General features: G+C 57.9%; 105 protein-coding genes, 7 tRNA genes and 1 riboswitch (2 of these 113 cut by a window edge). Of the genes, 44 read left to right on the top strand and 68 right to left on the bottom strand.

Annotated features, from left to right (window positions below):
• Positions 1 to 2,024: the 5' portion of a copper-exporting P-type ATPase CopA gene (gene copA / locus ACL2XG_RS09810; protein WP_413722270.1), read on the bottom strand. It extends 697 nt beyond the left edge of the window; the window shows 2,024 of its 2,721 coding nt (coding positions 1-2,024); its start codon is at positions 2,022 to 2,024; its stop codon lies off the left edge, out of view.
• Positions 2,025 to 2,159: 135 nt separating this feature from the next.
• Between copA and cueR the strand changes: the two genes are divergently transcribed.
• Positions 2,160 to 2,573: a Cu(I)-responsive transcriptional regulator gene (gene cueR, locus ACL2XG_RS09805; RefSeq protein WP_410016153.1), complete on the top strand. Its 414-nt coding sequence runs from the start codon at positions 2,160 to 2,162 to the stop codon at positions 2,571 to 2,573.
• A gap of 37 nt (positions 2,574 to 2,610) precedes the next feature.
• Here cueR and ACL2XG_RS09800 read toward each other — a convergent pair whose 3' ends face one another.
• From ACL2XG_RS09800 to tesA, 5 genes are all read right to left on the bottom strand, one after another.
• Entirely contained in the window at positions 2,611 to 3,069 is a 459-nt protein-coding gene (locus tag ACL2XG_RS09800) for an NfeD family protein (protein WP_413722271.1), read from the bottom strand.
• Positions 3,070 to 3,071: 2 nt separating this feature from the next.
• Entirely contained in the window at positions 3,072 to 3,986 is a 915-nt protein-coding gene (locus ACL2XG_RS09795) for an SPFH domain-containing protein (RefSeq protein WP_410016606.1), read from the bottom strand.
• A 248-nt stretch (positions 3,987 to 4,234) separates the two neighbouring features.
• Positions 4,235 to 5,092: a tetratricopeptide repeat protein gene (locus tag ACL2XG_RS09790; protein ID WP_410016151.1), complete on the bottom strand. Its 858-nt coding sequence runs from the start codon at positions 5,090 to 5,092 to the stop codon at positions 4,235 to 4,237.
• A gap of 49 nt (positions 5,093 to 5,141) precedes the next feature.
• The gene (locus tag ACL2XG_RS09785; protein WP_410016605.1) at positions 5,142 to 5,918 is read right to left on the bottom strand and encodes an SDR family oxidoreductase; all 777 of its coding nucleotides are present in this window, start codon (positions 5,916 to 5,918) and stop codon (positions 5,142 to 5,144) included.
• A 4-nt stretch (positions 5,919 to 5,922) separates the two neighbouring features.
• Positions 5,923 to 6,585 carry a multifunctional acyl-CoA thioesterase I/protease I/lysophospholipase L1 gene (gene tesA / locus ACL2XG_RS09780; protein WP_410016150.1) on the bottom strand — a complete coding sequence of 221 codons (663 nt, stop codon included), beginning with the start codon at positions 6,583 to 6,585 and terminating at the stop codon, positions 5,923 to 5,925.
• Between tesA and ybbA the strand changes: the two genes are divergently transcribed.
• The 3 genes from ybbA (at position 6,553) to ACL2XG_RS09765 (ending at position 12,168) form a co-directional block, all read left to right on the top strand.
• On the top strand, positions 6,553 to 7,239 hold the full coding sequence (ybbA, locus tag ACL2XG_RS09775; RefSeq protein WP_410016149.1) for a putative ABC transporter ATP-binding protein YbbA: 687 nt from the start codon (positions 6,553 to 6,555) through the stop codon (positions 7,237 to 7,239). The two genes, tesA and ybbA, sit on opposite strands and share 33 nt — an antisense overlap.
• A complete protein-coding gene (gene ybbP, locus ACL2XG_RS09770; RefSeq protein WP_410016148.1) occupies positions 7,236 to 9,668 on the top strand; it encodes a putative ABC transporter permease subunit YbbP in 2,433 nt (810 codons plus the stop codon). The genes ybbA and ybbP overlap by 4 nt, the downstream gene beginning before the upstream one ends.
• A gap of 268 nt (positions 9,669 to 9,936) precedes the next feature.
• Positions 9,937 to 12,168 (top strand): NADP-dependent isocitrate dehydrogenase, encoded by a 2,232-nt coding sequence (locus tag ACL2XG_RS09765; RefSeq protein ID WP_410016147.1) that lies wholly within the window; start codon positions 9,937 to 9,939, stop codon positions 12,166 to 12,168.
• A 220-nt stretch (positions 12,169 to 12,388) separates the two neighbouring features.
• Here the strand turns inward: ACL2XG_RS09765 and purK are convergent, their stop codons facing one another.
• The 4 genes from purK to ppiB form a co-directional block, all read right to left on the bottom strand.
• A complete protein-coding gene (gene purK, locus ACL2XG_RS09760; protein ID WP_413722272.1) occupies positions 12,389 to 13,465 on the bottom strand; it encodes a 5-(carboxyamino)imidazole ribonucleotide synthase in 1,077 nt (358 codons plus the stop codon).
• Complete coding sequence (gene purE, locus ACL2XG_RS09755) at positions 13,462 to 13,971, bottom strand: 5-(carboxyamino)imidazole ribonucleotide mutase (RefSeq protein ID WP_413722273.1); 510 nt, start codon at positions 13,969 to 13,971, stop codon at positions 13,462 to 13,464. Before purE ends, purK begins: the two co-directional genes overlap by 4 nt.
• A 158-nt stretch (positions 13,972 to 14,129) precedes the next feature.
• Complete coding sequence (locus tag ACL2XG_RS09750) at positions 14,130 to 14,855, bottom strand: UDP-2,3-diacylglucosamine diphosphatase (RefSeq protein ID WP_410016144.1); 726 nt, start codon at positions 14,853 to 14,855, stop codon at positions 14,130 to 14,132.
• A gap of 9 nt (positions 14,856 to 14,864) precedes the next feature.
• Positions 14,865 to 15,359, bottom strand: a complete 495-nt coding sequence (ppiB, locus tag ACL2XG_RS09745; protein ID WP_410016143.1) for a peptidylprolyl isomerase B — start codon at positions 15,357 to 15,359, stop codon at positions 14,865 to 14,867.
• Positions 15,360 to 15,649: 290 nt separating this feature from the next.
• Between ppiB and cysS the strand changes: the two genes are divergently transcribed.
• Entirely contained in the window at positions 15,650 to 17,035 is a 1,386-nt protein-coding gene (cysS, locus tag ACL2XG_RS09740; protein ID WP_410016142.1) for a cysteine--tRNA ligase, read from the top strand.
• Between the two features lie 182 nt (positions 17,036 to 17,217).
• Here cysS and ybcJ read toward each other — a convergent pair whose 3' ends face one another.
• Both ybcJ and folD read right to left on the bottom strand, forming a co-directional pair.
• Positions 17,218 to 17,430: a ribosome-associated protein YbcJ gene (ybcJ, locus tag ACL2XG_RS09735; protein WP_410016141.1), complete on the bottom strand. Its 213-nt coding sequence runs from the start codon at positions 17,428 to 17,430 to the stop codon at positions 17,218 to 17,220.
• Positions 17,431 to 17,442: 12 nt separating this feature from the next.
• The gene (gene folD, locus ACL2XG_RS09730) at positions 17,443 to 18,306 is read right to left on the bottom strand and encodes a bifunctional methylenetetrahydrofolate dehydrogenase/methenyltetrahydrofolate cyclohydrolase FolD (protein WP_410016140.1); all 864 of its coding nucleotides are present in this window, start codon (positions 18,304 to 18,306) and stop codon (positions 17,443 to 17,445) included.
• Positions 18,307 to 18,491: 185 nt separating this feature from the next.
• Between folD and ACL2XG_RS09725 the strand changes: the two genes are divergently transcribed.
• A tRNA-Arg gene (locus tag ACL2XG_RS09725) sits at positions 18,492 to 18,568 on the top strand.
• Between the two features lie 271 nt (positions 18,569 to 18,839).
• Here ACL2XG_RS09725 and ACL2XG_RS09720 read toward each other — a convergent pair.
• On the bottom strand, positions 18,840 to 19,025 hold the full coding sequence (locus ACL2XG_RS09720; protein WP_413722274.1) for a hypothetical protein: 186 nt from the start codon (positions 19,023 to 19,025) through the stop codon (positions 18,840 to 18,842).
• A 172-nt stretch (positions 19,026 to 19,197) separates the two neighbouring features.
• On the opposite strand from ACL2XG_RS09720, the gene ACL2XG_RS09715 reads away from it, so the two are divergent.
• Both ACL2XG_RS09715 and ACL2XG_RS09710 read left to right on the top strand, forming a co-directional pair.
• Positions 19,198 to 19,719 carry a hypothetical protein gene (locus ACL2XG_RS09715; protein ID WP_413722275.1) on the top strand — a complete coding sequence of 174 codons (522 nt, stop codon included), beginning with the start codon at positions 19,198 to 19,200 and terminating at the stop codon, positions 19,717 to 19,719.
• A 760-nt stretch (positions 19,720 to 20,479) separates the two neighbouring features.
• Positions 20,480 to 21,046: a hypothetical protein gene (locus ACL2XG_RS09710; RefSeq protein ID WP_413723590.1), complete on the top strand. Its 567-nt coding sequence runs from the start codon at positions 20,480 to 20,482 to the stop codon at positions 21,044 to 21,046.
• Positions 21,047 to 21,069: 23 nt separating this feature from the next.
• Here the strand turns inward: ACL2XG_RS09710 and ACL2XG_RS09705 are convergent, their stop codons facing one another.
• The 4 genes from ACL2XG_RS09705 to ACL2XG_RS09690 form a co-directional block, all read right to left on the bottom strand.
• Positions 21,070 to 24,162 carry an efflux RND transporter permease subunit gene (locus ACL2XG_RS09705; protein WP_413722277.1) on the bottom strand — a complete coding sequence of 1,031 codons (3,093 nt, stop codon included), beginning with the start codon at positions 24,160 to 24,162 and terminating at the stop codon, positions 21,070 to 21,072.
• Between the two features lie 10 nt (positions 24,163 to 24,172).
• On the bottom strand, positions 24,173 to 25,249 hold the full coding sequence (locus ACL2XG_RS09700) for an efflux RND transporter periplasmic adaptor subunit (protein ID WP_413723406.1): 1,077 nt from the start codon (positions 25,247 to 25,249) through the stop codon (positions 24,173 to 24,175).
• A 261-nt stretch (positions 25,250 to 25,510) separates the two neighbouring features.
• Entirely contained in the window at positions 25,511 to 26,944 is a 1,434-nt protein-coding gene (locus tag ACL2XG_RS09695) for an alpha/beta hydrolase (protein ID WP_413723407.1), read from the bottom strand.
• Positions 26,945 to 27,024: 80 nt separating this feature from the next.
• Positions 27,025 to 27,492, bottom strand: a complete 468-nt coding sequence (locus ACL2XG_RS09690; RefSeq protein ID WP_413722278.1) for a glycine zipper 2TM domain-containing protein — start codon at positions 27,490 to 27,492, stop codon at positions 27,025 to 27,027.
• A gap of 495 nt (positions 27,493 to 27,987) precedes the next feature.
• Here ACL2XG_RS09690 and ACL2XG_RS09685 point away from each other — a divergent pair, with 495 nt between their 5' ends.
• Positions 27,988 to 28,617: a TetR/AcrR family transcriptional regulator gene (locus ACL2XG_RS09685; protein WP_410016122.1), complete on the top strand. Its 630-nt coding sequence runs from the start codon at positions 27,988 to 27,990 to the stop codon at positions 28,615 to 28,617.
• Between the two features lie 781 nt (positions 28,618 to 29,398).
• Here ACL2XG_RS09685 and ACL2XG_RS09680 read toward each other — a convergent pair.
• A complete protein-coding gene (locus ACL2XG_RS09680) occupies positions 29,399 to 30,148 on the bottom strand; it encodes an SDR family oxidoreductase (protein WP_413722279.1) in 750 nt (249 codons plus the stop codon).
• 282 nt (positions 30,149 to 30,430) lie between these two features.
• A complete protein-coding gene (locus ACL2XG_RS09675) occupies positions 30,431 to 31,015 on the bottom strand; it encodes a trypsin-like peptidase domain-containing protein (RefSeq protein WP_413722280.1) in 585 nt (194 codons plus the stop codon).
• Between the two features lie 737 nt (positions 31,016 to 31,752).
• On the opposite strand from ACL2XG_RS09675, the gene ACL2XG_RS09670 reads away from it, so the two are divergent.
• From ACL2XG_RS09670 to ACL2XG_RS09655, 4 genes are all read left to right on the top strand, one after another.
• Complete coding sequence (locus tag ACL2XG_RS09670; RefSeq protein ID WP_413723408.1) at positions 31,753 to 32,547, top strand: N-acetylmuramoyl-L-alanine amidase; 795 nt, start codon at positions 31,753 to 31,755, stop codon at positions 32,545 to 32,547.
• A gap of 228 nt (positions 32,548 to 32,775) precedes the next feature.
• Positions 32,776 to 33,075, top strand: a complete 300-nt coding sequence (locus tag ACL2XG_RS09665; protein ID WP_410016119.1) for a hypothetical protein — start codon at positions 32,776 to 32,778, stop codon at positions 33,073 to 33,075.
• Positions 33,076 to 33,572: 497 nt separating this feature from the next.
• A complete protein-coding gene (cspA, locus tag ACL2XG_RS09660) occupies positions 33,573 to 33,785 on the top strand; it encodes an RNA chaperone/antiterminator CspA (protein WP_131864725.1) in 213 nt (70 codons plus the stop codon).
• Between the two features lie 174 nt (positions 33,786 to 33,959).
• Positions 33,960 to 34,448 carry a hypothetical protein gene (locus tag ACL2XG_RS09655; RefSeq protein ID WP_410016118.1) on the top strand — a complete coding sequence of 163 codons (489 nt, stop codon included), beginning with the start codon at positions 33,960 to 33,962 and terminating at the stop codon, positions 34,446 to 34,448.
• Positions 34,449 to 34,614: 166 nt separating this feature from the next.
• Here the strand turns inward: ACL2XG_RS09655 and ACL2XG_RS09650 are convergent, their stop codons facing one another.
• Positions 34,615 to 35,520 carry an NADP-dependent oxidoreductase gene (locus ACL2XG_RS09650; protein WP_413722281.1) on the bottom strand — a complete coding sequence of 302 codons (906 nt, stop codon included), beginning with the start codon at positions 35,518 to 35,520 and terminating at the stop codon, positions 34,615 to 34,617.
• A 412-nt stretch (positions 35,521 to 35,932) separates the two neighbouring features.
• Between ACL2XG_RS09650 and hpxO the strand changes: the two genes are divergently transcribed.
• From hpxO to cspE, 4 genes are all read left to right on the top strand, one after another.
• Positions 35,933 to 37,087 (top strand): FAD-dependent urate hydroxylase HpxO, encoded by a 1,155-nt coding sequence (hpxO, locus tag ACL2XG_RS09645; protein ID WP_413722282.1) that lies wholly within the window; start codon positions 35,933 to 35,935, stop codon positions 37,085 to 37,087.
• Positions 37,088 to 37,524: 437 nt separating this feature from the next.
• Complete coding sequence (lpxP, locus tag ACL2XG_RS09640) at positions 37,525 to 38,448, top strand: kdo(2)-lipid IV(A) palmitoleoyltransferase (protein WP_410016115.1); 924 nt, start codon at positions 37,525 to 37,527, stop codon at positions 38,446 to 38,448.
• Between the two features lie 632 nt (positions 38,449 to 39,080).
• Positions 39,081 to 39,848 (top strand): YdiY family protein, encoded by a 768-nt coding sequence (locus ACL2XG_RS09635; protein ID WP_410016114.1) that lies wholly within the window; start codon positions 39,081 to 39,083, stop codon positions 39,846 to 39,848.
• Positions 39,849 to 39,989: 141 nt separating this feature from the next.
• Positions 39,990 to 40,199: a transcription antiterminator/RNA stability regulator CspE gene (cspE, locus tag ACL2XG_RS09630; RefSeq protein ID WP_331118480.1), complete on the top strand. Its 210-nt coding sequence runs from the start codon at positions 39,990 to 39,992 to the stop codon at positions 40,197 to 40,199.
• Between the two features lie 702 nt (positions 40,200 to 40,901).
• On the opposite strand, the gene crcB is transcribed toward cspE, so the two are convergent.
• Positions 40,902 to 41,294, bottom strand: a complete 393-nt coding sequence (gene crcB, locus ACL2XG_RS09625; protein WP_413722283.1) for a fluoride efflux transporter CrcB — start codon at positions 41,292 to 41,294, stop codon at positions 40,902 to 40,904.
• A 78-nt stretch (positions 41,295 to 41,372) separates the two neighbouring features.
• A riboswitch (Fluoride riboswitch) is annotated at positions 41,373 to 41,436 on the bottom strand.
• 16 nt (positions 41,437 to 41,452) lie between these two features.
• Positions 41,453 to 42,805, bottom strand: coding sequence for an aminotransferase class I/II-fold pyridoxal phosphate-dependent enzyme (locus tag ACL2XG_RS09620; RefSeq protein ID WP_413722284.1), 1,353 nt, complete (start codon positions 42,803 to 42,805; stop codon positions 41,453 to 41,455).
• A 143-nt stretch (positions 42,806 to 42,948) separates the two neighbouring features.
• Here ACL2XG_RS09620 and ACL2XG_RS09615 point away from each other — a divergent pair, with 143 nt between their 5' ends.
• From ACL2XG_RS09615 to tatE, 6 genes are all read left to right on the top strand, one after another.
• A complete protein-coding gene (locus ACL2XG_RS09615; RefSeq protein ID WP_413722285.1) occupies positions 42,949 to 43,905 on the top strand; it encodes a nitrate ABC transporter substrate-binding protein in 957 nt (318 codons plus the stop codon).
• Between the two features lie 18 nt (positions 43,906 to 43,923).
• Entirely contained in the window at positions 43,924 to 44,718 is a 795-nt protein-coding gene (locus ACL2XG_RS09610; RefSeq protein WP_413722286.1) for a deaminated glutathione amidase, read from the top strand.
• Between the two features lie 57 nt (positions 44,719 to 44,775).
• Entirely contained in the window at positions 44,776 to 45,663 is an 888-nt protein-coding gene (locus tag ACL2XG_RS09605) for an ABC transporter substrate-binding protein (RefSeq protein WP_413723409.1), read from the top strand.
• Entirely contained in the window at positions 45,660 to 46,598 is a 939-nt protein-coding gene (locus tag ACL2XG_RS09600) for an amino acid ABC transporter permease (RefSeq protein WP_410016109.1), read from the top strand. The genes ACL2XG_RS09605 and ACL2XG_RS09600 overlap by 4 nt, the downstream gene beginning before the upstream one ends.
• Complete coding sequence (locus tag ACL2XG_RS09595) at positions 46,598 to 47,374, top strand: amino acid ABC transporter ATP-binding protein (RefSeq protein ID WP_413722287.1); 777 nt, start codon at positions 46,598 to 46,600, stop codon at positions 47,372 to 47,374. The genes ACL2XG_RS09600 and ACL2XG_RS09595 overlap by 1 nt, the downstream gene beginning before the upstream one ends.
• A 144-nt stretch (positions 47,375 to 47,518) precedes the next feature.
• Positions 47,519 to 47,725: a twin-arginine translocase subunit TatE gene (tatE, locus tag ACL2XG_RS09590; protein ID WP_413722288.1), complete on the top strand. Its 207-nt coding sequence runs from the start codon at positions 47,519 to 47,521 to the stop codon at positions 47,723 to 47,725.
• A gap of 80 nt (positions 47,726 to 47,805) precedes the next feature.
• Here the strand turns inward: tatE and lipA are convergent, their stop codons facing one another.
• The 13 genes from lipA to leuS all read right to left on the bottom strand — a co-directional run bounded on the left by lipA (position 47,806) and on the right by leuS (position 61,678).
• Complete coding sequence (gene lipA / locus ACL2XG_RS09585) at positions 47,806 to 48,771, bottom strand: lipoyl synthase (protein WP_413722289.1); 966 nt, start codon at positions 48,769 to 48,771, stop codon at positions 47,806 to 47,808.
• 136 nt (positions 48,772 to 48,907) lie between these two features.
• On the bottom strand, positions 48,908 to 49,591 hold the full coding sequence (gene lipB, locus ACL2XG_RS09580; protein WP_413722290.1) for a lipoyl(octanoyl) transferase LipB: 684 nt from the start codon (positions 49,589 to 49,591) through the stop codon (positions 48,908 to 48,910).
• Between the two features lie 14 nt (positions 49,592 to 49,605).
• Entirely contained in the window at positions 49,606 to 49,869 is a 264-nt protein-coding gene (ybeD, locus tag ACL2XG_RS09575; RefSeq protein WP_410016104.1) for a DUF493 family protein YbeD, read from the bottom strand.
• Positions 49,870 to 50,096: 227 nt separating this feature from the next.
• The gene (gene dacA / locus ACL2XG_RS09570) at positions 50,097 to 51,308 is read right to left on the bottom strand and encodes a D-alanyl-D-alanine carboxypeptidase DacA (protein WP_410016103.1); all 1,212 of its coding nucleotides are present in this window, start codon (positions 51,306 to 51,308) and stop codon (positions 50,097 to 50,099) included.
• 136 nt (positions 51,309 to 51,444) lie between these two features.
• Positions 51,445 to 52,662, bottom strand: coding sequence for an endolytic peptidoglycan transglycosylase RlpA (gene rlpA, locus ACL2XG_RS09565; protein WP_413722291.1), 1,218 nt, complete (start codon positions 52,660 to 52,662; stop codon positions 51,445 to 51,447).
• A 9-nt stretch (positions 52,663 to 52,671) separates the two neighbouring features.
• Positions 52,672 to 53,784 carry a peptidoglycan glycosyltransferase MrdB gene (gene mrdB / locus ACL2XG_RS09560; protein WP_410016101.1) on the bottom strand — a complete coding sequence of 371 codons (1,113 nt, stop codon included), beginning with the start codon at positions 53,782 to 53,784 and terminating at the stop codon, positions 52,672 to 52,674.
• Between the two features lie 2 nt (positions 53,785 to 53,786).
• On the bottom strand, positions 53,787 to 55,691 hold the full coding sequence (mrdA, locus tag ACL2XG_RS09555; RefSeq protein WP_410016100.1) for a peptidoglycan DD-transpeptidase MrdA: 1,905 nt from the start codon (positions 55,689 to 55,691) through the stop codon (positions 53,787 to 53,789).
• A gap of 37 nt (positions 55,692 to 55,728) precedes the next feature.
• The gene (rlmH, locus tag ACL2XG_RS09550) at positions 55,729 to 56,199 is read right to left on the bottom strand and encodes a 23S rRNA (pseudouridine(1915)-N(3))-methyltransferase RlmH (RefSeq protein ID WP_410016099.1); all 471 of its coding nucleotides are present in this window, start codon (positions 56,197 to 56,199) and stop codon (positions 55,729 to 55,731) included.
• A gap of 3 nt (positions 56,200 to 56,202) precedes the next feature.
• A complete protein-coding gene (gene rsfS / locus ACL2XG_RS09545; protein WP_410016098.1) occupies positions 56,203 to 56,520 on the bottom strand; it encodes a ribosome silencing factor in 318 nt (105 codons plus the stop codon).
• Positions 56,521 to 56,717: 197 nt separating this feature from the next.
• Positions 56,718 to 57,407: a nicotinate-nucleotide adenylyltransferase gene (gene nadD / locus ACL2XG_RS09540; protein WP_410016097.1), complete on the bottom strand. Its 690-nt coding sequence runs from the start codon at positions 57,405 to 57,407 to the stop codon at positions 56,718 to 56,720.
• Entirely contained in the window at positions 57,400 to 58,431 is a 1,032-nt protein-coding gene (gene holA / locus ACL2XG_RS09535; protein WP_410016096.1) for a DNA polymerase III subunit delta, read from the bottom strand. The genes nadD and holA overlap by 8 nt, the downstream gene beginning before the upstream one ends.
• Positions 58,428 to 59,081: an LPS assembly lipoprotein LptE gene (lptE, locus tag ACL2XG_RS09530; RefSeq protein ID WP_413722292.1), complete on the bottom strand. Its 654-nt coding sequence runs from the start codon at positions 59,079 to 59,081 to the stop codon at positions 58,428 to 58,430. The genes holA and lptE overlap by 4 nt, the downstream gene beginning before the upstream one ends.
• A gap of 14 nt (positions 59,082 to 59,095) precedes the next feature.
• On the bottom strand, positions 59,096 to 61,678 hold the full coding sequence (leuS, locus tag ACL2XG_RS09525; RefSeq protein WP_410016094.1) for a leucine--tRNA ligase: 2,583 nt from the start codon (positions 61,676 to 61,678) through the stop codon (positions 59,096 to 59,098).
• A 291-nt stretch (positions 61,679 to 61,969) separates the two neighbouring features.
• Between leuS and ACL2XG_RS09520 the strand changes: the two genes are divergently transcribed.
• The gene (locus tag ACL2XG_RS09520; RefSeq protein WP_413722293.1) at positions 61,970 to 62,449 is read left to right on the top strand and encodes a zinc ribbon-containing protein; all 480 of its coding nucleotides are present in this window, start codon (positions 61,970 to 61,972) and stop codon (positions 62,447 to 62,449) included.
• Positions 62,450 to 62,493: 44 nt separating this feature from the next.
• Here the strand turns inward: ACL2XG_RS09520 and ACL2XG_RS09515 are convergent, their stop codons facing one another.
• From ACL2XG_RS09515 to miaB, 10 genes are all read right to left on the bottom strand, one after another.
• Complete coding sequence (locus ACL2XG_RS09515; protein ID WP_410016092.1) at positions 62,494 to 63,219, bottom strand: amino acid ABC transporter ATP-binding protein; 726 nt, start codon at positions 63,217 to 63,219, stop codon at positions 62,494 to 62,496.
• Complete coding sequence (gene gltK, locus ACL2XG_RS09510) at positions 63,219 to 63,893, bottom strand: glutamate/aspartate ABC transporter permease GltK (protein WP_410016600.1); 675 nt, start codon at positions 63,891 to 63,893, stop codon at positions 63,219 to 63,221. The genes ACL2XG_RS09515 and gltK overlap by 1 nt, the downstream gene beginning before the upstream one ends.
• Positions 63,893 to 64,633 (bottom strand): amino acid ABC transporter permease, encoded by a 741-nt coding sequence (locus ACL2XG_RS09505; RefSeq protein WP_410016091.1) that lies wholly within the window; start codon positions 64,631 to 64,633, stop codon positions 63,893 to 63,895. The genes gltK and ACL2XG_RS09505 overlap by 1 nt, the downstream gene beginning before the upstream one ends.
• A gap of 151 nt (positions 64,634 to 64,784) precedes the next feature.
• Complete coding sequence (locus ACL2XG_RS09500; protein WP_410016090.1) at positions 64,785 to 65,681, bottom strand: amino acid ABC transporter substrate-binding protein; 897 nt, start codon at positions 65,679 to 65,681, stop codon at positions 64,785 to 64,787.
• Positions 65,682 to 66,035: 354 nt separating this feature from the next.
• Entirely contained in the window at positions 66,036 to 66,626 is a 591-nt protein-coding gene (locus ACL2XG_RS09495; RefSeq protein WP_410016089.1) for an MSMEG_1061 family FMN-dependent PPOX-type flavoprotein, read from the bottom strand.
• Between the two features lie 1,411 nt (positions 66,627 to 68,037).
• Entirely contained in the window at positions 68,038 to 69,567 is a 1,530-nt protein-coding gene (gene lnt, locus ACL2XG_RS09490; protein WP_413722294.1) for an apolipoprotein N-acyltransferase, read from the bottom strand.
• A gap of 7 nt (positions 69,568 to 69,574) precedes the next feature.
• Positions 69,575 to 70,453 carry a CNNM family magnesium/cobalt transport protein CorC gene (gene corC, locus ACL2XG_RS09485; protein WP_410016087.1) on the bottom strand — a complete coding sequence of 293 codons (879 nt, stop codon included), beginning with the start codon at positions 70,451 to 70,453 and terminating at the stop codon, positions 69,575 to 69,577.
• A gap of 76 nt (positions 70,454 to 70,529) precedes the next feature.
• A complete protein-coding gene (ybeY, locus tag ACL2XG_RS09480) occupies positions 70,530 to 71,000 on the bottom strand; it encodes an rRNA maturation RNase YbeY (RefSeq protein WP_410016086.1) in 471 nt (156 codons plus the stop codon).
• Positions 70,997 to 72,085, bottom strand: coding sequence for a PhoH family protein (locus ACL2XG_RS09475; protein ID WP_413722295.1), 1,089 nt, complete (start codon positions 72,083 to 72,085; stop codon positions 70,997 to 70,999). The genes ybeY and ACL2XG_RS09475 overlap by 4 nt, the downstream gene beginning before the upstream one ends.
• Positions 72,086 to 72,284: 199 nt before the next feature.
• Complete coding sequence (gene miaB / locus ACL2XG_RS09470; protein WP_410016084.1) at positions 72,285 to 73,709, bottom strand: tRNA (N6-isopentenyl adenosine(37)-C2)-methylthiotransferase MiaB; 1,425 nt, start codon at positions 73,707 to 73,709, stop codon at positions 72,285 to 72,287.
• A 182-nt stretch (positions 73,710 to 73,891) separates the two neighbouring features.
• Between miaB and ubiF the strand changes: the two genes are divergently transcribed.
• Both ubiF and ACL2XG_RS09460 read left to right on the top strand, forming a co-directional pair.
• Entirely contained in the window at positions 73,892 to 75,073 is a 1,182-nt protein-coding gene (ubiF, locus tag ACL2XG_RS09465; protein ID WP_410016083.1) for a 3-demethoxyubiquinol 3-hydroxylase, read from the top strand.
• A gap of 296 nt (positions 75,074 to 75,369) precedes the next feature.
• Complete coding sequence (locus tag ACL2XG_RS09460) at positions 75,370 to 75,807, top strand: hypothetical protein (RefSeq protein WP_413722296.1); 438 nt, start codon at positions 75,370 to 75,372, stop codon at positions 75,805 to 75,807.
• Between the two features lie 224 nt (positions 75,808 to 76,031).
• On the opposite strand, the gene ACL2XG_RS09455 is transcribed toward ACL2XG_RS09460, so the two are convergent.
• From ACL2XG_RS09455 to nagB, 11 genes are all read right to left on the bottom strand, one after another.
• Positions 76,032 to 76,595, bottom strand: a complete 564-nt coding sequence (locus ACL2XG_RS09455) for a PH domain-containing protein (RefSeq protein WP_410016080.1) — start codon at positions 76,593 to 76,595, stop codon at positions 76,032 to 76,034.
• A gap of 400 nt (positions 76,596 to 76,995) precedes the next feature.
• Positions 76,996 to 77,069: transfer RNA gene (locus ACL2XG_RS09450), tRNA-Gln, on the bottom strand.
• Positions 77,070 to 77,075: 6 nt separating this feature from the next.
• A tRNA-Met gene (locus ACL2XG_RS09445) sits at positions 77,076 to 77,152 on the bottom strand.
• Positions 77,153 to 77,212: 60 nt separating this feature from the next.
• Positions 77,213 to 77,287: transfer RNA gene (locus ACL2XG_RS09440), tRNA-Gln, on the bottom strand.
• A gap of 57 nt (positions 77,288 to 77,344) precedes the next feature.
• Positions 77,345 to 77,419 (bottom strand) — tRNA-Gln (locus ACL2XG_RS09435).
• Positions 77,420 to 77,440: 21 nt separating this feature from the next.
• Positions 77,441 to 77,525 (bottom strand) — tRNA-Leu (locus ACL2XG_RS09430).
• Positions 77,526 to 77,531: 6 nt separating this feature from the next.
• Positions 77,532 to 77,608, bottom strand: a tRNA-Met gene (locus ACL2XG_RS09425).
• A 958-nt stretch (positions 77,609 to 78,566) separates the two neighbouring features.
• Positions 78,567 to 80,228 (bottom strand): asparagine synthase B, encoded by a 1,662-nt coding sequence (gene asnB, locus ACL2XG_RS09420; protein ID WP_413722297.1) that lies wholly within the window; start codon positions 80,226 to 80,228, stop codon positions 78,567 to 78,569.
• A gap of 220 nt (positions 80,229 to 80,448) precedes the next feature.
• Positions 80,449 to 81,672 carry a DNA-binding transcriptional regulator NagC gene (nagC, locus tag ACL2XG_RS09415; RefSeq protein WP_410016078.1) on the bottom strand — a complete coding sequence of 408 codons (1,224 nt, stop codon included), beginning with the start codon at positions 81,670 to 81,672 and terminating at the stop codon, positions 80,449 to 80,451.
• Positions 81,673 to 81,690: 18 nt separating this feature from the next.
• Positions 81,691 to 82,839 (bottom strand): N-acetylglucosamine-6-phosphate deacetylase, encoded by a 1,149-nt coding sequence (gene nagA / locus ACL2XG_RS09410; RefSeq protein WP_413722298.1) that lies wholly within the window; start codon positions 82,837 to 82,839, stop codon positions 81,691 to 81,693.
• 20 nt (positions 82,840 to 82,859) lie between these two features.
• Complete coding sequence (nagB, locus tag ACL2XG_RS09405) at positions 82,860 to 83,669, bottom strand: glucosamine-6-phosphate deaminase (RefSeq protein ID WP_413722299.1); 810 nt, start codon at positions 83,667 to 83,669, stop codon at positions 82,860 to 82,862.
• A 343-nt stretch (positions 83,670 to 84,012) separates the two neighbouring features.
• On the opposite strand from nagB, the gene nagE reads away from it, so the two are divergent.
• Together nagE and glnS are read left to right on the top strand one after the other, a co-directional pair.
• Complete coding sequence (gene nagE, locus ACL2XG_RS09400; protein ID WP_413722300.1) at positions 84,013 to 86,055, top strand: N-acetylglucosamine-specific PTS transporter subunit IIBC; 2,043 nt, start codon at positions 84,013 to 84,015, stop codon at positions 86,053 to 86,055.
• A gap of 283 nt (positions 86,056 to 86,338) precedes the next feature.
• A complete protein-coding gene (glnS, locus tag ACL2XG_RS09395) occupies positions 86,339 to 88,006 on the top strand; it encodes a glutamine--tRNA ligase (RefSeq protein WP_410016074.1) in 1,668 nt (555 codons plus the stop codon).
• 51 nt (positions 88,007 to 88,057) lie between these two features.
• On the opposite strand, the gene alsK is transcribed toward glnS, so the two are convergent.
• The 10 genes from alsK to ACL2XG_RS09345 form a co-directional block, all read right to left on the bottom strand.
• Positions 88,058 to 88,981 (bottom strand): allose kinase, encoded by a 924-nt coding sequence (gene alsK, locus ACL2XG_RS09390; RefSeq protein WP_413722301.1) that lies wholly within the window; start codon positions 88,979 to 88,981, stop codon positions 88,058 to 88,060.
• Position 88,982: 1 nt separating this feature from the next.
• A complete protein-coding gene (gene alsE / locus ACL2XG_RS09385; RefSeq protein WP_410016072.1) occupies positions 88,983 to 89,660 on the bottom strand; it encodes a D-allulose 6-phosphate 3-epimerase in 678 nt (225 codons plus the stop codon).
• Between the two features lie 9 nt (positions 89,661 to 89,669).
• Entirely contained in the window at positions 89,670 to 90,617 is a 948-nt protein-coding gene (alsC, locus tag ACL2XG_RS09380; RefSeq protein WP_410016071.1) for a D-allose ABC transporter permease, read from the bottom strand.
• A gap of 11 nt (positions 90,618 to 90,628) precedes the next feature.
• Positions 90,629 to 92,167, bottom strand: coding sequence for a D-allose ABC transporter ATP-binding protein AlsA (gene alsA / locus ACL2XG_RS09375; RefSeq protein ID WP_413722302.1), 1,539 nt, complete (start codon positions 92,165 to 92,167; stop codon positions 90,629 to 90,631).
• Positions 92,168 to 92,224: 57 nt separating this feature from the next.
• A complete protein-coding gene (gene alsB, locus ACL2XG_RS09370; protein ID WP_410016069.1) occupies positions 92,225 to 93,160 on the bottom strand; it encodes a D-allose transporter substrate-binding protein in 936 nt (311 codons plus the stop codon).
• A gap of 21 nt (positions 93,161 to 93,181) precedes the next feature.
• Positions 93,182 to 94,069, bottom strand: a complete 888-nt coding sequence (alsR, locus tag ACL2XG_RS09365) for a transcriptional repressor AlsR (protein ID WP_410016068.1) — start codon at positions 94,067 to 94,069, stop codon at positions 93,182 to 93,184.
• A gap of 562 nt (positions 94,070 to 94,631) precedes the next feature.
• Entirely contained in the window at positions 94,632 to 95,102 is a 471-nt protein-coding gene (gene fur / locus ACL2XG_RS09360; protein WP_410016067.1) for a ferric iron uptake transcriptional regulator, read from the bottom strand.
• A 355-nt stretch (positions 95,103 to 95,457) separates the two neighbouring features.
• The gene (fldA, locus tag ACL2XG_RS09355; RefSeq protein ID WP_410016066.1) at positions 95,458 to 95,973 is read right to left on the bottom strand and encodes a flavodoxin FldA; all 516 of its coding nucleotides are present in this window, start codon (positions 95,971 to 95,973) and stop codon (positions 95,458 to 95,460) included.
• 178 nt (positions 95,974 to 96,151) lie between these two features.
• The gene (gene ybfE, locus ACL2XG_RS09350; RefSeq protein WP_410016065.1) at positions 96,152 to 96,451 is read right to left on the bottom strand and encodes a LexA regulated protein; all 300 of its coding nucleotides are present in this window, start codon (positions 96,449 to 96,451) and stop codon (positions 96,152 to 96,154) included.
• Positions 96,452 to 96,658: 207 nt separating this feature from the next.
• Positions 96,659 to 97,423 (bottom strand): alpha/beta fold hydrolase, encoded by a 765-nt coding sequence (locus ACL2XG_RS09345; protein WP_413722303.1) that lies wholly within the window; start codon positions 97,421 to 97,423, stop codon positions 96,659 to 96,661.
• 203 nt (positions 97,424 to 97,626) lie between these two features.
• Here ACL2XG_RS09345 and seqA point away from each other — a divergent pair, with 203 nt between their 5' ends.
• From seqA to ACL2XG_RS09325, 4 genes are all read left to right on the top strand, one after another.
• On the top strand, positions 97,627 to 98,160 hold the full coding sequence (gene seqA / locus ACL2XG_RS09340) for a replication initiation negative regulator SeqA (RefSeq protein WP_410016063.1): 534 nt from the start codon (positions 97,627 to 97,629) through the stop codon (positions 98,158 to 98,160).
• 27 nt (positions 98,161 to 98,187) lie between these two features.
• Positions 98,188 to 99,831 carry a phosphoglucomutase (alpha-D-glucose-1,6-bisphosphate-dependent) gene (gene pgm / locus ACL2XG_RS09335; RefSeq protein ID WP_410016062.1) on the top strand — a complete coding sequence of 548 codons (1,644 nt, stop codon included), beginning with the start codon at positions 98,188 to 98,190 and terminating at the stop codon, positions 99,829 to 99,831.
• Between the two features lie 230 nt (positions 99,832 to 100,061).
• Positions 100,062 to 100,661 (top strand): PadR family transcriptional regulator, encoded by a 600-nt coding sequence (locus tag ACL2XG_RS09330; RefSeq protein ID WP_410016061.1) that lies wholly within the window; start codon positions 100,062 to 100,064, stop codon positions 100,659 to 100,661.
• Positions 100,648 to 100,953 (top strand): DUF3861 domain-containing protein, encoded by a 306-nt coding sequence (locus ACL2XG_RS09325; protein WP_413722304.1) that lies wholly within the window; start codon positions 100,648 to 100,650, stop codon positions 100,951 to 100,953. Before ACL2XG_RS09330 ends, ACL2XG_RS09325 begins: the two co-directional genes overlap by 14 nt.
• Positions 100,954 to 100,973: 20 nt before the next feature.
• Here the strand turns inward: ACL2XG_RS09325 and kdpE are convergent, their stop codons facing one another.
• A complete protein-coding gene (kdpE, locus tag ACL2XG_RS09320; protein ID WP_413723410.1) occupies positions 100,974 to 101,654 on the bottom strand; it encodes a two-component system response regulator KdpE in 681 nt (226 codons plus the stop codon).
• Positions 101,655 to 102,015: 361 nt separating this feature from the next.
• On the opposite strand from kdpE, the gene ACL2XG_RS09315 reads away from it, so the two are divergent.
• From ACL2XG_RS09315 to pcp, 9 genes are all read left to right on the top strand, one after another.
• Complete coding sequence (locus ACL2XG_RS09315; protein ID WP_413722305.1) at positions 102,016 to 102,969, top strand: YbgA family protein; 954 nt, start codon at positions 102,016 to 102,018, stop codon at positions 102,967 to 102,969.
• Positions 102,970 to 102,999: 30 nt separating this feature from the next.
• Positions 103,000 to 104,445, top strand: a complete 1,446-nt coding sequence (gene phrB, locus ACL2XG_RS09310) for a deoxyribodipyrimidine photo-lyase (protein WP_413722306.1) — start codon at positions 103,000 to 103,002, stop codon at positions 104,443 to 104,445.
• Between the two features lie 35 nt (positions 104,446 to 104,480).
• The gene (locus tag ACL2XG_RS09305) at positions 104,481 to 105,224 is read left to right on the top strand and encodes a type 2 GTP cyclohydrolase I (protein WP_410016057.1); all 744 of its coding nucleotides are present in this window, start codon (positions 104,481 to 104,483) and stop codon (positions 105,222 to 105,224) included.
• A 137-nt stretch (positions 105,225 to 105,361) separates the two neighbouring features.
• Positions 105,362 to 106,018, top strand: a complete 657-nt coding sequence (gene pxpB, locus ACL2XG_RS09300; protein WP_410016056.1) for a 5-oxoprolinase subunit PxpB — start codon at positions 105,362 to 105,364, stop codon at positions 106,016 to 106,018.
• Positions 106,012 to 106,995, top strand: a complete 984-nt coding sequence (gene pxpC / locus ACL2XG_RS09295) for a 5-oxoprolinase subunit PxpC (RefSeq protein ID WP_413722307.1) — start codon at positions 106,012 to 106,014, stop codon at positions 106,993 to 106,995. Before pxpB ends, pxpC begins: the two co-directional genes overlap by 7 nt.
• Positions 106,995 to 107,726 (top strand): 5-oxoprolinase subunit PxpA, encoded by a 732-nt coding sequence (gene pxpA / locus ACL2XG_RS09290; RefSeq protein ID WP_413722308.1) that lies wholly within the window; start codon positions 106,995 to 106,997, stop codon positions 107,724 to 107,726. The genes pxpC and pxpA overlap by 1 nt, the downstream gene beginning before the upstream one ends.
• A 174-nt stretch (positions 107,727 to 107,900) precedes the next feature.
• The gene (locus ACL2XG_RS09285) at positions 107,901 to 108,632 is read left to right on the top strand and encodes a DUF969 domain-containing protein (RefSeq protein ID WP_413722309.1); all 732 of its coding nucleotides are present in this window, start codon (positions 107,901 to 107,903) and stop codon (positions 108,630 to 108,632) included.
• Positions 108,629 to 109,642, top strand: a complete 1,014-nt coding sequence (locus ACL2XG_RS09280) for a DUF979 domain-containing protein (RefSeq protein WP_413722310.1) — start codon at positions 108,629 to 108,631, stop codon at positions 109,640 to 109,642. The genes ACL2XG_RS09285 and ACL2XG_RS09280 overlap by 4 nt, the downstream gene beginning before the upstream one ends.
• A 107-nt stretch (positions 109,643 to 109,749) precedes the next feature.
• Positions 109,750 to 110,397: a pyroglutamyl-peptidase I gene (pcp, locus tag ACL2XG_RS09275; RefSeq protein ID WP_413722311.1), complete on the top strand. Its 648-nt coding sequence runs from the start codon at positions 109,750 to 109,752 to the stop codon at positions 110,395 to 110,397.
• Between the two features lie 1,003 nt (positions 110,398 to 111,400).
• Here the strand turns inward: pcp and ACL2XG_RS09270 are convergent.
• The gene (locus tag ACL2XG_RS09270; RefSeq protein WP_410016050.1) at positions 111,401 to 112,681 is read right to left on the bottom strand and encodes a citrate synthase; all 1,281 of its coding nucleotides are present in this window, start codon (positions 112,679 to 112,681) and stop codon (positions 111,401 to 111,403) included.
• A gap of 636 nt (positions 112,682 to 113,317) precedes the next feature.
• Between ACL2XG_RS09270 and sdhC the strand changes: the two genes are divergently transcribed.
• The 3 genes in view from sdhC to sdhA are tightly spaced (each overlapping or abutting the next) and all read left to right on the top strand, a layout consistent with a single transcriptional unit that may run on beyond the window.
• A complete protein-coding gene (sdhC, locus tag ACL2XG_RS09265) occupies positions 113,318 to 113,707 on the top strand; it encodes a succinate dehydrogenase cytochrome b556 subunit (RefSeq protein WP_413722312.1) in 390 nt (129 codons plus the stop codon).
• Positions 113,701 to 114,048 (top strand): succinate dehydrogenase membrane anchor subunit, encoded by a 348-nt coding sequence (gene sdhD, locus ACL2XG_RS09260; protein WP_410016048.1) that lies wholly within the window; start codon positions 113,701 to 113,703, stop codon positions 114,046 to 114,048. Before sdhC ends, sdhD begins: the two co-directional genes overlap by 7 nt.
• Positions 114,049 to 115,080, top strand: the 5' portion of a protein-coding gene (sdhA, locus tag ACL2XG_RS09255) for a succinate dehydrogenase flavoprotein subunit (protein ID WP_413722313.1). It continues 735 nt past the right edge of the window; the window shows 1,032 of its 1,767 coding nt (coding positions 1-1,032); its start codon is at positions 114,049 to 114,051; its stop codon lies beyond the right edge, outside the window. It abuts the gene before it with no gap.

The raw sequence follows: 115,080 nt of genomic DNA, 5'->3' as shown, positions 1-115,080 counted from the left end.
CCAAGCAACGCCCGCTTCCCCGCGACGTCGCCACTGACGCCCAGGCCGCGCAGGGTGCGGAAATCACCAACCCCGGCCAGCGCCCGCGTGCCGGCATAGGCCACCAGGGCGTGCGCCAGGGGATGGCTGGAGCCTTGCTCCAGCGCGGCGGCGATCGCCACAACATCCTCCAGGACAAAACCGGCCGCCGGTTCGGCCGCCACCACCCGCGGCCGCCCCTCCGTCAGCGTGCCGGTTTTATCGAATACCAGGGTATCAAGGGTGGTGGCATGCTGCAGCGCGTCGGCGTCGCGCACCAGCACGCCGAACTCCGCCGCGCGACCGATCCCCGCGATAATAGACATGGGCGTGGCCAGCCCCAGGGCGCAGGGACAGGCGATAATCAGCACCGTGGTGGCGATCACCAGGGTGTAGACCATCTGCGGCTGCGGGCCCACCAGATACCAAATGGCCGCGCTGATCACGGCTATCGCCACCACGGCGGGAACAAAGATGGCCGAAATGCGATCCGCCAATTGGCCGATGGCCGGTTTGCTGCTCTGCGCCTGGCGTACTAAACGGATAATCCGCGCCAGCGTCGTCTGGCTGCCGATGGCGTCGGCCCGGAACAGCACGCTGCCGTCCTGCGCCACGGTACCGGCATGGATCTTTTCGCCGGCGGATTTATGCCGTGCCGCCGGTTCGCCGGTCAGCATGGACTCATCCAGCCAGATCTCGCCCTGGGTAATCTCGCCGTCCACCGGCACCCGGTCGCCGGTGGTCAGGCGCAGGATCATGCCAAGGCGCACCTCGGCCAGCGGCAGGGCGCGTTCGCCGTCGGCCTCGACCACCCGGGCCATGGGCGGCGTCAGATCCAGCAGGCGTTCCAGCGCCTGGGACGAGCGCTGGCGCGCGCGCTGCTCCAGGGCGTGGCCCAGGTTAATCAGCCCGATGATCATCGCGCTGGCCTCGAAATAGAGGTGCCGCGCCATCATCGGAAACACGTCCGGCCACAGCGCGACGCTGATGGAGTAAAGCCAGGCGGCGCCGGTGCCCAACGCCACCAGGGTATCCATGGTGGCGCTGCCGGTTCGCAGGCTCTTCCAGGCGCTGCGGTAAAAATGGCCGCCGGCGATCGCCATCACCACAAGCGTAGCAACGCCGATGACCAGCCACAGCGGACGGCTTTCCGGCGTCAGCGTCATACTGCCGCCGAACAGTCCCCACGCCATCAGCGGCACGCCCAGCGCCAGGGCCAGCGCCGATTGCCAGCGGAAACGACGCGTCGCCTGGAGCGCCGTCTGCTGCTGGCGCTCCCGCCGCAGGGCGTCATCCTGGATAATTTCCGCGCCGTAGCCGGCGCGCGCCACGGCGGCAATCAACGCGTCGCCGTCGGGCGCTCCCAGCACCAGGGCGCTACGCTCCGCCAGGTTGACCCGCGCCTGCCCAACGCCAGGCACCTGCTGTAAGGCCCGTTCAACGCGCAGGACGCAGCTGGCGCAGCTCATGCCGCTGATAAGCAGATGCAGGCTGTCATCGGTATCGGTACTTGCCGGAGCCGTTGCCGGAGGTAATGTCGCCGCTGCCAGAATATCCGGCGCTGAAGTGTTGCCTGTCAGCGGCTCAGTTTTTGGGTGGGCGATATTCCCCGCAAGGATAGCCTGATAGCCAGCCTGCTCCACCGCCCGGATAAGCGCCGCCGGATCGGCCGCGCCATAAACGCCGGCGTGATCCAACGTGACCTCGGCGGCGTTGACGCCCGGCACGGCGGCCAGCGCTTTACGGGTAGTAGCTACACAATGGCCGCAGCTCAGGCCGGAAAGCTGGAGTTCGGTATCGGGCCGGCCCGCGGGCGCGGCCTCGTAGCCGGCTTGTTTGACGCTGGCGATAAGCTCCGCCGCCGTCGCGGCGCCGGTGACCGTGGCATAATCCAGCGCCACCTGGGCGCTTTCCACGTCATCGCGTGATTCCAGGGCTTCCCGGACCCGTTTGATACAATGTTCGCAGGAGAGTCCCTGCAGGGCGAGCACAATGGTCTGTGACATTGAAAACTCCTTGGTGGAAAAGGCGGCGGGTCGTTACCGGCGGTAATAAGGGTGCCGAACTGATTGACTGCGCCGTGGAAAAGTCGTTGTAATAGAGCTTAAACCTTGCCGCAAGGGGAAGGTCAAGGGGGAACCATGAATATCAGCGATGTGGCGAAAAAAACCGGTTTAACCCGTAAAGCGATCCGTTTTTATGAGGATAAGGCGCTGGTAACGCCGCCGGTGCGCCGGGATAACGGTTATCGCAGCTATAACGCGCGCCATGTGGAGGAGCTAACGCTGCTGCGCCAGGCGCGGCTGGTGGGATTTAACCTGGATGAGTGCCGCGAGCTGGTGGCGTTGTTTAACGACCCGCTGCGCCACAGCGCCGATGTCAAGGAACGCACCCTGCGTAAGGTCAAAGACATCGAGCACCACATTGAGGAACTGGAGGCCATGCGCCGTCATTTATTGATCCTGGCGGAAAGTTGTCCCGGCGACGATAGCGCCGAATGCCCGATTATCAATAACCTGTCGGGTTGCTGCGCCGCCGGCGCCCGCCGGGAATAACGACCCTGCTACCTGCCGCGGGCCACGGCGGGCGGCCTCATGCGTGTTCATGATAAGGACGCACCCGCAGGGTAATGCCTTCCACCGCGATCACCTCGACCGTGGCGCCCATGGCCAGATCCGTATCGCAGCGCGCGCGCCAGGTGCTGTCGCCAATGCGTACCCGGCCCACCCCGTTCACCAGGGGTTCCGCAAGGGTGGTCTTGACGCCGACCAGCTGTTCTCCGCGCCGGTTCAGCAGCGATGCCGGATACGCTTTGGTGCGCGAGCGCAGCCAGTACCACCATCCCAGCGCCGCGCAGATAGTCAGCAATGCGAAGGCCACGCCCTGCAACTCCCAGCCTAGCGGCACGGCCCATACCACCAGCCCCACCAGTACGGCGGCGACGCCGCTCCACAATAAATATCCGCTGGCGCCCAACATTTCCGCGGCCAGCAGCAGACCGCCGAGCGAAATCCAAAACCAGTGCGGATGGACGACCAGCGCGGCAAGCATGGTTATTTACCCCGGCCGGTTTTGCTCTCGCCAAGCAGTTCGGCGATGCCGCCGATGGCGCCCATCAGATTGCTGGCCTCAAGCGGCATCATGATAACCTTGCTGTTGTTGGCGGAGCCGATATGCTTTAGGGCATCGGTGTATTTCTGCGCCACAAAGTAGTTAATGGCCTGGATATTGCCCGCGGCGATGGCCTCGGACACCATTTTAGTGGCCCTGGCTTCCGCCTCGGCGGCGCGTTCGCGGGCTTCCGCCTGCAAAAATGCCGCCTGTCGTTCGCCTTCGGCGTTGAGGATCTGGGACTGTTTTTCACCCTCGGCGCGTAAAATGGCCGCCTGGCGCACGCCTTCCGCTTCCAGGATATTGGCGCGTTTGGTTCGCTCGGCCCTCATCTGGGCGTTCATCGCGGCGATCATCTCGACGGGCGGGCGCACATCGCGGATTTCGATACGGGTGACCTTAATCCCCCAGGGACTGGTGGCTTCATCGACAATATGCAGCAGACGGGTATTGATGCCGTCGCGCTGCGACAGCATTTCGTCCAGTTCCATGGAACCGAGCACCGTACGGATGTTGGTCATGGTCAGGTTAAGGATGGCCTGCTCGAGGTTGCTGACTTCATAGGCCGCGCGCGCCGGATCGACCACCTGGATAAAACACACGGCGTCGATGGTCACGTTGGCGTTATCCTTGGAGATGATTTCCTGCGAGGGGATATCCAGCACCTGTTCCATCATATTAATCTTGCGGCCCACCCGGTCCATAAACGGCACCACCAGGTTCAGCCCGGGTTTTAAGGTAAGGGTATAGCGGCCGAAACGCTCAACCGTCCATTGGTATCCCTGAGGGACAATTTTTATCCCCGCCCAGACGATGATCAGGGCCAGGACAATAATAATTGGGATTACCGTCAGCATGGGTGAAATCTCCATGGTGAAATCTCCATTTCATGAGAGAAAATAATAACGCCATCTAGCGCGGCCGGTGCGACATCTTCTTCACACGTATTTAGCATGACACACTCTTTTCAACACTAATGTAATAGTACGCTTTTGCCGGGGCAAAGACGCGCCAAGCGGGGGGAATCAGTGACGCAGGCACGCATTTCATGCGCGCCCGGCGGCATAAGCAGAGTGTAGCCGGGCGCCATTGGCCCGGGGAACCCTTAGTAGAGCAGGGAATAAAGCTGGCGGCGGTATTTGGCGGCTAAGGCATCGCCGGTGCCGAGCGCGGCCAGGATATCCATCAGGGTCTTGCGCGCATCGCCGTTGGCGGCGGCAAGATCTTTACGCAAATGGCCGATGAGCAACTCCAGCGCTTCTTCATTGCGGCCGACCTGGTGTAATTGCAGCGCCAGTTGCACCGCCAGCCCCGCGTCCGCCGGGGCGTTTTGCACCTGCTGTTGCAGCAACTGTATTTCCGGCGTATCCGCCGCCTGCTTCATCAGTTCGATTTGCGCCATCAGGCCCTGGTAGCGCGTGTCCTTATCCTGCAGCGGAAAAACCGCCAACACGGCTTCGGCATCCTCGGTGCGCTTGAGCTGAATATAGGTTTCCGCCAACAGCAGGCCCGCCTCGCTGGATTTGTCACTCAGCTGCCAGGCTTCCTTGAGCAGGGGCAGCGCTTCGGCATACTGTCCTTGCTGCATCAGGTCGCTGGCCTCGGTCATTTTCAGCTGAGCCGGATCGGGCAGGGCGCGCAGCAGCAGTTCGCGAATCGCCTCTTCGGGCTGCGGTCCCTGAAAACCATCCAGCGGCTGCCCGTCTTTGAACAGATAGAGCGTCGGGATGGCGCGCAAGCCGAACTGGGCGGCGAGCGCCTGCTGGGCGTCGCAATCCACTTTGGCCAGGACGAACTGCCCGGCGAATTCCTGCGCCAGTTTATCGATAACCGGGGTCATCTGCTGGCAATGCGGGCTGCGTTCCGACCAGAAATAGAACAGCACCGGCTGCGACATGGACAGTTCGAGCGTCTGCTGTAGGTTTGCTTCGTTAATATCAATAATGGTGGCTTGAGCTAACATGAAATTCTCTCTCCCGTTTTAGCACTATATTGGGGCATCTTTCCCCGCCTCAATGGCTGGCGCGTAAAATCATATCCAGGCAACGGCCCGGCAGCCAACGGCGCAGCAGGGACAAACCGCTGGCGACCAGGGTCACCGGATAACGCAATCGGGGGCGTGGATGCTCCAAAGCATGACGTAGTTTGGGCAGTATAGCCTCTGGCGGCAATGTAAATCGTGAGGCGATGCCGGGATTGGTCACCGGTTTATCCGCCTGCGACTGGTTTACATTGCGGGTAAAGGCGGTGCTGAGCGGCCCCGGCTCAATCAGGCTCACGCACAGACCGGTGCCGTGCAGTTCCATGCGCAGCGTATCCGACCAGGCTTCCAGGGCAAATTTACTGGCGGCGTAGGCGCCCCGTCCCGGGGTGCTTACCAGCCCCATTACCGAACTGGTCTGGATGATGCGCCCCTCGCCGTGGGGCAGCATGGCCGGCAATAGCCGCTGCGTCAACTGATGGGTGCCGAAAAGATTGCTGGCGAACTGCTGTTCCAACTGGCGGCGGGAAAGGCTTGCCAGCGGTCCGTATACCCCGCATCCGGCATTGTTGAATAAACCGTACAGCCGCTTGCCGCAGAGGTCCAGGATGCGCGCCGACGCGTCGTCGACGCTGCGCTCGTCGTCAAGATCAAGCGCCAGCGTTTCAAACCCGGCGGCGGCCAGGCGGGCGACATCCGCCGGTTTACGGCAGGTCGCCAGCACCCGATAGCCGCGCCGGCGCAGGTCCTGCGCCGCCACCCAGCCGATGCCGCTGGAACAGCCGGTGATAACGACGGTTTTTTGCATAACTTTACCCATTGGCCGCTCCGCCGGAGGCGAAATCATGTTTAAGTAGGGGCAGCAGCCTGGCGGACATCCATTCGGCAATAAAAGGCTGCGCATCCGCGTTGGGATGAATGGCGTCATCCTGCATCCATTGTGGCTTCAGGTACACCTGTTCCATAAAAAAAGGCAATAACGGCACGTTATATTGCTGCGCCAGCGCCGGATAGATGGCGCTGAACGACTCGGTATAGCGCCGGCCGTAATTGGATGGCAGCCGGATTTGCATCAGCAGGGGCTGCGCGCCCGCCGATTTAACCTGTGATATGGCCTTGGCGAGATCGCCGGCGATTGACGGCGGCGGGAAGCCGCGCAGGCCATCGTTACCGCCCAGCTCAATCACGACCCAGCGCGGCTTGTGCAGCGCCAGCAGGCCCGGCAGGCGCGCCAGTCCTTGTGTCGCGGTGTCGCCGCTGATGCTGCCGTTGACGACGCGGATATTGTCCGACTCCTTGCGCCAGCGATCGTTAAGCAGGGACGGCCAGGCCTGTGTCGCCGGCATCCGGTAGCCGGCACTAAGACTATCGCCCAAAATCAATAAGGTGTCTGCGGCGTTTGCACGTACACTCAATAACGCCATCAGGAAAAGGAAGAGAAAATGCCCGCGGAAAACGTTCTTGAAGTTCATCATCTTAATAAACACGTCGGTCAGGGAGAAAACCAGATCTCCATCCTTACCGGAGTTGAGCTGCTTGTCAAACCCGCCCAGACAATTGCCCTGATCGGCGAATCCGGATCCGGCAAGTCGACCTTGCTCGGCATTCTGGCCGGCTTGGACGACGGCAGTGAAGGGGAGGTGCGTTTATTGGGGCAACCACTGGCGTCGCTCGACGAAGAGGCACGCGCCAGGCTACGGGCCAAAAGCATCGGTTTTGTCTTCCAGTCGTTTATGCTGGTGCCCACCCTGACCGCGTTGGAAAATGTGCAACTGCCCGCCCTGCTGCGCGGCGAAAACGAACGTCAAAGCCGGGAGCAAGCGCTGGAACTGTTGGATAAGCTTGGCCTGGCGCGGCGCCTGGGACACCTGCCCGCCCAGCTTTCCGGCGGCGAGCAGCAGCGCGTGGCGCTGGCCCGCGCGTTCAGCGGCCGCCCGCAGGTGCTGTTTGCCGATGAGCCGACGGGCAACCTGGATCGTAAAACCGGCGATCGTATTGCCGATCTGCTGTTCTCGCTTAACCGGGACAACGCCACCACGCTTATCCTGGTCACGCATGATACGCAGCTGGCGGCGCGCTGTGAACGACGCCTGCGCCTGCAGGACGGTCAATTGCTGGAGGTGGCATGATCGGTCGCTGGTTCTGGCGTGAATGGCGTTCACCGTCGCTGCTGATTGTCTGGCTGGCCATGACGTTGTCCGTTGCCTGCGTGCTGGCGCTGGGCAATATCAGCGACCGCATGCAAAAAGGGCTCGGCGAGCAAAGCCGCGAATTCCTGGCCGCCGACCGGGTATTACGCGCGTCGGGTCCGGTGGCCGAGGGCTGGCTGCAGCAGGCCGCGAATGACGGCCTGGCCGTAAGCCGGCAGATCCGCTTTATGACCATGACTTTCGCCGGCGATAATGCGCAACTGGCCGATGTCACGGCCACCGACGCCCTCTATCCGCTGTACGGCACGCTGACGACCCGCCCGGCCGGCCTGCGTTCGCAACCGGGGACCGTCCTGGTGGCGCCGCGGCTGATGGCCCTGCTGGGGCTGAAAATCGGCGATCCGCTCGATGTGGGCGATGCGACGTTGCGCATCGCCGGCGAGCTTATCCAGCAGCCGGACAGCGGTTTTAATCCCTTCCAGACCGCGCCGGCCATCGTCATCAACCTGGCGGATGTGGCCGCCACCGGCGCGGTACAGCCGGGCGGGCGGGTCAGTTGGCGCTATCTGTTTGCCGGCGATCCGCCCGCGCTTGAGCGTTTCGAACGCTACCTGACGCCGAAGCTCGACGCTTCCCAGCGCTGGTACAGCATGGATGATTCCAGCGGCGCGCTGAATTCATCCCTGGAACGATCGCGGTCCTTCCTGGTGCTGTCGGCGCTGCTGACGCTGTTGCTGTCGGTGGCGGCGGTGGCGGTGGCCATGGGGCATTACTGCCGCAGCCGCGGCGATCTGGTGGCGGTGCTGAAAACCCTGGGCGCCGGCAGGCGCGCGCTGATGAAACTGGTGGTCGGCCAATGGCTCTCGCTGCTGGTCTTCGCCGGCGTCAGCGGCAGTGTGATCGGTTTATTATTTGAAGCGGCCCTGATGCGGATGCTGGCGCCGGTCCTGCCTGCCGAACTGCCGCCCGCCGGCGGCTGGCCGTGGTTATGGTCCCTGGGGGCGCTGGTGGTGATTTCTCTGCTGGTGGGGCTGCGTCCTTATCGTCAGTTGCTGGCAACCCGCCCCCTGCGCGTGCTCAGGCGCGACGCTACCCAAACCTTCTGGCCGCTGCGTATCTATCTGCCGGTAATGCTGATTATCGTGCTGGCCCTGCTGCTGCTCACCGTCGGCGCCAACGGCCTGTTATGGTCGCTGGCCGGCGGCATGGGCGTCCTGTCCCTGCTGCTGGCAGCGGTGGGATGGGGCGCGTTATGGCTGTTGCGTCGCCTGGTGGTCCGGCGTTTGGCGCTGCGCCTGGCGCTGAATCGCCTGCTGCGACAGCCCTGGATAACGCTGACCCAACTGGCGGCGTTCTCGCTGTCGTTTATGCTGCTGGCGCTGCTGCTGGTGATGCGCGGAGATTTGCTCGATCGCTGGCGGCAGCAGTTGCCGCCGGAAAGCCCTAATTACTTTTTGCTGAACATGACCGGCGATCAGGTGCCGCAGGTCAGGGACTTTCTGCAGCGCAACGGGGTAGCGCCAGGCACCTTTTACCCGATCATCCGCGCCCGGCTGACGGAAATTAATCACCAAAAAGCCACCGACCTGATCCATGAGAACGATGCGGGCGGACGGACGGTAAACCGCGAGCTGAACCTGACCTGGCTGGAGCAAAAGCCCGATCACAACCTGCTGGTGGCGGGCGTTTGGCCGCCGGGGCCGGGGGAAGTCTCCATGGAACAGCAGGTAGCCGACCAGCTCAAGCTCAAGCTTGGCGATACGCTCACCTTTACCGGCGATACCCAATCCTTCAGCGCCCGGATCACCAGCCTGCGCAAGGTGGACTGGGAAAGCCTGCGGCCGAATTTTTTCTTTATTTTTCCTCCGGGCGCCCTGGACGGCCAGCCGCAAACCTGGCTGACCAGTTTCCGTTATCAGGGCCCCGCGGCTTTTCCGGCACAGCTAAACCGCCAGTTTCCCACGCTCAGCCTGCTGGATATCGGTGCCATTCTGGGACAGATCGGCCAGGTTCTGCAACAGGTCAGCCGGGCGCTGGAAATCATGGTGATACTGGTATTACTGTGCGGCGGGCTGCTGCTGCTGGCGCAGGTACAGGTCGGCATGCGCCAGCGCCAGCAGGAATTGGTGGTCTATCGCACGCTTGGCGCCGGGAAAACGCTGCTGCGGGCCACGCTGTGGTATGAGTTTGCATTATTGGGACTGGTATCCGGCGTGGTGGCGGCGGCGGGCGCGGAGGTGGCCCTGGGGCTGTTGCAGCGTAAAGTGTTCGATTTTCCCTGGGAGCCGGATTATCGCCTGTGGTGGATGGTTCCGCTGTGCGGCGCGCTCTTGCTTTCCGCCTGCGGCACCGTGCTGGGGCAGCGCCTGCTGGGGAAAAAAGGCGCTCACCGGCAATATCAGGGCTAATTTTTACAATATGTGAACATTAATGAAACAATTGATGTTCAACAGAGTGACAACCCGGTTGACAGTTACCGGCCGTCTACTGCACAGTAACGGCCTGGTACACCATCATTCCGCAGACCCACTCTGCCCAACTGAAGCACCTGGAAGTGTTTCCCGGAAATCGTTTTTTTCCGCCTATGCTCCCGGATGGTGCCGACGGTGAACGCAACGGTCCCGCACTCTTCAAGATAGTTGCAATCGCTATGATATAGAGGAGTTAACGTAATAAATGTCCACAACCTCGAAGATCGTCTATACGCTTACTGATGAAGCCCCGGCCCTGGCCACCTATTCCCTGCTGCCGATCATCAGGGCGTTCACCCAATCCCTGGGCATCGCGGTGGAAACGCGCGATATCTCGCTGGCCGGGCGCATCATCGCCAACTTCCCGGAATACCTTAACGAAAATCAAAAAATCGCCGATCACCTGGCCGAGCTTGGCCAACTGGCCGTCACCCCCGAAGCCAATATTATAAAATTACCCAATATCAGCGCTTCGCTGCCGCAGCTGAAAGCGGCCATCAAGGAACTGCAACAGCAGGGCTACAAGGTGCCGGACTATGTGGATGAACCCGCCACGGACGCCGAAAAAGAAGCCAATGCCCGTTACGATAAAATCAAAGGCAGCGCGGTAAACCCAGTGCTGCGCGAAGGTAACTCCGATCGCCGCGCGCCGCTGTCGGTGAAAAATTATGCCCGCAAGCATCCGCACCGGATGGGCGCCTGGTCCGCCGACTCAAAATCCCACGTTGCCCATATGAGCGACGGCGATTTTTACGGCAGCGAAAAATCCGCACTGATTGCCGATAACGGCAGCGTAAAAATCGAGCTGGTGGGCAAAGACGGCGCGGTACAGGTACTGAAAGCCAAAACCGCCGTGAATGCCGGTGAGATTATCGACGCGTCGGTGATGAGTAAAAAGGCGCTGCGCCGCTTTATCGCCGAACAGCTTGAGGATGCCAAAAAACAGGGCGTGCTGCTGTCGGTGCATCTGAAAGCCACCATGATGAAAGTCTCCGACCCCATCATCTTCGGCCAGTTTGTCGCTGAGTATTACCAGGATGTGCTGGAGCGCTACGCGGACGAACTCAAACCGCTGGGCATTGATGTCAATAACGGCATCGGCGATCTGTACGCCAAGATCAAGGCGCTGCCCGCCGACCGCCAGCAGGAAATCGAACAGGCCATCCAGGCGTTGTACCAGGTGCGGCCGCAGTTGGCCATGGTCAATTCCGACAAAGGCATCACCAATCTGCATGTGCCGAGCGATGTCATTGTCGACGCCTCGATGCCGGCGATGATCCGCGACTCCGGCAAGATGTGGGGCGCCGACGGCAAGCTGCATGATACCAAGGCGGTGATCCCGGATCGCTGCTACGCAGGCGTATACCAGGTGGTGATCGACGATTGCAAACGGCACGGCGCCTTCGATCCGACCACCATGGGCAGCGTGCCCAACGTGGGCCTGATGGCGCAAAAGGCCGAGGAATACGGCTCGCATGATAAAACTTTCCAGATCAAACAGGACGGTGTAGTCAAGGTTACCGACGAGCAGGGCAACGTGCTGCTGGAACAATCCGTCGAGGCCGGCGATATCTGGCGCATGTGCCAGGCCAAGGATCTGCCTATCCAGGATTGGGTGAAACTGGCGGTTAACCGCGCCCGTGAATCCAATACTCCGGCCATCTTCTGGCTTGACCCGGCCCGCGCCCATGACGCGCAAATGATCCGCAAGGTGGAGCGTTACCTGAAGGATCACGATGTCAGCGGGCTGGATATTCGCATTATGTCGCCGGAAGAAGCGACCCAGTTCTCCATCGATCGCATCCGCCAGGGCAAGGACACCATCTCGGTGACCGGCAACGTGCTGCGCGACTACCTGACCGATCTGTTCCCGATCATGGAATTGGGCACCAGCGCCAAGATGCTGTCCATCGTGCCGCTGATGAGCGGCGGCGGCCTGTTTGAAACCGGCGCCGGCGGCTCGGCGCCAAAACATGTCCAGCAGTTCCTGCAGGAAAACCACCTGCGCTGGGATTCCCTGGGCGAGTTCCTGGCGCTGGCGGCGTCCCTGGACCATGTGGGCAGCACCCGCGCCAACGCCAAGGCGAAAATTTTGGCGAAAACGCTCGATCAGGCCAACGGTAAATTCCTGGATACCAATAAATCGCCTTCGCGTAAAACCGGCGAGCTGGACAATCGCGGCAGCCATTTCTACCTGGCGCTGTATTGGGCGCAGGCGCTGGCGGGGCAGGATGAGGATGCCGAGCTGCGCGATCAGTTTGCCCCCTTGGCGAAAACCCTTGCCGAACACGAAGGCCAGATTGTCGCCGAGTTAAACCAGGTACAGGGCAAGGCGGTTGATATCGGCGGGTATTATCATCCGTCGCCGGAATTGGCCAGCCGGGCCATGTGCCCAAGCGCCACGCTTAATGGCGCGCTGAAAGATTTTATGGTCTGATGCGCAAAGCGTGATGTTATTTGGGGGACAATTTTGCCGGCGGTGTGACGCATGCCGCCTGGGCAACTATTTCATGTGCAAGGCTTAGGTGTCTCCCTGTATTGCCTGCGCCGGGCAATACAGGGGGCGCTCGATGCATGGCCGGCGGAAACCCCACCGGCCTGGCATGAACTTCACCGCCCCCGCCGGGGCCTTTTTAAGTGAGTCTCTCCGCGATCTTTCAGCCCAATTCGGCCAGTTTTTGCCGCGCCCATTCCAGCCCGCTGTAATACTCCACTGGTAGCATTGGAGCGAGATGTTCCAACGCCAGGCTCAGCGCGGCGGGATCGCTATGGTTAAGATTCAGGTGGCCGACCTTACGTCCCGGCCTCACCTCTTTTTCATACCAATGCAGATGGACCAGCGGTTCGGCCAGCCATTCGGTGTTGCAGTCGGTGCCGATAAGATTAACCATCACCGACGGTGCCGTGACGGTGGGTTTAGGCATCGGCAGGCCGAGGATGGCGCGCAGGTGCAGCTCGAACTGGCTGATGGACGCGCCGTTTTGCGTCCAGTGCCCACTGTTGTGCACCCGTGGCGCCAGCTCGTTAATCAACAGATCATCGCCGTCGATAAAACATTCCATCGCCATCACGCCGACATATTTTAGTTCATGCATTATTGCCGAGAGCATGCTCTCGGCCCGGCGCTGCAATCTGTCGTCCGGCCGGGCAAAAACCACGCTGGTGCGCAGGATGCCGTCCTGATGCAGGTTATGCGTCAGCGGATAAAACACCCTATCGCCGTTATGCCCGCGGGCGCCGATCAGCGAAACTTCGCCGGAAAAGGCGATACCGCGCTCAACGATACAACTGCCGTAGCACTCCTGGGGCAGCGCCGCCTCTTCGCCGGGTACGAGACGCCATTGGCCGCGCCCGTCATAGCCACCCACGCGCCGCTTGACGATGGCCAGGTCGCCAAAGGAGGCAAACACCTGCGGCCATTGCGCCGCCGCGGTCAGTTCTTCCCAGGGCGCGGTGGCAAGCCTCAGGCTGTCCAGCAGCTGTTTTTGCGTCAGCCGGTCGGCAAGCCGCGGGAAAATATCGCGGTTAACAAAGGCATTATGCTGGGCCAGCTCGCGGGTAAGGGGGGTCTGCGGCCAGCGCTCGATCTCGGCGGTAATCACGCTTTGCGCCACCGGCACCGAGCCGGGATCGGCGTCAAGCCCCACCGGGAAGACCGCAATGCCCAGCGGCTCGCCGGCCTGGCGCAGCATGCGCCCAAGCTGGCCGTTGCCCAGGATACAAACCGGTTTCATGCTTCCTCCCGCGGATCGGGATGCGCCAGCACCTCGTCAGTCTGCGCCACACGCCAGGCCGCCAGCCGGGCGGATAATTCCCGATCGTGCAACGCCAGGATCTGCGCCGCCAGCAGTGCGGCGTTGGCCGCGCCGGCCTTGCCGATCGCCAGGGTACCCACCGGCACGCCGCGCGGCATCTGGACAATGGAATAGAGGCTGTCGACGCCGCTTAATGCCGCGCTCTGCACTGGCACGCCAAGTACCGGCACCAGCGTTTTTGCCGCCAGCATGCCGGGCAGATGGGCGGCACCGCCTGCGCCGGCGATAATCACTTCAAACCCGGCGGCGGATGCCTGTTCAGCAAAGCGGAAGAGCTTGTCGGGGGTGCGATGCGCCGAGACGATCTCCACATGACAGGCAAGCTGCAGCGTGGCGAGAATGTCGGCGGCGAATTGCATCGTGGCCCAGTCGCTTTTGGACCCCATGACGATGGCGATTTTTGCCGGGGCAAGATTGGATTGCATGCGCGTGGTGCTCCTGTAAATGTTGCCGACCGCTCTCCCACAGCCTGCGCCGCAATGCGCCCGGCGCAGGCTATCAGAAAGAAGAGGGCGTAGAGCATATCATGTGCGCCTGGAGAGGAAAACGGTTGCGTAGCCGCCGGCGCTATAAATTGCGCCGCTTAATCGAAGGGGAACTCAATCAGCTCGACGCTAGCCCCGGTAACCCGGATCATCGATCCCTGAAGGTGCCAGGCGCCCAGTACCGCGCGATGGGCGATGCCCGCCGCGGTCTGCACGGCATGGATCGCCGGCCGGTGGGTATGGCCATGGATCATCCAATCGGTCCCATGACGCACAAGCGCGGCGGTAACCGCCTCTTGGCTGACGTCCATAATCGTCTGGGATTTCGTCATATTGGCGCGCTGGCTGCTGGCCCGCATCCGTCCGGCAATGCGCAGGCGCCATCTCAGCGGCAGCGCCAGGAACAGGCGCTGCAGCCAACGTTGATTGATTCGCCGGCGGTAGCGTTGATAAGCCTGATCATCGGTACACAGCGTATCGCCGTGCAGAACCAGCACCGACCGGCCGTACAGGGTAAGCAGTTGTTCTTCCGGCAGCAGCGTCATGCCGCTGGCGGCGGCAAAATCCCGGCCCAGCAGGAAATCCCGGTTGCCGTGGATAAAAAAACAGGGTATTCCCCGGCGCGCCAGCGCATTCAGCGCCGCGGCTATCTCGCCGTGCAGCGGGGAAGGGTCGTCATCGCCAATCCAGGCTTCGAACAAATCGCCCAGGATATAGAGCGCGTCGGCGTGGACGGCCTGCCGTTGCAAAAAATGCAGAAAACCGGCGGTAATCGCCGGTTCCTGGACGCTAAGATGAATATCCGCAACAAACAGGGTTGCCATGGCAACGATTTATTCGTCTACGGTCACGCCGGTTATGATCACATCTTCTTTCGGTACATCCTGATGCGGGCCGCTGTTGCCGGTCGCCACGTTTTTAATCTTATCGACAACATCCATACCGTCGGTTACTTCGGCGAAAACGCAATATCCCCAACCGTCCGGGCGTTCGGAACGGAAGTTCAGGAAGTCGTTATCCACCAGGTTAATAAAGAATTGCGCGGTGGCGGAATGCGGATCGTTGGTGCGGGCCATGGCCAGGGTGCCGCGATTGTTCTTCAGGCCATTGTTGGCTTCGTTTTTCACGGTGGCGCGGGTTTTTTTCTGCGTCATGCCGGGTTCAAAACCGCCGCCCTGGATCATGAAACCATTAATAACGCGATGGAAAATGGTATTATCATAAAAGCCGTCACGGCAATAGGTCAGGAAGTTCTCAACGGTTAACGGCGCTTTGTCGGCGAAGGTCTTAATAACGATATCGCCGTGATTGGTATGAAGAGTGACCATAAATAGTTGTCCTACGAGTCGGTAAAAGAGTTGCTCACACGAAGTGATCAAGCAGACTGGATTTATAACATAAGTCTGCCATGGAGTCAGCATTCACCGCAGCGGATGACCATTTCTGTTATTCTGGCAAGCCAGGCCGTGCTGTTGGCCGGGGATAACCCGCCGTTTGAAAACCAGGGCCCCGTCCTTGCATTACCGACGCCTTCAGGGTTCAATACGCTGTTGGAAAATACCCTGTCTCAACTTGTCGCTATACACACGTACCCGTTAACACCATGGAATGAATGTCGATGCTGAAGATTTATAATACCCTGACACGTCAAAAAGAGGATTTCCAACCCATTCATGCCGGTAAAGTCGGTATGTACGTGTGCGGCATCACCGTTTATGACCTTTGTCATATCGGCCACGGCCGGACGTTTGTCGCCTTCGACGTCGTTACCCGGTACCTGCGTTTTAAAGGTTATGAGGTGAAGTATGTGCGTAACATCACCGATATTGACGACAAGATCATCAAACGGGCCCATGCCAACGATGAAAGCATCGATACGCTTACCGGCCGTATGATCGCTGAAATGCACCGGGACTTCGACAGCCTGAATATTCTGCGTCCGGATGAAGAACCACGCGCGACCTTGCACATGGCCGATATCATCGACATCGTGGCGGTCTTGCTGCAAAAAAACCATGCCTACCAGGCCGCCAACGGCGATGTCATGTTCGCTGTGGACTCCGACCCCACCTATGGCGTGTTATCGCGTCAGGATCTCGAGCAGTTGCAGGCCGGCGCCCGGGTGGATATCGACGATGTCAAACGCAACCCGATGGATTTCGTCTTGTGGAAAATGTCCAAGGAAGGCGAGCCCAGCTGGCCGTCGCCATGGGGACCGGGGCGTCCGGGCTGGCATGTGGAATGCTCGGCCATGAACTGCAAGCATTTGGGCAATCATTTCGATATTCACGGCGGCGGTTCGGACCTGATGTTTCCCCACCACGAAAACGAAATCGCCCAGTCGAGCTGCGCCCACGAAGGGCCTTATGTCAATTATTGGATGCATTCCGGCATGGTGATGGTCGATCGGGAAAAAATGTCCAAATCGCTGGATAACTTTTTTACCGTGCGCGACGTGCTGAAATATTACGATGCGGAAACGGTGCGGTATTTCCTGATGTCCGGCCATTACCGCAGCCAGCTGAATTACAGTGAAGATAATCTCAAACAGGCCAGATCCTCCCTTGAGCGGCTTTACATCGCCCTGCGCGGTACTGATACAGCGGCCGTGCCCGCCGGCGGCGAGTCGTTTGTCGACCAGTTTACCGCCGCCATGGATGATGATTTTAATACGCCGGAAGCGTATTCGGTGTTGTTCGAGATGGCCCGCGAAGTCAATCGCCTGAAAGTGGAAAACCCGCCTGCGTCGCTCGGGCTGGCGGCGGCGCTGCGCCGGTTGGCTAATGTCCTGGGCTTGCTGGAACAAGATCCCGAGCAGTTCCTGCAAAACGGCGCCCGGGTGGATATCAGCGAAACCGAACAGATCGAGGCGCTGATCAAGCAACGTAACGATGCGCGCAACAATAAACAGTGGCAGTTGGCGGACGAGGCTCGCGCAAAACTGACCGCACTGGGCATCGTATTGGAAGACGGCGCCGGCGGCACCATTTGGCGGCGTGGATAATAGCGCCTCGCCGTCGTGTTGCCGGGTCTGAAGGCGGTTTTGCGCCGCGGCATGCGCCGGCTATAAGCGTTGTGTCTTACGGCTGTGGATACGACAAGGGCGCGGTTCTTCCGCGCCCTTGTCGTTTATAGCGCCTCACGCCCCGGCGGCATACGGATATCCTGCGCCGGGCCGATAGCGGTTTATTCGACGACTTTAACCACCTGTCCTAAAAATTCCACCTGCTGCCCGGTGACGATCTTGCATCGCTTGCGGGTTTCCATCGCACCGTTGACCTTGACCTGCTGACCATAAATGGCGGTTTTCGCCGCCGCGCCGCTGTGACACCAACCCTGAATCTTCAGTAAATCGCACAGTTCAATGTACGGATGGCCGTCAAGTGAGAAAGTTTCCATCGTGTTCCGCCGTTAAGATGCTGTATCGTGAAAGTCTTCACATGCCTGCAAAGTGTTTTGAATAAGGGTCGCGACCGTCATAGGACCGACGCCGCCGGGTACCGGCGTAATATAGGATGCGCGCTGCGAAGCCGCCTCGAAGGCCACGTCGCCCGCCACCTTGCCGTTGGCAAGACGGCTGATGCCGACATCCAGCACCACGGCACCGGGTTTAATCCATTCGCCGGGAATAAATCCGGGTTTGCCCACCGCCACCACCAGCAGGTCGGCATATTCGATATGACGCTGGAGGTCCCTGGTAAACCGGTGGGTGACGGTGACGGTGCAGCCGGCCAGCAGCAGTTCCAGGCTCATCGGCCGCCCGACGATGTTGGATGCGCCCACCACCACGGCATTCACCCCGAAGGTCTCGATCTGATAACGTTCCAGCAGGGTGATGATGCCGCGTGGGGTGCAGGGCCGCAGCAATGGCGCCCGCTGGCACAGGCGGCCGACATTATAAGGGTGGAATCCGTCCACATCCTTATCCGGCGCAATGCGCTCCAGCACGTTGATATTATCCATGCCCGGAGGCAGCGGCAGTTGCACCAGGATACCATCAATCGTCTTATCGGCATTAAGCGTATCGATAAGCGCCAGCAGTTCGGCCTCGCTGACCGTGCTCGGCAATTCATAGGAGCGGGAGACAAAACCGACATCCTCGCAGGCTTTGCGCTTATTGGCGACGTAGATCTGCGATGCCGGATTTTCCCCGACCAATACCACCGCCAGTCCCGGCGCGCGTTTCCCGACGCTCAGGCGTTGCCGCACCCGCACGGCCACTTCATCCCTGACCTGCTGAGCAATAGTTTTACCATCAATAAGTTTAGCGACCATCAGAATCGGCAATCCATCAGTGTAATCATGCTGAGATGGGGGGTATTTTGGCAGAAGCGCGGCCCGCTGTCAGGCACTGAATGAAATCCTTTTGTCCAGCGAACCACCCGTTGTCATAAAAGCCATTGACTCGACCGGTCCGCTCCGTATAATCCAATCCGCGTTATCCAGCAACTTCCCGCAGTGCGCCCTTAGCTCAGTCGGATAGAGCAACGGCCTTCTAAGCCGTAGGTCACTGGTTCGAATCCAGTAGGGCGTACCATTTGGATTCAAATTGTCTGCTGTGATACGAAACACGCTGCGAATCAATGGACAATACGGGTGCGTGCCGCCACCATAAATTTTGCTTTATACCTGGTAGCGGTTGACCCTTATAGGTTTCCGCATCCCCGCGAGCCACCCCCGATACTGCCCCGCGGTTCAATGAAATCACAGTGCCAGAACCCGTACCGCTATTTTGCGCCATTGATTCTCCCCATTAATAACGGCAAGACTAAATCCAGCCAATGCCACACCGTGGCAATGTATAAAAATTACAGGCAGTCAGCCCACATCAAACTTTCAGCTTCTTGCATGATATCGGGATTATCCCGTCCTGCCGCTAAAGTAACGCTTATGCTTGAAGCCTGCATTCCGATGGCTTGATTTTTTTGTAAAAAACATCTAAAAACATCATGTTGTAATATTTTATTAAACAAAAAGACATGAGTGTTATCCATTTATAGGTGAGCTTATGGATATAATCATTTGATATAAATGTATTTTTAGGTCAGCGGTACTGCGTTTAGGGACGGGTTTTCTTCGGCGCAGAAACTAAAAAATGGGGTATCAACGCGGGTTTGTTAGGAACAGTAAAAGCAATATGCCAGTCTCTGGAATAGGGAGGTAAAATTGTCTGGTAAATCCCGGTGGATAAAATTCATATGTTTTATGTGCCTGATGTCTTGCTTTTCACAAGCATTTGCGAACGATTTGGATCTCTATTCATTAGATACCGCCTCCTTTGCGTATCACATTTATGCCCCGAAGGAGGGGGATAACCAGTACTTTAAGAACCAACTGGTTGCCATAGAAAGAAAAGTGCATAAAAATTCGGATTACAGTTTTTTTGCTGGTACTTTTATCAATAGTGAAAGTAATAGATGCGTATTGCTGGGTATGGGAAAAAACTGGGTAAGGCGCAACCAGTGGAGCTTTGAAGGGCTATACGCCTACGCGGGGGAGTTTGTATTTACGCCCTTTGAGCGTTGTGGCGATGATGGGTTCTACCAGGATATTAAACGGGCAACGGGTATAGGCTTCGCTCCCTATATATATCATGGCGTTAAGTATGATGTGAATAGCCATGTCAGTGTAAGGTCGGGGATTCTTCTGCCTGGTATTGTTATCATGAGCCTACAGTTAAGATTCTAATCGTGATGTTTATCGCGCAGGTTTGGTCGACATCTCCGCGTCATTCAAAATGATGCGGAGGTGTTCATGCGCTGTCCATCGTATCCCAAGATGTTTAATAACCAGGGCTCCCGCCTGAGGTCCGTTTTTTCCGTCGACAACGGCCAAGGCAGGCGGGTTCACCTGCTTTGTCTTGTGCAGGGTGTCCATTCCAGCGACTATTATGACTGGCGGCTACAGCCGCGTTTTTTTATTGGAAAATGTCGATGCGACGGAATAGCCTAATTAAGAAAGGCAAAAGCGTCTCTACGGAAATAACGTAGCGGAAGAGGCTGAATAAGATCCTTTACAATAAATAGGCGACAATGTTAAGCCAAAGAATAAGGCGTTTGCCGTGCTCGAGGCAGACGCTGTCTCCTTTCACCACCCACATAGGTTTTCCTCTTTGCCCATCGGGTTGCCGAGTTCAAAACGCATCCTATACGCAACGGCAACATCACGTTTGCAATAGGTTAACCTTCTACAGAAAACTGCGTTGCCGGTAACGTCTGGCGGCAGATGCACCATCGCGTGCCGCCGGCGAAGACATCGTCTATAATGCCATGGTTTTGATGGTAGGCAGTACAGGATTTTGTGGGTAATATCGTCGGATGTTGCTTGATAATACTGAAAAACCTTTAGGCTTTTAGCCCGTTTGGCGAAACCACTGCGCAGGGCTGTGGCGGCTGTGCTTCACTACCGGCCATAGGTTTTTAACGGCGGTCTGTAAATGATTTTCGGCATGCCAGCCAGCCAGCGGTGCAGCGACAATAAAGATGATTATACTGGTAGCACGACTCTTTTTACTTTGGACACAGCCATGAACAATTATGCACTAATACAAAAGGCCTATGAAGACTATATCATTTCGCGCACACATTATTGGGACCATCTCCATGGCGCTTTACGCGGTTTTGTCCCGGGATTCCTCGACTATTTAGGTATTGAAACAAACCTTTTTTATCTTCCTGATGGGTCTGAAGGAAGTTATATCGCCATCGGCGAGGGGATAAACAAGGAGTTCTTAGTCAAGGACGCCCAAGAATTAAACAAGTCGAAAGAGTTGTCTATCGCTTTTACCATACGCATCGCATTAGAAGACACCAATGATAAAAGCAACAACTCTTATTATTATTTTGCTTGCAAGTTTTTGAAGCGAAATGATAAGTTTTTTTTCTTTTTCACCGATCAAACCATTGGTGAAGTGAATGTGGATGTGAGGGAGGATGAGACCGGGGAGTTTAATCCGGTTTATAAAAAAATAGTAGATAACCTTTTGGATAAGCTGCATACAAGCACCTTAGTATAAAGAAGCGCGTGCCGGAGACTGCGTTATCTTTTCACCCACTCGCGCAGCCGTTGGATGTGCCAATAGAGCGCGGGGATGATAATGATGCCGAGGGCGGTGGCCAACAGCATGCCGCTAAAAACCGTTACCCCGATAATGCGCCGGCTCATCGCGCCGGCGCCGGTTGCCAGCACCAACGGCATGACGCCGAATATAAATGAAATGGCCGTCATCATTACCGCGCGAAAACGTTGGCGGGCGCCGTCCAGGGCCGCGTCGGAAATGCTGGCGCCTTCTTCCCGCCGGGCTTTGGAAAACTCAACGATCAGTATGGCGTTTTTCGCCGCCAGCCCGATCAAAAGCACCAGACCGATCTGGGCGTAGACATCGTTGGCAAAGCCCATGGCAAAAAGCCCCGCCACCGCGCCGGCCATGGCAAACAGCACTGATAACATCACTACCAGCGGAATACTCCAACTTTCATACTGCGCCACCAAGAATAGATAGGCAAAAACCAGTGCGGCGGCGTAGATAAATACCGCCTGCCCGCCGGCATACTGTTCCTGCCAGGACATGCCGCTCCAGGCATAGCCATAACCCGCGGGCAGCGTTTGCCGCACAATCTTTTCCATGACGTTCATCGCCTGGCCCGAGCTTATGCCCTGCGCGGCCGAGCCGTTGACCGTCACCGCCGGAAACTGGTTAAAATTGGCGATAAACGGCGCGCCCAGTACCGGACTCAGACGGACCAGATTTGCCAGCCTCACTAAGGCGCCGCTATCGCTGCGCACGCTGATCTGCCCGATTTGTTCCTGCCGCTGGCGAAAATCCATGTCGTTTTGCAACTGTACGTTAAACATACGGCCGTTATGGGGAAAATCGCCTACGTTCACTCCGCCCATCGCGCTTTGCAGCGTGGTGAAAATGCGGCTCACCGGCACTTGCAGCAGGGCGGCCCGCTCGCGGTCTATACTCAGGCCTACCTCAGGCACCGAGGCGCTGAAGGTGGTAAATACCCGGCTTAGCCGGGGATCCTCGTTGGCGGCCAGGATCACGGCGCCGGCCACCTGTGCCAGCGCCTGCGGTGATTGGCCTTCCAGCGCCTGGATGCGCAAATCGAAGCCGGAGGCGCTGCCCAGGCCGCTGATGGCCGGCGGATTAAACGCCATGATCATCGCCTGGGGTAGGGTGGATAGCTGGGCCTGGATTGTCGGCAACACCTGGTCGACATGCGCGCGTTCGCCCCAGGGTTTCAGCAAGACGAAGGCGAAAGCGGTATTGGGCGCGCCGCCGCCGCTAAGCAGGCTGTAGCCGGTAATTTTAATGACATCCGCGACGGCGGGATTCGCTCGTATCAATTGATATGCCTGGTCCATGACCCGCTGCGTACGGGACAACGAGGCCCCGTCCGGAAGCTGTACGTTAACAAAGAAAAATCCCTGGTCTTCATCAGGCAGGAAAGCGCTGGGCAAGCGGCTATAGCCGAACCAGGTGAGCGCGCCCACCGTCAGTAATATCACCACGCTGATCGCGGCGTGTCGCCCGGTCATCCGGGCGAGGCGGACATAACCGTCGCGAATGGCGTTCAGGCCGCGATTAAAACCGCCAAATATGCCGGTTACCGGCGGTTCGCGCCGTGATAGCAAGACGGCGCACAGTGCCGGGGTGAGGGTGAGGGCGTTGATGCTCGACAAGATGACTGCAGCGGACAGCGTAATGGCGAATTGCCGGTATAGCTCCCCGGTAATGCCGGGCAGGACGGCGATAGGCACAAATACCGCCAGCAGTACCAACGTGGTGGCGATGATGGGACCGGCGATTTGTATCATTGCCTGGCCGGTTGCCGTCGACGGCGTCAGCGTTTCATCCTGCGACATCAGGCGCTCCACGTTTTCCACCACCACAATAGCGTCATCCACCACTACCGTCAGCGCCAGGATAATGGCGAACAAACTGAGGGTGTTGGCGGAGTAACCGAAGATAAACAGCACGGCAAAAGTGCCCAGCAAGGACACCGGTATCGTCAGCGCCACGATAAAGGTCGCACGCAGGCTTTGCAGGAATAAAAAAACCACCGCCAGCACTACCACCAGCGTCAGTCCTAGCGAGATCACGATTTCATCGAGGGTGGCGGTGACCGTGACGGTGGAGTCATATTTAATTTCATAGACCAGGTCCGGCGGGAAGGTGTGCGCCAGCCGCGCCATTTCCGTCCTGACCGCATTGGCCACATTCAGCGCGTTGGAGCCCGGCGCGGCGTACACGCCCATAAAGGCCGCGTCCGTTGAGTTCAGCGCTGAGTTAACCTGGTAATTCTGCGCGCCCAGGTCCACCCGCGCCACATCGCTAAGCCGCACCATGCCGCCTTGGGAATTGGTGCGGATAATGACCTGGGCAAACTGCGCCGCGCCCAGCAGACGTCCCTGGCCGCTGATGGTCAGGGTACGCTGCTGGCCGGAGCTGATGGGCGGCGAGCCGATTTGACCCGCGGCGGCCTGGATATTCTGATCGCGCAAGGCCTGGATGATATCCTGTACGCTGACGTTAAGCGCCTCCATGCGCTGCGGATCCAGCCAGATGCGCATACTGTAATCGCGAGCGCCGAAGATTTGCACGTCGCCGACGCCGTTGATACGGGCGATGGCATCACGGATACGCAGGCTGGTAAAATTACTGACGAACAGATTGTCATGGCTATGCTTAGGCGAAAATACGTTCACGCCCAGCAAAATATTCGAGGAGCGCTTACGTACCGTCACGCCGTTATTATTCACTTCGGCGGGCAGCTGCGCGCTGACCTGGGCAATGCGGTTTTGCACCTCCACCGCCGCCATGTCGGGATCGGTGCCGGTGGCGAAAGTGATATTGAGCTGGTAGCCGCCGCTATTCGCGCTGTTGGATTCCATATAGAGCATATGGCTGACGCCATTGACCTGGGCCTCGATGGGGGAGGCCACGGCTTCGGCCACATCCCGGGCGCTGGCGCCGGGATAAGTGGCGCTGACCGAGACCACCGGCGGCGCGATAGTGGGAAATTGTTCTACCGGTATGACGGTTAAGGCGGTTAGCCCGACAATTGCGGTCACCACCGCGATAACAATAGCGAACTTCGGTCGCCGGATGAAAAAATGCAGCATGGCGCGTCCCTTACCTTGAGGTATCGATTGATGGGGCGGCAAGGGTGGCGTCGACCTCCATGCCAGGCCGTACGCGCTGCAAGCCGTCGACGATAACCCGTTCACCGGCGGTCAATCCTTCTTTAATCTCATATTCCTGCTCAAACTGGCTGCCGGTAACCACCCTACGCACTTCCACCCGCTGGCGGCCGTCGACCACCAGGACAAAAAAACCCTCCCGGTCCTGCTGTAGCGCGGCGATAGGCGCCATGACCACCGGCTGCGCGGGGCCGGCCACCAGCGCGACGTTGACCACGCCCCCGGGCAGCAGCAGATGACGGGGATTGGCAAAACGCGCCCGCACGGTGATGGTGCCGGTCTGGCTGTCAATCTGGTTATCCACCGATTCAAAAACCCCGGGTTCCGCATACTCCTGGCCATTGGCCAATTGCAGGCGGGGGGTATAACCGCTGGCGGACAGATCTTCGGCGTCGCCGGTATGCCGGTAGGCAACGGTGATATAGTCACGTTCATTGATGGCCACCGCCACCCGAATGGGGTCAAGCTGGACGATATGCGCCAGCGCACCGCTCGCCGGGTTGATGAGGCTGCCGGTATTGAAATGACTGTGGCCGATGCGCCCGCCGATGGGCGCAAGGATGCGGGTAAAACCGAGCTGCAGTTCCTGCAGGCGCAGGGTAGCCTGCGCCTGTGACAGCGCCGCGTTGGCGGTGTCCCGCTGCGCCACCGCCGCATCAACATCCGCGCGGCTTACGGATCGCTGTTCCCCCAGGCGCTGTATCCGCGTCAGATTGACCTGGGCGTGCCGCGCGCCGGCATTGGCGCTGTCCACTTGGGCCTGGGCCTGCGCGACCGAGGCCTGGTGCAGGGCGGGATCGATCTCGAATAAGACTTCGCCAGCCGTGACCAATTGTCCGTCGGCGAACTCCCTGCGGGCGATAAACCCTTCGGTGCGGGTCAACACATCCACCGCTTGGATGGCCTCGATGCGCCCCAGGTAATAATGGACGCGCTGCGGCGCCCGTTGCTCAATAATCGCGATGGTAACAGCCGGAGGCGGCGCGGCCGATAACGGCAATATCGTCATGGCGGTGGACAGAAACGCAGCGATATTAAACAACACCACATATTGTTTATTTGACATTATTTCCACACTCATTAATTCATAAGTTATATTTTTGGAAATCGAGATGCTATTCACACTTCACTATTTCATTACACTGGTTATAAAGAGAACGTTAAACTTACCGATAAATAAACGCTGGCTTGCGGTTATTACCAATAAAAACTGTTCGCCTGCCGCGGGCGCCGATCAGGTAAAAGGGAATAAGCTTCGCGCTAATCGGTTTTATTGCGCGTCCATAACAATTTTGGCGTTAATCCTTTTCAACATATAGGGATAAAAGGGATTGGACGCGAGCCGCATTAAGGAGTCCAAACCTACTACCAGCACCGCCCTTTCGCCGCGGGCGGCAAACGCGCCCAGACTGATGCCATATTGATCCTTCGGCTGCGGAAAGCGCCCGTAGAGCGAATCGTTCATCGGGAAGGGCAGCGCCACGTGCGAGAGGGAAAAAATATCCGCCGGATACTGAATGCCCAACAGCTCGGTCGACTCTTCCGTCTGGCCGGCGAGCGTAGTGCGCGCCAGCGTATCAAGGCTATCGGAGGAGACATTGGTGACGATGGTGGTGGTATAGCGGCGCGGCGGCGGCGGTAACAGGCGCGACAGCGCCAGGTAGGAGGAGGTGCGGAGCAATGGACCGAAGCTTTCTGCCTGGTTCAAATCGAACAGCACCACTTCACTGCCGTTCGCCGGCAGATGCTCAAACAGCGCGGTAATCACGGCGCGGGTGCTGACGGTAGAATCCATTACCGACTGGAAAGCCAAGATAGGCGGCAAGGCGTCCAGGCGGTTATTCGCGGCGTCCTGGGTGATCTGCTGCTGTAGCGCGCGTGTCAGCTCAAAGGATTGCCGGCCGCCATTGACCGGAAAAGAGTTATATTTAAACGGGTTGAATTCGGGGACGATACCCAGCCAGGCCGCCTTGGCGAACGCGGGGAACAGGGCCGGCCACCCCGCCACGCCGGCGAAGCGGGCAAAACGGGTTACGCCTATCATGGGCGATAGCAAAATGATCCGTGTTGGTTTCGTCAGGTGCGGATTCTCCAGCGCGTCGAGCGCGTATTTCATGGCCAGCGCGCCGCCGTTGGAAAACCCGACGATATGCAACGGCGCATCGCCGCCGAGCACCCTGGCCTGGCGTACCGCCAGGCGGGTAGCCGCCATCCAGTCTTCCCATCGCACATCGGTCAGCGCGCCGGGCACCGTGCCGTGCGCGGGCATACGGATGCCGATGGCCACAAAACCCTGCCGGCGGTAGCTTTCCGCGATATGGCGCAGGCTATAAGGCGTGTCGGTCAGGCCGTGCAGCAATACCACCGCCCCCTTGGGCGTCCCCTCCGGCATCAATATATAAGAACGGTTCCAGTTAGTGGCAAACCGATCGGGGAAAATCGGGCTGCCGGAAAAATAGCGGTTTAAGGGTGTCTGCTGGCTGATATCCAGTTTATCCGTTACATTTTCCCGCACGGACTGGAAGAGTTTATTCTCGGCGGCGATATAATCGGCCCAGGTCGCCTTATCAATCTCATCGGCGTGCATATCCTGTGGCACGTACGTGTGCCACAGCTGGAGTTCCGGACCGCGTTCGGTCTCATAGATCCTGATGGCAAACGCAGCGAGACCGAGAATAACCGCAACCATGAGCAAACGGACCATCCATCGGCGGAACATGCGCAAAAGCATAATGATAACTCCCTATAAAACGACATCGCCCCGGCAGTGGGGCAGTGGCCTGGTTAGCGTGGTGAAACCGTGACCCTGCCGCCGCCCGAGGCAATGGCGACACGCTGTCCGACAAAAAACTGGCTGGGGCCCTGCGCCTGGGCGACAATAATCGTCGAACCGTCGTCGCGGCGGATTTCAAGCTCTACGCCCGCGCTGCGATTGGCTGCGCTTTGTATCCCCGAGCCTGCCGCCGCTCCGCCTACGGCACCCGCGGCGGTGGCCAGGCCGCGGCCCGATCCGCCGCCGATGGTGTTGCCTAAAAAGCCGCCGATAACGCCGCCGCCGATGGTGCCGGCGGCGTTTTCGCCATTACCGCCCTGTATCGTGATGGGGCGTACAGAGATTAATGTGCCGTAGGTGACGGTATGGATCTGCCTGGCCTGCGCGGCGGTGAAGGTATCGCCGGATGAGGTGCGGTTGGCGGCGCATCCGCTCAGGACCGCCAGGGAGACGGTAATGATGAGTGATATTCTGGTCATTATGCACCTCTGTTATTTTTGACTTTATACGGCATAGGCGAAATTATGCGTAGGGTTATATTCATATTAAATAGTTTTAATAAAGCACGCGTCGTATAGGTTATCCATAATAGACGTTGGCTTTAGTCATGATGGCCAGGCGCCTGCGGTGCTATCCCTAATATAAAATGTTCCGGCAACGGCGAAAAAAGCCAGCCCCCCGTCCATGACAAAGGATGATAATATGGCTGTGTATGCATCAGATTAATTAATAAATAGGATTATGTAATTATTGTTGCCGGCGAGTAATACTAGCGCTTGCCACTATATAAGCATTATTTATTACACGGTTGTGAGATATTGATCATAATAGCGGGTGAGATGCCGCACTATTTTGCCTCGGTCGGCGCCGGGGAGCCGGGCGGCGAATATGCCGCTGTCCGTAGCGTTTAAACGCGGGGCCGGGTGTTATCTGTCGCTTGCCGTGGCGGCGGCGATAATTTAGAATCGATCGTTATGAAAACCTTAAAACCCTCTGCAGGCAAGCCGCGCGGCCGGCCGCGCTCTTTTGATCGCGAGGCGGTATTGGATCGGGCGATGCGTCTGTTCTGGCTGCGCGGATATGAGTCCACTTCCATGGCCGAGCTGCTGAAGGTCATGCAGGTTACCACGCCCAGTGTTTATAGTGCTTTCGGCGATAAAGAGCATCTGTTCCTGGAGGCTATCGCACGTTATATCGATGGTCCGGCCCGGTATCAGGCCGAGGCGTTGAAGGAAAAGACCGCGCGGGCGGCGGTTGAACGCATATTGAGCCAGGCGGTTGAGAGTATTGCCGATACCAGTACGCCGCCGGGATGCATGCTGGCCCTCTCGGTTATCAACTGTTCCGCTGCGTCGGAGCCGGTGCGGAAAATCGTTAACGAGGCCCGACAGGAGACGGAGCGCGCGCTGTGCCGGCGCATCGCGCAGGGTATCGCCGAGGGCGACGTCCCGGCGCAGACAGATGCCGGCGCATTGGCCGGCTTTTTTGCCACGGTGCTGTATGGTTTGTCCATTAAGGCCAAGGAGGGTATTTCGGCGCATGAAGCTCGCGCCGTGGTGGATACTGCCATGCGGGCATGGCCGGCAAACCCGCGCTCCCTTTAACAACTTTGCATTGCGTTCGGTGTTGTCGGGCCTAGCGCGCCATGGGACGCTCGGTCGGGCGAAAACCCCACGCCCGATTCGACCCCATCGGCACGCTCTCCCTTGAACACGTCTGAGTTGAGTTCGGTGTTGGCGGGCCTAGCGCGCCATGGGGCGCTCGGTCGGGCGAAAACCCCACGCCCGATTCGACCCCATCGGCACGCTCTCCCTTTAACACGTTTGCATTGCGTTCGGCGTTGGCGGGCCTAGCGCGCCATGGGGCGCTCGGTCGGGCGAAAACCCCACGCCCGATTCGACCCCATCGGCACGCTCTCCCTTGAACACGTCTGCTTTAGGTTCGGTGTTGGCGGGCATACCGTGCCATGGGGCGCTCGGTCGGGCGGGAAAAGCACGCCCGATTCGACCCCATCGGCACGCTCTCCCTTGAACACGTCTGAGTTGAGTTCGGTGTTGGCGGGCCTAGCGCGCCATGGGGCGCTCGGTCGGGCGAAAACCCCACGCCCGATTCGACCCCATCGGCACGCTCTCCCTTGAACACGTCTGAGTTGAGTTCGGTGTTGGCGGGCCTAGCGCGCCATGGGGCGCTCGGTCGGGCGAAAACCCCACGCCCGATTCGACCCCATCGGCACGCTCTCCCTTGAACACGTTTGCATTGCGTTTGGTGTTGGCGGGCCTAGCGCGCCATGGGGCGCTCGGTCGGGCGAAAACCCCACGCCCGATTCGACCCCATCGGCACGCTCTCCCTTTAACACGTTTGCATTGCGTTCGGTGTTGGCGGGTGTCAGATTTGCGCCTGGCCGCCGTCGACGAACAGTTCGGCGCCATTGACGAAACTTGCCGCATCCGAGGCGAGGAATACTGCCGCCTTGCCGATTTCATCCGGGTGGCCCACTCTTCCCAGGGGCACCAGCGCCGCGAAGCTGTCCACCAGGGCCTGCTGCTGATCGGACTCCACCAGGCCCAGCAATCCCGGTGTTTTGACCGGACCGGGACTTAAGACGTTAACGCGGATATCCTGTCCTTCCAGATCCTGTATCCAGCTGCGGGCAAAATTACGGATGGCGGCTTTTGTCGCGCTATAGACGCTAAAGTTTTTCCCACCGATAGCAGAGGTGGTTGAGCCGGTAAGGATCACCGACGCGCCTTTTGCCAGCAGGGGCAACGATTTTTGTACGGTAAATAGCACGCCTTTCACGTTGATATTGAACGTGCGATCGTAGTGTTCTTCGGTAATATCGGCCAGCCCGAGTAGCTCACCGCCGCCGGCGTTAGCGACCACGATATCCAAGTGTCCCTTGTGTTCCTTGATGCGGGCGAAAAGGTTATCAAGCGCGCCGAGGTCGGCGACGTCGGCCTGGATGCCGAAGGCGTTAGAACCCAGTTCGGCCAAGGCGTCATCCAGCTGCGCCTGGCGGCGCGCGGTGATAAAGACAAACGCGCCTTCATTGATAAACTGCCTGGCAATGCCCAGTCCGATTCCGGTGCTGCCGCCCGTGACCAACGCTATCTTACCTTGGAGTGATTGACTCATGCTGTCACCTTGGTTGTAAGTTAAGGGAAAATCCCGGTTGTGGTTCCGTATAAGGAGATACTTTAATTTCGTAATTAACGTTACGAAATTAAAGGGTGGGAATGTGCACGTCAAGGCTTTTCATATCAAATGTTATGAAATTAGTGAGAATGCTTTGTTAAATAATGAGCAACCCTTCCCGGCCATAACGGCGGTAGGCGCTAACGAGGAAAGGGCGTCAGACGGCGGGAGAATGATGGGGCGCCGCCTGTGTCAGTACGGTGGCGCAATCGATGATAGCCGTTAACTTTTGGTTTCCCGGGTGACCCAGCCGGCAATTTCCTGGTAGGGAACGAACATCGTCTGATTCCGCTTGGGATGCGTCGCGGTGAACACCCCGACTATCGCGCCATCCTGCGCATAAACCGGACCGCCGCTCATTCCCGGCACGCCGCCGGCGTCGCTCAGGCCGACCAGGCAACTGGTGCCGGGTTTATCCCACCAGCCGAACTCCTTTAACACACCGCTTGAAGAGGTTGGCATCGCGGTATAGGCGTTGTACCCATACAGTCTGAGCTTATCGCCTTTGCCCGCCGTCTCAAGCTTGGGCAAGGCGCGTCCGGTATTATCGTGGTAGATAATGGCCACATCGCACAGAGGGTTGTAAGCCTTTACCTTGACCATCATCATCTTCGCTACATGTCCGGCGGTCAGGCTGTACTTCGCGGTGAGGGGAAAGCTGGAGCCGATGGCCCCCGCCAGGACGGGAATGCCGATAAAATGGAAGTCCGCTTTATTTTCCGCGGTCTGATCAACTTTGTAATGGCCGACACCGGTACATGCCGATAACAACAAAGGAAATAAAGTAAAAAGAATGTTAATTTTCATCGTTGCCGCTTCATCATTGTTCTGGTGATAAAATTGATCGGCGAATTGATCAAGCCTGGCTAATATGTCTTGCCAGTAGGATTAACGGCTTAAGGTGAGAATTCTTTAGCCTGAAAATCGTAATTATTATTTTTTATATTGGCGTCATAAAAAATGATGGCGACAGCGTATAAAGAATAAATAAAAAAAGCTAACTTAAGCCAAATAATCAAATCATAAAGTCCTGTTGCGCCTTCTTATCGCTGCCATAGGAAATTTAATCTATGCCAAAAAGTGTAATATTATGATTTAAATGACTTTTAAGTGAAGATGCCAATGATGAAAATCATTCTATGCTGGAATAATAAAGACGTTGCCATCGCGGGTTACGGATAGTGCGAAAAAACATGCCGGGGATAACGTTAATAACATTTCACAGGAAAAGGCGGCAAGGTGAAAATTAATATTCCCGTAGTGGATAGGTTAAATCGGCAGTGGCTAATGCTGAATAAAGTCAAATTTTTTCTCTATCTGCGGGAGTTTATTCCCAATTGGTTATCACAATGATAATCGCTTCACCCTTCTTTTTTATCGGGTGGAGACTTCAGTAACAAGGGGATTGGCAACGGGATTAACCGGCAATATCAAATAGTGTTTAGGCGGAGTTAATGACGGGAACGCTAAGATTTTTGTTTCACTAGGAGATCAAGGTGATAAATAAAAAATCTTTCGCGGGCCTGTCCCTCGCGGTGGCGTTGATGCTGGCCGGCTGCGCCGACAGGGTGGGGATAACCGATCGCGGCGGCTATGGGGTCGATACGTCTATAGCGTCGTTAAACCAGGATGAGAGAGTGCGCTATCTGGTTATGCATTATACCGCCGTTGATGATCAGGCGTCGCTGGCTTTGCTGACACGGGGCACGGCAAGCGCGCATTATCTGGTATCGTCCGCTCCCCCGCTGATCAACGGCAAGGCGGTGGCGCAGCAGCTGGTGCCCGAGGACAAGCGCGCCTGGCATGCAGGGATAAGCGAATGGAACGGGCGTAGCAATCTTAACGATACCTCTATCGGTATCGAAATCGTCAATCCGGGTTTCACCGAATCGGCCGCGGGGAAGCGTTGGTATCCCTACGCCCCCGAACAGGTCGAGCTGGTGGCGCGTTTGGCTGAAGATATTATCCGGCGCTACCAGATACGCCCCGATAACGTGGTGGGGCATAGCGATATCGCACCGCTGAGGAAAACCGATCCCGGCCCGCTGTTCCCCTGGGCCCAACTGGCCGAGCGCGGCATCGGCGCCTGGCCAGATAAACACGTAGTGGATAAATATCTGGCGGGCAGGGCGCCGGAAGCTGACGCGCCGGTGGCTAACATCCAGCGCGCCTTGGTTAAATACGGTTACAGCCTGCCGCTCCATGGCAAGGCCGATGAGGAAACCATCCGGGTTATCAGCGCATTCCAGATGCATTTTCGCCCCGCAAATTTTTCCGGTCGGGCGGACGCTGAAACCGAGGCCATTGCCCTGGCCTTACTGGAAAAATACCGTGCATAATTATCCTGCCCCGTCCGTTCGTCCAGCCCGGGCGGGGATACAGCATGCGCAGGCACAGTGCAGGCGACGGGTAAATGCTTTCATCTTGTCCCCTGCAGCGGCGGATCAGCCGCCTTATCGGCATAATTCTGCGCGATACTTACACAATCACTCACACAAACGGTGTGTAATCAGGTAAAATAGAATGTCGTTTCAGGCGAAAAATGAAAATGCGGAGGTATACCTGTCATGAATTCGAGTAATCAGCAACCTATCGAAACCAACACCAAACCCATCACCACAACGTTGTCAGGCGTCATTACCAAGTCCCCGAGCCGTATCAAAGGCAACACCGGCCGCCCTATGGTAAAAGCGACCATCCTGGCGGAAAGCGATAAGCGCAGCTCGTATCCCCTCACCGTGGTCGGCTTCGACATCATGGCGCTGGAACTGATGGCGCATTTACGTGGCGAACGTCTGACCATTACCGGACGCATGGAGTGGAACGGCGGTTATTCCATCGTCGCGGATCAAATTATCGCCGTCTGATGAACTACCCCTTCGGGGGCACTTCTTCAGGTCTGGTAGTCAGTGCTGTTGTCCCTACTGCGTTTGTTTATCCTGCAGCAACCTTCAGGCTTCCAACTAAAAAAAGTGTTCACCGCCACAGCGAAAGAGGCCGTTTGGCCACGAGCCTTCTGTTATCCCGTGGCGTGCGATAAATTATTTTTAGCTTGCTTATTAATGATTTGCACGGCTCCGTTTCGATGTATTTAGCATATATGTTCATTTATGCAACATTTAGTGGTTGAAAAATTAATAATAGAAAAAGTGCTTGCTATCACCATCGCACTATGTGTAAATAGCGTCATCGGTTTGTAGTACAGACCTATTTATGAATGTCATTTTAGTAAAGTTGTTCCGGTAAAGACGATATTTCAATATACCGTATCTCCGAGGAATTTCCTTCTCTAGTGCTCCCATAAGTAAATCCTGACAAGCAGACCACAATCGCCTTATGGCGGCCCTATTAAAAGGAAACAACAATGTCTAATAAAATGACCGGTTCAGTAAAATGGTTTGATGCTGGTAAAGGTTTTGGTTTCATCACCCCTGCTGACGGTAGCAAAGATGTGTTCGTTCACTTCTCTGCAATCCAGAGCAATGATTTCAAAACCCTGGACGAAGGCCAACAGGTCGAGTTCAACATCGAACAAGGCCAGAAAGGCCCGTCTGCAACTAACGTCGTTGCGCTGTAATATACAGCTGAGGCTGTGGTAAGGTTCTTGCGATAGCGATGATGGCCCAGGCCGGAGCAGTCAAGTAACCCTAACCCAACCCAAAGATTCCGAACCCCGACTCTGTCGGGGTTTTTTTATGTCTTCGCGAATTTTAATGCTAAAATTCCGCTTCGACTTAATAAGGATATGGGTATGACGAAAAATTGTGTCTGGGGTCTGCTGGCATTGACCCTGAGCGGGTGCGCCGGTTATACCGACTATCCCTCTGCGGCCAAAACCGCCGCGCCTGCGGACGTGGCCGGCGTGTGGATGACCACCGGGCCGCAAAAGGAGCTGGCCGATCCGGCCGCCATCGCCACTTTTATCGTGACCCGGTCGGGCGACACCCTTGATTGCCGTCAATGGCAGCGCACCATCGCGCGGCGGGGCAAGCTGACCTGGCGCGGCGACAATCTGTACAACGTCAATGTCAAGAACGAGTACAGTACGGTGACCGTAAACGACGGCGTCATGAAATTCAGCCGCTTAACGCTGCATCGCGTGCAAAAGCCGACCGTCGAATGCCAGGCCTTTGTGGTCTATCACGATGGCGACTATGCCTTTGCCGATGAGGCCGTCGCCAAGCCGCAGCCGGCTAAGACCCATAAGAAGGCCAGCGGCGTGGAAAGACGGCAAAAATAGTCATCGGCGGCTATGGCTTCCCATAGCGCCGATGCGGGCGTTATGGCGCGCTAATGCTGCAGCCGGCGTGCGGGTTCTTAACCCGCACGCCCTAATGCCACTGCTTCAACACCCCGGCGCGCCGCCGGTTCCGGCCCTTTTTGCATCCCATCTTCATTAAGGTCATTCAACCAAGGGTGATCACCAGCTTGCCCGCGGCATGTCCTGCGGCGCTGCGTTTATATGCCTCTGCGGCTTGTTCAAGCGGGAATGTCTTATCCAGAGGCATGTGGAACACGCCTTCCGTATACAGCCGCGCCGCTTCGGACAAGACCCGTTCAGGATGGTTCTGTGGCGCGAAAGATCCCTGCGCCCCGTGCAGCGGCGCGGTGGCATCAACAATGGAAAGAACGCGGGAAGGATCGCCGACCAGCGCGATAAGCGTGGGAAGGATGCCCGGGCCGGCCAGATCGAGTGCGGCATTGACGCCGGCCGGCGCGATGTGGCCGATTCTTTCAACCAGGCCCGGGCCATAGGTTGTCGGGACGGCGCCGAGCCCGCGCAGGTATTCATGCTTCGGGGCGCTCGCGGTGCCAATGACGATGATCCCGCGGTAACGTGCGAATTGGATTACCGCGGAACCAACGCCACCGGCCGCCCCGTTCACCAGCAGCGTTTCGCCGGCCTTCACGCCAACCTGCGCAAGAATGCGCGTCGCGGTTTCGACCACCACCGGGAAACCACCCGCCTGCGCGAACGGCAGGCCGTCGGGCTTGCGGGCCCAATGGGTCAGAACCGCGTATTGCGCCGCCGTGTTAATGCCGTAGCCGAAGACGGCATCGCCAAGGCTAACGTCGGTACTGCCTTCGCCGACTTCATCCACCACGCCCGCGCCCTCGACACCGATGCCCGAAGGCAGCGCAATAGGCCGGCCGCGCCAGCAGCCGGCCCGAAGCTTCATGCCGTCCGAAGGGTTGACGCCGGCGGCCCGGACGGCAATCCGCACCTGGCCGGGACCGGCGTGGGGTTCGTTAATATCCGCCACCTGCAGGACTTCGGGACCGCCGTATGCGCTGAATTGCACTGCTTTCATAAAAAACTCCCCTGGAAAAACGCAAGGCGAGCGGCCTTGGTTATGCGTTGACGGTAAAAAAAACTGGCGGCACCAGACGGATTTGCGCACGCAGGTCTGCGGCGCTTTTGGCAATGTGCGGTCGCCTGGCGTGCGCGCGATTCCCTGGCGGACGCGCGGGTTACACCTCTCTGTCGGTATTTTATATACTCAGTATAAATAAATACTGAGTATATATAAAGGCCTGTGCAAAAATCAGCCCGGCCGGGGTTTCTGGCCAGCAACCGTAAACGGTCTCCCATAGTGCAAACCAGGGCCGTGTCGAGGTGGCTAAAATTTAAATTTGAATAAAATTATTTAAAATCAATAAATTATAATAATGGCATTCAAATTGCTTCCACGAAGGAGGGCTTGCCAATAAAAGGACATTACGATGAAAGCGATTATCATTGGTGCGGGGATGGGGGGCGCCAGCGCGGGCATCGCGCTGCGCAATGTCGGCTATCAAACCGAAATCTATGAAGCGGTCACGGATATCAAGCCGGTGGGGGCGGCCATTTCCATTTGGCCTAATGGTGTTAAATGTCTGAATTTTTTGGGTCTTGGCCCACAGATAAAAGCCCTTGGCGGCGATATGGCCACTATGGCATACGCGGATTATCGTACCGGGCGAATCCTGACCCGTTTTCCCCTGCGCCCGCTGGTGGAGCGCGTCGGTGAGTTCCCGTATCCCACCGCCCGCGCCGAGCTGCAAGCCATGTTATTGGATGAATTCGGCCGCGAGCGCGTCTTTCTCAATAAACGCCTGACGCGCATTGAGGATAATGGCTCCCAGGTAACGGCATGGTTTGCGGACGGCAGCGCCGCTACCGGCGATCTGCTTATCGGTGCTGATGGCACCCACTCTCTGGCGCGGGATTATGTGCTGGGCCACCGGGTGGCGCGGCGCTATGCGGGCTACGTCAACTGGAACGGCCTGGTAGCCGTCGACGAGGACATCGCGCCGGCTAACCAGTGGACCACGTTTGTCGGCCAGGGCAAGCGGGTATCGCTGATGCCGGTGGCGGGCCGGCGCTTTTATTATTTTTTTGACGTGCCGCTGCCAAAAGGGCTGGAACAGGAGCGCGGCCGGGCGCGGGAAGCTTTACGGGAGTATTTTTCCGGCTGGTGCGCGCCGGTGCAGCGGTTGATAACGCAGCTGGATCCCTTGGGCGTCAATCGGGTGGAAATCCATGATATCGAGCCGTTCAGCACCTTTACGCGCGGTCGGGTGGCCCTGCTGGGCGACGCGGCCCATAGCACCACGCCTGACATCGGGCAGGGAGGCTGCGCGGCGATGGAAGACGCCGTGGTACTGGCGCTGGCGCTGCGCACGCATTCTCTCGGCATTGAAGATGCCCTGCTGCGCTACCAGGAAAAGCGGGTGGAGCGGGTCAGGTCGCTGGTGCTGAAAGCCCGCAAGCGGTGCGATATTACCCATGGCAAAGATCCCCAGGCCACCCGCCGCTGGTATCAAGATCTGGAAAATGAAACCGGGGAAAATATTCTTACCGGCCTGGCCGACACCATCTTAGGCGGACCGCTGTAGGGGCAGGGGGCTTGCCGTGACGGTCTGAGGCGGAAAACCGTGGCGCCTGAATGTCGGTTTTTCGCCTGTAATCGTTATCAACTATGTCCGGCCAGGCGGGACGGGAAGATAACCTATTGTCATTTTTGGTAAATCCGCCGCCGGCGTATGGTAATATATCTGCAGAATCGCTAGGCTGGGCAGCCTAAGAAAATAAGCGCCTTTTATCGTTACCTCCTGTGCGGATGTCTGATGACTGAGAATACCTGTTTTGGTTTGCCCGCGCGCTTGTTGGGATGCTTGAGGTCGCCGTCAATGCCGCTCTTCGCCTCCTTTAGCAATAAACCATGAGATCTTCGCGCTGATAGCATCCGGCGATTATTGGCTTAACGATCAGGACCAGGATTGATGGAGCGCCTTGAATGGTGTTCCCAACAACTTTATGAAGAATCAATGAAATGGCATACCCGCAAAAATTTTCGCTTTCGCTCCTCCACCCGCGTTACTGGCTGACCTGGTTCGGCCTGGGAGTGCTTTTCCTGTTGGTGCAACTGCCTTATCCGGTGTTGCATACCCTGGGCGGCTGGCTTGGCCGTTTATCGATGCCATTCCTGAAACGCCGGGCCGCGATTACGCGCCGTAACCTGGAACTCTGTTTTCCCAATATGGATAAGCAGAAGCTCGAGCGGACTATCATCAATAATTTCACCTCCGCCGGCATGGGCTTAATGGAAACCGGCATGGCCTGGTTCTGGTCGGATGCCCGCGTTAAACGCTGGTTTGACGTCTTCGGCCTGCACAATCTGCAGCGGGCGAACGAACATAACCAGGGGGTTATGGTCATCGGCATCCATTTTATGTCCCTTGAGCTGGGCGGACGCGCCATGGGGCTGTGCCAGCCGATGATGGCCATGTACCGTCCCCATAATAATAAAGCCATGGAACTGGTACAAACCTGGGGCAGGATGCGGTCCAACAAGGCGATGCTGGACCGCAAGGATTTACGCGGCATGGTCCATTCGCTCAAGCAGGGCGAAACGGTCTGGTTTGCTCCCGATCAGGATTATGGCCCGCGCGGCAGTATTTTTGCCCCTTTCTTCGCGGTTGACCAGGCGGCTACAACCCGCGGCACCTATACGCTGGCCCGGCTGGCACAGCCGAAGCTGGTGCCGGTGGTGCTGATCCGTAAAAAGAACGGCAAGGGGTACCGTCTGCTGATCCAGCCGCAGCTGGAAAATTATCCGCTGGACGATGAAATGGCCGCAACCTGCTATATGAATAAAATCGTCGAACAGGAAATCATGCGCGCGCCTGACCAATACCTCTGGATGCACCGTCGCTTTAAGACGCGTCCGTTGGGCGAATTGTCCCTCTATATATAAGTGCGGCGTGGCCGGGCACGGCGTCAGTTTTGCCTCCCGGCCGGTGACGCAGGCCGATCGTTTGAAATAACGCCAATTCACCTCTTTTATCCTGCCATCGCGCCCTGCGGATGTTCTTATACTAGCGGCTTTAATATCATGAGTTCATGGATCCGCGAAAATGCATATTACGCACTATAGGGCCTGGGCAATGGTTTTCCTATTCAGCGCGCTATTCTGGATGACGATGATAAGCGCAATTTATTTGTTGCTTAAAAGTTAATTTTTGTAGAGCAAAAGCGATAATTGTTGCCGAGAAGGCGGTGTTGACGACAATATGCTGCGGCGACAGTGAGATGGCTTCTTTTAGGATTAATCCTAAAATATAGTCCGGATCCATTGTAAGCGCCAAGAGTGCGAAATCAGTGCCAAAATACTAAAATTTATTTTATAAGTACGCTGAAAAGACTCGTTTTTTTGTGTTTATCCCGGCTGGGGACCCGTAGGCGGGTGATAAGAAAACCGCGGTGTATTAATTTTTGTTACCAATATTACAAAAAATTACCAGTACACCTGCCGTGTCGATTCGTTACACTATCAGCCTTTCGTTACTCGCTGGTTTAAAAACCTCAAAATCATTTGATAGGTAAATTATGTTACGCAATGGCCGCTCTCGGGCAGTATGGCTTCTGACTATCCTGGGAATGTCCCTGGCTAGTTTTTCGACTTTTGCTGATACGGATATCTTTACCGCACTGGACGATCCTTCCACTGCGAAAAAAAGTTTCGACGGCAATCTTCAAGCCGGCTACAACGCGCAGTCCGGCAACTCCACCAGCTCTTCACTGGCGGCAAGCAGCACCATGACCTGGTTCCAGCCGACCAATGCCTACAGTATCTGGGCCGAAGCGGCAAATAACTCAACCGATGATGAACGCTCTTCGGAAAAGTATCAGGCCGGTGCGCGTGCGCGTCATAATTTGGATGATGATAATTTCCTGTTTACGCAGGGCAGCTGGTTAAGCGATCGTTTCAACGGTTATCGCTCGCGTTCAACCCTGACCGCGGGTTACGGCCGGCAGGTCTTGAACGGACCGGTCAGCCACCTGCGGTTGGAAGCGGGTCCCGGCGTAAGGCACGATGAATTCCAGGGCGGCGGTCGCCAGACCAAGGCATTGGCCTACGGTGCGGCATCTTATGCTTATCAGCTGACCGACAGCACGCAATTTATCCAGGGCGTTTCCATTCTTGGTAACGAGGATATCACGGCGAATTCCGAAACCGGGCTGAGCGTGGCCATCAATAGCCATTTTGCGTTGAAGATGACCTATGATGTCACTTATAACAGCACCACGCCGGATAGCGCGCCGAAACACACCGATACCAAGACGGCGGTTTCCCTGGTCTATAATATGCAATAGCAGGCTGATGCCTGGTTAAAATCTTATTTTACTATTTCTTGTCACGTTTTAGCGATCTTAAGCTGGACAAAGGGCTTGCCACTTGCTGTACTACTACCCGACACAGAGTTTGTGTCTATCATTTATTGAAAGGTAAGTTTGATGTCTAAGATTAAAGGTAGCGTTAAGTGGTTCAATGAATCTAAAGGATTCGGTTTCATTACTCCTGAAGATGGCAGTAAAGATGTGTTTGTTCATTTCTCCGCCATCCAGAGTAATGGTTTCAAAACGCTGGCCGAAGGCCAACGCGTTGAATTTGAAATCACTAACGGCGCCAAAGGCCCATCGGCTGCTGACGTTACAGCTATTTAAGATAGCCAGTATTCTGAAAAACCCGCTTAATGCGGGTTTTTTTTATGCCTGAAATCCCGTAATCGCCGAACTGAGCGACAAGGTGTTAAAGGGAAAGCGGCCCATGGCACGGTAGGCCCGCCAACACCGAACGCAATGCAGGCGTGTTCAAGGGAGAGCGTGCCGATGGGGTTGAATCGGGCGTGGGGTTTTCGCCCGACCGAGCGCTCCATGGCACGGTAGGCCCGCCAACACCGAACGCAATGCAGGCGTGTTAAAGGGAAAGCGTGCCGATGGGGCCGAATCGGGCGTGGGGTTTTCGCCCGACCGAGCGCCCCATGGCACGGCAGGCCCGCCAACACCGAACGCAATGCAGCCGTGTTCAAGGGAGAGCGTGCCAATGGGGTCGAATCGGCGTGGGGTTTTCGCCCGACCGAGCGCCCCATGGCACGGTATGCCCGCCAACACCGAACGCAATGCAGGCGTGTTCAAGGGAGAGCGTGCCGATGGGGTTGAATCGGGCGTGGGGTTTTCGCCCGACCGAGCGCCCCATGGCACGGCAGGCCCGCCAACATAGAACCTAATGCAGCCGTGTTCAAGGGAGAGCGTGCCGATGGGGCCGAATCGGGCGTGGGGTTTTCGCCCGACCGAGCGCCCCATGGCGCCGGTAGGCCCGCTAACACAAATCCTGCAACGAGCGTGTCAAAGGGAGAGTGTGCCACCTTATAACGGCACCGGCGGGCCGAACAGATTCACCAATCCCACTGCCAACAACGTCATGGCAAGCGAACCGACCAGATTCAGCAGAATATTCACCCCCGCCCAAAGCATCTGCCCGGTCATCATCAGGGTAACCACTTCCGCCGAAAAGGTAGAAAAAGTGGTCAGGCCGCCGCAAAAACCGGTGGTGATAAACAGTTTCCAGAACGGGTCGATATGAGTGAGACGGAGAAACAACGCCATAAACAGGCCGATGGTAAAGGCGCCGACCAGGTTAACCGCCAGGGTGCCGACAGGAATGGCAAAACCGCTGCCGCTGAGCTTCAGGCTGAGCCACCAGCGCAATACGCTGCCGATCCCCCCACCAATAAACACGGCTGATAAAAGGGTAAACATAAGAACCTTTTTAATTAATTTAAGGAATGAAAAACTCAGCAGGGCGAACACAATGACTACGTCCCCCAACCCGAGCAGGTAAACGTAGACATCATCAGCCAAAAACGGCGGTTAAAGGAGGAATGTCATCTCCTGGCGCGATTATACATTACTTTCCTTTACTGAACAGTATTGTCGTCGCCATGGCGGCAGGCCAACTGGATGGCATCGGCCACCAGCTCGACCCGATCGGCTTCCAGCAGGGACGTCGATACCCGGATAAAGCGGCTGGGTCCGATACTATGCCGTTTGCCGGGCATCACCGCGATACCGTGAGCCGCCAGCGTCACCAGGGCATATTGCTCCGACGGCACCGGGATCTGGATGCTCAGCCCGTCCCGATCCGGCAACACCACCCCACGCTGCGCCAGCGCGCGCAACAGCGCCCGGCGGCGCTGGGCATAACAATGCCGGGCGGCGGCAAGCGTCTGCTGGGTAATGCCATCGGTCATCATCCAGGCCACCGCTTCCTGCAATATCCTGCTGGTCCAGCTGGCGCCGAAGTTACGTACCGACTGAATACGCCGGATGATATCACTGGAAGCGGAGATAACCGCCAGCCGCAAATCCGGGCCATAGGCTTTGGAAAATGAACGTACATGCACGGTACGCTGCGGGTAAATATTGCCCAGGCTGTGGACCGGATGCGCGGACAGCTCGCCGATGCCGTCATCCTCAATTATCAGCGTCGCGCAGGCGCGCAGTAAATGCGCCATATCGTCGGCGCGCTGCCGGCTAACCGTATGGCCGGTTGTGGAATGGGTGCGCGGTTGGTAGATAAAGGCTACCGGATTACGCCTGAGCGCCGCCTCAAGTCCCGCGGGGGTGGGGCCTTGCCCATCGCAGGGGACGGCGATAATGTCCGCGCCCACATTATCCAGCATATCCAGCAACCGCGTGGCGGTGGGATCTTCAATCGCCACCGTGGCGCCGGGCATAATCAGGGTTTGCAATGTTTGGTACATGGCGTCAAAACCGCCGTCCGCCGCGAGGTAGGCCTCGGCGGGATAGGGCCAGCGCGGCGCGATGGCCTGTTGCAATACCTGGCTTATCGGTTCGCGCCGGTAGCTGTTGAGGTTTATCGCCCTCCCGCCGCGCAGCAGCGCCTCGCGCAGATCCGGCAAATAGGCCGGATCGGGCGCGGCCAGGGTCAGGTCGGCCATGATATTGTCGCCGAAATTGCCGATGGCCTCGAACCGCACCGGCCGCGGCGTGACGATATTGCCGCACACCCATACGCCGTTGCGCCCGGCGCCGGCGATGACTTTTTGCCGCCGCAGCTGCCCCCAGGCGGCGGATACGGTTGCCGGGCTGACATCCAGCAGGCCGGCAAGTTCGCGCACCGCCGGCAGCTGTACGCCTACGGCAATGGCGCCGCTGCCGATAAGCGCCGCGGTCGCCAGCGCAATACCTTTAATCGTCCGATCCTGGATGCGTTCGGCCAGCCAGCCGGCCTCAAGAGCATTATCCATAAGAATAAACTTTGTACAGTAACAAAGTTAACATTGTACATTGAACAAAGTGGTTTTAGTATCGAAATTAATCAATCGAAACCAAAATGGTCTACAACTGTTAATGTCCGGTAAAAGAAAGCACGCCGGCATGGGGGAACAACGTGGCATACACTATCAGGCTGGCGGTCAGGGACTGGGATTATTTTACTCCCCTGGCATTGGGCGATCTCAGGCCGCAAGGTTTTTCCCTGGAAATCCATCGCGTGGGCACGCTGGTGGACTCCATCGCCACCAGCGCCGACTTTGACGCAGGCGAAGTCTCGTTCAGCCGGTATGCCCAGGCGGTCGCCCGCGGCGATAATTCCCTGCTGGCGCTGCCGCACTTCCTGATGCGCGGGTTCCGGCAACGCTGCATCATCACCACCAAGACCAGCCCGCTGACCACCCTCGGACAACTGCGCGGCAAACGTATCGGGCTGACCGGCTGGCAGGATTCCGGCAATACCTGGACCCGTACCCTGCTGAAGCGCGAAGGGGTGGGTATCGATGACGCCACCTGGTATGTGGGCCGTTTGACAGACGATCATCCTGTGGTCGACCGCCTGGCCGGCTTCGGCCGCACGGGGCGTATCGAGGCCGCGCCCGGGGAGCGGCCGCTGCTGACCTTATTACGGGCGGGGGAGCTGGACGCGGTATTCACTCCCTTTATGCCGAACGGATTTTTTTCCCCCGCCTCGGATCTGCGCCAGTTGCAGGAGGATTTTCGCCAGGCGGAACTCGATTATTTTAACGCGGTGGGGTATATCCCGGGAATCCATGTGCTGGGCATCAAGCCGGCGCTGGCGCAAGCCCATCCGGAGCTGCCCCAGGCGCTGAGCGATATCATTACGCAGTCGGCCCGTCTGTGGCACGACAAGCGGGTCAAGTATGCCGATACCACGCCCTGGCTGATGGACGATCTGGCGCGTACCGCACGCGACCTGCCGGCGGACTGGAATCGAAACGGTTTTGACGCCAACCAGCGGATGGTGGCGGACTTTGCCGCTGAGCTTTTTGAGCAGGGACTGACGTCACGTTGCCTTACGCCGACGGAACTCTTTCCTTACCCATTATCATAATCTGCAGGAGGACGGACAATGAAAGTCGCATTAGGACAATTTGCAGTGAGCCGGGAATGGGAAACCAATTTAGCAACCTGCCTCGACCTGATGGACCGCGCTCTGGCGGGCGGCGCGGATTTGCTGGTGCTGCCCGAGGGCATCCTGGCGCGGGATATCGCCGACCCGGATTTAGTGCTCAAGTCGGCCCAGCCGCTGGACGGGCCGTTTGTCAGCACGTTGTGCGCCGCCAGCCGGGGCACCCAGCTTACCACCATGATGAGCGTGCACACGCCCACCGGCGACGGGCATGCGTTTAATGTACTGATCGCTATTCGCCACGGCGAAATTATCGCCCGCTATCGCAAACTGCATCTTTACGACGCGTTTGCCGTGCAGGAATCGAAAAACGTCACGCCCGGCAGCGAGGTGCCGCCGCTGGTGGACGTGGCGGGCATGAAAGTAGGGCTGATGACCTGCTATGACGTGCGCTTTCCCGAACTGGCGCGCCGGCTGGCGCTGGATGGCGCCCAGGTGCTGGTGCTGCCTGCCGCCTGGGTCAAGGGGCCGCTGAAGGAAATGCACTGGGAGGTGCTGGTCACCGCGCGGGCATTGGAGAACACCTGTTATATGGTGGCGGTGGGAGAATGCGGCGAGCGCAACATCGGCAACAGCATGGTCGTCGATCCGCTGGGCGTTGCCATTGCCCATGCCGCCGAAGCGCCGGCGCTGGTGTTCGCCGAGCTGGATGCCGAGCGGGTCGCCCACGCGCGGCGGGTATTGCCGGTGCTGGAAAACCGCTGTTTCGCCGCGCCGCAGCTGCGCGAGCGCTAAGACGCGAGCTGCAATCATCAATAGGTTATCGACATCAGGGGAAATGCAATGAATGTAATGAAAAAACGGCTGGTTGCCCTGTTCTGCCTGGCGCTGTCGGGCGGCGCGCTGGCGGATGACGCGCTGCCGGTGCAGGCGCTGGATACCGCGCTGCACGCTAAGTTACCCCAGGATATCCAGCAGTCGGGCCGGATTATATCCGTTAATAACGGATCGTTCCCTCCCTATGAGATTGCCACCAGCACCCATTCCCTGGACGGCGCCAGCGCCGATTTAGCCCAGGCGCTGGGGCAGCTGCTGGGCGTTAAGATCGAACACGCGTCGGTCAGCGGTCTGTCCGGCGTGTTGAGCGGCATTAATTCCGGCCGCTACCAGATGGCTATCGGCCCGGTCGGCGATTTTCCCGACCGGGAACAGAAAAATGATTTTATCGATTTTGTGCAGGAATTCGTGGTGTTCGCCGTGCCTAAGGGCAATCCGGCCACCATCAACGGCCTGATTGATACCTGCGGCAAGCGCATCGCGGTCATGGCGGCCGGTTCAGCCGAGCAGGTCATCCGCAAACAGTCCGCCACCTGCGTCGCGGCGGGCAAGGCGCCGGTGACCGTCGCCTCCTTTACCGATCAGCCCACGTCGGTGCTGGCGGTGCGTTCCGGCCGGGTCGACGCCTTTTTCTCCTCCCAGGCGCCCCTGACCTATTTTGTGGCGCAAACCAACGGGCAGTTGGAATTAAGCGGACAGGGTAAAGCCAATGGCTTTGGCGATCTGTTCCAGGGGTCGGTAGTGCCGAAGGATTCGCCGTTCGGCGCGGTGGTGCTGGAAGCCTATCAAAAATTGTTTGCCAACGGCACCTATGCCGCCATCATGAAAAAATGGCATCTACAGGACAATATGCTCAAGGCGCCGGGCCGTAACCTGGCCAGCAATCCAGGTGCGAAACCATGACCGGACGTGCTACCGATGCCACGCCGACGCCCGCGGACACCGAGCGCGACGTGCGTTATGCGCGTCCGCCGGGGCGGCTGGGCCATATAGTGTTATGGGTAGTGGTGTTGTTGATTGCCGCCGATGTGGTCTGGGTGGTCGCCAACAACAAAAACTTTGAATGGCACGTGGTCAGGGCCTGGTTTACCGAGGCGTCGGTGCTGCGCGGTCTGGGCGTGACCCTGGGCCTGACGGTGATCTCCATGGTGCTCGGGGTGCTGCTCGGGCTGCTGCTGGCGGTGGCCCGTCTGTCCGATCACCGGCTGTTGCGCGGGCTGGCGGGCCTGTATATTTGGTTCTTCCGCGGCACGCCGCTGCTGGTGCAACTGATTTTTTGGTACAACATGTCGACGCTGTTCCCGCATGTGACCCTCGGGTTGCCGTTTGTCGGCCCGGTATACGCCAGCTGGAACACCAACGATCTCATTACTCCCCTTACCGCCGCCATTGCCGGCCTGGCGCTCAACGAGGCCGCCTATATGGCGGAGATTATTCGCGCCGGGCTGCTGTCGGTGGATACCGGCCAAGTGGAAACCACCCAGGCGTTCGGCATGAGCCGCAGCCGGGCGTTGCGGCGCATTATTATCCCCCAGGCCATGCGGTCGATTATTCCCCCCACCGGCAACCAGCTGATCAGCATGATTAAAGCCACGTCGCTGGTGAGTGTCATCGCCATGGGCGATTTGCTCTATTCGGTACAGTCGGTCTATAACCGCACCTTTGAAGTGGTGCCGATGCTGATGGTGGCGGTGATCTGGTATCTGATCATTACCTCGGTGCTGAACGTGGCGCAGTCCGCCATCGAGCGTTATTACGCCCGCGGCACCCGCCGCAGCGAGACGGTGACCCGGCGGCGCCAGGCCGCGCCGGCGGATAGCGTGGCAGGAGAAAAATAATGGTTCAGCAAACTTCCGTTCCGCTGGTACGCGCCCGGGACGTGCACAAGAGTTATGGCGATCATGAGGTGCTTAAGGGTATCAGCCTGGACGTGTTGCCGGGCGAGGTGGTGGTGATCCTGGGACCGTCCGGATCGGGGAAATCCACCTTTTTGCGCTGTATTAACCATCTGGAAGATATGAACCAGGGCTCGATTATCGTCGGCGATCACCAGGTGGGCTACGAGCTGCGCAAAGGCGTGTTGCATAAATTGTCCCCGCGGGCCATTGCACGCCAGCGCCAGGAAATCGGTATGGTTTTCCAGCAGTTTAATCTTTATCCCCACATGACGGTGCTGCAAAATATTATCGAAGCGCCGATCGGCGTACATAAACAGAGCCGCCGCGACGCCGTGCGTTACGCGCGCGAGCTGTTGCAAACGGTGGGACTGAGTGAAAAGGCCGACGCCTATCCCCGCCATCTTTCCGGCGGCCAGCAACAGCGGGTGGCTATCGCCCGGGCGCTGGCCATCCGGCCTAAGCTGATGCTGTTTGATGAGCCGACTTCGGCGCTGGATCCGGAGCTGGTGGGCGAGGTGCTGGCCACCATGCGCAGCCTGGCGGATCAGGGATTGACGATGATCGTGGTCACCCATGAGATTGGCTTTGCCCGCGAGGCGGCGGATCGGGTGGTGTTTATGGATCAGGGCGTGGTGGTGGAGGAGGGGCCGCCACAGGATGTGCTGGTCAATCCGCAGCATCCGCGCACCCGCGCTTTTCTCAGCCGGTTCCTGTAACCGGGCGGGGCGTAGCGGGAATAACGCCCCGGTATGTAAAACTGTTACAGATATCTCTTGTAATGCAGGGGTAATAGCGGTAAAAAGCGATTAACATGTATCAATCGCTGGTTTTATCAGCAAGCGTTAAGCAAGAAGGTGAGTATGGAAGGTTTAAGTATTACCAAATTATTAGTCATCGGCGCCTTGATTGTGCTGCTGTTCGGCACCAATAAGCTGCGCAGCCTGGGCGGCGACCTGGGCGCGGCTATCAAAGGTTTCAAGAAAGCGATGGGTAGCGATGATGCGGTCGCGCCGAAAACGCAGGCTGATGATACCGTGGCGCCCCAGGTTACAGAACGTAAAGAGTAAACCTGGCGCGGAAAAGGATGGTTATCGCAACCATCCTTTTTTATTGGCCGCAGTCAGAATGTAACCGGATATGTCGCCGGTTATTTTACCTCAATGCCCTTGGCCTGCAGGTCCGCATGGTAGGACGAGCGCACGAACGGACCGCACGCCGCATGGGTAAAGCCCATGGCCATGGCTTCCGCTTTCATCTCGTCGAATTCCTGCGGACTGACGTAACGCTTCACCGCCAGGTGATGACGGCTGGGCTGCAGATACTGGCCCAGGGTCAACATGGTCACGCCGTGGCGGCGCAGATCGCGCATGACGTCAACGATTTCCGCGTTGGTTTCGCCCAGCCCCACCATCAGTCCGGATTTGGTCGGCAGGTCGGGGTTGGCTTCCTTGAAACGCTCGAGCAGTTTCAGCGACCAGTTATAGTCGGCGCCCGGGCGCACCTGGCGGTATAGCCGGGGCACATTTTCCAGATTGTGGTTAAACACATCCGGCGGCGCCGCGTTGAGAATTTCCAGCGCCCGATCCATCCGGCCGCGGAAATCCGGCACCAGCGTTTCAATCTTGATGGAGGGGTTTTTCGCCCGGATGGCGGTGATGCAATCGGCAAAATGCTGGGCGCCGCCGTCGCGCAGGTCGTCGCGGTCCACCGAGGTGACGACGACGTAGCGCAGCCCCATATCGGCGATGGTCTGGCCCAGTTTTTCCGGCTCATTGGCGTCGGGCTGGGTTGGACGGCCATGGGCGACGTCGCAGAACGGGCAGCGGCGGGTGCAGATGGCGCCGAGGATCATAAAGGTGGCGGTGCCATGGTTAAAACACTCGGACAGGTTGGGGCACGACGCTTCCTCGCAGACGGAGTGCAGGCCGTTTTTGCGCATGGCGGCTTTAATACCCTGGATACGCGTGGAGTCCGACGGCAGTTTAATCTTCATCCATTCCGGTTTGCGCAGCATCTCCTGACGCTCGACCGCCACGGTTTTAATCGGGATTAAGGCCATTTTATCGGCGTCGCGGTATTTAACGCCGCGTTCCATCTGTATCGGTTTACTCATAATCTCGCAGGTCCCGTCCCGAATGTGCCAGCATGCAGGTTATCACACACGCTGTTACGTGATTGTTCAACTAAATTTGATAAAACATCAAAAATTATAACATGGTTAACCGTTCGCTTTCAGCCCAAAAAAGCGATTATTGCTGGATTGCGTCCGCAAGGGGAGGGTAATCCTCCAGATACCAGGGCAGCATGCGGGCCGGCGGATTGCCGAGCCGTTGCAGGAAGACCCCGGTCAGCACCGGCGCCACGTCGTCCACGCGGGTGCCCGGCGCCAGATCGCTTACCTGGGTCATGCGCAGTCCGGCGTAGCCGCAGGGATTGATTCGCAGGAAGGGCGAGAGATCCATGGCGATATTCAGCGCCAGTCCGTGAAACGAACAGCCTTTGCGGATGCGTAATCCCAGCGAGCAGATTTTATCATCATTCACATAGACGCCCGGCGCGTCCGCGCGCGCGCGCGCCGCGATGGCAAAACGCCCCAGGGTCTCCACCACCGTTTCTTCCAGCAGGGTCACCAACTGGCGCACGCCCAGCCTGCGGCGTTTAAGGTTAAGCAGGACGTAGAGGATTTGCTGGCCGGGGCCGTGAAACGTGACCTGGCCGCCGCGATCGCTCTGGATAACCGGAATGGCGCCCGGCGCCAGGATATGTTCTGCCTTGCCGGCCTGCCCCTGGGTAAATACCTGCGGATGCTGGACCAGCCAGATTTCATCCGGCGTGGATTCGTCGCGGCGATCGGTGAAGACGTGCATGGCCTGCGACACCACGTCATAGGGCTGCAGGCCAAGCTGGCGGATTATGATGGTTTCCTGTGGCACAGGCGACTCCCGGTTTACAGGACCATGCGGACCTGTTCGATATTGCCCAACTCCTCATAGAGCGCTTCGACCTGCTCGATATGGGTGGCGGTAATGGTAATGGACACCGCATGGTAATTGCCTTTGCTGCTCGGCTTGACCTGGGGGGTATAATCGCCCGGCGCGTGGCGCTGTACCACTTCGACCACGCGATCGACCAGTTCCGGACGCGCGGTGCCCATCACTTTATAGGTAAAGGAGCAGGGGAACTCAAGCAGTTCATTCAGTTTGGTTTTCATTGGAACTCCGGTAGCGTGACTGCCACTGCATCTGGCGGATATTTGCGGCGGGTAGGATGGGTAAGAAGAATAACGCGCAGCGCCGGGAAGGGATTTACGGCGTCTTTACGATCCTGCCCATCGTGCCCGTGGGCACGGCCTGGCCATCAAACTCACTCCCGCCGGGGCGGGAGCGCTCTGTTACTATTATATGGGGGCTGATTTGCCGCTGACAAGCCGTGGCGGCATTAAGCGAACCAATGATGGAACATCAGCTTGATATAATCCACGATGCGGCTGAAAATATTGCCTTCCTGCACCTGGTTCAGGACCACCAGCGGATGCTGATCGATGGTCTTGCCGTCCAGCTGGAAGTTGATGGTGCCTACCTGCTGGCCTTTGGCAAGCGGTGCATGCAATTCCTTCTGGCTTAGAGTATAGCTGGCTTTCAGATCTTTCATGCGGCCGCGGGGAATGGTCAGGTAAGCATCGCTATCCACGCCCAGCTTGACGCTGTCGGTATCGCCGAACCACACCGGCTCGGCGGCAAATTCCTTGCCCGCCTTCAGCGGCGCCACGGTTTCAAAGAAACGGAAGCCCCAGGTCAGCAGCTTGCGGGTTTCGCTTTCGCGGCCCTTGGGCGAATGGCCGCCCATCACCGCTGAAATCAGCCGCATCGGACCGTCGGTGGCCGAGGCGACCAGGTTAAAACCGGCGGAGTCGGTGTGGCCGGTTTTGATGCCGTCTACGTTCAACCCGGTATCCCACAGCAGGCCGTTACGGTTCATCTGCCTGATATTATTGAAGGTAAATTCTTTTTCTTTATAAGTGGCGTATTCTTCCGGCACATCGCGGATCAGGGCCTTGCCGATCAGCGCCATATCGCGGGCGGAGCTGTACTGGCCCGGGGCATCGAGGCCGTGTACGGTTTCGAACTGGGTATTTTGCAAGCCCAGCGCTTTCACGTAGTTATTCATCAGGCCGACAAACGCGTCCTGGCTGCCGGCGACGTAATCGGCCATGGCCACGCAGGCATCGTTGCCTGACTGGAGGATAATGCCGCGGTTAAGCTGCGATACCGGCACGCGATCGCCGGGTTTAAGGAACATCAGCGACGAACCCTTGAATACCGGATTGCCGGTCGCCCAGGCGTCCTTATTGACGGTGATGATATCGTTAGGGGTGATCTTTCCCGATTTTATCGCCTGGCCGATGACGTAGCTGGTCATCATTTTTGTCAGGCTGGCCGGATCGCGACGGGTGTCGGCATTTTGCTCCGCCAGTACCTTGCCGGAGTTGTAATCGATCAGGATATAGGTTTCGGCATCAATTTGCGGCACGCCGGGAATCATGGTCTTCAGATTCACATCGTCGGCGTAGCTATTGGAAAGAGGGATCAGCGCAATAAGGGTGCTTAAGGCTAAGCGCCTGAATAAAAGATGGCTCATTACTTTATTCATGTCAGGACAACAGCATCCGTGGGAGTAAGTTAAAATCGTGCCACACTATAGCAGAAGTAAAAAAGGCCGGCATCAGGCAATCCGTAACCTGGCGGGGAGAACCTTTTAAGAATGTTTCAGCCGGCCCGCGCCCCGGCTATTCCGTCGCCGTAGTGATAAACGATTGCTGCTGCGCTTCGCTGACCAGGCGCTGCTGCAACCCGGCGGCCTGCTGCCGGGAGCTGAACGGCCCCAGTTGCACACGGTACAGCGCGCCGTTGGCGGTGACCTTGCCCGGCACGCCGAATTTCTGGCTCAGGCTTTGCTGCCAGCTGATTGCGCGCTGGCGGTCGCCAATAGCGCCGACCTGGATCACGTAGCGGCCGGAAGACGCGGCCGGCGACGCCACCGGCGCGACGACGGCCGTGGTATGCGTCGTAGCGCCCGCTGAAACGGGCGGCGGCTGCGTGACGTACGGCGGGGCGACGACGGCCGTGCTATGCGTCGAGGCGCCCGCGGAATAGGATGACGGCTGCGACGCCACCGGCGCGGCGGCGGTGGGTTCGGGCTGGCTGGATTCAATCACGCCGGGCGGCAGTGCCGACGGGGCGCCGAGAAAACCGTGACCGCCGCCACCGCCGGCGGCTACCGGGGCGCCGGTGGCGTCATCGTCCGCCGGCGCGTTTGCCGGCACCGGATCGGCAACCGGGCGGACCGCGCCGCTATCGGCTTCGGGCGTGGACGATTGCATGACCGGGGTACCCATCGCGCCGGTGCCCAGATCGGGCCGCGGCGGCAGCGCGTAGTTCTGTTTAGCCACCACGGTGCCGACGGTGCCGGGTCCGGACAGCGTGCCGTCCGGCGCAACCTGGATAAAGTCGACGCGTACCTTGCTGTTATTGGAGATGTTCAGCCGATCGCCCGCCGCGCGCGACAAATCGATAATGCGGCCGGGCGTGTAGGGACCCCGATCGTTGACCCGCACCACCAGCTGGCGGCCGTTGCTGATATTGGTCACCCGCACATAGCTTGGGATGGGCAGGGTCGGATGCGCGGCGGTCAGGGCGCCGGCATCGAACTGTTCGCCGGTGGCGGTGACGTTGCTGCCGCTGGATTCCGCGTCATACCAGGCGGCCAGGCCGGTTTCGCTGTAATTCTGCGGGTTTTTGATAATATGGTAAGTCTTGCCGTTGACGTCATAGTCCTGGTTGGTGGCCGGGTTATACGGCTCATAGCGCGGCTCCACGCCGCTTATCTCCACCACCGGCCCGTTGTAGGCCGCGGCGGGCGCCTGCTGCTGCTGCGTCGTCTCTGTCGAGCTACAGGCCGTGAGCAATAACCCCATCACGCCGATCCAGTGCCATTCCTTCCGCATTGCTCACCTCTATAAGTTTTTAGACAACATTTTCCGATGAGTATGTATCGACATGACGATACCAAACCCCGCCATCAGCACGATTAATGCCGAGCCGCCGTAGCTCACCAGCGGCAGCGGAACGCCGACCACCGGTAAGATACCACTTACCATGCCGATATTCACGAATACATAAACGAACAAAATCAGCATCAAACCCCCGGCCATCACCCGGCCGAAGGTGGTCTGCGCCTTGGCGGCGATCACCAGCCCGCGCATGATTACGCACAGGTATAACGCTAAAAGCACCAGAACGCCAATCAGTCCCAGTTCCTCGCCCAATACGGCGAAAATAAAATCGGTATGGCGCTCCGGCAGGAATTCCAGCTGGGACTGCGTGCCGTGCAGCCAGCCCTTGCCGCTCAGCCCGCCGGAGCCAATGGCGATTTTGGACTGGATAATATGGTAACCGGCGCCCAGCGGGTCGGTTTCCGGATCGAGCAGCATCATGACGCGATCGCGCTGGTAGTCATGCATCAGGAAGAACCACAGGATCGGAATAAAGGCCGCCACCAGCAGCGCCGCCACCCCGATCAGCTTCCAGCTCATGCCGGACAGGAACAGCACGAACAGCCCCGAGGCGGCGATAAGGATGGCGGTGCCGAGGTCGGGCTGCGCCGCCACCAGCAGCGTGGGCAGGAATATCAGCACCAGCGCGATGGCGGTATTTTTCAGCGAAGGCGGACAGCTGTCGCGGTTGATAAAGCGCGCCACCATCAGCGGCACCGCGATCTTGGCGATTTCCGAGGGCTGGAAACGCACAAATCCCAAATCCAGCCAGCGCTGGGCGCCTTTACTGATCTGGCCGAAGGCGTCCACCGCCACCAGCAGGATCACGCTGATAATGTAAAGGTATGGCGCCCAGGCCTCATAGACCCGGGGCGGCACCTGCGCCAATACCAGCATCACGAGCAGGCCCATGAAAATCTGGCCGATTTTGCGCTCCATCATGCCGACATCCTGGCCGCTGGCGCTCCACATGACCATGGCGCTGTACGCCAGCAACAGCGTGATCAGGAATAGAAAAGGCACATCGATATGGAGCTTATTCCAGAACGCCCCGTTTTGCTGGTTATCGGTCATGGCTAATCACCTTCAGTGCCGGGCGGAGCAGGCTGCTCGGCCGGTAAATCCGTCGTATTGTCGCCCAGCATGATATGGTCCAGAATCTGGCGGGTAATGGTGCCCACCGCCGGACCGATACCGCCGTTCTCCAGGATCACCACCACCGCCACTGTCGGCTTGTCATAGGGGGCGAACGCGGTCATCAGCTTATGATCGCGCAGATGCTCGGCGATCTTGTGGGCGTTATACACTTCGTTGGCCTTCAGGCCATACACCTGCGCGGTACCCGATTTGGCGGCTATTTTATACGGCGCGTCGGCAAAGCTTTTGCGCGCGGTGCCGTTGGGCCGGTTGGCGACGCCGTACATGCCGTCCTTGGCCACTTCCCAATAACCGGAATGCGGGTCGCCGATCTGGGTATGTTCCGGCTGCTTATAGGGGACCAGCTGGCCGTTTTCCCGGGTACTGTACAGCAAATGCGGGATGCGCACCGCGCCGTCGTTAATCAGCGACATCAGGGCCTTGGACATTTGCACCGGCGTGGCGGTCCAGTACCCCTGGCCGATGCCGACCGGGATGGTATCGCCCAGGTACCATGGCTTCTTAAAGCGTTTCAGTTTCCATTCACGGGTCGGCATCACGCCGGAGCGCTCTTCGGACAGGTCGATGCCGGTATAGGAGCCGTAGCCGAACTTCGACATCCACTCCGATAGCCGGTCGATGCCCAAATCATAGGCCACCTGGTAGAAAAAGGTATCCGCCGATTCCTCCAGCGCCTTGGTGACATTAAGCCGGCCGTGCCCCCATTTTTTCCAGTCGCGATAGCGTTTATCCGAGCCGGGCAATTGCCACCAGCCCGGATCGAACAGGGAATAGCTGCGGTTAATGGTGCCCAGGGTCAGGGCGGAGACCGCGATATAGGGCTTGACGGTGGAGGCCGGCGGGTAGACCCCCTGGGTGGCGCGGTTGATCAGCGGACGGTTTTCATCCTGCAGCAGGTTGCGGTAATCCTTGCTGGTGATGCCGTCGACAAACAGGTTGGGATCGTAGCTGGGATTGGATACCAGCGCGCGGATGCCGCCGTCGCGCGGGTCGGCCACCACGACCGCCGCGCGGCTGCCCGCCAGCAGTTTTTCAATATAGGTTTGCAGGTGCAGGTCCAGGGTCAGGTAGATATCCTTCCCGGCCTGGGGCGGCTGTTCATGCAATTGGCGGATAACCCGGCCGCGGTTGTTGACTTCCACCTCTTCGTAACCGGTCTTGCCGTGCAGGGTATTCTCGTAAAAGCGCTCGATGCCCAGCTTGCCGATATCGTTGGTGGCGGCATAGTTGGCCAGGATGCCGTCCTTGTCCAGCCGTTCCACATCTTTATCATTGATTTTGGAAACATAGCCGATGACATGGGTCAGCGCCGAGCCGTAAGGATAATAGCGCCGCTGGTAGCCTTTGACTTCCACGCCCGGAAAATTAAACTGGTTTACCGCAAAGCGCGCCTGCTGCACCTCGGTCAGGCCGACTTTCAGCGGCAGGGAGGTAAAGCGGTGGGAACGGCTGCGCTCTTTTTTGAAATTGGCGATATCGTCGTCGGTCAGATCGACAATCGGCCTGAGCGCATCAATGGTCCCCTGCAGGTCATCCATTTTTTCCGGCATCAGCTCCAACTGATAAATGGTACGGTTCAGCGCCAGCGGGATGCCGTTGCGATCGTAAATGATGCCGCGGCTGGGGGCGATAGGCACCAGCTTGATGCGGTTTTCATTGGAGCGGGTGCGGTAGTCTTCAAAACGGGTGATTTGCAGGTGATAGAGATTGGCGATCAATATCCCGCTTAACGCCAGGATACCGAGAAATGCCACCAGCGCCCGGCGGACAAACAGTGCCGACTCAGCTGAATAGTCGCGAAAGGGGTTATGATCTATTTTCATTCCGCGGGGTTATTTCACTCTATACATCTTCACCGGTTTATTCCCGGTGATATGGATGGTTGGTGGTAATGCTCCAGGCACGATACAGGCTCTCCGCGACTAACACCCGAACTAACGGATGAGGCAAGGTTAACGGCGATAACGACCAGCTTTGCTCCGCGGCCGCCTTGCACGCCGGCGCCAGCCCCTCGGGACCGCCGATCAGCAGGCTGACGTCACGGCCGTCCTGTTTCCAGCGTTCCAGTTGTTGCGCCAGCAGCGGCGTTTCCCACGGGACGCCCGGGATATCCAGCGTCACGATGCGGTTTCCTTTGCCCACGGCCGCCAGCATCAGTTCGCCTTCTTTTTCCAGGATGCGGCCGATATCCGCATTCTTGCCCCGCTTGCCGGCCGGAATTTCATTCAGCTCGAACGGCATGTCCTTGGGGAAGCGGCGCATGTAATCGGTAAAACCGGTTTGTACCCAATCCGGCATTTTGGTGCCTACCGCGATCAGCTGGAGTCTCACCGGTCAGCTCCAGAGCTTTTCCAGTTCATAAAGACTGCGGCTTTCCGCCTGCATGACATGGACAATCACGTCGCCCAGGTCGACCACGATCCAATCGGCGACCTTTTCGCCTTCGACGCCCAGGGGCATCAGGCCGGCGGTGCGGGACTCCTGTACGACATGATCGGCAATGGACATCACGTGACGGCTGGACGTGCCCGTGCAGATCACCATACAGTCGGTAATACTGGATTTACCGCGTACGTCGATGGAAATAATATCCTGGCCTTTCAAATCATCAATTTTATCAATGACGAAATCTTTGAGCGTGTTACCTTGCAAAGGTTCCCCCTTCGGTGTGCTTTGCATGCGTTGTCGCGATGGACACCGCAAATGTAGAGGTTGGCTGCCTGGCGGATATGCCAGAACTGACTGACCGGGATCTTACGGCCGGGACCGGCACGCCATAGGCGGCGGGCGGGAGAAAGCCTAAGCTTCAGCCGAAGAATTAAGCCGCGCAGTATAGCATGGGCCGCTCACTAGCGATATAAGCCCTGTTCATCAATATAACGTTGCACCGATGGCGAGAGCATATCGTTACAGCGCAATCCGGCGTGGCGGCGTTCGCGAATCAATGAGGCGGAAATCGACAGCTCCGGCGTCGGCGCCAGATAGATAAGCCCGGCGGCCTGCCGGTGCAATCGGCTGATATCCTCGGTTAACCGGGACTCGAGCCAGGCTTGCAATGCCGGTGTCGCCATCTTACCGCCATATCCCGGCCGGGCGCAAACCAGCAGATGACAGGTATCGAGCAGTTCGAGGCCCCGGTGCCATTGCGGCAGGGTCAGCAGGGAATCCTGGCCGATGATAAAACCCAGCGGCGCGTCGGCGCCGCGCTCGCGGCGCAGGGTTTCGAAGGTTTCCACCGTCCAGGACGGATTGTCGCGCCGCAGCTCGCGGTCGTCGATATCAAACAGCGAGCCTGCGGTGTCGGCTATCGCCAACTGCACCATGGTCAGGCGCTGCTGCGCGCTGGCCTCAGGCTGCGGGCGGTGGGGCGGCACGTTATTGGGCAGCAGGGTGATGCGCTCAAGACCCACCAGCCTGGCGAGCGCGATGGCCGGTTTGATATGGCCGTAATGAATCGGGTCAAAAGTGCCGCCGAAAATAGCGGTCAGTCGTCCGGCCTGCGCTGCGGCGCGGGGCGTGGTGTCGGCGATATCAGACATTTATCAGGGTCTCGGGCAGTGATTTGCCGCACAGCAGCAGGGAAAGGGCTTCCAGATCGGTCCAGACCGGATAGCCGTAATCCTGCTTCAGGGCGATTTCCATACTGGCCATCAGGCCGACCGCCTGATGCAGCTGGCGGGATGACAGGCGCTGCAGTGCCTGGGTCAGCAGCGCCCGGCGATTTTGCCAGACTTTATGCTGATCAAACAGGGCGCGCAGCGGCATGCGTTGCATATCGCGATGCAATGCCAGCAGCGTTAATACCTCCCGTTGCAGGCTGCGCAATAGGATTACCGGCTCGCTGGCTTCCTGGCGTAACTGCCGCAGGATGTGCGCCGCCCGTTTGCTCTTGCCGCCCAACAGCGCGTCCACCCAATGGAAGGGGGTAAAATGCGCCGCGTCGTTAACCGCCGTTTCCACCCGCGGCAGGGTAAGGCTGCCGTCGGGATAGACCAGCGATAAACGCTCCAGGGCCTGAGACAGCGCCAGCAGGTTGCCTTCATAGCAGTAGCACAGCAGCTGGCTGGCCGCATCGTCCAGCGTCAGGTTCATGGTTTTGGCGCGCGTCGCCACCCAGCGGGGCAACTGCGCCTGCTCGGGCGTGGCGCACGTGATGAATACCGCATCCTTGCTCAGCGCCTTGAACCAGGCGCTGTTTTCCTGCGCGCGCGTCAGGCGGGCGCCGCGCAGCATCAGTAACAAATCCGGGTGGAGCAGGGTGGAAAGCAGTAATAATTTTTCGCCGATAGGAGCGCTGGCGCCGTTTTCCGGCAGGATTAACAGCAGGGTCTGGCGGCTGGCGAACAGGCTCATCGCCTGGCAAAGACTGAAAATGTCATCCCAGTCGGTGGCGGCGTCGAGCGTAATGCTGAAATGCTCACTGAACTGATGCGATTGCGCCTGGCGGCGAATCGCATCCTGACTTTCCTGCAGCAGCAACGGATCGTTCCCGAACAGCAAATAGCAGGGGCGCAGCGTTTCCTTCAGCTGCGCGCCCAGCTGTTCCGGGTAAAGCCTGATCATTGCTCTTCCGTGGCCGAGGTCGGCGTTTGAATGACTTCAATGCCCGCGGCGCCGTCCGTGTTGGTAGCGGTGGTTCCCTTGGCGCCGGTGACGGCATTGGCCCGCGCCGTTTTTTGCAGCGTGGCGTCCACGGCGTCGTTGGCTTCAACCGCGGCATGGACCGCCAGCAGTTTGCGCACTAACTGCTGCGCCGCCTGTTCACGCAGTTCCTGGCGGATAATGTCGTTTTCATTGTCCTTGGCAAGCGCGGTGAGCGGGTTGTCAAAGAACGAACGGAATACCCGGATGCGGATGGGGAAAATATCCTTACCCGGCGTCAGCACCTGGGCCTCCACCTCAAGCACCAGCTGGTATTCGGCGGCTTTACCATCCTGGAACACCGATACCGTAGAACGGTCTTCCATCGAGCTGGTAAGGCGCAACGACGGCAGGGTTTTGGCCCGCGGATCCTTGTCCTTGACGATGGTGACGTCGCTGAGCCGCAACTGGGCGCGTACGGCCCGGGTCAGCGGTCCGTAGGGATCGTAGCTGCTAAAGGTTAAGGTCTTTAATTCATTTGGCACTTTTGTGGTGCCGCGCAGATGAAAACCGCAGCCCGCGGTAACCAGCACCGCGAGCCCCAGCAACAACGCTATAGTACGATGTCGCACAACGCCTCCTTGTCTTAACCCACAACCAGGTTAAGCAGTTTGCCAGGCACGTAAATCACTTTACGCACCGTGAACCCTTCCAGGTGTTTCGCCACCAGGTGTTCCTGGACGGCGCGTTCACGCACCAGCGCTTCGTCGGCGTCGGCGGGAACGGTAATTCTTCCGCGCAGTTTACCATTGACCTGGATAACCACCAGCTTCGCTTCCTCTACCATAGCCGTTTCATCGGCAACCGGCCATGGGGCGCTGTCAATATCGCCTTCGCCGCCAAGCGCCTGCCACAGCGCAAAGCTGGCGTGAGGGGTAAACGGATACAGCATGCGCACCACCGCCAGCAGCGCTTCCTGCAGCAGGGCGCGATCCTGCGCGGTGTCCTGCGGCGCCCGCGCCAGCTTGTTCATCAGTTCCATAATAGCGGCGATGGCGGTATTGAACGTCTGGCGGCGGCCGATATCGTCGTTGACCTTGGCAATGGTTTTATGCAGTTCGCGGCGCAAATATTTCTGCGCCTCGTCAAGGGCGGCCACATCCGGCCGGCCGGCGGCGCCAAGCTGCGTATGATCGTAGACCAGTTTCCACACGCGCTTCAAAAAGCGGTTGGCCCCTTCGACGCCGGACTCTTGCCATTCCAGCGTCATTTCCGCCGGCGAGGCGAACATCATAAACAAACGCACGGTATCGGCGCCGTATTTTTCCACCATGATCTGGGGATCGATGCCGTTGTTTTTCGATTTGGACATCTTGCTCATGCCGGCATAGACCAGCTCGCGGCCATCCTTATCGGTGGCTTTGACGATACGGCCTTTTTCATCGCGTTCCACCTCGACATCCGCCGGCGAGATCCAGATCTGTTCGCCGCCGCTACCCAGGTAATAGAACGCGTCCGCCAGCACCATGCCCTGGCACAGCAGGCGTTTGGCCGGTTCGTCGGAACTCACCAGGCCGGCGTCGCGCAGCAGCTTATGATAAAAGCGGAAATACATCAGATGCATGATGGCATGCTCGATGCCGCCGACATATTGATCCACCGGCAGCCAGTAATTGGCGGCGGCGGGGTCCAGCATGCCGCTGTCGAAGTGCGGGCAGGTATAACGCGCGTAGTACCAGCTCGATTCCATAAAAGTATCGAAGGTATCGGTTTCGCGCAGCGCCGGCCGGCCGTTGACGGTGGTTTTCGCCCATTCGGGGTCGGCTTTTATCGGACTGGATATCCCGTCCATGACCACATCTTCCGGTAGCAGCACCGGCAGCTGATCGTCCGGGGTCGGGATGACGGTGCCGTCTTCCAGGGTGACCATCGGAATAGGCGCGCCCCAGTAGCGCTGGCGCGAAACGCCCCAGTCGCGCAGGCGGTAATTGACTTTACGCTCGCCGACGCCGGCCGCCACCAGCTTATCGGCGACGGCGTTAAAGCCCGCGGTATGGTCGAGACCGTCGAATTCGCCGGAATTGAACAGCACGCCTTTTTCAGTCATGGCCTGCTGGCTTAAATCCGGCTCGGCGCCGCCGGCGTCCAGGATCACCGCTTTAATCGGCAAGTGGTATTTCGTGGCGAATTCCCAGTCGCGCTGATCGTGGCCGGGCACCGCCATGACCGCGCCGGTGCCGTATTCCATCAGGACAAAGTTGGCCACCCATACCGGCACGGATTCGCCGCTTAGCGGATGAATGGCGAACAGGCCGGTCGCCATGCCTTTTTTCTCCATGGTCGCCATGTCGGCTTCGGCCACTTTGGTATTGCGGCATTCGGCGATGAAGTCGGCCAGAGCCGGGTTGGCGGCCGCGGCCGCCAGCGACAGCGGATGCCCGGCGGCGACGGCCAGGTAGGTCACGCCCATAAAGGTATCGGGACGGGTGGTGTAGACCGACAGCGTTTCCTCGCTGTGCGCCACCTGGAAGCGGATTTCCACCCCTTCGGAGCGGCCGATCCAGTTGCGCTGCATGGTTTTCACCTGCTCGGGCCAGCTTTCCAGGTTGTCCAGGCCATACAGCAGCTCATCGGCGTAGGCGGTGATTTTCACGAACCACTGCGGTATTTCCTTACGTTCGACCTTGGTGCCGCAGCGCCAGCAGCCGCCGTCGATCACCTGCTCGTTGGCCAACACCGTCTGGTCATGGGGACACCAGTTGACCGCCGAGGTCTTTTTATAGACCAGGCCCTTTTCGTACAGACGGGCAAAGAACCACTGCTCCCAGCGATAATATTCCGGCCGGCAGGTGGTGACCTCCCGGTCCCAGTCATAACCGAAGCCCAGCAGTTTTAGCTGGGTTTTCATATACGCGATATTGTCGTAGGTCCAGGGCGCCGGCGCCGTATTGTTCTTGACCGCCGCGCCTTCCGCCGGCAGGCCGAAGGCGTCCCAGCCGATGGGCTGCAGCACGTTCTTGCCCTGCATGCGCTGATAACGCGCGATAACATCGCCAATGGTGTAGTTGCGCACATGGCCCATATGCAGGCGGCCGGAGGGATAGGGCAGCATGGAAAGACAGTAATATTTTTCCTTGCCCGTATCCTCGGTAACCTTGAAGGTTTGGTGTTCATGCCAGTGAAGCTGGACGTGGGATTCTATCTCTTCCGGGCGATATTGCTCTTGCATGGCAGCCAGTGGTCCTATAGTGAAAATACAGCTACGCTCGCGTTGTCTACCGAGCGTTGATAACAAAAGATCCGCATAGCATAGCTGATAAGCAACGGCGGCAACAACACCCAGCGCCGCCCGGATGCGTATTTCTGCCACATAAGCCCGGATCCGGCCGAATTATTGCGTTGCGCCATGCTTTATACCGAATGAGTTTACCGTTATAGGCTAAAATTATCAGCATGATACCAATTTAGTCCCGGCCAGAAGGCCATTTCGGGTGATGCTGGCGGAAATCAGGAGAAGACGATGGATAAGGTTGCGCAATATTACCGCGAATTGCTGGCCTCGCTGAGTCAACAGCTTGAGCAGGGCGAAAGGAATATCGATACGCTGGTTGAGGATGCGCGCCTGCGTTTGCAGGCCACCGGCGATTTGACGCCGGCGGAAGTGGAGAACGTTACCCGGGCGGTGCGCCGCGATCTGGAAGAGTTCGCCCGCAGCTATGATGAGAGCCGCACGCAGGATGACGACAGCGTGTTTACGCGGGTCATCAAGGAGAGCCTGTGGCAGGAACTGGCGGACATCACCGATAAAACCCAGCTGGAGTGGCAGGAAGTGTTTAAAGACGTCAGCCATCACGGCGTCTACAACAGCGGGGAAGTGGTCGGGCTGGGCAACCTGGTGTGCGAACGTTGCCATCATTCGCTGGCGTTTTACACGCCGGAAACGTTGCCGCTTTGCCCGGAATGCGGGTTTGATCAGTTCCACCGCCGTCCGTTCCAATAGCGGCGCGGCCTGCCCGCAGCATGGCGACAGGCCGCCGCGGGCGGCTAGTGCAGTATTTTCGCCAGGAAGTCGCGGGCGCGATCGGTTTGCGGATGCTGGAAGAACGCTTCTTTGTGCGTATCCTCGACGATTTTACCTTCGTCCATAAAAATCACCCGGTTGGCCACTTTGCGGGCAAAGCCCATTTCATGGGTCACCACCATCATGGTCATGCCTTCCTGCGCCAGCTCCACCATCACGTCCAGCACTTCATTGATCATTTCCGGGTCCAGCGCCGACGTCGGCTCGTCAAACAGCATCGCCACCGGATCCATGCACAGGGCGCGGGCAATGGCCACCCGCTGCTGCTGGCCGCCGGAAAGCTGGCCGGGGAATTTATTGGCCTGCACGGACAATCCCACCCGCTCCAGGAGTTTCAGGCCTTTTTCGCGCGCGGCGTCCTTGTTGCGCTTCAGCACCTTCACCTGCGCCAGGGTAAGATTGTCGATGATCGACAGGTGCGGAAACAGTTCAAAATGCTGGAACACCATGCCCACCTTGGCGCGCAGTTGGGCCAGGTTGGTGCGCTTATCGTTGACGGCGATATCGTTGACCATAATCTGGCCGCGCTGGATTGGCTCCAGCCCGTTGACGGTTTTGATCAGCGTCGATTTACCCGACCCGGACGGACCGCAGACCACGACGACCTCGCCGGTTTGCACTTCGGTTGAGCAATCGTTCAGAACCTGAAAATGACCGTACCATTTAGAAATATTTTTCAGGGAAATCATCAAACCGTCCTTTTCTTCAAATAATTCACCAGCAGGGAAGCGCTGAGGCTGATTACAAAATAAACCGCGCCGGCAAACAGGATCATTTCCACCTGCGTGCCGTCGCGCTCGCCCACCGACGACGCGGTGCGGAAAAAGTCCGCCAGGCTTAGCACATACACCAGCGACGTATCCTGGAACAGGACAATGCCCTGGGTCAGCAGCAGCGGCACCATGGCGCGAAACGCCTGGGGCAGCACCACCAATTGCATGGACTGCCAGGGCGTCATGCCCAGCGCCAGCGCCGCGGAGGCCTGGCCGCGTGAAATACTGATAATGCCGGCGCGGATAATCTCCGAGTAATAGGCGGCTTCAAACAGCGAAAAGGCCACCATGGCTGAAATCAGCCGGATATCGGTTTGCGGCGACAGTCCCAGCACCTTTTGCAAAAAGCTCGGCACAACGAGATAAAACCACAACAGCACCATCAACAGCGGTACCGATCGAAACAGATTAACGTAAAGTTTGGCGAACCAGCTGACTGGCCACAGCGGCGACAGGCGCATGACCGCCAGCACGGTGCCCCAGATAATGCCGAAGAACACGGCGGTAAAGGTGATTTTCAGCGTCAGCGCCATGCCCTGCAGCATATACGGCAGGCTGGGGACGATGGTACTCCAGTCAAATTGGTACATCATTTACCTCCTATATGACCGGGCAGACGTACTTTTTTCTCCACCAGATGCATGGCAAACATGATCACCGCGTTAATAATCAGGTAGCCGAGGGTTATCGCGGTAAAAGACTCGTACGCATGGGCGGAATAATCCAGCAGTTTACCCGCCTGCGCCGCCATATCCACCAGACCGATGGTGGAGGCCACGGCGGAGTTTTTCACCAGGTTAAGCATTTCCGAGGTCATCGGCGGCACGATCACGCGATAAGCGTTCGGCAGCAGCACATAACGATAGGTTTGCGGCAGGGTCAGGCCCATCGCCAGCCCGGCGGCCATCTGTCCGGAGGCCAGCGACTGGATGCCGGCGCGTACCTGTTCGCACACGCGGGCGGCGGTAAACAATCCCAGGCACACCATGGAGGAGACAAAAAACTGGACATTCGGGTCCAGGCCCGACTTAAACCACGTGCCGATATTGACCGGCAACAGCTCGGGAACCACCAGATACCAAATGAAGAACTGCACGATCAAAGGAATGTTACGGAATAACTCGACGTAACAGGTTCCTAAAGCGGAAAGAAAACGATTTGGAACGGTACGCAGGATGCCGAACAGCGAACCGACCAGCAACGCGATAATCCAGGCGCAAAACGAGACGGCGATGGTGACTTTAAATCCCGCCCACAGCCAGCCGAGGTAGGTGGTGTTGCCAAAAGGGGCCGCTTCAAAAAAAATGCCCCAGTTCCAATCTATTGACATAAAAAACTCCGGTAAAAAAGGGTAGCACCGCTACCCTGAAGATTGACGAAGACCTTGATATCCGCAGCGCGGGGAACGACCGCGCTGCGTCTGTCTGTCCTGGCCTCCTGCAATCGAGAGGGCGGGGAGTCACCCGCCCTTATTGTCGTTATTAGTTTACGGCTTTATCGTTAGGGGCTTTGAACAGCGCTTTGACGTCATCGGACATATCGAAATTCATATTCAGGTTTTTCGGCGGAATCGGCTGTTTAAACCAGGTGTCATACCATTTTGCCGCTTGGCCGGAGGTCTGGATGGAAACAATAGTGTCGTCCACCAGCTTTTTAAACTGCGGGTCGTCTTTGCGCATCATGCAGCCATAGGCTTCTTTGGACTGCGGGGTACCGACGATATCCCACTGATCCGGGTTCTTGGACTTGGCGCGTTCGCCCGCCAGCAGGGCGTCATCCAGCATAAAGGCTTCCGCGCGCCCCGTTTCCAGGGTACGGAACGAATCGCCGTGATCCTTGGTGGAAATGATGCGCATCTTCATTTGTTTTTCGTCGTTCAGCTTGTTGAGCAGCATTTCGGACGTGGTGCCCGCGGTGACCACCACGGTCTTGCCGGCGAGGTCGGGGAAGTCTTTAATGGCGCTGCCCTTTTTCACCGCGATACGGGTGCCGATCACAAACAGGGTATTGGAGAAATCCACCTGCTTTTGACGTTCCAGGTTATTGGTGGTTGAACCGCATTCGAAATCGTAGGTACCGTTTTGCAGCAACGGAATACGGTTTTGCGAGGAAATAGGCAGGTACTTCACCTGCAGGGAAGGTGCGTCAATTTTCTTTTTAATCGCGTCCACGATGGCATCGGAATAAGCCTGGGAGTAACCCACCACTTTTTGCTGGTTGTCGTAATAGGAAAAAGGAACGGACGATTCCCGATGGCCCACCACGATCACGCCGTTATCTTTGATTTTCTTCAGGGTGCCCGTCAGGTCTTCCGCATGGGCCATACTGCCGGCCATGCCCAGTACCAGTAATGATAAAGCCAATTTGCGCATTTGCATTTTCCAACTCCTTTGCTGTCACTACGGCGCTCAAGGGGTAAGCGCGCCGCAATCATGAGTATCACGTTAAGCTTTGGAACCAGCCTAAAGCGTAAAATCAAAACGGATTACCGTTAAAAAATAGCCGAATGTAAATGTTTTGAAATGAAAAAGTTTTCGTTTTGTGAGTTCAGACGCACCAAAGCGTGGCGCATGACGCCTCATTGCACAATCTAAGTGCGATAAGCGCACCATTGCAGCGCACGGATGGCAAAAATCACTCATAAAAAAACAGTTTTTAACGACATTCGCAACGTTATACAGCAAAATCCATGCCAGACAAATTATTTGCCCCCGAACGGAGCAGCGGCGGAATCAGGCCGGCTGCGCGCCGGCGGCCGACAGGGCGACATGGGCTTTAAAGATTTCCAGCGCGCCGGGCAGCAGAGCGGGGTCGACATGTTTCGCGTTATCCCACAGTCCGGCGAAGCTGATTGCCCGACCGCAGTGAATAAAGACCTCTTCCACCCTGATAATAATCACGCTTTTCGCCGGCTGGCCGTTGTGGGCAAAACGCAGGCAAAGCGCCGGGTCGACGGAAATCCGCGCGCGGCCGTTGACCCGGAATCCCTCCAGCCAGCCGGGGATGAGAAACAGCATGCCGACAAAGGGATTGTGCAGGATATTGCTAAGGCCATCGAGGCGATTGTTGCCGGAACGATCCGGCAGCAGCAGCGTTTTATCATCCTCTACCTGGACAAACCCCGGTTCGCCTCCTTTCGGCGAGCAGTCAATGCCGCGTGCGCCCTGCGTGCCGAGGATCATGAACGGCGACAGGGCAATCAGCCGGCGGGCGTAGGCATCAAGATGATCGATCTGTTTTTGCACCACCGCTTTGTTGGGTTGGGCATAATGCTCGCGCAGCTGGGCGGGATCGGTTAGCAGATAACGGGAATCGGGATTCATTCAGAGGCTCTTTGGTCAATATGTCACGAGGATGTTACAAGTGGCACGATAACAGCAATGAGTTTGATTAACAATAATTAGCACGCGCATTAGGGCTGCGGCGCCGGACCCAAGGCGGACGCGCTAAAGAGGGCGCGGGCCACATTTTTGATATAGGGCTGCCGCGAATGTAGCACGCCATAACAGAGAGAGATGAACCTTTGCTCCTGAATTTAAATATGAAGCAGCCAGCCGTGGTGGGGCTTTGCTTGCTTGCGGAGAGGCTTATGTTGTCGCGGTGGGGGCTTTGCTTGCTTGCGGGGAGGCTTATGTTGCCACGGTGCGGGTTTCGCTGGGCTTATGTTGTCGCGGTGAAGGTTTCGCTTGCCATGCGTTCGGTGGTTATATGGCGTGTCCGGTGCCGGCAAGCGACAAAGAGGCCGTACCGCGACGGCCTCCTTGACCTCCGCGCGTCCGGCAGATCGTGCGCCGCTGCGCGGTCCCCGGCATCGCCCATCCCGGCTTTGGGACCGCACGGGACGCGCTCCCGGCGCGGCCCTTAGCTTTCGCCGCTCCCGGCGGCTCATCCAGCCAAGATGCGCGCTGCCGGCGCACTCTATGCCGGCACAACGTCAACACCATCGCCTGTGAGCAATGTAGCGTTTTGGGGTTCATCGCGGTATGTGATTACCGGGAAAAATAGCAGTATTTATTTTGGGCTGAAGTCTGCAGTATAACGGCTGATGGCTGATGGCTGATGGCTGATGGCTGAAAGCGTAATGCGTACTGTTAAAACTTAAAGCGTAAGGTTTAAGTTGCATGAATGATGAACGCCTTATTGCATGACCGCATGTCCAACTTTTCGTCGTGCCAGCTGCATTCCATACCTGTTGCATCCCATCACGGTCGATCCTAAGCCGACGCCAGTCCCATCCTAAGCAACAGCGCCGCTATCGCTTCATAACATGCAGTACGAACAGCGACATGTTGACCGGCATAAAGCGCGCTGACGGCGCCTGTGCCCCCGGCATGAGCCGCCGGGAGCGGCGAAAGGCCCGTTTGCGCCGGGAGCGCATAACGGGCCGGTGCATAACGGGGGCACAGGCGGCGGAAGGTATCGCGCAGCGACGCGCGACCTGCCGGGCGCGCGGAGGTCAAGGAGGCCGTCGCGGTACGGCCTCTTTGTCGCTTGCCGGCACCCGGCAAGACATATGAACACCTAACGCACGGCAAGCGAAACCCGCACCGCGGCAACATAAGCCCAGCGAAACCCGCACCGTGGCAACATAAGCCTCCCCGCAAGCGCCAGCGAAACTCTCACCATGGCAACATAAGCCTCCCCGCAAGCGCCGGCGAAACTCTCACCATGGCAACATACGCTTCCCCGCAAGCGCCAGCGAAGCCCTCACCATGGCGACCTAAACCGTGGCTACTAACGCGCCCGGCGGCCAAAGACCACGGCGGCAAACCCCAGCAGCAGCGTCAGCACCCACAACGGCCAGTCGCCAAAGCGTGCATAAGGCGTCAGTCCGGTTGTCGGCGTTACGCGCGCGCTTAACACGTCGCGGGTAAACTGCGGCAGCATCGCTTCGATGGCGCCATCGGCGCCGATCACCGCGGTAATACCGTTATTGGTACTGCGCAACAATGGCCGCCCCAGTTCCAGCGCGCGCATGCGCGCCATCTGGAAATGCTGCCAGGGGCCGATGGAATGACCGAACCACGCGTCATTGGAAATGGTCAGCAGGAAATCGGTATCCGGCCGAAAGTTATCCCGCACCTGCGAGCCGAGCACGATTTCATAACAAATGGCCGCAGTCAGCTTCATGCCGGCAACGCTCAGCTGCGGCTGGATATAATTGCCGCGGCTGAATGACGACATCGGCAGATTGAACAGCGGCGCCAGGGGACGCAGCAGGGTTTCCAGCGGCACAAATTCACCGAACGGCACCAGATGATGCTTGGCATAACGATTCGGGCTGGGGTAGCGGTAAGGCGTTTGCTCCCCCAGTACCAGGATACTGTTAAAATAATTATAGCCCGACGCTGTCCTGCGGGTGTCGATAATGCCGGTGACCAGGCTGGTGCGCTCTTCACGCAACAGCGCATCCAGCTCGGTCAGGAACGGCCCCTGGGCGGTTTCGTCATCCGGTATGGCCGATTCCGGCCAAATCACCATCTGCGCCTTGCCCAGGAACGGACGGGTATGGCTTAGGTACACGTCAAGCGTCGGCCGTACCTGGTCGGGTTCCCATTTCAGCGATTGGGCAATGTTACCTTGCACCATGGCCACAGCCACCGTCCTGGCATCCTGCGGGGCATACCAGTGCAGTCCGCGCAGCGGCCAGGGCAGCAACAGCACCGCCAGCGCGCAAATGCCGGCCAGGGGGGCGCGCAGCGCCACGGCGGCCACCGCCAGGCCGCTCGCGGCCATCAGGAAAAAGGTCATGGACTCGACGCCGAACAGCGGCGCCAGCCCCTTCAGGGGACCGTCGATTTGCGTATAGCCGAACTGCAGCCACGGCAGGCCGGTCATCACCCAGCCGCGCAGGAATTCCGTCACCTGCCACAGCACCGGGGCGCCAACCGCCAGCCGCCACAGCGAGGTGCGCGGCCAGATGCGCGCCAGCACGCCGCCAAACAGCATCGGATACAGCGCCAGGTACGCCGCCAGCAGGGCCACCAGGCCGATATTCACCGGGACGGGCAGCCCGCCGAACTGGTCGATACTGACATAAATCCAGCGCATGCCGGTGCCGAACAGCCCAAAGCCCCAGAAAAAACCGAGCCAGGCGGACTGCCGCACCGTGCGGTTAAGGGTCACCGCCAGCAACCCGGCCAGCGAGACTAACGCCGCCGGCCAAAAGTCATAAGGTGAAAACGCCAGGGTACCGCAGGCGCCGGTCAATAACGCCAGCAACGCACGTACCCACTGGCGCTCAAGTCGCAATGCGCTCGCCATGTAAGGTTTATTCTTCCATTATCGGTTGGGGTGAGTCGTCGGGGATTTTAACATGAACCTGGATGATACGCCGACTGTCGGCCATGGCGACCTTAAAAATATAACCATCTATTTCAATGGTTTCACCACGGGCCGGCAGATGGCCGAAGGCTTGCATCACCAGCCCGCCGATGGTGTCCACTTCTTCGTCGCTGAAGTGGGTGCCGAAGGTTTCGTTAAAATCCTCAATCGGCGTCAGCGCGCGGATGGTGAAGGTATGGCGGTTAAGCTGGCGGATATCCCGGTCTTCCTCGTCATCATATTCATCCTCGATTTCGCCGACGATCAGCTCCAGGATGTCTTCAATGGTGACCAGGCCGGAAACGCCGCCGAACTCGTCAATCACAATGGCCATATGGTAGCGCTGGGACCGGAACTCCTTCAGCATGCGATCGACGCGTTTACTTTCCGGCACCACCACGGCGGGGCGCAACACTTTATCCATACTGAACGGCTGCGAATCGCTGAGCATAAACGGCAGCAGATCCTTGGCCATCAGGATCCCCTCGATGTGATCCTTGTCTTCGCTTATCACCGGGAAACGGGAATGCGCGGATTCAATGATCACATCCAGGCACTCTTCCAGCGACTGGTTGTTTTTCAGGGTCACGATTTGGGAACGCGGGATCATGATATCGCGTACGCGCTGCTCGGCGATATCCATAACGCCTTCGAGCATATCGCGGGTATCGGGATCAATCAGCTCGTTTTGTTCGGAATCACGGATAAGCTCCAGTAAATCATTGCGATTTTTTGGCTCGCCGTGAAACAGCTGATTAAGGATAAGGGTAAAAAAGCCCTTTTTGGGACTGGGGCTGTCGTTGCTTTGCGAATGGTCGTCGCTCATGGCGTTTAGTTAATTTCACTCGTAGTGGATAAATGGATCGTATAAACCGGCCCCGCTCCGGGGCCGGCGTCGTTTATCAGTCGTCTTTTTCGTTCAGATAGGGATCGGGATAACCTAACGCCTGCATGATGTCGGCCTCCAGCGCCTCCATTTCCTCGGCTTCCTCATCCTGGATATGATCATACCCTAGCAGATGCAGACAGCCGTGGACAACCATATGCGCCCAGTGCGCCTCCAGCGGCACGTCCTGTTCGCCGGCTTCCCGTTCCACCACCTGGCGGCAGATGATCAGGTCGCCGAGCAGGGGAAGCTCCACCTGCGGCGGGGCTTCAAAGGGAAATGACAGTACATTGGTCGGCTTGTCCATGCCGCGGTAGGTCAGGTTCAGCTCGTGGCTTTCCGCGTCGTCCACCAGGCGGATGGTGACCTCGGCCTCGTCCTGGAACTGCGGCAGCACGCCTTCCAGCCAGCGCATAAAGGTTGCTTCATCGGGCAAACCGGCCGGATCGGCGCAGGCGACCTGTAAATCAAGGATGACGCCGCTCATTTGGCCGGCTCCTGGTTATCGCCGGCGGCCGGCGGGATATTCCCGTGGTAAGCGGCCTGCGCTTCACGCCGGCGCTGTTCGCCCAACGCGTCTTTACGCTTCTGATCGGCCGCTTCCCAGGCTTCATACGCCACCACGATGCGCGCCACCACGGGATGGCGCACCACGTCCTCGCTATGGAAGAAGTTGAAGCTGATTTCCTTTACGTCGGCCAGCACTTCGATGGCGTGCCGCAGGCCTGATTTCGCATTGCGCGGCAGGTCGATCTGGGTGATATCGCCGGTAATGACCGCTTTGGAATTAAAACCGATGCGCGTCAGGAACATCTTCATCTGCTCGATGGTGGTGTTCTGGCTTTCATCCAGGATGATAAAGGCGTCATTCAGGGTACGACCGCGCATATAGGCCAGCGGAGCGACTTCAATCACGTTGCGTTCAATCAGTTTCTCAACCCGCTCGAAGCCCAGCATTTCGAACAGCGCGTCATACAGCGGACGCAGGTACGGGTCGACCTTCTGGCTGAGATCGCCGGGCAGGAAACCGAGTTTTTCACCGGCCTCCACCGCCGGGCGGGTCAGCATGATGCGGCGTATTTCCTGGCGCTCCAGCGCATCCACCGCCGCGGCCACCGCCAGGTAGGTTTTACCCGTACCGGCCGGACCGACGCCAAAGGTAATATCATGATCGAGTATATGGGCGATATACTGCGCCTGGTTTGGCGTACGGGGTTTGATAACGCCCCGCTTGGTCTGGATATGCACCGCTTTGCCGAAGTCCGGCACGCTTTCGGCGGTTTGCTCCAGCACCCGGCTCTCTTTGATGGCCAGGTGGATTTTTTCCGGCTCGATATCGGCGACAACACCGCGCACCGGAGCCGTGTCCACGTACAGCGTCAGCAGGATATTGGCGGCGGCTTCCACGCACAGCGGTTTGCCGACCAGTTTGAAAACGTTGTCGCGACGATTGATTTCAATGCCCAACCGGCGCTCAAGTTGTTTGATATTGTCATCGAACGGCCCGCAGAGGCTCATTAAGCGCTTATTGTCCGCAGGCTCCAGCATGATTTCTTTAGTGTCGACGTTCAAACTTTTCCTCTGGGCCTTTCAGGCCATGTTAGGGAGTAGATTATGGCTGACCATGTTCATAAATGAAGGAAACCGTCACCAGCGTCAAGGACGCGGATCATTAAATTAATATTGGGGCACGATAAGTGAAAAGCAACCGGGGGAGAAAAGGCAGAACCGGGCGGCGGGGGAGGCCGCCCGTTAACGGGCAGGGAGGGTATCACGGCTGGAAGGTCCCGACGCCGAGTTCATTCTCTTTGCGGGTGCGCGCAATCACCGAGGCCGGGCTTTCGCTCACGCGCAGGCCCATTTGATCTTCGGTGCGCACGACCACGCCGCGCAGCGAGTTCGGATTGACATCGACGATCTCGACATCGACAAACTTGCCGATCATGTCCGGCGTGCCTTCAAAGTTCACCACGCGGTTATTTTCAGTACGGCCGGCCAACTCCATCACGCTTTTGCGCGAGGTGCCCTCCACCAGGATGCGCTGGACCGTGCCCATCATCTGGCGACTGAACTGCATCGCCTGCTGAATGATGCGTTGCTGCAGTATATGCAGCCGCTGCTTTTTCTCGTCTTCGCCGACATCGTCCACCATATCCGCCGCCGGCGTGCCGGGACGCGCGGAGTAGATAAAACTGTAGCTGGTATCGAAATTAACATCGGCGATAAGCTTCATGGTCTGCTCGAAGTCGGCCTGGGTTTCCCCGGGGAAACCGATGATAAAATCGGAACTCACCTGGATGCCGGGACGCGCTTTGTGCAGTTTGCGGATGATGGATTTATATTCCAGCGCCGTATGGGCGCGTTTCATCATGGTCAGGATGCGATCGGAACCGCTTTGCACCGGCAAATGCACAAAGCTGACCAGCTCCGGCGTGTCGCGGTAGACGTCGATGATATCGTCGGTGAATTCAATCGGGTGGCTGGTGGTGAAACGCACGCGATCGATGCCGTCGATGGCCGCCACCAGGCGCAGCAGTTCGGCAAAGGTGCAGATATCGCCCTCGAAGCTGGCGCCGCGGTAGGCGTTGACGTTCTGCCCCAGCAGGTTGACCTCGCGCACGCCCTGGGACGCCAGTTGGGCTATCTCGAACAGGATATCGTCGCAGGGACGGCTGACTTCCTCGCCGCGGGTATAGGGCACCACGCAAAACGAGCAGTACTTGTTGCAGCCTTCCATGATGGAGACAAACGCGGTGGGGCCCTCGGCGCGCGGTTCCGGCAGCCGGTCGAATTTTTCGATTTCGGGGAAGCTGATATCCACCACCGGGCTGCGCGTGCCGCGCACGTGGTTGATCATTTCCGGCAAGCGGTGCAGGGTCTGCGGCCCGAAGATAATATCGACATAATGGGCGCGCTCGCGGATATGCGCGCCTTCCTGGGAGGCCACGCAGCCGCCGACGCCGATGATCAAATCCGGATTGGCTTCTTTCAGCGCCCGCCAGCGGCCCAGTTGATGGAATACCTTCTCCTGCGCCTTTTCACGAATGGAACAGGTGTTGAGCAGCAACACGTCCGCTTCTTCGGCGTTATCCGTCAACTGGTAGCCGTGGGTGCTATCCAGCAAGTCGGCCATCTTCGATGAATCGTACTCGTTCATCTGACAGCCCCAGGTTTTGATATGCAGTTTTTTTGTCATCGGCTTGCCATTACTTGATGCATTATTTTAGGGTGCGAAAAAGCCCTTCGGCTCATGCAGGGCGCGTATTGTAATCCTTTGGCGTGGTTGTGACCAGAGGGCTGAGCCTTCGCTCCTCTTTCATAATGAAAAATTGCGGTACACTAAGCAAATGTTTAATCACAGACACAAGCATAGCCGAGATGAACACAAACGAAATAGCCTATGATGCGGTGGTGGCGGGGGGCGGCATGGTCGGCGCCCTGGCGGCGTTAATGCTGGCGCAGGGCGGTATACGGGTGCTGGTGCTGGACCATGCCCGGCTGGCGGAGCCCCGGCCGGATGCCCCGCCTGATTTGCGCGTTTCGGCTATCAGCTGCGCGTCGGCGGCGTTGTTGCGCCGCGTGGGCGCGTGGGACCGTATCGATTCCCATGTCCGCGTACCCTACCGCCGCCTGGAAACCTGGGAATGGGCGCAGTCCCAGGTCACCTTCGACGCCGCGGCGCTGCATTTGCCGGAACTCGGCTTTATGGTGGAAAACATCCGGCTGCAGCGGGCGCTGTGGCAGGCCTGCGCCGACTGCGGCAATCTGACGCTGCGCGCGCCGGCCGCCCTGGCGAAAATGCGTTATGACGGCGGCAACTGGCGCCTGACGCTTGATAACGGCGAAACGGTTGGCGCCCGGCTCCTGATCGGCGCCGACGGCGCCCGGTCCAACGTACGGCAATGGGCTGGCATCGGCACCGTCGGTTGGCAATATCGCCAGTCGTGTATGCTGATAACCGTCGCATGCCCGTACGGCCAGCAGGATGTCACCTGGCAGGAATTTACCCCCGACGGTCCCCGGGCGTTTTTACCGCTCTACGATAACTGGGCGTCGCTGGTGTGGTATGACAGCGCGGCGCGTATCCGCCAACTGCAGGCCCTGCCGCCGGCGGCCCTGGAGCGCGAGGTGCTGGCCGCCTTTCCCACCCGCCTGGGCGCGGTGAAGGTGCACGCCGCGGGCGCTTTTGCGCTGGTGCGCAGCCATGCCAGGGACTATGTCCGGCCGGGCCTGGCGCTGATCGGCGATGCGGCGCATACCATAAATCCGCTGGCGGGGCAGGGCGTAAACCTGGGCTTTCGCGACGCTGAAGCGCTGGCCGCGGTGGTGATTGGCGCGCGCGATCATGATGAACCCTGGGACGAGCTGCGCATCTTAAAGCGCTATCAGCATCGCCGTTACGGCGACAACCTGCTGATGCAAAGCGGCATGGATCTCTTCTATAGCGCCTTCAGCAACCGGCTGCCGCCGGTCCGGCTGGCGCGCAACCTCGGCCTGTTCCTGGCTCAGCGCGCCGGCCCGCTGAAAGTCCGGGCGCTGAAATATGCCCTGGGTCTCTGACTGGCGGTAGCGTCGGGCGTTGTCAGCAAAAAAATGAGCAATATATTGCTCATTTTTTTTCATTTAAGATTTTTTTGAGCAAAATAATTGCCATTTTAAAAACGTTAGCGCTAAAAGAGCAAAACATTGCTCATTGAAGGTGTCCATGAAATTGACTATTGAAATTTTTGTCGAAGGAAGATGGCAGGACGCCGCGTCTATCATATTTTCCGAACCTGACCAAGGACGCGCGAGTTTAACGTTACTCGGTTACGCGTTTGATTATGCGCTGGAATTCATGGAACGGGATGATGAGCATGCCTGTAGTAGCAATTTGCCTGCGGTACTCATGGAAAACTACCGATCAAGGCCTGCCGTCAACCCAACAAGATAGCGCTCGGTTGCGGTCAGGCGTTATTGCTCCCGTGGGAAATATGCGCATTAAGGAATCCTTAACCGATTTACCCGCGGTTAAACAAATTAATCAAATTCGGTTTACCGTACAGGATGTGGCCGAGCGGAATACTGATTTTTTAGAATACGCACAACAGATGGGCGCGGCGGGCGGTGGCGCCACTGGCGCTGGTGAGGAGGCGCCAAAACTATTATTACGTTGCTCCGCCAACAACGAAATCTGGATCGATACTTTTCAGGATGACGACCAAAATCCAGATCAATATCAGCCGTCGTACTCTATCCGATATCGAACGAGACCAGGGCAGCCAGTCGTTGTCGATATTAAACCGGGTATTTAAGCCGCTTGGCCTTAAGATAGGCTTATTGCCGCGCAGTCAGCATTTGATGCGCGCGCTGCTGCCAGGCGGACCAAAGGACGCTTAGGCGATCTTATCCGGCGGGCTTTTCATGCCGGACGGCACAGAAAACACCGCCTGCGCCTGCGCTTAAGCGATAATAGAGGCGTGGACAATCAGCCGGGATGGCGCTTTCCCCTGCATGTCCCGCTAAGCGCAGGTGGGCGTTACATCGCCAGGATTTTCTCTTTTTGCACGCTGAATTCCTGATCGCTTAAAATGCCGCGTTCTTTCAGCGCCGCCAGTTTTTCCAACTGGGTGATCACGTCATATTGCGCACGGGTGCCCGCCGCCTGCCGCATCTGCGGCTGCTGGCTGAGCGTTTCCCGTGCGATATTCACCATATTGGTAAACGGGGTGACCGCACCTTTCATCACATTCTCGATGGTATAGTTTTGACCTGTGGTGCTCAGGGTAATGCTGCCGGTCATCATCTTGGTGCGCCCGCTTACGGAAACCACGCTCGCCAGATCGACGAAAACCTGCTTCAGACCGTAAACCATGCCTTTATCCAGGAAAATAATCCGGTAGTTGGTCAGGGTAATCAGCCAGGTATTGCCGCCCATCAGGCCCGTTGCCACCGCCAGCGGTTTTTCATCGTCGGCCAGGATCGCCGGAAGATGGTAAAACTCTTTTTTGGTGCCGAAGGGCATATCGCCCACCAGCTTGGCCAGGCGCTTATATTCTATTTTCAACTCTTCAATACTTGCTGTTTTAAAGTTAATCATCATTGAGTCCCAATGAATAATGGTCAATTTATCATTTGATCGTGCTTGAATTTACCTTATGTAGCGCACCACCAAAGACGAGAACAGCTCCCTGAAACCTGCTTAATTAAACGACTAGCTCGGGCAACGATCTTTTTGTGAAAGGCCACATGCCGTTTCCCGCGCGAAATCGTCGGTGATTGTGCCCTTAACAATATGGCCGATACCATGATCTGGGATTACTTGCGCCGCGTTTAGTTGCAAAATAATTAGGATAATCCTGATTTTTTTGCTAACGCGCGGCGACGGGCTGATACCCTTTGCAAGGATGATCTGAAAGGAAGGGCAGAAGACACGCATAAAAAAAGCGGGGCGATGTCTTTCGACAATCGCCCCGCTTTTCGCTGCTTGCGCAGTCTTTGTATGGCTGGGGTACCAGGATTCGAACCTGGGGTGGCGGAATCAGAATCCGCTGCCTTACCGCTTGGCGATACCCCAAAAATGTGGTGGCTACGACGGGAATCGAACCTGTGACCCCAGCATTATGAGTGCTGTGCTCTAACCAGCTGAGCTACGTAGCCGAATTATACTTAAAAATTCGGGACTTACAATACTTTTTAAAAACTTTTTCAACTTTTTTTTGGCTGGGATACCAGGATTCGAACCTGGGGGTGGCGGGATCAAAACCCGCTGCCTTACCGCTTGGCTATATCCCAATCATCCAAACGTTTTTGCAACTTTTCCCGCTTGCAACCTCGCCCGGGCGAGGTTAATGGCTGGGGTACCAGGATTCGAACCTGGGAGTGGCGGGATCAAAACCCGCTGCCTTACCGCTTGGCTATACCCCATCCGCTGCGTAACCGAAATCATGGTGCGGGAGGCGAGACTTGAACTCGCACACCTTGCGGCGCCAGAACCTAAATCTGGTGCGTCTACCAATTTCGCCACTCCCGCAAAGTATGGTGGCTACGACGGGATTCGAACCTGTGACCCCAGCATTATGAGTGCTGTGCTCTAACCAGCTGAGCTACGTAGCCATCTTTCCGCGTGACCTTCATTCGGCGTTGCGGGGCGCATTATGCGTAGTTGCAGAAATCCAGTCAACACCTTTTTTCGGTAATCAGGCTTTGCGCATGCTGTTTGTCTGGCTTATGAGCAACCTGATGATAAAAACCGCATAAGGCCTGATTTTCCTATTCAAACAAATAAAAACCGGGCCGTAAAGGCCCGGTGAGTTTGATAATAACCCTAAGCTCAAAGCAGACATGTTAAAGGGCGCGCGGCCCATGGCGCGCCAGGCCCGCCAACGCTGAACTCAACCCGGACGAGTTCAAGGGAGAGCGTGCCAATGGGGTCGAATCGGGCGTGGTGTTCCCGCCCGACCGAGGCCCCATGGCATGCCAGGCCCGCCAACGCTGAACTCAACCCGGACGTGTTCAAGGGAGAACGTGCCAATGGGGTCGAATCGGGCGTGGTTTTCCCGCCCGACCGAGTGCCTCATGGCATGCCAGGCCCGCCAACGCTGAACTCAACCCGGACGTGTTCAAGGGAGAGCGTGCCAATGGGGTCGAATCGGGCGTGGTTTTCCCGCCCGACCTAGCGCCCCATGGTGCGCTAGGCCCGCCAACACCGGACCTAACGCAGCCGTGTTCAAGGGAGAGCGTGCCAATGGGGTCGAATCGGGCGTGGTGTTCCCGCCCGACCGAGCGCCCCATGGTGCGCTAGGCCCGCCAACACCGGACCTAACGCAGCCGTGTTCAAGGGAGAGCGTGCCAATGGGGTCGAATCGGGCGTGGTGTTCCCGCCCGACCGAGCGCCCCATGGCATGCCAGGCCCGCCAACGCTGAACTCAACCCAGACGAGTTCACGGGAGAGCGTGCCAATGGGGTCGAATCGGGCGTGGTGTTCACGCCCTACCGAGTGCCTCATGGCATGCCAGGCCCGCCAACACCGGACCTAACGCAGACATGTTAAAGGGAGAGCGTGCCGATAGCTTTAGTACGCGGACTGATGCACACCCACCGCCCGTCCCGACGGATCGTCCATATTTTTAAACGACTCATCCCATTCGATGGCCTTCGCCGAGGAACAGGCCACCGACGGACCTCCCGGCACACACTCCGCCGCGCTTGGCAACGGGAACAGCTCCGCGAAGATTTCCCGGTAAAAATAAGCCTCTTTAGACGTCGGCGTATTGTACGGGAAACGGAAATGCGCGTTAGCCAATTGCTGATCGGTAATCTGCTTGCCGGCCATTTCCTTCAGCGTGTCGATCCAGCTATAGCCCACACCGTCGGAAAACTGCTCTTTCTGCCGCCAGGCAATGCTTTCCGGCAGGTAGGACGCAAAACATTCGCGCAGTACATGCTTTTCAATTTTGCCGTGTCCGCACATTTTATCCTGCGGGTTAATACGCATCGCCACGTCAAGGAAGTTTTTATCCAGGAACGGCACGCGCGCCTCCACGCCCCAGGCGGACATCGCCTTATTGGCGCGCGCGCAGTCATACATATGCAGCGCCTGCAGCTTGCGCACCAGCTCTTCATGAAACTCTTTGGCGTTCGGCGCCTTATGGAAATAGAGATAACCGCCGAAAACCTCGTCGGCTCCCTCGCCAGACAGCACCATCTTGATGCCCATCGCCTTAATTTTCCTCGACATCAGGTACATCGGCGTCGAGGCGCGGATGGTGGTGACATCATAGGTCTCGATATGGTAAATCACGTCGCGGATGGCATCCAGGCCTTCCTGCACGGTGAAATGCACTTCATGATGCACGGTACCCAGATGGGTAGCCACTTCCTTGGCGGCGCGCAGATCGGGCGAGCCTTCCAGGCCGACGGCAAAAGAGTGCAGCTGCGGCCACCAGGCCTCGCTGCGCGCGCCGTCTTCCACCCGCCGGGCGGCATACTTCTTGGTGATGGCGGAAATAACCGATGAATCCAGCCCGCCGGATAACAGCACGCCGTAAGGCACATCCGACATCAAATGACTTTTGACCGACTCTTCCAGCGCGTCGCGCAGCGCCGCTTTATCGGTAGTGTTGTCCTTCACGTTGTCATAAGAGAACCAATCGCGGGTGTAATATTCGCGGATTTCTCCGTCCTGGCTCCACAGATAACTTCCCGGGGGAAATTCCTTAATGCTCAGGCATACCGGCACCAGCGCCTTCATTTCCGACGCCACATACAGCGTGCCGTTTTCATCATGCCCCATATATAGCGGGATAATGCCCATATGGTCGCGGCCGATCAGGTAGGCGTCTTTCTCGGTATCATACAAAATGAAGGCGAACATACCGCGCAGATCGTCGAGGAAGGCCGGTCCTTTTTCCTGGTACAGGGCCAGGATCACTTCGCAGTCGGAACCGGTCTGGAACGCATAGCGGTCCCCCAGCTCCTGGCGCAGCGCCTGATGGTTATAAATTTCGCCATTCACCGCCAGCACATGGGTATGCGCGGCGTTATATAAGGGTTGCGCGCCGGTATTGACGTCGACGATGGACAGGCGTTCATGGGCCAGGATGGCCTGGTCGCTGGCAAACACTCCCGACCAGTCGGGACCGCGATGACGCATCAGACGCGACATTTCCAGCGAGGTTTTACGCAGTTCGCTCGGATCCGATTGCAAATCCAGTACACCAAAAATAGAACACATTCTCTTTTCCTTAGGCCGGTCTCGGGGCTAATGCTTTGCTGTTGACATCGATTTAGCACTAAAATGACACCATTATTCAAGATCAATCAATGAAAAAAGCCATGCTGCTGGTGATAATTCATTTTTAAGCGGCTAATTATCAATAATCATCAATAAAAGAAGGAAAAACACCGGCAAATTTGACCGATCGTAAATGCAATAAAACCCGATGACCCGGCAATCAGCTGTTTTCCAGCAGGCGCTGGAGCAATACGCCGTTAAGCATCGCGCGCTTGACCAGCGCAAAGGCGCCGATGGCGGAGCCGTGATCCAGCGCGGAAATCACCACCGGCAGATTTTGGCGAAAACCGTTCAGTACCTGATTATCGATACAGCGCTGCACCGCCGGCAGCAACACCTTATGGGCTTCGGTAATCTCACCGGCCAGCACCACTTTTTGCGGATTGAACAGGTTAATGGCGATGGCCACCGCTTTGCCCAGGTGATGACCCACCTGCTCGATAACCTCGCAGGCCAGCGTATCGCCGCGATTGGCGGCTTTGCAAATGGCGCCGATCTGGCAATTATCCAGCGTCAGCCTGCTGGGGTAGCCCTGGTCGAGCAGGTGGCGCACCCGCTTTTCAATGGCGCCGTTGGCGGCGATGGTTTCCAGGCAGCCGAAATTGCCGCAATGGCAGCGCTCGCCCAGCGGGTCGACCTGGATATGGCCGATTTCCCCCACGTTACCGTTGCTGCCGAGAAAAATCTGGCCGTTGACCAGGATCCCGGCGCCGGTGCCGCGGTGCAAACGAACCAAAATGGAATCCGCGCAGTCCTGTGTTGCACCAAAATAGTGCTCCGCCAGCGCCAGACTGCGAATATCGTGGCCGACAAAAGCGGTAAGATGAAAGCGTTTTTGCAAATTTTCCACCAGCGGCCAGGCGCTCACGCTGATATGCGGCATATAACGCACCACCCCGGAATACGGATCCACCAGGCCCGGCAGGATCACCGAAATGGCGATGAGCTCCCGGGATTTACGCTGGATCTGCTCCAGGAAACGCGCTATGGCGCTGAACAGCGCCGCTTCCAGCGCCTGCTGCGTGGTTTCCGGCAGCGGGGTGAATTCTTCGTACAGTGATTTGCCGGTCAGATCGTAGAGGGTGATGGTGGTGTCATGGCGACCGAGACGCACGCCAATCGCCTGGAAGGCGCGGGTTTCGGCGACGATGGAGATGGCGCGCCGGCCGCCGGTGGAAGCCTGCTGGTCCACCTCGCGGATCAGTCCCCGCTCCAGCAGCTGACGGGTGATTTTGGTGATGCTGGCCGGCGCCAGCTGGCTTTGTTCGGCAATCTGGATGCGCGAAATCGGCCCCGACATATCGATCAGGCGGTACACCGCAGCGCTGTTGAGCTGTTTGACCAGGTCAACGTTTCCTATCGGGGCGTGTCCGCCTGGGGTCATCGGTTTATTACTCGCTCATCAGAGAACTTCGTCGCCATTAACGATAGTCCTGGTTATCCGGTAATCGCGGGTGAACGCCGTCAGGTTAGCCACCTTGCCTGCCTGCAAGGTACCCAACTGCGCCGCCACGCCCAGGGCCTGGGCCGGGTAAAGGGTCGCCATGCGCAATGCTTCATCCAGCGCGATACCGGCGAATTCCACGCTGTTGCGCACCGCTTCAATCATCGTCAGCGCCGAACCGCTCAGGGTGCCGTTTTCATCCAGACACAGGCCGTCCCGGTAGTATATTGTTTTACCGGCAAAAATGAACCGATCAATCTGGTTATCGGCGCCGGCGGGCGCGGTGGCGTCGGTGACCAGCACCAGTTTATCGCCCTTGATGCGTTTGGTGTTGCGAATATTGGCGTAGTTGACGTGCAGTCCGTCGGCGATGATGCCGCAATAGAGCGACGGCGTGTCGTAAATTGCGCCGATAAGCCCGGGCTCGCGTCCGGTAAGGGGCGGCATGGCGTTGAACAGATGGGTGGCGAAGCCGATGCCGGCGGCAAAACCCGCTTTCGCCTCATCATAGGTGGCGTTGGAATGACCGGCCGACACCATGATGCCCGCCTGGCTTAGCCGGCGGATAATCCCGGCGTCGACCTGTTCCGGCGCCAGGGTCAACTGGGCGATGACATCGGCGTTGGCGCACAGGTAATCCACCATTTCCGGCGAGGGCTTGCGCATCAGCGCCGGATCGTGCGTGCCTTTTTTTATCGGATTCAGGTAAGGCCCTTCCAGGTGCAGGCCCAATGCCTGGTGCTTATGCTGCGCCAGGAATGCGCGCATCACCTCGACGGCGCGGCGCATAAACGCATCGGTGCTGGTAATCAGGGTGGGCAAAAAGCTGGTGCAGCCCGATTTGACATTGGCGCGCTGCATGATTTCCAGCGTTTCCACCGTCAGGGCGTCCAGGGAATCATTGAACTGCACGCCGCCGCAGCCGTTAAGCTGCAGGTCGATAAATCCCGGGGCCAGGATGGCGCCGTCGAGATCGCGCCGCTCAATATCCGCCGGCAGCGAATCCAGCGGGCAGACCGCGTCGATTGCCCCGTCATTGATGATTACCGCGTGATGTTCAAGGACTTGGAGACCGGTAAAGATCCGGCCGTTGGTAAATGCGTACATCGTTCGCTCCCGGTTATCAATCAGCTGTTTTTCAGGCTCAGGGTACTGGCGGCTTCCAGTTCGCGGAAATATTTTACCGTCTTCACTTTCAGCTCCATGGTGGAGGGTTCGTCGCACACCATCACCGCTTTAGCATGAAGCTGCAGGCAACTTATTGTCCACATATGATTCACGTTGCCTTCCACCGCCGCCTGCAGCGCCAGCGCCTTGTTGTGGCCGATGACCAGGATCATCACTTCTTCGGCGTCCAGCAGCGTGCCGACGCCGACGGTCAGGGCAAAACGCGGCACCTGCTCGATATCATTGTCAAAGAAACGGGAATTGGCCCGGCGGGTTTCCAGCGTCAGGGTCTTGACGCGGGTGCGCGACGCCAGGGAGGAGGCGGGTTCGTTAAAGGCGATATGCCCGTCATTGCCGACGCCGCCCATAAACAGATGGATCTTGCCGTACGACTTGATTTTTTCTTCATAGCGGCGACATTCCGCGTCGATATCATCGGCGTTGCCGTTGAGCAGATTGATGTTTTCCCGCGGAATATTCACGTGATCGAAGAAATTGCGATGCATAAAGGTGTAATAGCTTTCCGGATGGGCGGCGGGCAGGCCGACGTACTCATCCATGTTAAACGTCACCACGTGCTCGAAGCTGACCTGGCCCGCTTTATGCATCTGAATAAGATATTTGTAGGCTTCCAACGGCGTGCTGCCGGTGGGCAGTCCGAGAATAAAAGGGCGTGCGGCGGTGGGTTTGAAGGCATTGATGCGCTCGACGATATGACGAGCGGCCCATTTGCCGACGTCGGCGGCGGTTTCTAACGGAATAAGTCTCATGACTGACCTCTTTAATAGATAAAAACGGGTGTCCGCAGCGGTGTTAACAGTATAACGTTAGCGCGCAGGCATTACATAGCGGGAGCCAGGGCGCTCTGACCGCACGGCAAAAGTATAAGCTGATTATTCGCGATGCAAAATAAGTTTGACATATTTAGTAGAATAAGTCACAAATCTTACCGGTTCAAGGTGATTCTAATCACATAATACCGGTAATTAATTTGCGTTGAAAATTAAACTTTCTACACTGCGTATGAGCAGCTTCGTCAGGCGCGGTTTTCGCAGGCAAGGGTTAGACAGCCTACATTGTGGGTTGATCGATAAGGTCAAAAGGGGAATCAAGGTGAATATACTCAGTTATCTTCAAAAAATAGGCCGCGCGTTGATGGTGCCGGTGGCAACGTTGCCCGCCGCCGCCATCCTGATGGGCGTCGGTTACTGGATCGACCCGGTGGGCTGGGGCGGCGGCAGCGCCTGGGCGGCCTTCTTTATCAAGGCCGGATCGGCGATTATAGAAAATATGTCGGTGCTGTTCGCCGTCGGCGTGGCCTACGGCATGTCCAAGGACAAAGACGGCGCGGCGGCCTTATCCGGCCTGGTCGGCTTTCTGGTGGTCACCACGCTGTGCGCGCCGGCTTCCGTGTCGATGATCCAGCATATTCCCCTGGCCGATGTGCCCGCGGCCTTCGGTAAAATCAATAACCAGTTTGTCGGCATCCTGGTGGGGATTATCTCCGCCGAGCTGTACAACCGCTTCAGCCATGTCGAGCTGACCAAGGCGCTGTCGTTCTTCAGCGGACGGCGGCTGGTGCCGATCCTGGTGTCCTTCGTCATGATCCTGGTGGCCTTTATCCTGATGTACGTTTGGCCGCTGGTGTTTAACGCCCTGGTATCGTTCGGCGAGCATATCCAGCAGCTCGGTTCGGTGGGTGCCGGTATCTACGCCTTCTTTAACCGGCTGTTAATCCCGGTGGGATTACACCACGCGCTGAACTCGGTGTTCTGGTTCGACGTGGCCGGCATCAACGACATTCCCAAATTTTTCGGCGGCCAGCAGTCCATTGACGCGGGCACCGCCATCGTCGGTATTACCGGGCGTTACCAGGCCGGGTTCTTCCCGATCATGATGTTCGGCCTGCCGGGCGCCGCCCTGGCCATTTATCAATGCGCCCGTCCGGAAAACAAAAGCAAGGTGGCCGGGATCATGATTGCCGGCGCGTTTGCCGCCTTTTTTACCGGGATCACCGAACCGCTGGAATTTTCCTTTATGTTCGTGGCGCCGGTACTGTATTTCCTGCATGCCCTGTTAACCGGGCTGTCGGTATTCATCGCCGCGCAAATGCATTGGATGGCGGGGTTCGGTTTCAGCGCCGGCCTGGTGGATATGGTGCTTTCCTCGCGCAATCCGCTGGCGGTCCATTGGTATATGCTGATCCCGCAGGGACTGGTGTTCTTTGTTATTTACTACCTGGTGTTCCGTTTTACCATCAAACGCTTCAACCTGCTGACTCCTGGGCGTGAACTGGCGGTCGCCGGCGACGAAAGCGACGGCTATAACGTCGACGTCGAACCGGCCATGGCCACCACCAAGTCCGGTGAAACCCAGGCGCTGGCCCGCCGTTACATCAGCGCGGTGGGCGGCTCGGAAAACCTGACCGGCATTGACGCCTGTATCACTCGTCTGCGGCTGAACGTGAAGGATTCGTCGCTGGTCAACGATTCCCTGGCAAAAAATCTCGGCGCCCAGGGCGTTATCCGTCTTAATAAGGAAAGCGTGCAGGTGATTGTCGGCACCCGAGCCGAAATTATCGCCGGCGCCATGCGTACCGTGCTGGCCGAAGGGCCGGTCGCGGCGTCGCGCTCCGTTTCCCAACCCGCGGCGGCGCAGCCGGCCGCGGTGGTTCATGAGCCGGTGGCGCGCCCGGTGGTGGTTAGCCTGACGTCGCCGATAACCGGTGATATCGTACCCTTGGATCAGGTGCCGGACGAAGCCTTCGCCAGCAAAGCGGTGGGCGACGGCGTCGCCATCCGCCCGACCGGGAAACTGGTGCTGTCGCCGGCTAACGGCACCCTGGTCAAGGTCTTCGGCACCCATCACGCGTTCTGCCTGGAAACCGACGCCGGCGCCGAAGTGATTGTGCATATCGGCATTGATACCGTCGGACTGCAGGGACAGGGTTTTACGTCCCTGGTGGAAGAGGGCAGCAAGGTCACCCAGGGGCAGCCGATACTGGAGCTGGATCTGGACTATCTCAATGCCAATGCCCGCTCGATGATAAGCCCGGTGGTGATAAGCAATATGGATGAGTTTGGCGCCATTACCGCTATCGCCAGCGGCGCGGTGGTCGCAGGCGTAACACCGCTGCTGGATGTTACCGCCAAATAAGGCCGCCCTCGTTACCCGGCTCCGGTGCGGTTCGCGCGCCGGAGTCCGTTTCTCCCCGACACGGCGTTTTTCCCCCGATTCTGTTCCCGGTTATCCTCCGGCGCAGTTGCGCCTATGCTAATATAGCCTCCCGGTTACCCAGCCTGTCCGTCAGGGCGACAGGACGGCCGCGGCACCGCGCCCGGCGCCATAAGAATTTCTGCAACTAACGGTTGTGTCGGGACGTGGCTTGTTGGAACATAAGCATAATGAATGTCGTGCGTTCGCGTAGAGGAAATGCAATATGAGTGAGGCAGAAGCCCGCCCAACTAATTTTATTCGTCAAATAATTGACGAAGATTTGGCAACCGGTAAGCACCATTCGGTGCATACCCGTTTTCCGCCGGAGCCTAACGGCTATCTGCATATCGGCCATGCCAAGGCCATTTGCCTGAATTTCGGCATCGCCCAGGATTACCAGGGCCAATGCAATCTGCGCTTCGACGATACCAACCCGGTGAAAGAAGATATAGAATTCGTCGATTCAATCAAAGAAGACGTGCAGTGGCTTGGTTTTAAATGGAGCGGCAATATCCATTACTCCTCCGATTATTTCGATCAGCTGCATGCCTATGCCATCGAGCTTATCAATAAAGGGTTGGCTTATGTGGATGAGCTTTCACCCGACGCCATTCGCGAATACCGCGGCAACCTCACCACGCCCGGCCGGAACAGTCCGTTTCGCGATCGCTCGGTCGAGGACAACCTGGCGCTGTTTACCATTATGCGCAACGGCGGTTTCCCCGAGGGCAGCGCCTGCCTGCGGGCTAAAATCGATATGGCCTCGCCGTTTATGGTGATGCGCGATCCGGTGCTGTACCGCATTAAATTTGCCGAGCACCACCAGACCGGTTCGAAGTGGTGCATCTATCCGATGTATGACTTCACCCACTGTATTTCCGACGCCCTCGAAGGCATCACCCATTCGCTGTGTACCCTGGAGTTCCAGGATAACCGCCGTTTATATGACTGGGTGCTGGACAATATCACTATCGACTGCCATCCCCGTCAGTATGAATTTTCGCGCCTCAATCTTGAATACGCCATTATGTCCAAGCGCAAGCTGACCCAACTGGTGGCGGAGAATATTGTCGAGGGCTGGGACGACCCGCGCATGCCGACCATCTCCGGCCTGCGGCGCCGTGGTTATACCGCCGCGTCCATTCGTGAATTCTGCCGGCGCATCGGCGTCACCAAACAGGAAAACAACGTGGAAATCGCCGCGCTGGAAGCCTGTATCCGTGAAGATCTCAATGAAACCGCGCCGCGCGCCATGGCGGTGATCGATCCGGTAAAACTGGTGATAGAAAACCTGCCGGCCGGGCACGAGGAAACCGTGACCATGCCGACGCATCCCAATAAACCCGAGATGGGCGAGCGCCAGGTGGCTTTTAGCCGCGAGATTTATATCGATCGGGCGGATTTTCGCGAGGAAGCCAACAAACAGTACAAGCGCCTGGTGTTGGGCAAGGAAGTGCGCCTGCGCAACGCCTATGTGATCAAGGCGGAGCGTATCGACAAGGATGAGCAGGGCGAGATCAGCGTCATTTACTGCACCTATGATCCGGAGACCCTGAGCAAGGACCCGGCGGATGGGCGCAAGGTGAAAGGGGTGATTCATTGGGTCTCGGCGACCCACGGTGTCCCCGCCGAGTTTCGTTTATACGATCGCCTGTTCAGCGACCCTAACCCCGCCTCGGCGGATGATTTCCTCGCGACGCTGAACCCGGAGTCGCTGGTCATCAAACAAGGCTTTGTGGAGGCCAGCGCGCTTGAGGCGCTGCCGGGCAAGCCCTACCAGTTTGAACGCGAAGGGTATTTCTGCGCCGACAGCCGCTATTTCAGCGTGGAAAAACCGGTGTTTAACCGCACCGTAGGCCTGCGCGATACCTGGACCAAAACCGCCGTTTGACGCCGCGCCGGCGCCGCGGTATCGACCGCGGCGCTGCGTGCGACGCGTAGCCTAACCGGCGGCGCACGCCGCCTGCGCGACCCGCAGTCCCAGCCTGGCGGCGCCGATGGCGCCGTTAAACGCCGACGAGGACGCTTTGGCAAAAATGATTTCCTCATAGGGCAACGGCTTGCGAATAAAGTCGCCGGCCCTGGCAATCAGCCGATCGTAGGGGAAATCCACCATATCCATCACGCCGCCCCCCAGCAGGATATGATCGGGATCAAACAGGTTTACGCCGGTGGCAATCGCCTTGGCCGCCGTGTCGATAAAGCCGGTAATATAGCTATCGCCATGGGCGCAGGTGAAAATATCGGACAGCGCGTAGTCATGCGCCGCGCCGTGATACCATCGCGCCAGCGCCACGCCTGAACAGGCGGTTTCCAGGCAGCCTGTATTACCGCAGCCGCAGCGCGCGCCGTCATCGCCCAGGGGAATGTGCCCCAGTTCGCCGGCCACGCCATGCGCGCCGACATAAGGCGCGCCGTTGAGCCAAATGGCAAACCCGAACCCGGTGCCAAGATAACATCCCAGCACCAGCTTATCCCCCAGGCGCTGCTCGCTCACGTCATAAAACAGCTGCAGGTTTACGTCACGCTCAAAGGCCACCGGGCATTGCAGGCGCCGCTCCAGTTCTGCCGCCAGATCCACAAATTCGCGGGTGGCGCAGGGCAGGTTGGGCGTGGACATGATGGTTTTCCTGTCCCGGGCTATGGACGCGGGAAAGCCAATCATCACTGCGGCGACCCCGGCGCCGCGCTGGACGAGAAAGCGGCCGATAAAAGCCGACAATCCTTCCGCCAGGCCGCTTTCCACTACCGGCAGAGTGCTCTCTTTCGCCGTGACCAGTACCTGGCCATCGGGCGATAACAAACAGATGCGGATATGGGTGGCGCCCATATCCACGCCGACTATCACCAACCGCCTGTTTTTCATCTTAGCTGGCCTCTTTCCGCGCGTCCTGGATTTGGTCGGTCATCATTTTCCACGCCTGGTGGATATCCGGCGCATTATTAAACAGGCCGGAAGAACCGACGATAAAGACATCCGCGCCCGCCGCGATCAGCGAACGGTAGGTGCGCTGGTTGCATGAACCGTCAATTTCAATTTCATACCGCAAACCGTGGCTCTCGCGGTATGCCTTGAGCTGGCCTATTTTTTCCAGCATTTCGGTGATAAACGGCTGGCCGGCAAAACCGGGATCGACGGTCATGACGGTAATTTTGTCCGCCAGATGGATATAATATTTCATCATCTCCACCGACGATTCAGGATTGAGTATCAATCCCACGCCCAATCCCAGGGACCTGATCTTCTCAATAAGCCGAAAGGCCTGGCCGGACAAGGTTTCCGGATGAAGGGTAATCATGCCGGCGCCCGCCTTCGCCAGGCTGTCGATATAATCTTCCGGATGGGTGACCATTAAATGGCAATCCAGGGGCTTACTGGCGAGGCGCTTGACCTGCTCGACAAAAAACGGCGACAGCGTCAGATTGGGCACAAAATGCCCGTCCATGATATCGATATGGATATAATCCGCATGACGATCGATAAATTCAATTTGCTCTTTAAACTTTAATAAATCCATGCACATTAAAGAAGGGGATATCTTCATATCGGTTACCTATTTACTGATAAGTCGATCTAAAGCCACGGCGGCGATAATCAATCCCCCCATGACAACTAATTGGTAATACGTTTGCACCTGAAGAATATTAAGGCCATTGTTAATCGTGCCAATAATTAAACCACCAATTACCACCGAGAATATTCGTCCCTTGCCGCCAAAAAAACTGGTGCCGCCGATAATGGCGCTGGCGATGGCATAGGTCTCAAAGCCAATGCCGGCCAAAGGCTCGGCCGCGCCCAAGCGCGCGGTGGATACCACGCCGGCGAGCCCGGCGCAGATGCCGGAAATAATAAACACTACCAGCATATGGAATTTAACGTCGATACCGGAAAAAAATGCCGAATTTTTGTTGCCGCCCAGGGCGTAAATATTTCTGCCAAGCCGGGTGCGCGCGGTAATAAACCACAGGATAACCGCAATGATCAAAGCAAAAATCACCGGTACCGGAATACCCAGCACGCTGCCGGCAAAGAAGTTAACAAAGCCGAATGAGAAGCCGTACACCGAGTTGGCATCGGAAATGACCAGGGTGATGCCGCGAAAAATAGCGTTGGTGCCGAGGGTAATAATAAAGGGATGCAGGCCGGTCCAGTTAACCAGGCAACCGTTGATGGCGCCCAATAGCCCGCCGACCACCACCCCGCCAATCAGCGCGGCGGAGACCGGGTCAAGACCCGCCAGCATCAGCTTGGCGGTCACCATGCCCGACAAGGCCAGGATAGCCCCCACCGACAGGTCGATGCCCGCCACCAGGATGGCGAAAAACTCGCCCATGCCGATCAAGACCGTTACCGAACTCTGTACCAGGATCTGGGTAATATTGTTGGTTTTCAGAAAATATTCACTGGATATAGAGCCGAATATGGCAACAATAATCGCCAGGATAAAAAACGTGCCGTACTGATCCCAGAATTTTTGGAAGTTAAAGGTGGCCTTCTCCATTTTTATTTCCCTCAGCTTTGTGGCAGAGCCCACGTCATAATATCTTCTTCCCCGATACTCTCATTATTGTCAAGAATATGGGCTAATGTCCCTTCGCAAAATATTGCGATACGGTCGCATACGGTAATGATTTCCGGCAGTTCGGATGACACCATCAATATGGTTTTTCCCGTGGCGGCCAATGTGCGCATCACCTTATAAATTTCCGCCTTGGCCCCGACATCAATGCCGCGGGTAGGTTCGTCAAAAATAATAACCTCCGGCTCGCAGCAGAGCCATTTTGATATCAATACCTTTTGTTGGTTGCCGCCGGATAACTCAGTGATATTTTGGTCCACCGAACTGCATTTCAGCGATAGCAGCCGCCGCTGCGTTTCCGCCAGCTGCCTTTCCTTATCCGGATTAAATAATCCCAGAGCACCTTTATAGCCGCCATCCTTAAGGCTTTTGCTGATGGCGATATTCTGCGCAATGGAAAAATTATCAAAAAAGCCGTTTTCACGCCGGCTTTCGGTGATATATCCCATGCCCTTCTTCAGGGCGTCCAGCGGCGAAGAGGGCGTGATATCGACGTTATGCAGCATCACCTTGCCGCTGCTTTTCGGTTCCACGCCGAAGATGCAGTTCATGAATTCGGTGCGTCCCGACCCCACCAGTCCGGCAAAGCCCATGATTTCGCCCTTTTTTACCTGGAAGGAGACGTGCTTGACCCGGCGTTTATCCCGGCTGGTGATATTCTCCACCGCAAAGATGATATCGGCGTCCCCCGTGTCGCCGCCAACCTTCTCCTTAAGGGAGCGAAAGCGGTTTTGCAGCTCGCGTCCGACCATCAGCCGGACAATATCATCGTTGGTCACCTGTCCCATCTGCCCGGACGCGACGCTGCTGCCGTCCTTTAGCACCGTATAGCGGTTGCAGATGCGGCGTATTTCGTTAAGCTTATGCGAAATATAGACAATCGCCGTGCCGTCCTGGCGCAGCTGGTTCATGATCAGGAACAGGTAATCCACTTCGTTATAGGTCAGGGAAGAGGTCGGCTCGTCCATGATGATCACCCTGGCGTCCAGCATCAGGGTCTTGGCGATTTCCAGCATTTGCTTTTGGCTGATGGACAGGTTGCCGACCTTCTCGTCAAGCCGTATTTTCAGCCCCACGCGCAGCAGCATAATAGCCGCTTTGGTACGCATGTCGTGCCAGTCCACCACGTTTACGCCGAACACTTTTTTTACCGGCAGACGACCGATAAATAAATTCTCCAACACGGTTAATTCATCGATAACGCTTAATTCCTGGTAAATTATTCCAATGCCCAATCTGGCAGCGACTTTATGATCAAGCTTCGCGTACTCAACATTATTAATTATTATTTTCCCCGCAGTCGGTTCGTAAATACCGGAAAGTATTTTCATCAAGGTTGATTTGCCGGCGCCGTTTTCACCTAATAAAGCATGTATCTCATTAGGGTATATTTCCAGGTCAACTGATTGCAACGCCTGGACGGGACCAAAGGATTTGGCGATCCCCTCCATTTTAATATATGGAGTGCTCATATTACTCTCCGGATTAATGACAAGACGGCGGGAATAGGCGGTCTTGCGGCACCTGGACTATTTGGTGACTAATATAGAATCGACGGTTTCAATTTTCGGCTGGGCATCAAGCGCAATCAGCTTGCCCGCTTTCACCGTATTCACCAGGATGGCCAGGCCGTTGGCGCCGATTTCCGCCGGATTCTGGGCCACGGTGGCGGTCATCATGCCCTGGGCGACCATCTTGCGCGCCTCGGGAATACCGTCGGTGCCGACCACCAGGATCTTGCCGGTCTGTCCCGCGTTGGCCACCGCCTGCGCCACGCCCATCGCCATGGTATCGTTGGCGCAATAGAAGGCCTTCAGCTGGGGATGACGTTGCAGCACATTGGTCGCCACGTCCAGGGCCTTGATGCGATCCCAATCCGCCGGCTGGCTGGCCACCAGCTTGATATGGCTGTTGGCCTTGAACTCCGCGGTCGCGCCGTTGCGCCGCGCCTCGCCCGAGGCGTTGCCGGCCTTGCCTTCGATAATGGCCACTTCGCCGCCCTGGGCGCCCAAGCTATCGATAATAAATTTGGCGCCTTTCGCGCCGACCGCGACATTATCGGTGGTGATAAAGGCTTCGACGTTGCCCTTGGCCTTGGCCAGGCTGGCTAAATCGATTTTTTCGTCGAGGTTAACCAGGTGAATCCCTTTCTGATAAGCCTTGGCGACGGGAATCACCAGATTCACCGCCGATAAAGGCGCAAAGGCGATGCCTTTATAATTCTTATTGGTTAAATCCTCGAATAATTGTAATTGCGATTGGAAGTCGCCTTCCGACGGTGACGCGAATATATCCACCGTCACGCCGAGATCCTGGGCCTTTTTCTCAATGCCTTGTTTCATCTCTACCCAGAAAGGGTTGGATAATGTTTTAAGAACAACGGCGTAATCGGCTGCCGCGTGGACCACGGTGGACAACATCAGTCCACAGGCGGCGCCACCGGCCAATTTAAGAAATTTATTCATTATTCTATCTCCAAAAGAGAATTATTTATAATCACGCTTCAGGTACTTGGTAATGGAACTCGTTTTTTCCAGGTTTTTATTCGCCAGCTCGATATCCTGCCGCGCTACCGAGACATAAAACGCATCCAGCAGCGTAAGCTGCAAAATACGGGCCGAAGCGTTTCTGCCTAATAACGGCGTTTCCGGCGCCGGTGAACAAATATTAAAATCAGCCAGCTGGGCTATGGGGGAATTGCTGCTATGGGTAATACAAATGATCTTGGCCCCATTATCCTTGGCAATCGACACCACCCGTTTCAGATCGCTGGTGCGGCCCGAATGGGATACCACCAACGCCACATCGCCCGGTTGCAACAGGGAGGCCGACATCATCATCAAATGCGCGTCCAGGTAGGCATTGCAACGCAAGCCGATTTTCAGGAATTTATGCTGCACGTCCGCGCAAATGGAATTAGAGCCGCCGACGCCGTACAGCTCGCGCTGATGGCCGGCAAAAAAGCATTGGGCCGCCTGCTGGATGACGTTGGCGTCGACTATCGCCTGGCCTTCGACAATGGTGCGTACGGTCAGGTTAAACACTTTGTTGACCACATCCTCCGGGCTGTCGGTGGGCGAGAGTTCGGCGGTGATATCATGGTCGGCATGATCGAAATACTCGACGATGGCGCTGCGCAGCTGGCGAAAGCCGCTGAAACCGAGAATTTTCGACACCTTGACAATCATGGCTTCCGACAGGCCCAGACTCAGGGCCACCTCTTTGATCCCCGAGACGTCGGTGAGGTTGCCGGGAGATAAAAACCACTCCACTATCCGGCTTTCGTTTTCAGTCATGCCTTCTTGTTTAATACGAATATAAGGAGCAATGCCTATGCCGCGCGGCATATCGTTTTGCAGTTCCGCATCATTCATCTGGACTATCTCTGGTGATTAACATTGCCTGTCACTATATCACCATGGCGAAAGTTTAAAATCTGCTGCGAACTTCACGTTTTTTATTAATTTATAAATTAACTTTTTGTGTAAAAATCGAGTCATCGATCCGGGTTAATTTCAGGAAGGTATTTTTGGCTATATTAATTCAATAAAATCATATAATTAAAATGTATCTTTTGTTGTCGCTTACTGCTGACAGCGAAAAATAGCTTTATCATCAGATTCACAGAATAATTTACCCGGTGAAAAAATCGCAATAAAAACGCTGTCGTTTCAATGGATTACGCAAATTAGCCCAAAATAGCGTCCCAGGGCCTCTATTTATTCTTTATTTATTTTTATTTTCTGTGAAGTTTTCTGGAGTTTGCCGGCGGTGAGCACGGCGGTGATTGGCGGATACGACGCTTGTCGACGCGCTTCGGGAAGGAAACGTTACCAGGGAAGGGGACGGGCGGCGTTTAGCCTCATTGAAAAAATCGTTGCAGGGTGAGAAAGCGGCGCGATAACAGCCGCTTTGGAGAAACGGACCGCGCCGCGGTTATTCTTTTACGCCGTTGAGCATATCGGCGTGATCGTGCAGCGTTTCGTCTTCGCGGCAGTTGCCGATTTCACAATGCCCATACAGATATAAGCTATGGTTGGTCAGCTTGATATTGTGCCTTTTGGCAATATCACGCTGGCGCGCTTCGATGAACTCGTCGCGAAATTCGATAACCTTGCCGCAGTCCAGACAGATCAGGTGGTCATGATGATACTGTTGCGTCAGTTCAAAAACGGATTTGCCGCCTTCAAAATTGTGGCGGGTTACGATACCGGCGTCGTCAAATTGGTTTAGCACGCGATATACCGTGGCCAGGCCGATTTCCTCACCCATATCGATCAGTTTTTTGTACAGATCTTCCGCACTGACGTGATGGCATTCCGGATCTTGCAACACTTCCAGAATCTTCAGTCTGGGAAGGGTGACTTTCAGGCCGGCCTTCTTCAATGCAATATTATTGTCAGTCATGCGGGTTTAGTCCTGTTACTTTGATAATCTGATTGTAGGCTAACTTAGCCTATAACATCGGTCGGCCCGAAAAATGTGACGCCGTCTCATTATAAGACTGCCTGTCCAAAATGAAAACCGCGCCTTGTTAACAACTATAGCCCGTTTCAGGGGGCGAATTCTGCAACATTTTGCTAAAAAGGGTGGAACCGCTGCGCTATTGTACCGCGTTGTGGATAAAAGTTAAAAACTTGTATCTATTAATTTGAAAGGATTTAGTTATCAGTGAGGTTGGCGGCGCCGTCCCGACGCCATGACGGCAACCGATTCTCTTGCCGGGCGCCGTCGCGACGGCACCCTCCCGCACGGCTTGACTTTAGCTGAGCTGCAATTCAGCGCTGATTTGCTTCACCCAGCCGTCCACGCGTTCATTGGTCAGCTCGGGCTGGCGGTCTTCGTCAATGGCCAGGCCGATGAAGTGATTGTCGTCCGCCAGTCCTTTCGACGCTTCGAAATGATAGCCGGCGGTGGGCCAGTGACCGACGATGGTCGCGCCGTTGGGCTCGATAATGTCGCGAATGGTGCCCATGGCGTCACAGAAATATTCGGCGTAATCCTCCTGATCGCCACAGCCGAACAGCGCCACTTTTTTGCCGGAGAAATCTATTTCTTCCAGGGTGGGGAAAAAATCATCCCAGTCACATTGCGCTTCGCCGTAGTACCAGGTCGGGATGCCGAGCAGCAGGGTGTCGAACCGCGCCAGGTCTTCTTTACTGCTTTTGGCAATGTCATGAACTTCGGCAACATCCGCACCCAGTTGCTTCTGAATCATTTTGGCAATATTTTCGGTATTGCCGGTGTCACTGCCAAAAAAAATGCCTACAGTTGCCATGAATTTGAAAACCTCTTAAATATTATGGATATGTTCCGTAACAGAATCAGCGATGCTCTGCGGCAATCATAGCAGACCCTTATGCGGGGAGAAACTCGCCGGCCGGGTTTTGTCGCAAATTTGCCCCGTTCGCGGCCTTGGGCCCTGGACGGGATGGCGCTTTACCGGGCCGGCAAGTTTACTCCGGATGCGGATCCGCGCCTTGCTGCCGTTCAAGCTCGGCCAGTAAAATCAATTCGATCAGCTCGCTGCGCGACAGGTTTTGCCGGTAGGCCAGCTCATTTAACGCATCCACCGCCTCGGCGTTGATTTTCAGCTCCACCCGGCGCAGGCCGCGCTTTTTATCCCGGCGCAGCTGGTTACGCTTGTTGATGCGCAACTGCTCATCGCGGGACAGGGGGTTGGTCTTCGGTCTTCCCGGGCGCCGCTCATCGATAAATAAATCCAGGGTGGTGCGGTCCGTTTGTTCTTTTGCCATAGGTCATGAAGGGATTGTGCATCAAGAAGCAGGCGGGCAAACCCCGTCCGGCGGCGTGGCTGGCTACGCCGCCGGACGCGCATCGCCCGTAACGTTATGTTTTATGTACGCCGGGGCTGCCATAAAACACAGCGGGCCATGTTACCCCAGCCCGGTAGCAAACGACAATATTAAACTCGCCGGCGCTAATCCCGGCGGCGGCCCGGCCTATTCTTCCAGGAAACGGGCCAGGGCGCGCATGAGCGCCGCGGGTTTTTCCGCATGAACCCAATGACCGGCGCCGGCGACCACATGCGCCCGCGCCCGGGGGAACTGGCGTTGGATCGCCTGGCGGTAACCGTCGTCCAGATAGGGCGATTTTTCACCGCGGATAAACAGCACCGGCCCTAGCCAGGGCGCCGACTCCCGCCAGCCGATAAGCGCCGGATAGTTATCCCACAGCGCCTCGACGTTAAACCGCCACCGGCCCTGGTGAAAGGATTTCAGCAAAAACTGGATGGTTTCCTCATCAAGGGCGTCATGGCGCATGAGCGCCGCCGCCTCCGTGCGCTGTGTGACGCCCGCCGCCTCGACGCGCCTGAGCGCGGCGAAGACGTTGTCATGGTGACGGGTGGGGTAGGCCACCGGCGCCATATCGATAACCGCCAGCCGCGCAACGCGGCCGGGCGCCTGGGCGGCGAGGGTCATGGCGACCTTGCCGCCCATGGAATGGCCGATGAGGTGACCGGCGTCGATATGCAACGCATCAAGCAATTCGATCACGTCCCGGCTCATGGCGGCGTAACCGGCATCGTGGTCATGGGGGGACAAGCCGTGATTGCGCAGATCAATCTGCAGGGTGGCGTGGTGTTCCCCAAGCGGCCTGGCCAGCACGCCCAGGTTATCAAGGCTACCGAACAGCCCGTGCAGCAATATCACCGGCAGTGCTTCACCCGGCTGCCGGGCAGGTTGCAGACGATAGTGTAATTTCATCCTGATCCTCATGGCGATAACAGAGCCTGATAGCCTATCATGAGTTATCCGTCCCGCGGCCGTAAAAAAACCGGCGGCGCCAGGAAGGCCCTCGGGGGAAATTCCGACTTTTTACCGAAGCCGGATACTAGCGCTATTCGCGGGGCAGGTTTAGCTTGTATAATCCTTTTGATTGATTTATGAGAAGAAAGCCCCGGATAAAGATGAAAACAATTGAAGTCGACGAAGACCTTTACCGCTATATCGCCAGCCATACGCAGCATATCGGCGAAAGCGCCTCGGATATTTTACGCCGGATGCTGAAATTTAATGCTCAGGCCAGCGCCGCAGCGCGCAGCGCGCCGCCGCCGGAAACGCCCCTCAAGACGCAGGCCGTGTCTGCGACCCGCGATCGCGTGCGCGCCATGCGTGAGCTCCTCCTTTCCGACAGCTACGCCGAGCAGCGCAAGGCGGTTGATCGTTTTATGCTGGTGCTGTCCACCCTGTATAGCCTGTCGCCCGCCGAATTTACCGAGGCGGCGGATATCCTGCACGGCCGCACCCGTACTTATTTTGCCGCTGATGAGCAGACATTATTGCAAAATGGCAGCCATACTAAACCCAAGCAGGTAGCGCAAACGCCCTACTGGGTTATCACCAACACCAACACCGATCGTAAACGGAGCATGGTGGAACACATTATGCTGGCAATGCAGTTCCCCGTGGAACTGACCGATAAAGTTTGCGGTACCATTTGATCAACAGCAGGCAAGGGAGAAGCACCGATGGCTAATAGCCCCCGCGCCGGGCAGCCCGCCCGGCAAAGCGATTTAATCAATGTCGCGCAGTTAACCTCGCAGTATTATGTGTTGCGTCCGGAGCCGGGCAACACCGCGCATGCGGTAAAATTCGGTACTTCAGGCCATCGCGGCAGCGCGGGGCGCCACAGTTTCAATGAAGCCCATATCCTGGCCATCAGCCAGGCCATTGCCGAAGAGCGCGCCAGGCAGGGCGTTACCGGCCCGTGTTATGTGGGCAAGGACACCCATGCGCTGTCCGAACCGGCGTTTATTTCGGTATTGGAAGTACTCAGCGCCAACGGCGTGGAAATCATCGTCCAGCAGGACAACGGCTTTACCCCGACGCCGGCGGTGTCCAACGCCATCCTGACGCACAATCGCGCCGGCGGCGCCCAGGCCGACGGCATTGTCATCACCCCGTCCCATAATCCGCCGGAAGATGGCGGCATCAAATACAATCCGCCTAACGGCGGACCGGCGGACACGAATCTGACCAAAGTGATCGAAGAGCGCGCCAATGCCCTGCTGGCGGACGATTTGCGCGGCGTTAAGCGCCAGTCGCTGGACGCGGCCTGGAACAGCGGCCATATCCATGCGCAGGATCTGGTGCAGTCCTATGTGGCGGGGCTGGCCGAGGTCGTGGACATGGCGGCCATCAAAAAAGCGGGACTGAAACTGGGCGTCGATCCGCTGGGCGGGTCCGGCATTGCCTATTGGCAGCGCATCGCCGAGCATTACCAACTCGATTTGACGCTGGTGAACGAGCAAATCGACCAGACCTTCCGCTTTATGTATCTCGACCACGACGGCATTATCCGCATGGACTGCTCGTCCCAATGGGCCATGACCGGCCTGCTGTCGCTGCGTGATAAGTTCGACCTGGCCCTGGCCAACGATCCGGATTACGATCGGCACGGCATCGTTACCCCGGCGGGTCTTATGAACCCCAATCATTTCCTGGCGGTGGCGATCAACTACCTGTTCCAGCACCGTCCGCAGTGGGGCGCCGACGTGGCGGTGGGCAAAACCCTGGTCTCCAGTGAAATGATTGACCGGGTGGTGGCCGATCTGGGCCGCCGTCTGGTGGAAGTGCCCGTCGGGTTTAAATGGTTTGTCGACGGCCTGTTCGACGGCACCCTGGGTTTTGGCGGCGAAGAGAGCGCCGGCGCCTCGTTCCTGCGTTTTGACGGCAAGCCCTGGTCCACGGATAAAGACGGTATCATTATGTGCCTGCTGGCGGCGGAAATTACCGCGGTCACCGGTAAAAATCCCCAGCAGCACTATGATGAACTGGCGCAACGTTTCGGCGCGCCCAGCTATAACCGCATCCAGGCGTCGGCCACCCACGCGCAGAAGGCCGTTTTGGCCAAGCTGTCACCTGAAATGGTCTCTGCCAGCACCCTGGCCGGCGACCCCATCACCGCGCGCTTGACCGAGGCGCCCGGCAACGGCGCGTCCATCGGCGGCCTGAAGGTGATGACCAAAAACGGCTGGTTCGCCGCGCGGCCGTCCGGCACCGAGGAGGCCTACAAAATTTATTGCGAAAGCTTCCTGGGGCCTAAGCACCGGGAACAAATCGAACGCGAGGCGGTGGAAATCGTCGGCGAAGTACTGGCCGGGGCACAATAAGGCCCGCCCGGCGGTCGGCGCATCTCGCGCCGCCGCCATACCCGCCGTTACGGGGGAGCTTTCATTATCCAAGGCGCTGATTTATCAGCGCCTTTTTTTGCGTTTCAGCGCCGCCAGGCAGCCGGTGATACTGGCGCGCAGATAAAAAAATCCTCATTTAGATATATCTTTTATTGCTTTTTTTTTGTTATGCGTTAATTTAGATATATCTAAATAACCGGGAGAGAACCATGCTTTATCATCATCATTATGCCTTGCACGACCGTGGCGGTATGCATGGCGGCAGGGGACACCATGAGCGCCACGGGCACCATGACGGCGAACACAGGACGCAGCGTCTGTTCGGCCATGGCGATCTGCGCATGATCCTGCTGGCGCTGGTGGCCCGCAAACCCAGCTACGGCTATGAGCTGATCAAGGAAATCGAGCTGGCTTCTTCCGGGTTGTACATTCCCAGTCCAGGCGTAATTTACCCGACCCTGAGCCTGCTGGTGGATCAGGACTTCCTGATGTCGGTCACCGCCGAAGGCCAGAGCCGTAAGAACTACCAGATTACCCCGGCGGGCGAGGAAGAGCTGGCCGGGCATCAGGCGGCGATTACCGCCCTGTTCGAGCGGCTCGCCCAGGCAGGCAAACGCGGGGAAGGCAGCCTGATCCCGGGCATAACCGACAGCATGCGGCAATTAAAGGGATTGTTACGCGGCAATATGCTGCGCGCCGACCTGACGCCGGCGCAGGTCGAGCGGATAAACACCGCCTTGCTGGAGGCGGTTAATACTATAGCGCAGGTGCTGGCGGCGCCGGCGGAGGAAAATCATGGCGGGATATAAATACAAAATTACCGTGGCGCCCATCGCCGATAAACACGGCCAGCCGCTGGATATGCCCGCGCTGTCGTTCGAGGTTGAAAACCACGATGAAATCCTGGGCATCGTGACGCGTTTACAGGGGCGGGAGGATTTGGCCTTCGGACCTGAGAAAACCGCGTCTTTCGCCATCGGCCTCAAGCTGTTCTCGGAGGTGATGATGGAACATCGCAAACATCCCTTGTTTGCGCCGCTGCGTGAACCGTTTCGCGATTTTATGCAGTTGTTGAAGAAGGGACCGGGCGCGGCGGGTTAACGCCAGGCTGATACAGCCGCCTAGGGCATAAAACGGTAGCCGATGCCGGTCTCGGTCAGCAGGTGGTTGGGCTGGGCCGGATCCCGCTCCAGCTTTTGCCGCAGATGGCCCATGTAAATGCGCAGATAATGGCTATGTTCCACCGCGTTGGGCCCCCAGACCTCGCCCAGCAGATAACGTTGGGTGAGGACCTTGCCCTGATGGGCAACCAGGACGGCCAGCAGGCGGAATTCGATGGGCGTTAAATGCAACAGCTCGCCGTCACGTGTCACCTGGCGGTTGGCCAGATCCACGCTCACCGCCGCAAAATTCACCGTCGCGGGCTTTTCATCGCCGCGCAGCGGACGCCGGAGCGCGACGCGTACGCGCGCCAGCAGTTCCCCGATGCCGAAGGGCTTGGTCAGGTAATCCTCCGCGCCGGCGTCCAGAGCATCGATTTTATCCTGTTCGTCACTTCTGGCCGACAGCACCACGACGCTGATTGAACTCCACAAACGTAAATCGCGGATAAAATCCACGCCGTTGCCGTCCGGCAGCCCCAAATCGAGCATGATGAGATCCGGTTTGCGGCTGGCCGCCTCGAGCAAGCCGCGCTCCATGGTGGCCGCCTCAAATACCCGGTAGCCTTCGCGTTCCAGCGCCTGGCGGACAAAACGGCGGATGGCGTCCTCATCTTCGATTATCAGGATATTGGCAGTCAGGGTGCTCACGTTTCCTCCTGTGGCGTCATAGCGGGCGGGCGCGTCCAGCGGCAGGGTAACATAAAAAAAGCGCCTGCTCGCCTGGGTATTATCCGCGTATATCCCCGCGCGGTGAATCTTTATCTCTATACGATCCCGCGTCGGCCGGGGAACATTGCCGCAACCGCGCAAAGCGTGCGGCGCGGCGCGTAAAATTACGCTAAACAAGACGCTTTATGGGCTAAAAAAGCGCACTCTTCGTGCTACGCCGGCATCGGCGGCCCGCGCTTTAACCTGCGGGACTTTTGTCGCAAACCCGCCGCGGGTCCGGGGATAATCGTCTACGCTTTGCTTAACGATCGATTATATGTGGGAGTCATGCATGGGCAATAAAATCCCCGTCGGCATCAGCGCCTGCCTGATGGGAGAAAAAGTCCGTTTTGACGGCGGACACCGCCGCTTCGCGTTTGCCATGGACGAACTGGCTCCCTACGTGCGTTTTGCGCCCATCTGCCCCGAAATGGCCATCGGTTTGCCCACCCCCCGGCCGGCGCTGCGTTTGGTCAGGGACGAGCAGGGCCGCATCGCCATGCGCACCGGCAAAAACCAAAACGACGACGATCTGACGCAGCCGATGCAGTCGTTTTCCGAGCAGCAGGTGCAAAAGCTGGGCGATCTATGCGGGTACATCGTCTGCGCCAAATCGCCCAGTTGCGGAATGGAACGGGTCAGGGTCTACGATCGCGCCGGCGCGCGCAAAAACGGCGTCGGCCTGTATACCGGGGAACTGATGCGGCAATTGCCGTGGCTGCCGGTGGAGGAAGATGGCCGGCTGCACGACGCGCAACTGCGCGAGAATTTCGTCGCCAGGGTTTATACGCTGTACGAGTTTAATCAACTGCTGCAACAGCCCTTGACGCGCGGCGGGCTCATGGCGTTCCACAGCCGTTATAAATTGCTGCTGCTGGCTCATTCCCAGCCGCAGTACCGGCAGATAGGGCCGTTTGTCGCAGCCATGGATCGCTTTGCTACGCTTGAAAGTTTTGCCCTGGAATACCGTAACCGACTGATGGCGCTGCTGTCGAACAACGCTACACGGCCGAACCATACCAATGTCCTGATGCATGCGCAGGGCTACTTCCATCGTTACCTGACGCAAAAACAGCGCCAGGAACTGACGTCGCTCATCGACAGCTACCGGCAGGGCATGCAGCCCCTGCTGGCGCCGATTACGCTGCTTAAGCATTATATGGCCGAATATCCTGACGCCTGGCTGGCGCAGCAACGCTATTTTGAACCCTATCCGGAAGCCCTGCGGCTACGTTACGGGCATTGACCGCCCTTTACCGTTATCAAGGAAGAGCCCATGAAAACACATCTCGTCTGGCTGCGCGCGGATTTACGCCTCCACGATAACCCGGCGCTCTATGCCGCCTGCCGTGATCCTGACGCCAGGGTGCTGGCGGTCTATATCGCCACGCCGGAGCAATGGCGCCTGCACGGCATGGCGCCGCGCCAGGCGGCTTTCCTGCTGGATAATCTGGCGGCGCTGCGCCATGGCTTGACGGCGCGCGGCATTGCTTTGCATTACCATCAATGTCCCGATTTTAATGCCTCGGTGGCATGGCTCACGGATTTCTGCCGGCGGCAACAGGCTGACGCGCTGTTCTACAACTACCAGTACGAATTTAACGAGCAGCGGCGCGATCGGGCGCTGGAGCAGGCCCTGGACGGCCAGGTGATATGCCAGGGGTTTGACGACGGTACGCTGCTGCCGCCCGGCAGCGTGCGCACCGGCGACAGCGGCATGTATAAAGTGTTTACCCCGTTTCGCAACGCCTTTCTGCGCAAGCTGGCCGAGGCCGATCCGCAATGCCTGCCCGCGCCGTCGCGCCGGATAAACGCGGCGCCTGATACGGCGGACGACCTGGCCCCGTTTGATTATCCCCGGCAGGCGCCGGGGGAGGCGTATCCCGCGGGCGAGGACGTCGCGCTGTCGCGGCTGCGTACCTTTTGCCATCAGCAAATGCAGGACTACCGCAAGATGCGCGATATTCCCTACCAGGACGCCACCAGCAGGCTGTCCGCCTATCTGGCGCTGGGCGTACTCTCCCCGCGCCAGTGCTATAATCGCCTGCGCAGCGCTTATCCCCTGGTGCTGGAACATGCCGACAGCGGCGCGTTTACCTGGCTCAATGAGCTGATCTGGCGTGATTTTTATCGTCACCTGATCGTGGCATATCCCGCCCTATGCAAGCACCAGCCGTTTATCGGCTGGACCCGCCATGTGGCGTGGCGCCGGGATGACGTCCTGCTTGCCGCCTGGCAGCAGGGCAATACCGGCTACCCCATCGTCGATGCCGCCATGCGCCAGATGAACCAAACCGGATGGATGCATAACCGGCTGCGCATGATTACCGCCAGCTTCTTGGTAAAAGATCTGCTTATCGACTGGCGCGAAGGCGAGCGGTATTTTATCTCCCGGCTGATTGACGGCGACCTTGCCGCCAATAATGGCGGCTGGCAATGGGCCGCCTCCACCGGCACCGACGCCGCGCCGTATTTTCGTATTTTCAATCCCACCACCCAGGGACGCCGCTTCGATGAACAGGGCGTGTTTATCCGCCGCTGGCTGCCGGAGCTGGCGGCGGTGCCGGACAGCTATGTGCATGAACCTCACCGTTGGCCCGGGGCCGGCCACGCCGGACTGGATTATCCCCGGCCGATAGTTGATCATGGCAGCGCACGCCAAACCACCCTGGCGGCGTATCAAGCCGCCAAAAACCTGGGGCTGAGCTCCGGGACGGGGTAAACGTCGGGGTTCTTGCGACAGAAGGTATTCTCAGTATGCGTAACAATGAATTGGAACAACTTATCCATCGGCATCTCAACAGCGTTTCCTTCCAGGACTATGCGCCCAACGGCCTGCAGGTAGAGGGGCGCGCCGAGGTGCAACGTATCGTCACCGGCGTTACCGCCTGCCAGGCGCTGCTGGACGCGGCGGTGGAACATCATGCCGATGCGATTCTGGTGCATCACGGTTATTTCTGGAAGAATGAGCCGCCGGTCGTTACCGGCATGAAACGCCGGCGCCTGAAAACCCTGTTGGCGCACGATATCAATCTGTTTGCCTGGCATCTGCCCCTGGACGCCCATCCTGAGCTGGGCAACAACGCCCAACTGGCCGCCTTGCTGGATATCAGCGTCAAGGGACAGCTGGAGCCGCTGGTGCCGTGGGGTGAGTTGAATCCCGCCGTCAGCGCGCAGGAGCTCCTTCGCCGGTTGGAAATGCGCCTTGAGCGCGAGGTATTGCACTGCGGCGATAACGCGCCGGCGCTGATCGCGCGCCTGGCCTGGTGTACCGGCGGCGGGCAGGGGTTTATCGAACAGGCGGCGCGCGCGGGGATGGATGCGTTTATAACCGGCGAAGTGTCGGAGCAAACCATCCATACCGCCCGGGAAATGGGCCTGCATTTTTTTGCCGCCGGCCATCACGCCACCGAACGGGGCGGCATCAAGGCCCTGGGCGACTGGCTGGCGCGAACGCATGGTTTTGACGTGACGTTTATCGATATTCCCAATCCGGCTTGACCGGCGGCTATTACATTTTGCCCGGAAACGCTTTACAGTACCTGCAAATAAACCATTGGTTAACCGGCTTATAATTTTCTTAAAAAGTACATAGCGAAACCGTAGCCGGCGCCGAAACAGGTCTTCAGGAGGTCTGGTTGCAACGGGCTAGATGTTATTTATTAGGTGAGCGCGCCGTGGTGCTTGAGCTGGAACCCCCGGTTACCCTGGCGAGCCAGCGGCGGATCTGGGGGCTGGCCGCACGTCTGGCGCACCACGACGAGGTGCGCGAGGCCATTCCCGGCATGAATAATCTCACCGTGCTGCTGACCCATCCCCAGCAGTCGGCGCTGGATGCCATCGAGCGTTTGCAAATGTGGTGGGAAGAGAGCGATGCCATCACCCCCGAAGCGCGCGAGGTGGAGATTCCGGTGGTTTACGGTGGCGAAAGCGGCCCGGATTTAGCCTGGGTGGCTGAGCAAACCGGCCTGTCGCCGCGGCAGGTGGTGGAGCGCCATGCGGGTGCGGCGTATATCGTCTATTTTCTGGGTTTCCAGCCGGGATTTCCCTATCTGGGCGAATTGCCGGAGATCCTGGCCGTCCCTCGCCGCGCCGAGCCGCGCTTGTCCGTACCGGCGGGGTCGGTCGGCATCGGTGGTAAACAGACCGGGGTTTATCCGCTGGCCACACCCGGCGGCTGGCAAATTATCGGCCGCACGCCGCTTAAGCTGTTTGACCCGCTGAACACATCGCCGACGCTGCTGCTGCCCGGTGATAATGTGCGCTTCGTGCCGCAAAAGGAGGGCGTATGTTGAAGGTTATACACGCCGGCATGATGACCGCCGTCCAGGACGGGGGGCGCACCGGCTACCGTAACCTTGGCATCAGCCAGGGCGGGGTGCTTGATCTGCCGGCCATGCAAATGGCCAATCTGCTGGTGGGCAATGACGCGCAAGCCGCCGTGCTGGAAATTACCCTTGGCCAATTCAGCGCCGATATTACCGCCGCGGGCTGGGTGGCCCTGACCGGCGCGGATTGCCATGCGCAATTGGATGGCCAACCGGTCTGGACCGGCTGGCGCTTCCAGGTCCAACCTGGCCAGACATTGAAGCTGGGAACGCCGAAACACGGCATGCGCAGCTATCTGGCGGTGTCCGGCGGCTTCGACGTGCCGGTGGTGCTTAACTCACGCAGCACCGATTTGAAAGCGGGATTTGGCGGCCACCAGGGCCGGATGATTGGCGACGGCGATGTACTGCGCGCCGGCCAGCCGCGATATCAGCCGACCCGGCAAATGGGTATCAGGCAACTGCTGTTCGGCAACCGGGTGCGCGCGTTGCCCGGCCCTGAATACCGTGAATTCAGCGCTGATTCCCAGGATGCCTTCTGGCGTTCCAGCTGGCAGCTCAGCCCCCAAAGCAATCGCATGGGGTATCGCCTGCAGGGCCCGACGCTTATCCGCAATACCGATCGCGAGCTGTTTTCGCATGGTTTGCTGCCGGGAGTAGTGCAGGTACCGCACGGCGGCCAGCCTATCGTGCTGATGGCTGACGCCCAGACGACCGGCGGCTACCCCCGTATTGCCTGCGTTATTGCCGCCGATCTGTTCCATCTGGCGCAGATCCGCCTGGGCGAGCCGATCCATTTTATCCAGTGTACGCTGGAAGAGGCCCAGGGGGCCTGGCTCGATCAGCAGCGTTACCTGGAGCAGATCGCCTGGCAGCTTGAACTTACCCGGCAGCAGGAGGTACCGTCTACGCCGCCGGCCGGAACACGCGCAAAGGTGAACTAATGGATCTCAACGCCGATTTGGGTGAAGGCGGCGCGCATGATGAAGCGTTGCTGCAGCTGATAAGCTCGGCCAATATTGCCTGTGGATTTCATGCCGGCGATGCGGACACCATGCGCCAGTCGGTAACCTGGGCGCTGCGCTATGGCGTCGCCATCGGCGCCCACCCAAGCTTTGCGGATCGCGAAAACTTCGGCCGCAGCGCGATGGCGCTGCCGGCGGAAACCGTTTATGCCCAGGTGGTGTATCAACTGGGCGCGCTTGCGGCTATCACCCGTGCGCAGGGAGGGCGTATGGTCCATGTCAAACCGCATGGCATGCTCTATAACCAGGCCGCGCGCGATCCGGCCCTGGCGCAGGCCATCGCCCGCGCGGTCAAAGACGTCGACCCGTCCCTGCGCCTGGTGGGCCTGGCGGGGAGCGAACTGATCAAGGCCGGCGAGCGCCTGGGGCTTACCGTCAGGCACGAGGTCTTCGCCGATCGCCATTACCGCCGGGATGGCAGCCTGGTGCCCCGCGGCGAGCCGGACGCGCTGATTACCGACGCGGACCAGGCCCTGGCGCGTACGCTGGAGATGGTACGCCAGAACCGGGTCCGCACGCCTGCGGGCGAGTGGATCAGGCTGCGGGCGGATACCGTCTGCCTGCATGGCGACGGCCCCCACGCGCTGGCGTTTGCCCGGCGCATACACGCCTGTTTTCTCGACCAGGGCATCCCCATCGCCGCGTCATGACCGCGCGCTTGCCCCGCTGACCAGGCATGGCCGCCGGATCAGCGGCGTCGCGTTATTACCCTCTTGTCTTCTATAGGTATTCCCTATCTCCCGCGCCGCTGATTTATTGGTAATCTGACGCCCATGGGCCCGTTGTGCCACTCATTCTTTTTATTCGTCTTCGAGGATCTCATCATGCAACAGGCGGTAAACCTTTGGCCTTTATTGGGCATCCTGGCGATTATCATAGGATTTTTGCTGCGCGTGAACGCTGTGCTGGTGGTCATTATCGCCGGCGTCATCACCGGCCTTGCGGCGCATATGCCCATCACCGCCATCCTGGAAAAACTCGGTTCGGGATTTTTAGCCACCCGTAACCTGGCGTTTATTTTATTGATCCCCCTGGCGGTAATCGGTTTGCTGGAGCGCCATGGCTTAAAGGAGCATGCGCAGCACTGGATCGCCAAAATCAAGCGCGCCACCGCCGGGCGGCTGCTGATCGTGTATTTACTGGCGCGCGAACTGACGGCGGCCATGGGCCTGACCAGCCTGGGCGGTCATCCGCAAATGGTGCGCCCGCTGCTGGCGCCGATGGCCGAAGGCGCCTGCGAAAACCGCTATGGCGATTTGCCGCAGGACGTACGCTACCGCCTGCGCGCCATGGCGGCCGCCACCGATAACGTCGGGTTATTTTTTGGCGAGGATATTTTTGTCGCCTTCGGCGCCATTATTTTCATGCACAATTTTATGCTGGAATCGGCTGGCATCCAGACCGAACCCTTGCATATCGCCCTGTATGGCGTGCCCACCGCCATCTTCGCCTTCCTGATCCACGCGTTTCGCCTCAGGCGCATGGACCAGCGCCTGGCGGCACAGCTCACGGCGCTCAACCAGGCCGCATTACAGTCGGCGGGGAGCGAAAAATGACGTTTCAACAAAACTATCTCTATTGGCTGGCGGGCGTAGTGCTGCTGATTGTCGCGGTGATGTCGCTGCGCGACAAAGCCAACCCCCGGCGCTGGCTGACGGGCGTTTTCTGGGGGCTTTACGGGCTGGTGTTCCTGGTTGGCGACTGGAGCTATGCGCTGACGGCGCGGTTTCTTGGGCCGGGAGCCGATGCGCAGCGCGCGCTGCATATCGGCGTCGGCGTGCTGGTGATCCTGATGGCGCTGATTGCCGGTTTCGGCGGGGTACGGCTGGGCGGCTATCATCGGCGCAGCGCGCAAGAGCGTGAAGAAAGCGCCCGCCGTCTGGGCAATCGCCTGTTTATTCCGGCGCTGGTTATCCCGGTAGTGACGGTGGCTGGCGTACTGTTGTTCAATAACCTTCCCGCGCTACAGCACGGGCTGTTCGGCACCGGCAATAACGCCACCCTGGTGACGCTGTTTGCCATGACCTGCGGCTGTATCATCGGCCTGCTTCTTGCCCTGAGGTATACCCACGACCGGCCGCTCCAGTCGGTACAGGAGGCCAGGCGTCTGCTTGACTCCATCGGCTGGGCATTTATCCTGCCGCAGATCCTCGCCACCCTCGGGCTGCTGTTCACCAGCGCCGGCGTCGGCAGCGCGATTGCGCACCTCACCGAAACCTATCTGGCGGTAAATAATCGTTTTATCGCGGTGGCGGTATTTGCGGTGGGCATGGCGGCGCTGACCATGATCATGGGCAATGCCTTCGCGGCGTTTCCCATCGTGGCCGCCGGCATCGGTATCCCGATCCTGGTGCTTGAGCACGGCGGCAACCCGGCGGTGATGGCGGCGGTCGGCATGTTTTCCGGCTACTGCGGGTCTCTGATGACGCCTATGGCGGCCAATTTCAACCTGGTGCCGGCGGCGCTGCTGGAATTACCCGACCGCTATGCGGTGATCAGAGCACAAATACCCACCGGTTTAACGCTACTGGCGGTCAATATTTTCCTGCTCTATTTTATGATGTAACGGGCTAAGCGCCGGCCCTGAAAAGATGACAAGATAAACCGCGATAAAAAAACACTTTGTTGAAAATAGCGGTGCTGATAGTCGTCGACAATACGAGGGAGTGGAGTATGAAAACCGTCCTGCTGACCGGTTTTGAGCCTTTTGGGGGCGAACAGATCAATCCCTCATGGGAAGTGGTAAAACAATTCCATCAACGTCGCCTTGGCGACGCCACCGTCATCGCCTGTCAACTGCCCTGTGTCTATGGCCGCTCGGTGCAAATGCTTAACGACCTGATTGATCGCCACCGGCCCGCGCTTATCCTGGCGGTGGGGCAGGCGGGCGGCAGGGCGCGCCTGTCGGTGGAGCGTGTGGCGATTAATATCGATGATGCGCGCATTGCCGATAACCTCGGACAGCAGCCCATCGACGAGCCGATCATTAACGGCGGACCGGCGGCCTATTTCGCCACCGTACCCATCAAAGCCATGGTCCAGGCCATGCGTGATGCGGGCGTCCCGGCCGAGGTATCGCAAAGCGCCGGTACCTATGTTTGCAACCATGTGATGTACGGCCTGCTGCATCGCCTGGCCCAACTGGACTATGGCGCCAGGGGAGGATTTATCCATACGCCCTACCTGCCGCAGCAGGCGGCGGCGCTGGCCGATGCGCCCAGCATGGCGGCGGATATCATAACGATGGGATTGGACATTGCCATCCGCACCGCGCTGCAAACCGACCATGATGTAAAGATTAGCGGCGGCGCGCTCAGCTAAACCATAAAAAAACGCCGCGTAAGCGGCGTCTGACATGCCAGGTCCGCTAACACTGTTCTTGCACAAGGCGTGTTAAAGGGAAAGCGTGCCAATGGGGTCGAATCGGGCGTGCTTTTCCCGCCCGACCGAGTGCCCCATGGTACGCTAAGCCCGCCAACGCCGAACCTAAAGCAGACGTGTTCAAGGGAGACCGTGCCAATGGGGTCGAATCGGGCGTGGTTTTCCCGCCCGACCGAGCGCCCCATGGCATGGTAGGCCCGCTAACGCTGGACTCAATGCCGACGTGTTAAAGGGAGACCGTGCCAATGGGGTCGAATCGGGCGTGGTGTTCCCGCCAAACCGAGCCCCATGGCGCGGTAGGCCCGCTAACGCTGGACTCAATGCAGACGTGTTCAAGGGAGAGCGTGCCAATGGGGTCGAATCGGGCGTGGTATTCCCGCCCGACCGAGCGCCCCATGGCGCGGTATGCCCGCCAACACCGAGCTCAAAGCAGACGTGTTAAAGGGAGAGCGTGCCAATGGGGTCGAATCGGGCGTGGTATTCCCGCCCGACCGAGCGCCCCATGGCGCGGTATGCCCGCCAACACCGGGCTCAAAGCAGACGTGTTCAAGGGAGACCGTGGCAATGGGGTCGAATCGGGCGTGGTGTTCCCGCCCGACCGAGCGCCCCATGGCGCGGTAGGCCCGCTAACACCGTTCTTGCACAAGGCGTGTTGAAGGGAGAGCGTGCCAATGGGGCCGAATCGGGCGTGGTTTTCCCGCCCGACCGAGCGCCCCATGGCGCGGTAGGCCCGCTAACACCGTTCTTGCACAAGGCGTGTTAAAGGGAGAACGCGCCAATGGGGTCGAATCGGGCGTGGTGTTCCCGCCCGACCGAGCGCCCCATGGCGCGGTAGGCCCGCCAACACCGGGCTTAAAGCAGACGTGTTCAGGGGAGACCGTGCCAGTGGGACCGAACCGGGCGTAGTGTTCCCGCCCGATCCAGCGCCCATGGCTCGCCAGACTTATTTGATCTGCGATGTAAATTCGCGTTTATCATACCCGGTATACAGCTGACGCGGACGCGCAATCTTAACGCCGTCGTCATGCATTTCCTTCCAATGGGCAATCCAACCCACGGTACGCGCCATGGCGAAAATCACGGTAAACATGGTCGACGGAATGCCCATAGCCTTCAGGATAATACCCGAATAGAAGTCCACGTTCGGATACAGCTTCTTCTCGATAAAGTACGGATCATGCAGGGCAATATGCTCCAGCTCCATGGCCACCGCCAGCAAATCGTCAGACAGCTTCAGTTCCTTAAGCACTTCATGACAGGTCTCGCGCATCACGGTGGCGCGCGGATCGTAGTTCTTGTAAACCCGGTGACCAAAGCCCATCAGACGGAAAGAGTCGTTTTTATCCTTGGCGCGTTCAATAAACGCCGGAATATGCTCGACGCTTGAAATCTCTTCCAGCATCCGCAGCGTCGCCTCATTGGCGCCGCCATGAGCCGGGCCCCATAACGACGCGATACCCGCGGCGATACAGGCGAACGGATTGGCGCCCGACGAACCGGCGGTACGCACGGTGGAGGTGGAGGCGTTTTGCTCGTGATCCGCGTGCAGGATCAAAATACGGTCCATCGCGCGTTCCAGGACGGGATTAACCACATACTCCTCGCACGGCGTGGAGAACATCATATGCAGGAAATTACCGGCATAGGAAAGATCATTGCGCGGATACACAAACGGCTGGCCGATGGAATATTTGTAACACATCGCGGCAACCGTGGGCATCTTGGACAATAAACGGAACGCCGCTATTTCGCGGTGGCGCTCGACATTAACGTCCAGCGAATCATGATAAAAAGCCGCCAGCGCGCCGGTCACGCCGCATAATACCGCCATCGGATGCGAGTCGCGGCGGAAGCCGTTGAACAGACGTGTAATCTGCTCATGCACCATGGTGTGGCGGGTGACGATATCGCGGAATTCGTCATACTGCTCCCGGGTCGGCGCTTCGCCGTTCAGCAGGATGTAGCAGACTTCAAGAAAATTGGAGTGTAGTGCCAGTTGATCAATAGGATAGCCACGATGCAATAAAACGCCTTCGTCACCGTCAATATAGGTAATTTTAGATTCACAGGATGCGGTGGAGGTAAAGCCGGGATCAAAGGTAAAATAACCTTTGCCGCCCAGGGTGCGGATATCGATTTCTTTGGCACCCAGGGTTCCGGTCAATACGTCCAGTTCGATTGGCGCTTCACCGGGTAGGTTCAGCGTCGCTTTATTGTCTGCCATTACAATCTCCTTAGCGCTTTTATGATAAATCTCCCACCGTGGAATACCGGCATGCCCGCGGGGCCTTGCGCTTTTATTGTCAGTCCGTCGCTCCGACTTAATGCAATGCAGGGCACAGAGCGTGAGGATGATGCAAGTTATTCCCGTTCAGGATGAAAGAACGGCGGTTCCCGGTTGTTGAAGATTTACTGATATTAATTTTAGCTAGTTTAACGGAAGTCTTAACCGCGAAGTTTAAGACTCGCTTCACACTGTTGCATAATCTTTGTCGCGGCGAAAGCGTCTCGGCCATTACTTGCATCGGTTATAGCATATCCGCCGCGCCATTTGTAATTGAATTGTTGCTTTTTTGTCAATGCGGTTATATAGATTTAAGGTAATTGTAAAATTCGTGACCCAGGTCACTAAACAGCCTAAATGTTACCAAACAAATTGTAGGGTAATTGTAATCATTATGTGAAAGCCATATACTTCACAAAGGTCTCCGGAAGTCCCTGTTGTAGGAGCACCCAGCGTTATTTAACGCGTCATTTAAGCACAAGGGATTTGTTTATTGAGCACATGACGTGTCATGGTTAGCCTTAACGCTGTCTGAATCCACCCAGGACCGGAGGAAGGAAAAATAATAATAGCTGTGTGGGCAAAACCGTGAAAAAACAAAGGCCTGTCAACCTGGATCTGCAAACGATCCAGTTTCCTGTTACTGCGATAGCTTCTATTCTCCACCGTGCCAGTGGCGTCATCACGTTTGTGGCCGTCGGCATTCTGCTCTGGATCCTCGGATTGTCGCTTTCCTCCGCCGAAGGTTTCGCCCAGGCCGCCGCCATCATGGATAGCTTCTTCGTCAAATTCATTATTTGGGGCATTTTAACCGCGCTGGCGTATCACGTCATCGGCGGAATTCGCCACATGCTGATGGATTTCGGCTATCTGGACGAAACATTTGCCATGGGTAAATTAACGGCAAATGTTACATTTGTGATCACAATTGTGCTGTCAATACTGGCGGGAGTACTCGTATGGTAAGCAATGCTTCGGCACTGGGACGTAACGGAGTTCATGAGTGGTTATTGGTTCGCGCTTCCGCCATCGTAATTTGCCTGTACATCATCTACCTGCTTGGGTTCGTCGTTTTCGCCGACAGCCTGACCTACGATGTCTGGCGCGGTTTTTTCGCCTTACCCATGACGAAAGTCTTTACCCTGCTGACCCTGTTCTCCGTTCTGGTGCATACCTGGATCGGCATGTGGCAGGTATTAACGGATTACATCAAAGTATTGGCGCTGCGCTTGTTGCTGCAACTGGCGATTGTGATCGTATTGTTGGTGTATTTACTTTATGGAACCGTCGTGGTGTGGGGTGCGTAAATGAGTTTGCCAGTAAGAGAATTTGACGCTGTAGTCGTCGGGGCCGGCGGAGCCGGCATGCGCGCAGCGCTGCAGATTTCCCAAATGGGCCTCTCCTGCGCCCTGGTTTCCAAAGTGTTTCCCACCCGTTCCCATACGGTGTCGGCCCAGGGCGGCATTACCGTCGCCCTCGGCAATACCCATGAGGACGACTGGCAATGGCATATGTATGATACCGTCAAGGGCTCCGACTATATCGGCGATCAGGATGCCATAGAATATATGTGCAAGACCGGCCCGGAAGCGGTGCTGGAGCTGGAGCATATGGGGCTGCCGTTTTCCCGTCTGGACGACGGCCGCATCTACCAGCGCCCCTTCGGCGGCCAGTCGCTCAACTATGGCGGCGGGCAAGCGGCGCGTACCGCCGCCGCCGCCGATCGCACCGGCCACGCGCTGCTGCACACCTTGTACCAGCAGAACCTGAAAAACCATACCACCATTTTTTCCGAATGGTATGCGCTCGATCTGGTGAAAAACCAGGACGGCGCCTTCGTCGGCTGCACCGCGCTGTGCATTGAAACCGGCGAAGTGGTCTACTTCAAGGCCAAGGCCACCATTCTGGCCACCGGCGGCGCCGGACGCATCTATCAATCCACCACCAACGCCCATATCAATACCGGCGACGGTATCGGCATGGCGCTTCGCGCCGGCGTGCCGGTGCAGGATATGGAAATGTGGCAGTTCCATCCTACCGGCATCGCCGGCGCCGGGGTACTGGTCACCGAAGGCTGCCGGGGCGAGGGCGGTTACCTGCTCAACAAGGACGGCGAACGCTTTATGGAACGTTATGCGCCGAACGCCAAGGATTTGGCCGGCCGCGACGTGGTCGCCCGTTCCATTATGATCGAGATCCGCGAGGGACGCGGCTGTGACGGCCCGCTGGGGCCGCACGTCAAGCTCAAGCTCGATCATCTGGGCAAGGAAGTCCTGGAATCGCGCCTGCCGGGTATTCTGGAATTATCCCGTACCTTCGCCCACGTCGATCCTATCAAA

The sequence above is a fragment of the Sodalis sp. RH24 genome, from assembly GCF_047324145.1.
Taxonomy (GTDB): Bacteria; Pseudomonadota; Gammaproteobacteria; order Enterobacterales; family Enterobacteriaceae; genus Acerihabitans.
This window is presented reverse-complemented; position numbering and strand designations above follow the sequence as displayed.

Coding starts and splice junctions, on each gene's coding strand:
- cueR (WP_410016153.1), top strand. CDS start 2,160: ATGAATATCAGCGATGTGGCGAAAAAAACCGGTTTAACCCGTAAAGCG.
- ACL2XG_RS09800 (WP_413722271.1), bottom strand. CDS start 3,069: ATGCTTGCCGCGCTGGTCGTCCATCCGCACTGGTTTTGGATTTCGCTC.
- ACL2XG_RS09795 (WP_410016606.1), bottom strand. CDS start 3,986: ATGCTGACGGTAATCCCAATTATTATTGTCCTGGCCCTGATCATCGTC.
- ACL2XG_RS09790 (WP_410016151.1), bottom strand. CDS start 5,092: ATGTTAGCTCAAGCCACCATTATTGATATTAACGAAGCAAACCTACAG.
- ACL2XG_RS09785 (WP_410016605.1), bottom strand. CDS start 5,918: ATGCAAAAAACCGTCGTTATCACCGGCTGTTCCAGCGGCATCGGCTGG.
- ybbA (WP_410016149.1), top strand. CDS start 6,553: ATGCCCGCGGAAAACGTTCTTGAAGTTCATCATCTTAATAAACACGTC.
- tesA (WP_410016150.1), bottom strand. CDS start 6,585: ATGATGAACTTCAAGAACGTTTTCCGCGGGCATTTTCTCTTCCTTTTC.
- ybbP (WP_410016148.1), top strand. CDS start 7,236: ATGATCGGTCGCTGGTTCTGGCGTGAATGGCGTTCACCGTCGCTGCTG.
- ACL2XG_RS09765 (WP_410016147.1), top strand. CDS start 9,937: ATGTCCACAACCTCGAAGATCGTCTATACGCTTACTGATGAAGCCCCG.
- purK (WP_413722272.1), bottom strand. CDS start 13,465: ATGAAACCGGTTTGTATCCTGGGCAACGGCCAGCTTGGGCGCATGCTG.
- purE (WP_413722273.1), bottom strand. CDS start 13,971: ATGCAATCCAATCTTGCCCCGGCAAAAATCGCCATCGTCATGGGGTCC.
- ACL2XG_RS09750 (WP_410016144.1), bottom strand. CDS start 14,855: ATGGCAACCCTGTTTGTTGCGGATATTCATCTTAGCGTCCAGGAACCG.
- ppiB (WP_410016143.1), bottom strand. CDS start 15,359: ATGGTCACTCTTCATACCAATCACGGCGATATCGTTATTAAGACCTTC.
- cysS (WP_410016142.1), top strand. CDS start 15,650: ATGCTGAAGATTTATAATACCCTGACACGTCAAAAAGAGGATTTCCAA.
- ybcJ (WP_410016141.1), bottom strand. CDS start 17,430: ATGGAAACTTTCTCACTTGACGGCCATCCGTACATTGAACTGTGCGAT.
- folD (WP_410016140.1), bottom strand. CDS start 18,306: ATGGTCGCTAAACTTATTGATGGTAAAACTATTGCTCAGCAGGTCAGG.
- ACL2XG_RS09720 (WP_413722274.1), bottom strand. CDS start 19,025: ATGGATAACACTCATGTCTTTTTGTTTAATAAAATATTACAACATGAT.
- ACL2XG_RS09710 (WP_413723590.1), top strand. CDS start 20,480: ATGCCAGCCAGCCAGCGGTGCAGCGACAATAAAGATGATTATACTGGT.
- ACL2XG_RS09705 (WP_413722277.1), bottom strand. CDS start 24,162: ATGCTGCATTTTTTCATCCGGCGACCGAAGTTCGCTATTGTTATCGCG.
- ACL2XG_RS09700 (WP_413723406.1), bottom strand. CDS start 25,249: ATGACGATATTGCCGTTATCGGCCGCGCCGCCTCCGGCTGTTACCATC.
- ACL2XG_RS09695 (WP_413723407.1), bottom strand. CDS start 26,944: ATGGTCCGTTTGCTCATGGTTGCGGTTATTCTCGGTCTCGCTGCGTTT.
- ACL2XG_RS09690 (WP_413722278.1), bottom strand. CDS start 27,492: ATGACCAGAATATCACTCATCATTACCGTCTCCCTGGCGGTCCTGAGC.
- ACL2XG_RS09685 (WP_410016122.1), top strand. CDS start 27,988: ATGAAAACCTTAAAACCCTCTGCAGGCAAGCCGCGCGGCCGGCCGCGC.
- ACL2XG_RS09680 (WP_413722279.1), bottom strand. CDS start 30,148: ATGAGTCAATCACTCCAAGGTAAGATAGCGTTGGTCACGGGCGGCAGC.
- ACL2XG_RS09675 (WP_413722280.1), bottom strand. CDS start 31,015: ATGAAAATTAACATTCTTTTTACTTTATTTCCTTTGTTGTTATCGGCA.
- ACL2XG_RS09670 (WP_413723408.1), top strand. CDS start 31,753: ATGCTGGCCGGCTGCGCCGACAGGGTGGGGATAACCGATCGCGGCGGC.
- ACL2XG_RS09665 (WP_410016119.1), top strand. CDS start 32,776: ATGAATTCGAGTAATCAGCAACCTATCGAAACCAACACCAAACCCATC.
- cspA (WP_131864725.1), top strand. CDS start 33,573: ATGTCTAATAAAATGACCGGTTCAGTAAAATGGTTTGATGCTGGTAAA.
- ACL2XG_RS09655 (WP_410016118.1), top strand. CDS start 33,960: ATGACGAAAAATTGTGTCTGGGGTCTGCTGGCATTGACCCTGAGCGGG.
- ACL2XG_RS09650 (WP_413722281.1), bottom strand. CDS start 35,520: ATGAAAGCAGTGCAATTCAGCGCATACGGCGGTCCCGAAGTCCTGCAG.
- hpxO (WP_413722282.1), top strand. CDS start 35,933: ATGAAAGCGATTATCATTGGTGCGGGGATGGGGGGCGCCAGCGCGGGC.
- lpxP (WP_410016115.1), top strand. CDS start 37,525: ATGGCATACCCGCAAAAATTTTCGCTTTCGCTCCTCCACCCGCGTTAC.
- ACL2XG_RS09635 (WP_410016114.1), top strand. CDS start 39,081: ATGTTACGCAATGGCCGCTCTCGGGCAGTATGGCTTCTGACTATCCTG.
- cspE (WP_331118480.1), top strand. CDS start 39,990: ATGTCTAAGATTAAAGGTAGCGTTAAGTGGTTCAATGAATCTAAAGGA.
- crcB (WP_413722283.1), bottom strand. CDS start 41,294: ATGTTTACCCTTTTATCAGCCGTGTTTATTGGTGGGGGGATCGGCAGC.
- ACL2XG_RS09620 (WP_413722284.1), bottom strand. CDS start 42,805: ATGGATAATGCTCTTGAGGCCGGCTGGCTGGCCGAACGCATCCAGGAT.
- ACL2XG_RS09610 (WP_413722286.1), top strand. CDS start 43,924: ATGAAAGTCGCATTAGGACAATTTGCAGTGAGCCGGGAATGGGAAACC.
- ACL2XG_RS09605 (WP_413723409.1), top strand. CDS start 44,776: ATGAAAAAACGGCTGGTTGCCCTGTTCTGCCTGGCGCTGTCGGGCGGC.
- ACL2XG_RS09600 (WP_410016109.1), top strand. CDS start 45,660: ATGACCGGACGTGCTACCGATGCCACGCCGACGCCCGCGGACACCGAG.
- ACL2XG_RS09595 (WP_413722287.1), top strand. CDS start 46,598: ATGGTTCAGCAAACTTCCGTTCCGCTGGTACGCGCCCGGGACGTGCAC.
- tatE (WP_413722288.1), top strand. CDS start 47,519: ATGGAAGGTTTAAGTATTACCAAATTATTAGTCATCGGCGCCTTGATT.
- lipA (WP_413722289.1), bottom strand. CDS start 48,771: ATGAGTAAACCGATACAGATGGAACGCGGCGTTAAATACCGCGACGCC.
- ybeD (WP_410016104.1), bottom strand. CDS start 49,869: ATGAAAACCAAACTGAATGAACTGCTTGAGTTCCCCTGCTCCTTTACC.
- dacA (WP_410016103.1), bottom strand. CDS start 51,308: ATGAATAAAGTAATGAGCCATCTTTTATTCAGGCGCTTAGCCTTAAGC.
- rlpA (WP_413722291.1), bottom strand. CDS start 52,662: ATGCGGAAGGAATGGCACTGGATCGGCGTGATGGGGTTATTGCTCACG.
- mrdB (WP_410016101.1), bottom strand. CDS start 53,784: ATGACCGATAACCAGCAAAACGGGGCGTTCTGGAATAAGCTCCATATC.
- mrdA (WP_410016100.1), bottom strand. CDS start 55,691: ATGAAAATAGATCATAACCCCTTTCGCGACTATTCAGCTGAGTCGGCA.
- nadD (WP_410016097.1), bottom strand. CDS start 57,407: ATGTCTGATATCGCCGACACCACGCCCCGCGCCGCAGCGCAGGCCGGA.
- holA (WP_410016096.1), bottom strand. CDS start 58,431: ATGATCAGGCTTTACCCGGAACAGCTGGGCGCGCAGCTGAAGGAAACG.
- leuS (WP_410016094.1), bottom strand. CDS start 61,678: ATGCAAGAGCAATATCGCCCGGAAGAGATAGAATCCCACGTCCAGCTT.
- ACL2XG_RS09520 (WP_413722293.1), top strand. CDS start 61,970: ATGGATAAGGTTGCGCAATATTACCGCGAATTGCTGGCCTCGCTGAGT.
- ACL2XG_RS09515 (WP_410016092.1), bottom strand. CDS start 63,219: ATGATTTCCCTGAAAAATATTTCTAAATGGTACGGTCATTTTCAGGTT.
- gltK (WP_410016600.1), bottom strand. CDS start 63,893: ATGTACCAATTTGACTGGAGTACCATCGTCCCCAGCCTGCCGTATATG.
- ACL2XG_RS09505 (WP_410016091.1), bottom strand. CDS start 64,633: ATGTCAATAGATTGGAACTGGGGCATTTTTTTTGAAGCGGCCCCTTTT.
- ACL2XG_RS09500 (WP_410016090.1), bottom strand. CDS start 65,681: ATGCAAATGCGCAAATTGGCTTTATCATTACTGGTACTGGGCATGGCC.
- ACL2XG_RS09495 (WP_410016089.1), bottom strand. CDS start 66,626: ATGAATCCCGATTCCCGTTATCTGCTAACCGATCCCGCCCAGCTGCGC.
- lnt (WP_413722294.1), bottom strand. CDS start 69,567: ATGGCGAGCGCATTGCGACTTGAGCGCCAGTGGGTACGTGCGTTGCTG.
- corC (WP_410016087.1), bottom strand. CDS start 70,453: ATGAGCGACGACCATTCGCAAAGCAACGACAGCCCCAGTCCCAAAAAG.
- ybeY (WP_410016086.1), bottom strand. CDS start 71,000: ATGAGCGGCGTCATCCTTGATTTACAGGTCGCCTGCGCCGATCCGGCC.
- miaB (WP_410016084.1), bottom strand. CDS start 73,709: ATGACAAAAAAACTGCATATCAAAACCTGGGGCTGTCAGATGAACGAG.
- ubiF (WP_410016083.1), top strand. CDS start 73,892: ATGAACACAAACGAAATAGCCTATGATGCGGTGGTGGCGGGGGGCGGC.
- ACL2XG_RS09460 (WP_413722296.1), top strand. CDS start 75,370: ATGCCTGTAGTAGCAATTTGCCTGCGGTACTCATGGAAAACTACCGAT.
- ACL2XG_RS09455 (WP_410016080.1), bottom strand. CDS start 76,595: ATGATGATTAACTTTAAAACAGCAAGTATTGAAGAGTTGAAAATAGAA.
- asnB (WP_413722297.1), bottom strand. CDS start 80,228: ATGTGTTCTATTTTTGGTGTACTGGATTTGCAATCGGATCCGAGCGAA.
- nagC (WP_410016078.1), bottom strand. CDS start 81,672: ATGACCCCAGGCGGACACGCCCCGATAGGAAACGTTGACCTGGTCAAA.
- nagA (WP_413722298.1), bottom strand. CDS start 82,839: ATGTACGCATTTACCAACGGCCGGATCTTTACCGGTCTCCAAGTCCTT.
- nagB (WP_413722299.1), bottom strand. CDS start 83,669: ATGAGACTTATTCCGTTAGAAACCGCCGCCGACGTCGGCAAATGGGCC.
- glnS (WP_410016074.1), top strand. CDS start 86,339: ATGAGTGAGGCAGAAGCCCGCCCAACTAATTTTATTCGTCAAATAATT.
- alsK (WP_413722301.1), bottom strand. CDS start 88,981: ATGAAAAACAGGCGGTTGGTGATAGTCGGCGTGGATATGGGCGCCACC.
- alsE (WP_410016072.1), bottom strand. CDS start 89,660: ATGAAGATATCCCCTTCTTTAATGTGCATGGATTTATTAAAGTTTAAA.
- alsC (WP_410016071.1), bottom strand. CDS start 90,617: ATGGAGAAGGCCACCTTTAACTTCCAAAAATTCTGGGATCAGTACGGC.
- alsA (WP_413722302.1), bottom strand. CDS start 92,167: ATGAGCACTCCATATATTAAAATGGAGGGGATCGCCAAATCCTTTGGT.
- alsB (WP_410016069.1), bottom strand. CDS start 93,160: ATGAATAAATTTCTTAAATTGGCCGGTGGCGCCGCCTGTGGACTGATG.
- alsR (WP_410016068.1), bottom strand. CDS start 94,069: ATGAATGATGCGGAACTGCAAAACGATATGCCGCGCGGCATAGGCATT.
- fur (WP_410016067.1), bottom strand. CDS start 95,102: ATGACTGACAATAATATTGCATTGAAGAAGGCCGGCCTGAAAGTCACC.
- fldA (WP_410016066.1), bottom strand. CDS start 95,973: ATGGCAACTGTAGGCATTTTTTTTGGCAGTGACACCGGCAATACCGAA.
- ybfE (WP_410016065.1), bottom strand. CDS start 96,451: ATGGCAAAAGAACAAACGGACCGCACCACCCTGGATTTATTTATCGAT.
- ACL2XG_RS09345 (WP_413722303.1), bottom strand. CDS start 97,423: ATGAAATTACACTATCGTCTGCAACCTGCCCGGCAGCCGGGTGAAGCA.
- seqA (WP_410016063.1), top strand. CDS start 97,627: ATGAAAACAATTGAAGTCGACGAAGACCTTTACCGCTATATCGCCAGC.
- pgm (WP_410016062.1), top strand. CDS start 98,188: ATGGCTAATAGCCCCCGCGCCGGGCAGCCCGCCCGGCAAAGCGATTTA.
- ACL2XG_RS09330 (WP_410016061.1), top strand. CDS start 100,062: ATGCTTTATCATCATCATTATGCCTTGCACGACCGTGGCGGTATGCAT.
- ACL2XG_RS09325 (WP_413722304.1), top strand. CDS start 100,648: ATGGCGGGATATAAATACAAAATTACCGTGGCGCCCATCGCCGATAAA.
- ACL2XG_RS09315 (WP_413722305.1), top strand. CDS start 102,016: ATGGGCAATAAAATCCCCGTCGGCATCAGCGCCTGCCTGATGGGAGAA.
- phrB (WP_413722306.1), top strand. CDS start 103,000: ATGAAAACACATCTCGTCTGGCTGCGCGCGGATTTACGCCTCCACGAT.
- ACL2XG_RS09305 (WP_410016057.1), top strand. CDS start 104,481: ATGCGTAACAATGAATTGGAACAACTTATCCATCGGCATCTCAACAGC.
- pxpC (WP_413722307.1), top strand. CDS start 106,012: ATGTTGAAGGTTATACACGCCGGCATGATGACCGCCGTCCAGGACGGG.
- pxpA (WP_413722308.1), top strand. CDS start 106,995: ATGGATCTCAACGCCGATTTGGGTGAAGGCGGCGCGCATGATGAAGCG.
- ACL2XG_RS09285 (WP_413722309.1), top strand. CDS start 107,901: ATGCAACAGGCGGTAAACCTTTGGCCTTTATTGGGCATCCTGGCGATT.
- ACL2XG_RS09280 (WP_413722310.1), top strand. CDS start 108,629: ATGACGTTTCAACAAAACTATCTCTATTGGCTGGCGGGCGTAGTGCTG.
- pcp (WP_413722311.1), top strand. CDS start 109,750: ATGAAAACCGTCCTGCTGACCGGTTTTGAGCCTTTTGGGGGCGAACAG.
- ACL2XG_RS09270 (WP_410016050.1), bottom strand. CDS start 112,681: ATGGCAGACAATAAAGCGACGCTGAACCTACCCGGTGAAGCGCCAATC.
- sdhD (WP_410016048.1), top strand. CDS start 113,701: ATGGTAAGCAATGCTTCGGCACTGGGACGTAACGGAGTTCATGAGTGG.